A 115,343-nucleotide genomic window follows, 5' to 3' on the forward strand; every position below is an offset into this window, starting at 1 on the left:
GGATGGTCGGATCCATGCCCAGCTCTTTCAGGGAACCGAGGTACAGCTCCTGAATATTGTCCGGGGACGGCTTGATGATCACCTGGAACTGGTAGTAGTGCTGCAGGCGGTTCGGGTTTTCACCGTAACGGCCATCGGTCGGGCGACGTGAAGGCTGCACATAGGCAACGGCTGTCGGCTCCGGACCCAGCGCACGCAGGCAGGTCATGGGGTGAGAAGTACCAGCGCCGACTTCCATATCCAGAGGTTGGATAATGGTGCAGCCCTGGCGAGCCCAGTAATCCTGTAAGGTCAGGATCAGCCCCTGAAAGGTCTTGGTATCAAACTTTTGCATTTGGATTCGCACGCGATACGAGTGGTGATAAAAAGTGGGCGTCAGTATACCCTTTGACCGGGGCTATTACCAAAATGCCGTGATCATTGATTGGGGAATTTTTTGTCGCCCCCGCCACATAATCCCTTCATCCTGGTCCTATTTTTCCCGTCTCTGGTTGTTGAAGCGTGACCGCCTGGCTACCCTCAATCTCGCATAAGTGCAGATGTTCCCGTGAAATGAGGATGAAATGTCGCAAAAGATTGGATGGATAGAGAATTTACGCGCAGTGGCCTGCCTGATGGTGATTATGATCCACACCACCACCTGGTATGTCACCACCGGACTGTCGGTGGGAGAGCACAGCTGGGATCTCTCCAACCTGTTGAACTCAGCCTCGCGGGTCTGTGTGCCGATCTTCTTTATGATTTCCGGTTACTTATTCTTTGGCGAGCGCAGCGCCCGGGGGCGACATTTTCTGCGCATTGTGCTGTGCCTGCTGTTCTACAGCACGGTGGCACTGCTCTATATCACCCTGCTGACGCCGATTAATGAAGCCCTGTCGGTGAAGCACCTGCTGCAAAAACCGGTGTTCTACCACCTGTGGTTCTTCTTTGCGATCATCGTCATCTATATGCTGTCACCGCTGATTCAGGTGAAGCCGGTGCGGGCGCGCTACCTGGCGGTGGTGACGCTGGTGCTGGCGCTGCTGGCCAACCCCAATACCATCGACAGCTCGGTGGCCCGTTTCCACTGGCTGCCGATCAACCTGTATATCAACGGGGACACCATCTACTACCTGTTGTACGCGCTGTTTGGCCGGGCGATTGGCATGATGGAGACGCAGAAGCGCGGCGTGTCCTGGCTGGCCGGGGGCGTGTTTGCTGCCTGCGTGCTGATGATCGCCTTTGGCACTAAGCGGCAGTTCGCCATCAATGGGGCGTTTGCCGATACCTGGTATCTGTACTGCGGCCCGGCGGTATTTTTCGCCGCCGTCAGCCTGCTGGTCCTGTTTAAGAACGCCATGAACGACCGCGTGAATCCGTTTTTTGCCCTGATTTCCCGCTGCTCCCTGCCGATCTACGGCTTTCACGCGCTGTTTATCCACTATATGCGCACCCATGACCTGGACAACACCGACCATCCGCTGATCGACATCCCGCTGATTTTCGGCATTACCCTGGGCGGCAGCCTGCTGCTGGCGCTGGGCCTGCAGAAGCTGGATAAGCGCCGCCTGGTCAGCTGACCTTTTCCTGCGCGTCTTTCGCCACCTTCAGCGGGCGCAGCCGACGGATGCGCGGGTTAAGGATCACCTTCGGCATGCGCACCAGCCTGCGGCGGTTCGGGTTACGCACCGGGCGCTCGTGCCACAGCTTGAGCATAATCACCGTTAGCGCCAGCAGCGCGGTAATGCCGTTGGCCGCCATCACCGGCACGTCGTGCATACGGTGGCCATACCACGTCCAGCAGGCAACCCCGAAGAACAGCGCCGCCCACATTCCCAGCGACAGGCCGCTGGTGTCTTTATTCTTCACGATATGCAGCACCTGCAGGCAGAACGAGCCGGTGGTCACCCAGGCCGCCAGCGTGCCCAGCCAGACCGGCCACGGTGACAGAAAAATAATCGACAACAGGGCCAGCGCGACGGTGGCGGCCACAATGAGCAGGTTCTTCATAACGTTTGTGCCTCGTGTCAGTAAGCAGTGGGTTAGTGCTTTTTATAGCTAAATCGGTTTAGCTTTTGATCTAAAAAAAAGCACAATGTTACGTGTAACACTAGCACAGACGTTGAGCGAATTAAAATCGGGCAGGGTGCTTCCTGGTGAAAGTGAGCAGCACGGCCTTTTTCTGACGACGATTATTTCAGGGTGTTATCCCCCTCCTTTTTTACGTCTCCCAGCGCTGTAACGCCCGGCGCAGCTGGCGCGAGGAGGAGAACCCGGCCGACAGCGCGGCGCGCTCGTTGCCTTCGCCCTGCTGCAGGCGCTGCTGGGCAATCGTCAGCCGCAGCTGTTCATGATAGTCACGCACGCTGATGCCGAGATGCTGACGGAACAGCCGCGTCAGATGGCGCGCGCTGACGTGAACTCTGGCGGCAATCTCCTCCAGCGGCCACTCCTGCTCCGGCTGCAGGGTCAACAGATCCTGGGCGCGGTGAATGGCGGGGTGAATGTGGTTGCGATAGCGCAGCCAGGGGGACAGCTGCGGATCTTCCCCCGAACGACGAAAATAGACCACCATTTCCCGCGCCACATCCATCGCCGTCTGCGCGCCGCACAGGCGGTTAATCAGATGCAGCGACAGGTCGATACCGGCGGTAATGCCCGCGCTGGTCCAGATGCCGCGATCTTCAACGAAGATGCGGTTTTCTTTCACAATCGCCCCCGGTTCCGCTTTTTTAAGCCGATCTATTACCTCATGGTGCGTGGTGCACTGCACGCCGTTCATCAGCCCGGCTTTCGCCGCCAGCAGGGAGCCCGAACAGATGCACACCAGCGACACGTCACCGGCATGAATGGCGGGCTGAATGCGCATCAGCCAGTGACGCGCAGCCACCGCCTGCGGCGTGTCGAACCACACTTTAGAGTCGCTGACGCCCGGGAGCACCAGCAGGCTCCCGGCTGGCAGGGATTCCGGCAGTGGCTCAATGCGGCTGATGTACATCTCGGTGGAGGTGAGCACGGATTCATCCGGGCCGATATAGCGCAGCGAAAACGCCCCTGCTGCCAGCTTCAGCGTTTCCGCCGGACCAGTGAGATCCAGCGTCATCACACCGGGCAGGGTTACAAACCACACCGGGATCGTCATATTATGCAAGCTCCTGCAGGCAGCCCTCAGCGGTGCGGATATCGGCAAAACGATGGATCAGCACGCTTTCGGTACGGTGGCGTAAGTCGGCAATGCTCAGGGTAATGCCATCATGGGTGATTGGGAAGGTCAGCGTTGCCTCGGTGACATAGGTCACGCGGTAGCCGAAGTCCGACGCCACGCGGGCGGTGGTTTCACAGCACTGCTCAGTGCGCAGGCCGCTGATAATCACATGCTTTACGTCGTTCTGTTCCAGCCACTGCTGCAGACCCGATTCGGTCAGGGCGTTATGCACTTTTTTGCGGAAGCTGGCGACCGGCTCATGGGTCAGAAACGGCAGACGCACCACCAGACCGGATTCCGGCGCAAAGGCTCCTTCGCTTTCGACATGGAACACATCCACCACCGGGATCCCCTTCGCCTGACAGCCTGCCACCAGGGTGCTTAATGCTTTTTCGAATGCCGGGGTTTCTGGCGTTTCCCTGTAGCCACGCTCATAGAAGGACTGCTGGGCATCAATCACTAACAGTACGGTATCGGTCATTTCTGGACTCCTGCTGGATGGGGTTAACGCTATGATGGACGGGATAAGGCAGGGAAAGAAGGCCAAAAACGGACAGCTTGCTGCCGGTGGGGGACATCACTGAAATGAGGCACAAACCCGGAGTTTATTTGTGGTCATTGGCGATGGTATACTCAGCCCCTCTTCAAAAGGGAAGATCGTCGTCTCCGGTGAGGCGGCTGGACTTCAAATCCAGTTGGGGCCGCCAGCGGTCCCGGGCAGGTTCGACTCCTGTGATCTTCCGCCAAAGCGTATCTGTATTTACCATATTGATCGTTATACTGCCTGACATCGATTCATCACAGGCACATCCCATCTGCTTTATCGCCGCTTCCCGTTCCGTCAGTGTGTGATCCAAACCCGGTAAGCACTGAGCAAGGCGACATTGCACATGAGGATACCCGTCACTCTTCCTGGCAGGTTCAACAGAAACGAACCTGTAAGGCTAATCTTTAATGTCTATGCATGCATTGTTTTAATAAACTTCTTTTTTTATTTATTCAGGGTGTTAAGGAATAAGCTGATCTTTTATATTTATTTTATTAATTTATTTCCCTTATTCACGCCAGCGTGAAGGCTCCCCATTATTTCCCCATTCTGGAATTCTCCTCGCATTTTATTTTCTCTGTTACAGCGATTTATCATTCTTTTTTCGCTATTTTAGGTTAAGTCATCAGTGTGTTTTTATACAGGAAGGTTTTTATGAATCGCGGTGCTAACGGGCGGCAACCCGTTAACACCGCTGACCACAACAACTAACAGGACTAGTTATCATGGCTAAATACGATTGTAAGTCAGAACCCGTTATTTCCAAAATCCAGCGAAAGTTGAAAGTGGGCTATATCAGCATTCGACATGAGGATGCCAAAACCGGGTTAACGCATCATTATTCGCGCAGCCCGTCGCTGAATCTCAAGGGGCTGTGGCTGGAGGCGTGTGGTTTTGCCACCGATACGCCCGTCACGGTGCGGGTGATGCCGGGCTGTCTGGTGATCACCGCACAGCCCGCCCCGCCGCCCGTTACGCCTGCGCGTGAGCTGCTGGCCCGCAGCGAAGCGCTGCCGGAAGCGGCACTGAAGGAGCTGCGCATGGTGATGGAAGCGCTGCTAATTCGCGAAGGACTGGGCAAGGTGACGGTTTAAAAACCAAAGTGGCTTCGGTATTAAGGGGAGGGGGATAGTGAGGTCAGCGGACCCCATCTCCTCAACCATTCTTGCCCGCTGTGGGTCTGGAAACAGCCACACCGGGGGTAGCGGGTGAAAGAGGAAGGGCTGATTGCAGCAGGCTGCCGGCCAGGGAAGGCCGGCCGCCAGGCCACAGGGACGTGTTTATGCCGTTGCAGCAAGCAGCCCTTCCTCCGGAAACCGGGTATCGTGCCTCCCGCGATAGCGCCCTGGTGATTTTCTGGGGATACCTCAGGGGCCGACCCGACGATACCCGTTCCGGTAAAACGGCGTATCGGTCACCCCTTGCATCTTCCCGGCACTGGCCTAAAATTTCCCTCTCTTTAGCGCAAGGAACATCGGATGTCACAGTACTGGTGGAAGGATCTGCACGACCGCAATCAGGCCTGGCTGGGGCTGGCATTACACAGCCAGAGGCCGCTGACGTCGCCCATTCTGGAAATGCACAGCGGGCATCATGGCCGCATGGCGCTGTCGCTGCGCGGTGTGCCGCTGTTCTGGGCCTCAATGCTGAAGGATCACTCCGGCCTGTGGCTGGTGTTCAACACTGAACATCCCGAGCCGCAGGCCGTCTTCCCTCCCATTACCTCACCGGCGCTGGAGTCCATTCTTCGTACCGGGCCGGAGGCGTGGATCGGTGAATGGTGCCGTTACTTTGCCCGCTATCTGCTGACGGCGGATGTTCCGCTGCTGCCGGCGGGCCGCTGGCTGCTGCGCCCGATGCTGCCCGCTGTTCCCACTGCGCCTTACGCGCTGCAGCGACAGCCCGCGCTGAAGGACTGGCGTTTTCACGCGCCCGCGCAGAGCGGCAATATCGGGTTTAGCTGGTCACTGTTCGCGGAGGATATCCCGGATCTGACGGCCCCGGTGCGCGTCGCGCAGGTGGACTGGTGGTGGAACGGCACGCCACTGCTGGCGCGCTATGCTATTCAGCCCGACGCCGGGCGCCTGAAGTGGTGGCGTAAAAAGAGCCGGGAAGGGACGCTGCCGCCGGTGCTGGTACGCTTTTTTGCCGGGCTGGGTTCGTTCGTGATTCTGGACGGGCATTACCGCTTACAGGCCGCTATCGAAGAGGGCATTCCGCCATCGTTCCTGGTGCTCAGTGAACTGGGGGAAAGGACCTTTCCGTCCAATCCGGAACATCAGGCGAAGATCGTGGCTGCGCTGGCAGCACAGCAGCAAAAGAACCCCGTCAGCAGTATCGACGGCATGAATCAGACGCTGATCAACCTGTATGACAATGCGGAGATTTACGCCCCGGGCCAGAGCCGGGCCGTGCTGGGTGAGGGGGAGCGCTGGGCGCGGGAGGTGACGGCATATCTGCGCAGGTACGGAGAAGACGCGGTGCTGGAGAAAATAAAGCGCCGTAGCGCGTAACGTTCCGGCATCTTGTACCGCACCGCGGAAATAAGGCGGGCAGGGTTGCCCGCCTGTTCTTTAATCAAATACCCCGTTAATCACCGCCGTCACTAAGGCGGTACTCAGCGCAATCAGCACCAGATTGTCACCGACAATCTTCCACTCATAGCCCGGATAATAGGGCAACTGGTCGAGCATTGAGGCGGGAACGGCTTTTTTCGCAATGCCCGGCGGCAGCGGCTTGCCGCGCGCCAGGTTTTTCGCAATGCCGGGGGGCAGGGAGCGATAGCCGGTCAGGCCATAGTTCAGCGCCAGGTGGCGCGCGGCATCAAAGCTGATATCGTCACTGACCCGATCCGGCTTACCGTGATTTTTACGGTTTGAGGGGCCGCCCTCTTTTTTGCCCGGCTTGTCTTTCTGGCTGTGGCCGTGCTTGCCATTGCCGTTACCCTTTCCATTCCCGTTACCCGGATCCGCCAGCGCTGGTGCGGCCAGCAGAGAACAGGAGATAATGGCGGCTAAAACAGCCGTTAAACTGCGGCGTCTGAACATGATCGTTCCCCAGTGGTTTTATCTTAATAATATTAGGACAGGCGCGCGTAAATCACCCTATCCTGTCGTCTGATTTTAACGGGCAGCGATGCCTTTCTTATCCCCTCTCCTCAGACTTTGATCATGTTGACCAGCATGGCCACCCACAGCAGAAAGCCTGACAGGAAGTAGCCATAGAGAAATTTATTGCCCGCCGGGAACTGATAAGGCCCCTCAATGCCCGCCTTTCTTGCTTTTAACAGCAGCAGAGGAGGAAGAAGCACACTCCAGATCACCAGCGCAATCCCGGCATAGGCCAGCGCCGGGATAAAGCCATCAGGGGTGATGATGCACAACAATGCAGGGGGCAGATAGGTCATCGCTGCGGCAGGGAAGGACGATGTTATCCCTAAAAAGGAGCTCAACAGGTCATGAAGATAGTCAAAAAGACCGAGGGAGGCGGACAGTAAAGACGAGGTCACGGCAAAAAAGGCAAAGAACAGTAACAGCCCGTTAATGTAGTGGCTCAGTTCATTTTGGCTCAGGGCGGTCATAAAGACATTAATATTGCCTCCCTGGTCTTTGATGGCGGCAAATGCCCCGCGATCGAGGATGCCCATCGTCATGCCCAGCCAGTAGATATAAATGAGTGCGGAAATCCCCACGCCGAAGCACAGGGACTTAACCACTAATTTGTGTTCCTTCCCGCCATACATTTTGATTAATGAGGGGATGCTGCCATGAAATCCGAATGAAATGATACAGACAGGGAGCGTTAATAATATTGCGGAAAAGCTGCCGAACGCCGGGCTGGTGAATACCAGTTCCGGGGAGATGCGATGCAAATGTCCTGCCGTTGCCATAAAAAAGGCGGTGAATTTAGCGGCAATAAAAAAGGAGATGATGTGGGCAGAGAACCGCCCGCCCTTGCAAACCACGGCGGAGACAAACAGGGTGATCAGCATGACGGAAAGCACCGGATAGCGTTTCCCCGTCAGGTCAGATTGCAGGGTGGAAAAGACCGCAGAGGCCCCGGAAAGATACGCATAGGTCACCAGGTAGAGCACAAACACCAGGCTCAGTCCAACGATGAAATTGACCTTTCTGCCGAGCAGTTTTTTTGTAAACGTATGGAAGCTCGAACCCTGCGGAAATCTCATGTTCACATCGACCAGCATCAGACCCGACGCGAGCATAAATAATGCGGAGAGCAGGAGAAAAAGAACGCCTTTGGTAAACCACAGTGCTTCTAACGCGATCGGCAGCGCAAACATTCCGCCGCCGACGATGGTTGCAACGACCAGGACGGTGCCGTGAAACGCGCTGTTACTGTACTTCTGCATCGCTATACACCATAAAAAATCCCGGCAGGCCCGGGTTAACATTGCCTCTCAGCATCAGGCTTTGGAGGAACCGTAAAACCTGTCACGCCCCTCCTGTACGGATGGGGCCGACAGGGCACGCCGTAGGATAGCATGTCCGTTCTGACTCCCCATGATGTGATCCCCACGACAAAATTCAATCCTCAGGTTCATATAAAATGAAATGCTGTTTCATTTTGTTGAGTTTCTGCCATTTTGCCGTTAAGCTGTTTTTATCAGTTTTGGCATCGGGCACGCTCCGCCACCTGTCAGGGTCACGGAAAGCGCCTGAATATGTGGGTTAACTCAAGGAAACACCATGATTCTGGATAATTTCTCCCTGGCGGGAAAAGTGGCGGTGGTGACCGGGTGTGATACCGGTCTGGGGCAGGGGATGGCGCTGGGTCTGGCGGAAGCGGGTTGCGATATTGTCGGCATTAATATTGTTGAGCCGGTGGAAACCATTGAGCGCATCGCGGCCACCGGGCGTCGTTTTCTCAGCCTCACCGCTGACCTTAGCGATACCCAGGTCATTCCGGGTCTGCTGGAGCGTGCGGTCGCCGAGATGGGCCACCTGGATATTCTGGTGAATAACGCCGGGATCATCCGCCGTGAAGACGCTATCGATTTCAGTGAAAAGAACTGGGACGATGTGATGAATCTGAACATCAAGTCGGTGTTCTTTATGTCGCAGGCGGTGGCGAAGCAGTTTATCGCCCAGGGAACGGGCGGGAAAATCATTAATATCGCGTCGATGCTCTCTTATCAGGGCGGCATCCGCGTGCCCTCGTATACCGCATCGAAAAGTGCCGTGATGGGCGTCACCCGTCTGCTGGCGAACGAATGGGCGCAGCACAAGATCAACGTTAACGCGATAGCGCCCGGTTATATGGCCACCAACAACACGCAGCAGCTGCGGGCGGATGAAGCGCGCAGCGAAGAGATCCTCGGCCGTATTCCGGCCGGGCGCTGGGGCCTGCCGGCCGACCTGATGGGGCCGGTGGTGTTCCTCTCTTCCCCGGCATCTGACTATGTTAATGGCTACACCCTCGCCGTCGATGGCGGCTGGCTGGCCCGTTAATTTCCCTGTTTACTGACCTGCGGCAGCCAGGCCTGCCGCACACAAGAGGACGACGAATATGAAAATTGCACTGATGATGGAAAACAGCCAGGCGGCAAAAAACGCGATTATCCTGAAAGAACTGAACGCAGTTGCCGGGGAGAAAGAGTATCCGGTGTATAACGTCGGCATGTCTGACGAGCAGGATCACCACCTGACCTATATTCATCTGGGGATCATGGCCAGCATTCTGCTGAACTCGAAAGCGGTGGATTTTGTGGTGGCGGGCTGTGGCACCGGTCAGGGGGCGCTGATGTCGCTCAACCTGCATCCGGGCGTGATCTGCGGTTACTGCATTGACCCGGCAGATGCGTTCCTGTTTGCCCAGATCAACAACGGCAATGCGCTGTCGCTGCCGTTCGCCAAAGGCTTTGGCTGGGGTGCCGAGCTGAACGTGCGCTTTATCTTCGAAAAAGCCTTTGCAGGTGAGAAAGGTCAGGGTTATCCGGCCGAGCGTAAAGAGCCGCAGGTACGCAATGCGGGCATTCTCAATCAGGTAAAGGCAGCGATCGTCAAAGAAAACTACCTGGATACGCTGCGCGCCATCGACAAAGAACTGGTGAAAACCGCCGTTTCGGGGGAACGCTTCCAGAAATGCTTCTTCGAAAACAGTCAGAACAAAGAGATCGAAAACTTTGTGCGTGAAATCCTCGCGTAAAATTTTTCCTTTTTTACGCGGATAAAAAAACCGGTGCTCTGTGAGCACCGGTTTTTTTTATGCCGGATAAATTACAAAAAATCCTGGCGCTGCGGGGTGAACGTATCCAGCAGCACCCCTTTCTCCAGGCAGACGCAGCCGTGAACGATGTCCGGCTTTTTATACAGCGTGTCGCCGGCGGTCACCTCGTGGGTTTCGTCACCGATGGTAAAGCGAAAGCGGCCGGACAGTACATAGGTCAGCTGTTCGTGGACGTGATGGTGCAGCGGGCCGACGGCTCCGGTCTCAAAGCTGACCTCTACCGCCATCATGCTGCCGCCGTGTGCCAGTACGCGACGGCTGACGCCGTCGCCTAAATCCTGCAGGGGTCTGTCCTGTCTGTAAATAAACACGGGTTAATCCTTCTGTAATGAGTGGCGAAGCGCGTCCGGGATCTCAGCAAGATAGAGCGCGGGCTGCCCTTCGTAATCGGTGGTGAACAACACGTGACGATCGTCTGGCGAGAAAGAGGGGTGCGGATGAGTCACCTGCCGGTCACCGTCCAGCACCTGCCAGGAACTGTTATGTGCTGCCAGCGGCGCGTATTTCCTCGTGCGCGCGTCGAACAGGTACAGCCACGGGTCATTCTCAATGGTGTGGCTGGCGGTGTCCTTCACGTCCACCGGCGTTCCGGAGCCGTCACCGACCAGCAGCGTGCCGTTATCATTGCTCATCAGATGTGAGCAGGCAGGCATGGTCATCAGGCTGACGTCTTCACCTGTCTGTGGGTCAAAGCGGCGGATATGGCGGTCGTGCTGGCCTTTCAGGTAGGAAACATACATGAGCGCAGAGCCGTCCGGCACCCAGAACTCATGAGTGCAACTTTCTCCCGGAGCATGTTCCTTCACTTTCCGCACATTGCTGCCGTCTTCATTGACCAGCCACATCCTGGCGTCTACCAGGTCGTGCGGGCCTTCGTGGCAGAACGCCACGGTACTGTCGTCAAACGGCCGGTAGATCGGGTGGCCCAGCCATTCGTTTTTCTCGTGGATAACGTGTGACTGGCCGCTGTGCAGGTCAATGCGCAGCAGACGGCAGTGCGGGTTACTGTGGTAGAACGTCTGGAAAATTTTCCAGTCAGAGAGCGGCGTCCAGTCCCGGCGGTCGATTTCAATCCCTACCAGGCTGGTGCATTCGCTGTTGGCGACCCAGGTACCGTAGCCGACCCAGGCTTCCGGCACCTGATATACCGTTGTTTCGCTGTAGTCCGCCAGCGTGACGCGCTGCAGCAGGCTTTCATTTTTCACGTAATAAAGGTACTGATCATCCGGGGAGAGGAAACCGCCAAAAGTATTATCTCCCGGGCCTTCGGTAAGCTGGACGGCCTGCTGTGTGCCCAGGTCGAGCAGATAATAGTTGCGGTGACCGTCAAACTCCCCGGCAAACAGCAGCTGGCTGCCGTCGCGGGTAAAGCATTTCTGGTAGAAGTAGTTGCGGTGGCACAGCACGTCAGGCGGCGTTAAACGCGTAACCCGTGCGCCGGTCTGCGCATCCTGAACGGTGTGGAAGTCGAATGAGATCTGAGAGCCTTTAGCCATGATTCACTCCATCGGTGGCAAGGGGTATCACCCGTGAGGGGGATGACCTTATTAAAATGAAATGGTGTTTCATAAATATGAAAACAGATTACCACTGTGACGAATGAAACAGCGGGAGTGGCTGACAGAAATGCTATGCGGATCACAAAAGTGCGGCATATTCTGCAGAAATGCAGGATGATCCCCCCGTCAGGGGCGGTAAGACGTCGGCTTTGCAGCTTATGCCCGCTGTCCCACTTCCTGTGCACTGTTGAATTTAAGTGACTGTATTGTAGTAAAAAATAACAGGCTTTTTACCGTGTAAAGCGTATAGAAACACGTGCGGAGAGAGGCGAATTGGATGTTTTACTATTAAGAATGCTACACGTATCGCAAATCTGTCTGAGAAATCACCGGCCGCTGTTTTAACTGTGAGTTAATTCACATCTATTCCGTCTGGAGATCTATATAAAACACCGTATCTATAAAAATAAAACAACGGTTCATTTTTATAAAATCTCTCTGGGCGGGGCTCACATGAACGCAGAAAAACCAATTCTCTTCAGACATCAGCTGGCATACGGCGGTGGTAATTTACTCGGTAGCGGGGCGCTGGCCATTGCCGGTATCTGGCTGCTTTACTTCTATACCACCTTTTGCGGGCTGACGCTGTTGCAGGCTTCAGCCATCTTCTCTGTTGCCAGCATCATTGATGCCATCAGCAATCCGCTGATGGGCTATCTCTCGGATAACTTTGGCAAAACGCGGCTGGGCAAGCGCTTTGGGCGTCGCCGGTTCTTTATCCTGCTCGGTATCCCGCTGATGATGGTCTACCCGCTGCTGTGGGTGGAGGGCTTCGGTTTCTGGTACTACCTCTCTACCTACGTGCTGTTCGAGCTGATCTACACCTCGGTAATGGTGCCGTACGAAACCCTCGCCACCGAAATGACCACCGACTTCTCGGCGCGCTCTAAGCTGACCGGTTACAAGGCGATTTTCGGTAAAGTGGCCAACTTCCTCGCGGCATTTATCCCCGGCCAGTTCATCCTGATCTACGGCAAAGAGTCGGCAGAGCCGTTCTTCTTTACCGCGCTGACTTACGGAGTGATTTTATGCGTGGCAATGATCATGCTGTATATCTCCTCCTGGGAGCGCCCGGTGGAAGAGACCACGCCGGTTGATGAGAAGAAAATGACGCTGGCGAAAACCATGGTGACGCTGGTGCGCGATATGAAGTCGACCTTCCATCTGCGCGTCTTCCGCAAGCATCTGGGCATGTACCTGTGCGGGTTTGGCGCGGAGTGGCTGTTTGCTTCGGTCTTCACCTACTTCATTATCTTTGTGCTGCAGTACGATCCGGCCATGGTGGCGGGATTAAGCAGTCTTAACTCCCTGTTACAGCTCTTCTCCACTGCCATCTTTATCGGTATCTGCGTGAAGCACGGCTTCAGCAAGCCGTACATTCTGGCACTGAGTATCGTGGTGTTCTCCGTGGTGTGTTACAGCCTGCTGCACTTCCTGCATCTGCCGCAGCAGTACGCGACGGCGGCGATGCTGGCCATCACCGTGGTGTTCGGCATCGGTACGGGTGGCGTGTACTACATCCCGTGGACGGTCTACACCTTCCTTGCGGATATCGATGAAGCCTTTACCGGCCGTCGCCGTGAAGGCATCTACGCCGGGGCGATGACCTTCTCCGGCAAGCTGATGCGCTCGGTGATTGTTTTCGCGATGGGCGCCATCCTCAGCTTCTATGGCTTCCAGTCTAAATCGCAGACGCAGCCGGAAAGTGCCGTTACGGCGATCGCTCTGGTGTTCTGCGTGGGGGTGATTGCACTGGCGCTGATGGCCATGGTCTTCAGCCATCAGATGAAGCTGAACCGCAAAACGCACCTGGTCGTGCTGGGTGAAGTCGCCAGGATCAAGGCCGGTGGCCTGATTGGCCACGTGCAGCCCGAGGTGCGTGCGGTGATGGAAGAGCTGATCGGCTACCCGTATGAAGAGTGCTGGGGCAACAGTAAAGTGTGCCGCAAAATCTTTGATACGCCCGCCGTTGAGGTGCTCCCCGTGGCAAAACCTGAATCGCTGGTGAGCCGCACGCAGCACCCGTAATCCTTCGTTTTTACCAACCCTTTACTGACTCTCCGACTGGCCGGGAAACCGGCCAGCGGCCCCCTGCGCATTGAGGATGGGAACCATGAACTGGGAACGTCAACTGTGTATCGTCACGTTGTCCCTCGGGCTGAGTACGCCCGCCGTCGCCGCCCTGCCGGACAGCAGCCGGCTGGTCTGGCACAGCATCACCTTCGGTCAGTCGACCGACGTTAATTTCGCCACCAACGTGCTGGCGGAAAAAATTGGCCGCAATGAAACCCGTCTGGCTGGCGGCGATCCCGTCCCGCCGGCAGGCAGTGCGCTGAGTGTCCCCTTTACGCTGGAAAGCCGGGGCGGCAAGGTCGGCAACAGCCACGACGGGCTGACGTATTACTACACGCGCCTGCCGGCGGATGCCAACTTCCAGCTGGACGCGGAGGTGACGCTTAACCAGTTTGGCCCGGAAAACGGTGCCAGACCGGCCGGACAGGAGGGCGCGGGCCTGCTGGTACGCGATATCCTCGGGCCGGCACGCTCCCCGGAGGTCATTCCTGGTAATGAAGAGCTCCCGGCCGCGTCGAATATGGTGATGAACACGGTGATGGCCGTCGGTGATAAGCCGCCAGTGGTGGCGCTGGTGGCCCGGCAGGGCGTGCAGCAGCCCTGGGGCAATACCGGCATTGGCATCGTGCGTGAGCCGTATCAGCCGCTGGCCAGCCCGCAACATTTTTCACTGCGCCTGAGCCGCACGGATGCCGGCTTTGAGGTGGCGTATGCCCCGCAGGGCAGCAGCGCGTGGATCAGTAAAACAGTGGCAGGTGCAGATCGCATCACGCAGCTGGATAACGCGGGTTATTACGTCGGTTTTTTTGCCGCGCGCAATGCCCGTCTTACGGTTAATCAGGCCACGCTGACGCTCAGTGAGGCACATCCGCAGCCCGGCATCCCCTATGTGGCACCGCCGCTGAAGCCGCGCATCGAAGTGATGTCATCACCGGTGCTCACCCGTTCTGCCAGCCTTTTCCAGCTGCGTACTAACGGTAACGGCCAGATTGCGGTTGCACAGGGCAGTAACACGCTGCTCAGCCAGACGGTACACGGCGGGCAGGTGGTGACGGTGCCGGTACAGGCCACGGCGGGCGGTAGCGAGCTGACGGTGACGTTCACACCGGACAGCGGCCCGGCCCTGACGCAGATCCTGCCGGTTCGCCTGGCGAAGGTGAGCAATCCGCTGGTGCTGTACGCCTCAGCGCAGGGCGTGGCGGGCAATGACGGCTCGCCGCAGCATCCGCTGGACGTTGCCAGTGCGGTGAATCTGTTAGCCCCGGGAGGCACCCTGTGGCTGGCGGACGGTGACTACCCGGCCAGCGTGATACCGGCCACCGCCAGCGGCACAGAAAAACAGCCGAAAACCCTGCGTCCTCAGGGCCGCAGTGTGGTGTTTCACGGGCTGCAGCTTGACGGAAGCTACTGGCAGGTACAGGACATCACCGTGACGGAGAAAAGTTTTCATATTGCCGGCAGTTATAACCATATCGATCGCGTTCGCGCCCATCACGCCGACGATACCGGCATCTGGGTCGCCTCGCCGGAGGGGATTGGCCGTGCCCTGTGGGCCAGCCATAACCTGATCAGCAACTCGGAGTCCTGGGGCAATCAGGACCCGGGGCGGAAAAATGCCGACGGCTTTGCGGTGAAAATGCGCGTGGGCGAGGGCAACCGGCTGATGAACTGTTACGCGCACGACAACATCGACGACGGTTTCGACCTGTTCAATAAGATTGAAGACGGCGCGAACGGTCGCGTCACCATCGAAAACAGCCGCTCCGCGCATAACGGCAGCAACGGCTTCAAGCTGGGGGGCGAAGGCCTGCCGGTGGCGCATACGGTTCGCAACAGCCTGGCGGAGGAAAACGGTATGGACGGCTTCAGCGATAACTTTAATCCCGGCGCGCTGGTGGTTGAGGGGAACCGCGCGCGGGATAACCGGCGCTTTAACTTCCTGTTCCGCCCGTCACCTTATGTCACGCCGGATAAGCAGGGGCACTTTCGCGGCAATATCTCGCAGCGGACGACACCGGGAAAATATCCTGATGTGGTCAGCGGCAATATCGCTGCCGGCAATGATTTTTATATGAGTAATTAACACGAAGTTCTAAAAAAAACATCAATATCTCTGGGATGACATAATGAAAAATAACAGACTGCTGCTCTGCGGTCTGCTGCTGGCCAGCGCCGGCAGTCAGGCTGTGACAATCGATCTTCGCCACGAGTGGCTGGATGACAGTAAACAACATAAAGACCGCGCCATGGTGTCGCACCGTTTTGCTAACGGCCTGGGTTTCTCGCTGGAGGCAAAGTGGAAATCAGGCGGAGATAATTCGAATAAAGCTTTTAATAATCTGGTGGATAACGGCACGGAAAGTACCGTCAGCTATCAGTACAAAGTGACGCCCGCCTGGTTTTTACAGCCGGGGTTTACGCTGGAATCCAGCTCTGACAGCAGCATCTATAAGCCGTTTTTAACCACCGGCTACCAGTTTGATAGCGGTATTTATTTTAACGTGCGCTATCGCTATGAATATACGCGCTATACCAAAGAAAATACCGACGATAAGAAAACCAACCGGGGTGAGTTCTGGCTGGGCTATCGTCTGGCCGACTGGCGCTTTGAATATAACTATATTTATAAGCACAGCGATCAGGTGTTGTATGACAACGATAAATGGGATTACGAGCAGGATCTGAAAGTGGCCTATAACATTAATAAGCAGTGGACGCCGTATGTGCAGGTGGGTGATGTCTCCGTCAGGAAAACGGCGGATGACCGGCAGACGCGGCTGCGCGTCGGCATTCAGTATAACTTTTAAGGCGGCTTAACCTGCGCCATAAACCGCCCGCCGGACGATCCTGCGGGCGGTTTTGTCATGTGCCGATCTGCGCCCGGCGCGGCAGACTGATGGGATAAGACCGGTTAGTCTAGTCCGCCGGATTTGATGAGAAAGCGTCAGATTCGTGGATGTCTGCAGTCAGTATCCGGCTGATTTCGCTGCCATATCCCCGCACCGTCAGCACCCCATCCAGCAGCTCCACCACCGCAAACGGCACGTCTTCCGCGCCGTCGAGCATTCCTTTCATGATGATAAAGTCGGTATTCTCACGCCGCACGTAGCCGCCACGATGGTCGTGCCCGGTAAAGCAGGCGCGTACCTGATAGCGGCACAGCAGATCGGCCAGCTCGCCGCCGTTCCACAGAATATGCCCGGTATGCGGGGCCAGCGGATAGTGGCCGAACACCACCACCGTTTCTCCCAGCAGCCGGGCCTGTTTCAGTTGCTCCTCAATCCAGGCGAACTGGGCGCCGCCTACGGCACCGTTCCACAGCTGGCCCTGCGGCTGCTGACGAGCGATCAGATCGGCCAGCATGGCCTTCGCCTGCTGGCGGTCGTCGCCGTTACCCTGATTGCAGTACAGGCTGATGTCGTTACCGTCGAAAATAATAAAGCGGTAGCCCGCCAGGCGAAACTGATAATAGCTTTTTGGTAAACCGGCGGGGGGCGTGTGTGCCGACGTCAGGCGGTCGGAAATGACCTGTGCGTCATGGTTGCCGATGACCATCGCATGGGGGTGATGCAGCGTTTCATACAGCGGCAGCAGCGCCTGATAGCTCGGCCAGTGGCGATCCACCATGTCACCCAGGGTGACGACAAAATCGAGTGGCTGTCGGTTAAGGGCGGCGATCGCCTTCGGCAGCTTGTGCAGGGCGTGACGGTAGTAAAGATTTTTCGGCACGTCGGCATCAACGTCGGCGTACTGCGGGTCGGCCATCAGCCCAAAGCGCAGCGTGCGATCGGCCGGATGCGTGGCGCGCATCCGGGGTGGCTGGTACATCACGGCGGCAGCGCCCAGTGCCTGGCGTTGCAGGTCAGAAAGGGGGTGAGGCAGGGTGTCAATGGACATGATGAAACTCCGTTAGCGGATACCGGCACGCATAAAAGACTGAACAAACTGACGCTGGAAGACCAGAAACAGCACCAGCAGCGGTAACGAGGTCATCAGCGTTGCTGCCCCCACCAGCGCCCACTGCACACCCTGCTCCGGCGCAGAGAAAAGCTGAAGCCCGACGGTAATCGGCCGCACGCTGACCGAGTCGGTGATCACCAGCGGCCAGAGGAAATCATTCCAGTGGAAGCTGATCGACACCAGGGCAAAGGCGATGTACACCGGCTTTGCCAGCGGCACATAAATACGACGTAAGATAGTCCAGCGGCTGGCACCTTCAACAATGGCCGCCTCTTCCAGCACCAGCGGGATGCTTTTAAAGGTCTGGCGCAGCAGAAAGATGGCAAATGCCGAGGCAAGGTAAGGCAGCGCAATACCCCACAGGCTGTCGCGCAGGCCCAGGGCGCCGACGGTTTTGTAGTTACTGAGGATCAGCACATCGGGGCTGATCATCAGCTGCAGCAGGATCAGCGCAAACAGCAGGCCGGAAAATTTCAGCCTGAACCTGACCAGCGCATAGGCCGCCATGGTGGCCAGCACCAGTTGACAGATAACAATCATCAGCACCAGCAGCGTGGTGTTGAGAAAGTAACGGGCAAACGGGGCGGCATGCCAGGCGTCAATAAAGTTCTGCGCCGTCAGCGGTGAAAACAGGATAAAGGTGCCCTGATCGGACGCCGGGTGAACCGCCACCCAGATGGCCACCAGAATGGGTAAAAACCACAGCAGCGCCGCCAGCCAGATCGCCAGGTTCAGGCACAGGCGGCCCACGGAAAACGGGCGTGCAGGACGTATCATCGTCAGGCTCATTGGTAGTGGGCTCGCTTATCCAGCAGGTGGAATTTGATGAGAGCCACCGCGCCGAGGATAACCAGCAATACCACGGTCATCGCGGAGGCGGCCGGTAAATCCCAGAAGCTGAAGGCGGTGCGGTAGATATAAAACAGCAGCAGGCTGCTGCTGTTATTGGGCCCGCCGTTGGTCATGGCGATCACCTGATCGACGATGCGGAAGGCATTCATCGAGGCATTGATCAGAATAAACAGCGTGGTCGGCATCAGCAGTGGCCACTGCACGCGGCGGAAGAAGTAGCGGCGGGATGCCCCCTCAATCTCTGCCGCCTCGCTCAGACGCGGGTCAATCTGCTGCAGCGCCGCCAGGTAGAAGATCATAAAGAATCCGGCCTCACGCCAGACGGACACCGCCATCAGGCTCCAGAGCGCGCTGTCAGGATCGCCCAGCCAGTTGACGGGCGGCAGCGAAAACAGCGCCAGCAGCTGATTCAGCAGCCCGAGCTGCGGCGTGTAAAAAAACAGCCATAAATTGGCGATGGCAATCATTGGCAGCAGCGACGGAATGAAAAAGGCGGCGCGGGTCAGCGCACTGCCGCGCAGGCGGCGATTAACCGCCAGCGCCATCAGCAGCGCCAGCCCCACCGCCAGCGGAATGGTGATCGCCGCGTACAGCAGGTTATTGCGCAGTGACAGCATAAAGATGTCGTCATCCAGCAGCGCGGCATAGTTATCCAGCCCGACAAAATGGGCCGGATGACCGTTGCGTGCGGCAGAAAACAGGCTCTCCCACATCGTCGCCACGGCCGGGTAATGGGTAAACGTCAGGAGAAAACCCAGCGCCGGGAGCAGCAGCAGATAACCGTAAATCTGCAGCGACAGGCCGCGCTGACGCGCGGCAGGGGCGGCGATATGAAACGTGCTCATCTTGTGCCCGTTACTGGTAAGGTTTCAGCAGGCGGTCGGCCTGCTTCTGCGCCGATTTCAGTGCCTGCTCAGGGGTTTTCTCCTGAGTGACGGCCGCTTCGATCGCATGGTTCAGGGCTTCCTGAATCTGTACGCTGTTATAGGTCGACAGCTCGGGCTGGGAGTATTTGAGCTGCTCACGTGCCACCAGAGCCTGCGGTACCTGCTTCACGTAATCCTGCATCACGGCGGTATCCCATGCTGCCGGGGAGGTGGCTACGTAACCCGTAGCGATACTCCAGCGTGCCGCCTGTTCCGGTGCGGACACCCAGCGGATAAAGGCCATGGCGGCTTTCTGCTGTTCCGGGCTGGCGTTTTTAAACACGTAAAGGTTGCCGCCGCCGGTCGGGCTGCCGCGCTGCGTTTTCTCTGGCAGCATGGCGACGCCAAACGGGAACTTTGCATTTTCACGTACCGTGGTCAGATTACCGGTGGTGGTAACCATCATGGCCGTTTTGCCGCTGATAAAGTCCTGTGGGGTGGTGCTCCAGGCGATAGCACCTTTAGGGGATACGCCCTCTTTCTGCCCAAGGTCGGTCAGCCACTGCAGGGTTTCAATATTAGCCGGCGTGTCGAAGGTCACGGCGGTGCCTTTGCCATTATCCAGACGGCCACCGTTGGTGGCAGCCAGACCCTGGAAGTTCCAGTAGCCGTTCGGCGTGGACGGGATCTCAATACCCCACTGGCTCACGCCTTTATCGTCTTTCACCACCAGTTTTTTCCCGAAGTCGACCACCTGCTGCCAGCTGGCAGGCGGCGTATTGCCGTCGAGGCCCGCTTTTTCAAATGCCTGTTTGTTCCAGTACATCACCACGGTGGAACGCTGAAAAGGAATGCCCCAGACCTTGCCATCGATATGACGCAGGAAGGCCGGATAAAAACTGTCGATCCACTTTTTCCCTTCATCATTATTTGCCAGGTCGCTGGCAGCGCTGATGGCACCGGCGTCAATCAGCGAATAGGCCTCAATGTCACCAATTACTGCCATCTGCGGGGCGTTGCCGCCGCGAAATGCGGTCAGAGCCTTGGTTACCGTGGTGGCGTAATCACCGGTATAGACCGGCTGAATGCTGATGTCCGGATGCAGTTTTTCAAAGTCCGCGACCAGCGTATCGACGGTGTGGCTGACCTTGCCGCCCACCGCTATTGGGTAGTACATCTGTAGTTTCACCGGATCGGCGGCGAAGGCCGACGATGCCGCACAGAGCAGCAGGGCAGAGGTCAGACGTGAAAAATGGCGAACTGGAGACATGGTTTTCCCTTAGGCGATAAAATGATGATTAAACAGCATATTTTTGTTCTGACGGTAAAGCGGTCTGTTCCGCACCGTAGCAGCGTTTGCCGCTGGCGGTGACGAAGAAATAGTGCCGGGAGGCTGACCACTGCAGCCCGACCAGGCTGTGTTCACTGAAACGCCTCATGCCGGCGACCTTGACGGTGATCGGCTCCCGGCAGGCGGCGATCTGACAAACCAGCAGGGTGTCGGCTCCCATATATTCGTAGCTGATGACCCGGGCGGTGAGCGCCGCCCGGTCGGCAGCGGTCAGCTGAATATCTTCCGCGCGCAGCCCCAGGCTCAGGGCCTCTTCATGGCGGTGCTCCACCACCGGGATCGGCATTTCTCCAAGGTAATGGTGCTGGCCCTCGCGCCGGAGCGGAATGATATTCATCGGAGGCGCGCCAATGAACTGTGCGGCAAAAATGCTGGCGGGGTTGTTGTAAAGATTATCCGGGGTGCCGTGCTGTTCGATAGCGCCGTCGTTCAGCAAAATAATCTTATCGGCCATGCTCATGGCTTCAGTTTGATCGTGAGTGACGTACAGCATCGTCAGGCCGAGCTTCTTCTGTAGGGCGCGAATTTCGCGGCGCATGCTCTGGCGTAGCTTGGCGTCCAGGTTAGAGAGCGGCTCATCCATCAGACACAGTTTATTGTTGGCGATCACCGCACGGCCCAGCGCCACGCGCTGCTGCTGCCCGCCTGACAGCTGGGACGGCAGCCGGTCAAGCAGCGGTGCCAGCTCCATCAGGCGGCTGACTTCCTCCAGACGCGCGGGGAAATGACGCTTGTCTTCGCCACGGGCGCGCAGGCCAAACAGCAGATTTTCCCGCACGTTAAGGTGGGGGAAGAGCGCATAAGACTGGAACACCATCGACAGCTTACGCTGCGATGGCGGCAGGGTGGTGACATCGGTCTGCTGAAAGCAGATAGCGCCACTGTCGGCAGACTCCAGTCCGGCGATGGTACGCAACAGGGTCGACTTGCCGCAGCCGGAAGGCCCGAGGAGCGCGATAAAATCGCCTTCTGCCACCCCGAAGCTGATGTCGTTGAGCGCGGTTTTGCTGCCCCAGGCTTTGTGAATATGGTGAAGAGAGAGATAGCTCATACCCGCTGTGCATCTTTGCAATAATAAGTGGGCTTACGCTAGCGGGGCGGAATGACGTTTTTATTAACGGTGGATGACGCTTGTAAGACAGGAAGCATCAGGCCTGGCCGGATGAGGGGGCAGACGGCCTGAAACGGCCAAATTTTCTATTTTTTATTATTGGTATGAATAAAAGTAAATCCTTTTCCCTGTGCTGGAATATTATAATTTCTGTCTCTTTTTTTAGTGCGCAAAATAGCACGCGAACGTTAAGAGTGCATGGTGTGGGATTCTGGCCCGAAGGTTTTTTTGCGGGAAATAGCTTTTTTTATTATTTGTTCTGATGATAAAGGTGGCTGTTGTGCCTATTTATATTCTTTTGCTGTTAGTGCTTAATAAGCCGGAAAGGTCAGTTTATCCTGATATTGAAATGAGTAGGGATAATCAGGAGGGCCTGTTTTTTGCGATTATTTTATCATGTTATTTTTTTACGATACGTTCACCTGCCCTTTTTTAAACGTATATTCTTTTTTAATGCATTTTAATAAACTATTTATTTTATGCTGTTGAGTGGCCTGTTAGTTGATTGCCTTATCGATTAATAAAATTTATCGAAATGATCATTTATTGTCACTTTACATTAATTACCTGCAGTCCACAGACTTCTTCATACTCTATCTTATTTAAAGAGGCCATTAAGACTCAGTATAACGATTCCCGTAAATTATATTGCGTCATTACCTGTCACTGAAATAGCGATTATTTCTGGTGTGGAAGACTTTGCTTTAAATAAATGGATGAGCAAAAGCAGCTGCCAGTGAGGCGACTGTTTAATTGTTTTTTATAAAAAGGAATTGCAGTGATGAAAAAAAACAGTTTCAGGCTGAGTGCACTGACGGTCTCCGTTATCGTTGGTATGAGTAGTGCTGCTTTCGCCGCCGGCGTAACGCCCGCCGTAAAAGATATCACCGCACTAAGCCATAACGGCCAGGGTCAGTACACCGGCGGGGGCTCAGTCTTTATTGGTGGCGATAACCTGACCGTGGTTAACAACACGCTGACCGGTTCCCGCTGGGTGAATATCAACCCGCACACGCCGGGATTTGAAGCCCTGCTGAACAGCAGCGGTTATAAAGGTTACATGGATGCCAGTGCAGCCAGCCTGCAGGGCGACGTAAATTATCTGATCAATGAAGACGATCAACGTGCACTGCACGGTGAACGTCAGGCCCATGCCGTCAGCCAGAACGGCTATTCGGTGCCGGTTGGCGTTGTTAACGGTCTGAAAATGGGCACGGCCGATCAGCGATATCAGAAAACGCAGTCCGTTACGCTTTACCAGCGTGATGCGGCGGGGGTTATCCAGTATAAGAAAAATGCAGATGACACCTTCGTGCTGGATCCGAGTGGCAATAAAATCCCTCTAACCGTGACCTCCTCCCTGGTACTTGATCGCAATTCGGATGTTTACCTCAAGCCGGTGACCAGCGTGGGCGGCGATTTTGGCCTGCTGAATGCGGCGATCTATTCTAAAGTGGTTAGCCTGCAGAATGATGTTACTGCGGCGGTTGCCGTTAACGGTGATCTGCAGGAGAACACCGGCAATCAGCGCGCCCGCGATGTGCTGGTAATGAAAAATACCACCATCGACAACACCCTGGATAAAGATGCCGTGCCCGTGGGCGCTTCCGGAATCAATGGTGACCAGCACGGTGATGAGCACACATATAGTGAGCGTCCGTTTGCCACCGGCCTGAGCATCAACAGCAGCAGCGTCAACCATCAGTTTGATAAAGACGGACAGGTCGTCTCGTCCGGCGTGTTGACTCATCAGGTCGCCAGTTCGGCCAACGTGGTGCTGGATAATGCCCAGATTACGGCAAAAAACATCGCCGCCGTACGCTCTGATGACAACAATAACGGCAGTCATCGTGGTGACGCCTACGACCGTTATGCTGATAAGCGTTCCACGGCAGTGGCGATTACCGGTTCTGGACTGTTTGTCTCTATCGCCAACCAGTCTACCCTCTCCGGTGGGGTAAACCATGCCGGTAATGCCCTGAGCCTGTCCGGCCATGCCAACCGTGTTGATGTGAATCATTCAACGCTCAATGGTAACGTCCAGTTGGATCATGACGGCTATCGCCCGACCATCACCGTGACGGTGGTGCGGGACAGCAAGACCGGCCATTACATCGCCAGTGGTGCGGCCGTGGCTAACAACAGCCTGCTTAACCGTGAGCATAACGGCACCACCCTGAACATCGCCAATAACAGCGTGGTTAATGGCGATATTACGGCTTCTGGCCAGACGGGGTACTTCGTACAACTGGTTGACGTGACGGCGTCGGATGCGCCGGTGACGCTGACCGGGGACGTGATCACCGGTTCCAGCTCGGCGACGGCGATTTACAAAAATGCTGTCAGCAGCGCTAATCAGACGCTGCTGGCCAACGCCGGTGCCGCCTGGACGCCAGCGACCGTTAACCTCAACCACAGTACCCTGAATGGCCGCGTGGCGGGTATTACCTCTGTCGCGCAGCCTGATTTCATTGTGGGGGGCACCGATGTGTTGTCCCGCCATCCGGATTTGAACGTCACTAACGGTTCCGTATGGAATGCAGCAGCAACGGCAGAGGGTGGCCTGGCAATCAGCGACGTGCACGATCTGAATCTCTCCGCTTCCACGCTGAACATGATCAACATGGAAACTGACAATGCGACACTGGGTGACCGTGGCCGCTATGAAGATGTCGGCGCAGCGCGCGTTGTGGTGCACGGTAACCTGATGCAGGGTAAAGACAGCCAGGGCAACAATCTGACATCACTGATTAATATCGGTAAGGCGGTGGCCGATCCGCTGCTGAACCTGGGCGGTGAGTACACCTATGGTTCGATGCAGGTGAAAGGATCTGCGCAGGGCTCCTACAAGCTGGCTATCGCTAACTCGGGCGTGGAACCCTACGTGAAACAGGGATATATCGCCGATCGCGGTGACAAAAATGCGGCCAGCAAGTACAACCCGCACAGTTTTGTTAACTATCAGGCCAGCGGTAGCAATGCCCACTTCTACGGACGCACCGAAATGGGTGTCTGGCAGTATGATGCGGTCGATCAGTTAAATGACAGCGTGCACAACGAACATAATGTGTACTTTAAAAATAATGGTCACCTGTCGAACAGCGCTGCTACGGCGTTAAGTATGGCGGCATCTCAGGTAAATGTGGCCAGCCTGGAAAATGAAGCGTTATCCCAGCATATGAAAGCCTCACGTCACGCGATGGACGATGGGGGTGTCTGGGTTTCTTACTTTGGCGGTAAGAGCAAAAATACCACCAGCGCAGGGGCAGACTACTCTCTGGATACCAACGGCGTCATGTTGGGTGTGGATAACCTCTTTGATGCCAAAAATGGCGGCAGCTGGTTAGCAGGCCTGGCGTTCTCTTCTGCACGTTCAGATATGAGCGTAATGAACAGCAGCGGCGACCTGGACAGCTACGGTGCGCAGTTCTATCTGTCCCGTCACTTTGACAATGGTCTCTTTGTCGATACCACCGCGCAGTTTGACCACTTCAGTAACAGCGGTGACGCCCGCACGCTGGATGGTCAGCGTTCACGTTCTGATTTCTCGGGCAACGGCTACGGTCTGGGTATGGCCGTGGGTTACACCTGGGCTGATAACGGTTACTTCGCAGAACCCTATATCAAAGCCACCGGCCGGACGATTGATGGTGCCCACTACACCATGAACAACGGGATGGTGGTCAACAGTGATGACTACAAATCGCTCCAGGGTGAGATTGGTGCTGACGTGGGTTACACCTTTGATATTAATCAGGGTTACATCAAACCTTATTTCCACCTGGCGGGTCTGAACGAATTTGCTGACAGCAATGAAGTGAAGCTGAATAACGTCACCATGAACAACAGCATTGATGGTGCGGCGGTTCAGGTGGGGGCAGGTGCCGAAGTGAAACTGATGAAGGATGTCGGTGGTTTCGCCAGCTTCAACTATACCAAAGGCGATGACATTGAGCGTCCGTGGCAGGCAAACGTAGGGATCAGTTACTCCTGGTGATTGCCTGTTAATTTTCCCCGCCTTGGGTCTGAGGCGGGGACTTTCCGGCTATGGATGGCAACTATATGATGAAAAAGGTCGTAGCGTCGGCGCATAAGCAGCAAGAGAAAGTCGTCAAAACTGTCTCACAAAGTAACCATGATGGCGGGCTCATTCCTGAAGAGCTGAGTGAATATGCTGACAGGCCGCTTTATATCCTGATCGCGCTGTGGTGCCGCCATCAGCATAAATGGATAGACCGCAAACAAATCTCCACCGCGTTTGCGATCACCGAACGCCGTGCTTCCTTCCTGATGTCTTACATTATCCGTAAAAATGAGATTATTCATTGCCAGACGCGTAAAACGAAAGCGAAGGGTTCACGCCATCTGTGTCATGAGATCCTCATTGAAAAGGTCTTTTTAGCGCCTGAAAACGGAAAAAAGACCCCTGAAAATCAAGCCAGTTCTAAGCGCCGTCCGCGTGAAAATACCTGTCGTCACGAAATGCGCTGGCTACTCAGCCGCGTAATATCCGGTAAATCATAACGTGATGTCAGGTGCGGTCCGTGAGTGCCTGACGTTGTGCTTTCCCTGCCACAGGTAACTGAGCGTGGCAAACAGGCACAGGGAATACCCCAGCAGCTCACTCCCTTCTTCCGCCATGTTTTTAACCGTACGGTTATAGCCTTCCAGCATCAGGTGTTCCCACAGTTGATGCATACCAAACAGACGGGAGAACACCAGGATGGTTAGCATGCCGGCGGCCATTACGCCCCATGCCGGGTGTGACATAAAGGCTGCCAGGCCAGCGACGATGCCGCGCGGTTGTCGCAATGCCTGAGCAAGGCAGGCCAGCGCCAGTGCCAGTGCAAACCAGAACCAGCTGCCGTGCGTAATCTTATCAAACAAAAAATCCAGCTCGCGGATCAACATGCAACTGAAGAAACCGCCTACCAGCACCATCACCGGGCGCTGTACCGGGGAACGCCAGGCACGGTGAAAGAACATCAGCGCGATCGCCGCCAGCATTGTTTCCTGAGCGATTTCCGTGAATGAGGTTTCATGGAGGGCATTGTTCATCCAGACAATATCAATAAATACCAGCCCCATCATGATACTGAGGAACAGGGCGGCCCCTAAGAATGCGAGTGTTTTATTTTTTATTATTGTTAAGTCAGTAGACATGTTGCCTCCCAGTGATTAATTGGGGGGCAATGATAGGGATGTTATCTGGCAGAACTAGCCATTTTATGCGGTTGTTGTTACTACCGCACATAATGTCACGCATTGCATGACTTTTAATATTAACCGGTTGTTATATATTGTATTTTTTTTCCTGTTTTTCAAACCACTCGCCAGCGACATGCCAGGGCGCATGCTGCAGCTGCGCGATCCCCTGTTCGATGACCTGGTCTGCCATCTGGTGCAGGGTGGCATTGCCGTCGGTTAACAGGCGAATTTGTACTCGTTTTTCAATCAGATAGACGCGCGCAAAATGCGGGTCGAAGTGAACAATGGAGCGCGTATTGTCGATAATATCAGCCAGCTTAATGGTCTGTGCATCGGCAGAGGCCTGCTGGGTATGGCGAAAATGGGCCACTTTGCGTGCCGTGCGGTTCTGCCCGGTGGTGGCACCTTTGTTGGTCAGCATCCCGACCAGCGATGCCACCCTTTCACCGAAGTGGGTGCGGATATCCTCCAGCGTACTGGGGGTATCCTCAACGGTATCGTGCAGCCATGCGGCGGCCAGCATCTCTTCATCGTCACTGACGCTGCGCACCAGTTCAACTACGGCGGCCGGATGCACTATATAGGGTTCATCGGTATACTTTCGTCGCTGCCCGGCTTCGGCATGGGCTTTACTGGCATAGCGCTGTGCCTGTTCTTCCAGTGTCTGCATATTACACTCCCTGATAATAAAGTTGCTTGCAAATATATAGTGCACTATTTATATTATGGCGATGACTACAGATAAAGATGACAAAAAAGCGGCGGATGCGCCACTGTTGCTCGATCAGCAGATGTGCTTCGCCCTTTACTCCGCTAACCTGGCGCTGCATAAGCTCTACCGTCAGCTGCTGGCTCCGCTGGAGATCACCTATCCTCAGTACCTGGTGATGATGGTGCTGTGGGAGCGTGATGACGTGACGGTATCGGAAATCGGAGAGCGGCTGTTTCTTGACTCCGCGACCCTGACCCCGCTGCTGAAGCGTCTGGAGACGGCGGGCCTGTTACATCGCCTCCGCTCCCGTAAAGATGAACGGCAGGTGGTGGTCACTCTGACCGACGCCGGGCGTGAACTGCGCATGAAAGCGCTGGATATTCCCGAGTCAGTCCGCTGTGCTTCGGCCTGTGAGCTGGAGACACTTCAGTCCCTGAAGGGCGAACTGGAAATACTCCGCGACAACCTTAACCGCTGACGGCGGTGAAGGTTGCGCATGATGCTATGCTTGAATCATATATATAGTACGCGATTTAATAGCTCGTTAAATAAACTAACAGGAAGCTCACCATGTCTTTAGAAAAAGTTGTATACCGTGCAAAAGCAAAAGCCACCGGTGGCCGTGAAGGCCGTGCGACCTCCTCCGACGGCGTGCTGGATCTCCAGCTTGGCCTGCCAAAAGAGATGGGCGGGGCAGGCGGTAACGTCACCAACCCGGAACAGCTGTTCGCTGCCGGCTACTCGGCCTGTTTCCTCGGGGCGATGAAGTTTGTTGCCGGGCGTGACAAACTGGCCATGCCAAAAGACGCGTTCGTAGAAGGCGAAGTGGGTATCGGCCCGTTGCCAACCGGTTTTGGCATTGAAGCCACGCTGAACATCCACCTGCCGGGCATGGACAGCGCCGACGCCCAGAAACTGGTTGATGCGGCTCATATCGTTTGCCCTTACTCTAATGCCACCCAGGGCAATATCGACGTGACGTTAACGATTATCAACTAACGCCCCTGACCGGGGTTACGGCCCCGGTTACTTCCCCTTCCCGGATCTTCCCTGTTCAGCGCCCCTCTGGGCTTAACCGTAAAATGCCTAAATTTTCGTTGTTCACAGACTAACGTCCCTGAGTATGGTTAACTATGCCCCCCAACTTTTCTTATCAGATTCCTCTGGTTATGAGCGGCCTTAAGGTTTATCGGCGTTATTACCGAACTCTGAGGCGGTGCCAGGGTCTGATTAGCGTTCAGATCGTGTTAGCACTCGTTTAGGTTACGCCAGGATTAAAGGTCGAATGAATTCTATTAAAATGTATTCCCAGCAAAAGTTGTCGCTGTTGCTGGCTTTCTACGTCGGACTGTTTTTGAATCTTCCGGTGTTTTATCGTCGATTTAGTCCCTTTTTCGATAAATTTCACATCATGCAGTGGCTGTCTGCGCTGGCAGAAGGGATGGCGGCCGTACTGCTGACGTTCTTCCTGTTTCGCCTGCTGTCGCTGGGTGGAAAATGGTTCTGGCGGATAACCGCCACGCTGCTGGTAGTGGTTTCCGTTTCTGCCAGTTACTACATGGCCTTCTTTAATGTGGTGATTGGCTATGGCATTGTCGCCTCGGTGATGACCACGGACACCGATCTGTCGAAAGAGGTGGTGGGTTACCACTTTATTCTCTGGATGGTGCTGGTCAGTCTGCCGCCGCTGGTGCTGATCTGGTGGAGCAGCCTGCGCATGACGCTGCTGGAACAGCTTAAAACGCCGGGCCAGCGCATAAAGCCGTTGCTGACGTTGCTGCTGGCCCTGCTACTGACCTGGGGGCCTATCCGCTATTTCGATAAAATCCAGAGCGCCAATGAGAAGATCACCAACGTTGATCTGCCGAGCTATGGCGGCGTGGTGGCACACTCCTATCTGCCGTCTAACTGGCTGAGTGCGGTAGGGCTGTTTGCCTACACCACCTATGATGAGCGGATGGACAGCGGAAACCTGCTCGATCCGGCGAAAAAATTCACCTATAACGCACCAGAAGGGCTGGATGACACCTACGTGGTGTTTGTTATTGGTGAAACCACGCGCTGGGATCATATGGGCCTGCTGGGCTACGAGCGTGATAACACGCCGAAGCTGTCGAAGGAGAAAAACCTGGTGGCGTTCCGTGGGGAGTCCTGCGATACCTCGACCAAGCTCTCCCTGCGCTGCATGTTCGTGCGCGAAGGCGGTACCATGGATAACCCTGGCCGCACGCTGAAGGAGCAGAATGTCTTTGCGGTGCTGAAGGAGCTGGGCTTTAGCTCCGATCTCTTCGCCATGCAGAGTGAGGTGTGGTTCTATAACAACACCGACGCTGACAGCTACGCCTTCCGCGAGCAGATTGGTTCAGAGAAGCGCAACCAGGGGAAATCAGTGGATGACATGCTGCTGATCCCGGAGCTGAAGGCCTCTATTGACGATCACCCTAAGGGTAAACACCTGGTGATCCTGCATACCAAAGGCTCACATTACTTATACTCTCAGCGTTATCCGCGCGAGTTCGCCCGTTACCAGCCGGAGTGCCTGGGCGTGGACGATACCTGCAGTAAAGAGATGCTGATCAACGCGTATGACAACTCGATTCTGTATGTCGATACGATGCTGGACAGCGTCTATGACCAGCTGCGCGATAAGAAAGCGATCGTGTTCTATGCTGCCGACCACGGCGAGTCCATCAGCGAAAACATGCACCTGCACGGAACGCCACGCAATATGGCGCCGCCAGAGCAGTTCCGCGTGCCGATGATTGTCTGGGCTTCAGATAAGTACCTGGCTGATCCGACGAACAAACGCGCCTTCGAACAGCTACAGGCAGAACAGAAGGCGGGCAAAACGCATCGTCATGTTGAGCTGTTTGACACCATTATGGGATGCCTGGGCTATACGTCACCGGACGGTGGGATTAAGCAGGCGAACAACTGGTGTGCGGACCCGAAAAAACCGTAACCGTTACAGGGGACGACCGGCAAAAGGTCGTCCCCTGAGCTCCCCCTTCTTTATTCCCTCCCTGATGCCCGGCGACGGGCCTGATGCCCGAGCGGCAAAAGACGCCTCCCTGCGCGCCCAGCCCCCTCAAACATGCTTACCCGCAGTGGTGGTTTACATCGCCAGGGTATGACGTTCTTACCGGCCCCTGCCGAATAATCTGCTGCCGCTCAGCCCTGGGGAACGGGGATTTATCGAGAAATCTCTCCTGTAAAACGGCATAAAAGCCTTATCCCACCTGCGATAAATCACTTAATTCGCGTCGCGTTTTTCTTATGACCGATTGTGGCTTGTTGCTCATTACTTATCTCTGCGTTGCAGCATTTTTATCTATAAGTTAGCTATATAGCCCACTTTATCGGGTAATAATCGACTTTTTGTGGATTATTTTTTGGGTTTTTTCCCGACGCGATGTGCTGCTCTGGCGACAGTAAGCCAGGGTTTAATGTGGTTAAGATCACATTTAATAACGTTTAACACTGGAAATGTTATTGAATTGTTTTTTTTATATTTGCTTGCTGTTTCTCACAGAAAGAGTAAATACCCGACACTTGTATTGACGTTCCCTGAAACTATTGACAAATTGAACCCTCAGTACAAAAGGTAAGGGGATTTGTCTGATAGTTTCATTTCGTCAGCATCTCTCTGATCCTGTCCTTTTGACTGATGCCGCAAGGCGCCACGCACAGACCACCTAAAAAAATTATCGGTCGGCGTGAATACCCGGCAACACATTGCCGGGTAACGCACACAACATCACATCACTACTGGAGCATAAGCATGAGTATTTCCCTGGCTAAATCCGGGATGCTGAAGGTCGGTCTCAGCGCCATCGCGCTGTTAATGGCTACAGGTGTTCAGGCGAAGACCCTGGTTTACTGTTCTGAAGGTTCGCCTGAAGGTTTTAACCCACAGTTATTTACCTCTGGCACCACTTATGACGCTAGCTCGCGTCAGATCTATAACCGTCTGGTGGAATTCACCATCGGAACCACGGAATTACACCCCGGGCTGGCGGAAAAATGGGATGTGAGTGCAGACGGGAAAACCTATACCTTCCACCTGCGCAAAGGCGTGAAGTGGCAGACCACCAAAGACTTTAAACCGACGCGCGATTTCAACGCTGACGATGTGGTGTTTACCTTCGAACGCCAGCTGGATAAAAACAACAAATATCACGGCGTTTCCGGCGGCAGCTACGAGTATTTCGAAGGCATGGACATGCCTGCGCTTATCAGCAAAATTGTTAAGGTTGATGACAATACGGTGCGTTTCGAACTTACCCGCCCTGAGTCACCGTTCCTCGCTGACCTCGGGATGGACTTTGCGTCGATCCTGTCAGCAGAATACGCCGACAATATGCTGAAAGCGGGTACCCCGGAAAAAGTGGATCTGAACCCGGTGGGAACCGGCCCGTTCCAGCTGCTGCAGTACCAGAAAGATTCCCGCATTCTGTATAAAGCGAACGCAGAATACTGGGGCACCAAGCCGAAGATTGACCGTCTGGTGTTCTCTATCACCCCGGATGCTTCCGTGCGCTACGCCAAAATGCAAAAAGGCGAATGTCAGGTGATGCCGTACCCGAACCCGGCTGATATCGCACGTATGAAGCAGGACAAAAATATTAACCTGCTGGAGCAGCCTGGCCTGAACGTCGGCTATCTGTCGTTTAACGTTGAGAAAAAACCGCTGGATAACCTGAAAGTCCGTCAGGCGCTGACCATGTCAGTAAACAAGAAAGCGATTATCGAAGCGGTCTACCAGGGCGCAGGGCAGGAAGCGAAAAACCTGATCCCACCGACCATGTGGGGCTATAACGACGCCGTTCAGGACTACCCGTACGATCCGGTCAAAGCGAAAGCGCTGCTGAAAGAAGCCGGTATGGCTGACGGGTTCACTATTGACCTGTGGGCGATGCCGGTACAGCGTCCTTACAACCCGAATGCGCGCCGCATGGCAGAGATGATCCAGAGCGACTGGGCGAAGATTGGCGTAAAAGCCAAAATCGTCACCTACGAGTGGGGCGAGTACCTGAAGCGTGCTAAAGCCGGTGAACACCAGACCGTAATGATGGGCTGGACCGGTGACAACGGGGACCCGGATAACTTCTTCGCCACCCTGTTCAGCTGCGCTGCGGCGAAAGACGGTTCGAACTATTCGCGCTGGTGTGACAAGTCGTTTGAAGACCTGATCCAGCCTGCACGTGCGACCGACGATCACAACAAGCGTATCGAACTGTACAAGCAGGCTCAGGTGGTCATGCACGATCAGGCCCCTGCACTGATTGTTGCCCACTCCACGGTGTATGAGCCGGTGAGCAAAAAAGTCTCCGGCTATGTTGTCGATCCGCTGGGTGGTCACTACTTCGCTCAGGTCGATATCAAGGAATAATGTTACGGGCCGGGCTGTCCGGCTCTGATAACTTTCCCCAGGGCCGGGTCTTCCCCGGCCCTTTTGCCAGGATGCAAACAGGTCGTCAAGGCGCAGTTCGCTGCGTCGCGGGTGGATGTCCCCTGCGGATATTCGCGCGCAAGATGTGAGCAATAATAATCCTGTCGGTTACGGCTGGCAGGAACTAAAAGAGAATACGGAATATGTTGCAGTTCATACTCCGACGCTTGGGTCTTGTTATCCCAACGTTTATCGGTATCACCCTGTTAACCTTTGCGTTTGTTCATATGATCCCCGGCGATCCGGTGATGATTATGGTGGGCGAGCGCGGTATTTCCCCGGAACGTCACGCCCAGTTAATGGCCCAGCTCGGTCTGGATCAGCCTCTCTGGCAGCAGTACCTCACTTATATCAAAGGCGTTCTGCACGGCGACCTCGGTATGTCACTGAAAAGTCGCGTACCGGTGTGGGACGAATTTGTCCCGCGCTTTAAGGCCACGCTTGAGCTGGGCATCTGCGCCATGCTGTTCGCCGTTGCCGTCGGTATCCCGGTCGGCGTGCTGGCAGCCGTTAAACGCGGTTCCATCTTTGACCATACGGCCGTGGGGATCTCCCTGACCGGTTACTCGATGCCGATTTTCTGGTGGGGCATGATGCTGATCATGCTGGTTTCGGTGCAGCTTAATCTGACCCCGGTTTCCGGGCGCATCGGGGACACGGTGTTCCTTGATGACACCATGCCACTGACCGGCTTTATGCTGATCGACACCCTGTTCTGGGGCGAACCCGGCGATTTCAACGATGCCGTGATGCATATGATCCTGCCGGCCATCGTGCTGGGCACTATCCCGCTGGCGGTGATTGTGCGTATGACGCGCTCGGCGATGCTGGAAGTGCTGGGCGAGGACTATATCCGTACCGCACGCGCTAAGGGACTGACCCCGATGCGGGTCATCGTGGTCCACGCGCTGCGCAATGCCATGCTGCCAGTCGTCACGGTGATTGGTCTTCAGGTCGGTACGCTGCTGGCAGGTGCCATCCTGACGGAAACCATCTTCTCCTGGCCAGGCCTGGGGCGCTGGTTAATCGACGCACTGCAGCGCCGCGACTACCCGGTTGTGCAGGGTGGGGTACTGATGGTGGCCACGTTGATTATCGTCGTCAACCTGCTGGTCGACGTGCTTTACGGCGTGGTTAATCCACGCATTCGTCATAAGAAATAAGGGGCCAACATGTCTGTTGTGGATCCAGGTAGCGTTAACGCTGCACCCAAGCCGATGACCCCGTTACAGGAATTCTGGCACTACTTTAAGCGTAACAAAGGCGCGGTAATCGGCCTGGTGTACGTGGTTGTGATGATTTTCATCGCGGTCTTTGCCAGCGTGCTGGCACCTCATGCCCCGGCGGAGCAGTTCCGTGATGCGTTGCTGAAGCCTCCGGCCTGGCAGGAAGGCGGTAGCTGGCAGTATGTATTCGGCACGGATGACGTCGGCCGTGATGTGCTGTCGCGGCTGATGTACGGTGCCCGCCTGTCGCTGCTGGTCGGCTGTCTGGTGGTAGTCCTGTCACTGATTTTTGGCGTGATTTTTGGTCTGATTGCCGGCTATGTGGGCGGCGCGGTAGACGCAGCGATTATGCGTCTGGTCGATATTATGCTGGCGCTGCCAAGCCTGCTGCTGGCGCTGGTGCTGGTGGCTATCTTCGGCCCGTCGATTGTTAACGCCTCGATAGCGCTGACCTTTGTCGCCCTGCCGCACTATATTCGACTGACCCGTGCGGCGGTGCTGGTGGAAGTCACCCGCGACTACGTCACGGCTTCCCGCGTGGCCGGAGCGGGTGCCGTGCGTCAGATGTTCATTAATATCTTACCAAACTGCCTGGCACCGCTGATCGTGCAGGCGTCTCTCGGTTTTTCCAACGCGATCCTCGATATGGCCGCGCTGGGTTTCCTGGGTATGGGGGCACAACCGCCCACGCCGGAGTGGGGCACCATGCTCTCCGACGTGTTGCAGTTTGCGCAGAGTGCCTGGTGGGTGGTCACCTTCCCGGGTGTTGCCATTCTGCTGACGGTACTGGCATTTAACCTGATGGGCGACGGTTTACGCGACGCTCTCGACCCGAAACTCAAACAGTAGGCGACGAGATGGCACTATTAACGGTAGATAAACTCTCGGTGCATTTCGGCGACGAAAAAGCACCGTTCCGCGCCGTCGACCGCATCAGCTATCAGGTTGAGCAGGGTCAGGTGGTGGGTATTGTCGGCGAGTCCGGCTCCGGTAAATCGGTCAGCTCGCTGGCGATTATGGGGCTGATTGATTACCCCGGCAAGGTGATGGCGGATAACCTGGTATTTAACCAGCGTGACCTGAAACGCATTTCGGAAAAAGAGCGCCGCCAGCTGGTGGGCTCGGACGTGGCGATGATTTTCCAGGATCCGATGACCAGCCTTAACCCCTGCTACACGGTGGGCTTCCAGATCATGGAAGCCATCAAGGTGCATCAGGGCGGGAATAAGCGTACCCGCCGTCAGCGCGCCATTGACCTGCTGAACCAGGTGGGGATTCCCGATCCGGCGTCCCGTCTGGATGTCTATCCGCATCAGCTGTCCGGCGGCATGAGCCAGCGCGTGATGATCGCCATGGCGATTGCCTGCCGTCCCAAGCTGCTGATCGCTGACGAGCCCACTACGGCGCTCGACGTGACGATCCAGGCGCAGATCATTGAACTGCTGCTCGATCTGCAACGCCAGGAAAATATGGCGCTGATCCTGATCACCCACGATCTGGCGCTGGTGGCCGAAGCCGCACAGCACATTATCGTGATGTACGCCGGTCAGGTGGTGGAAACGGGTAAAGCGGTGGATATCTTTAAGGCCCCGCGCCATCCGTATACTCAGGCGCTGCTGCGTGCGCTGCCGGAGTTCGCGGTGGATAAAGCCCGGCTGGCGTCACTGCCGGGTGTCGTCCCCGGCAAGTACGACCGCCCGAACGGCTGTCTGCTCAACCCGCGCTGCCCGTATGCGCAGGATCGCTGTCGCAGCGAGGAACCGCCTTTACGTGATATTGCCGGGCGTCAGTCCAAATGTCATTTCCCACTGGATGATGCCGGGAGACCTGCTTATGAAGCCTGAACACGATAAACCGACCCTGCTGATGCAGGCCATCGATCTGAAGAAGCACTACCCGGTTAAAAAAGGCCTGTTCGGCCAGGAGCGGCTGGTCAAAGCGCTGGATGGCGTGTCATTTGACCTGGAACGCGGTAAAACACTGGCCGTGGTGGGCGAGTCCGGCTGCGGTAAGTCGACCCTGGGCCGCCTGCTGACGATGATCGAAACGCCAACCGAAGGGCAGCTGTTCTACCAGGGACAGGATCTGCTGAAGCACGATCCGGAAGCGGAGAAGCTGCGCCGTCAGAAAATCCAGATCGTTTTCCAGAACCCGTACGGTTCCCTGAATCCGCGTAAAAAGGTCAGCCAGATCCTGGAAGAGCCGTTGCTGATTAATACCCAACTGAGCAAAGCCGAGCGCCGGGAAAAAACGCTGGAGATGATGGCGAAGGTTGGTCTGAAGACCGAGCACTACGACCGCTACCCGCATATGTTCTCCGGCGGCCAGCGTCAGCGTATTGCCATTGCTCGCGGGCTGATGCTGGATCCGGACGTGCTGATCGCCGATGAGCCGGTTTCCGCGCTCGACGTCTCGGTGCGGGCGCAGGTGCTGAACCTGATGATGGATTTGCAGCAGGACCTCGGCCTCTCCTACGTGTTTATTTCTCATGACTTGTCGGTGGTCGAACATATTGCGGATGAAGTGATGGTGATGTACCTGGGCCGCTGCGTGGAGAAGGGAAGTAAGGAGCAGATCTTCTCAAACCCGCTGCACCCCTATACTCAGGCACTGCTGTCGGCCACGCCACGCCTTAACCCGGATGAGCGCCGCGAGCGCATCAAGCTGACCGGTGAGCTGCCCAGCCCGCTGAATCCGCCGCCGGGCTGTGCCTTTAACGCGCGCTGCCGCCGCCAGTTCGGCACCTGCGTGCAGCTCCAGCCGCAGTTGAAGACCTGGGGCGGACAGCAGGTCGCCTGCTTCGCCGTGGATCAGGATGAAAATCCCGGCGCTTAACCCCTGCGGGCAGGCCGGAAGAAAAGGGCGACCCCGACGGCTTAACCTATGACCCTGGCCCGCCCCCTGCCGTTCACCGTATCGCGCAGGGGCCGGGCCGCTTTTCCGGCCCGCCCGCTGTTACACATCGCATAAAATCCTTAAGCAAAATGCATCATTCCCTAACCACTGCTATGCTGTATAAAAAGTCTCCTTATCTGTCGTACTTAAGCCGAATCTGCAGGCGTCGAAGATTCGGTCTGTCACAGGGGCTTTTGCAAGAGACTTGTGTCAGCTTTTCTTCATCCGGGAGAGGATTATGGGATAGTCTTGCCAGAAAAAAGGGGACGTTGTATTAAGCAGGGGTAAGCAGCAGAAAGATATTTCAGTGACAGGAAATAGCTTTTAATTAGCCTGTGCAAAATAATTAACTAAACCAAATAATCACTGTGTTGATATATAACTGTCGCAATGAATAATTGAAATCTATTGACGTGAATTAATCGTTCAACGCCTTTTATCTGGGGTATGAGATTAGTCTGAGTAATTCAAAATTTATATGTTATATTGCCGCGAAATCCTCCACCTTGCGCGATCATACTCATGAAAAGCTATGATGACCTGCAGCGTTTTAAAGAAAAAACGCAAACAAACCACATTGAATTCAAAGACATGTCTGAGCAGGTGCTGAACGCTGATACCACCAACTGGAGCGTGATCCGACAGTTGCTGAAAGAGGGCGCAGGGTCGGTTTTGGATAACAGTCAGCGTATTGACAGAGCAGCACCTCAGCCCGCCGATCCGGCCGCCTTTACGCCGCCTCTGGCCGCGTCTGAGCCGGCCACGTCGCATCTGCCTGTTCAGTCTTTTAAGGCGGTCGCACCCGCGTCTTCGGGGCGGGTGGGGGCTTCACTGCTGGACAGTATCTCTGCTTCATTGCCGCCTGCTGCCACGTCTCCTGCCGTGCCTGTCCCGGTGGCAGCCCCGGCTGACGGGGGCGATACCGCTCCCCTGCAAGCCATGCCGATCGCACAGCAAACGGCGGTATCCGGCAGTTCACTGTTAGCGCAGCTGGCTGCCCATGCAGCCCCTGCGGCACAGCCCGTGGCCGACATTGCATCGCCACCCTCAGCCGTTCCGACACCCCTGCATATTGCGCCAGCGGCCACACCGGCCATCGCGCCGCGCTCATCAGCGTCAGAGGCTACCGCTAATGTCAGTTTTAAGCGGCTGTTCAGCCCTGCTGCCACCCCGTCTTCCGCGTCGCTTCCGAAAGATATATTGCTACATCCCCTGCTGGAGAAAATCGCCTCATGCCGTTAGTTTGTGTCTGCTCACCGAAAGGCGGCGTGGGGAAAACCACCATGGCAGCCAATCTTGCTCATGCCCTCGCCCGTGGCGGCAGCAAGGTGCTGGCGATCGATTTTGACGTGCAAAATGCCCTGCGCCTGCACTTTGGTGTCCCACTGGCGGACAGCCGGGGTTTTGTCGCAAAATCTGCCGAAACCTCTGACTGGAGTCAGTCCATTCTCACCACCGGGGGCAATATTTTTGTCCTGCCTTACGGTGACGTGACGGAAGATCAGCGTCTCGGGTTTGAAGACAACCTGACCCGCGATCCTAACTTCCTGTCCCGTGGCCTGCACACGGTGCTGAACTACCCCGGGCTGGTGATTATCGCTGATTTCCCTCCCGGCCCCGGGCCGGCGCTTAAAGCCATGACGGCGCTGGCCGATATGCATTTAGTGGTGATGCTGGCAGACACGGCATCCTTGTCGCTGCTTCCGCAGATTGAAAAAGAAAAAATGATTGGTGGGGCGCTGAATCACCGGGGAGGTCATTATTTCGTCCTGAATCAGAGCGATAGCCGCAGAAATATCAGCCGCGATGTGACCGCATTTATGCAGCAGCGCCTTGGCGACAGGCTGATGGGCGTCGTGAATCGTGATGAAAGTGTGGCAGAAGCCAATGCGTCCCAACAGTCGATTTTTGATTTTAGCCCTGTCTCCGCCGCGGCGTTTGATATTGAGTTGATCGCTAAGCGCCTTGCTGCGCTGCTTGATATTAAAGTCGGTGACGGAGAACTGCATGCTCCGCTAAAGCCCCGTTAACGGCCGGATTATGACCAGGCAGGGAGGCCTGAATACGCGTAATCCGATTATGTTGGGATTGCCACGAATTATAACAATACATATTCAGGATGACTTATGAATAAAGTCCTCTTTTATCTCCTGCTGCTGGTATTATTCCCCGTCGCAGCCGTCATCGTGACGACACCGATGGATAGCGCTAAGCAATATATTTTTGGCTTAATCTCGATTGCTATTCTGTTTTTATTAGGTATTAGCAAAAGCAAAAAAATCACCATCGTGATGGTGATCCTCTCAGCGATGATGTCCACACGCTATATTTACTGGCGGGCGACGGAAACACTGCATTTTAATTCTGAGGTCGAAGCCATTCTTGGCATCGGGCTATTTATGGCCGAGCTTTATGTCTGGCTGATATTAATCCTCGGTTATCTGCAAACCTCATGGCCGCTGAAGCGCACCATTGAGCCGTTGCCCGACGATATCAGCCTGTGGCCTACCGTTGATGTCTACGTCCCCAGCTATAACGAAAGCCTGGACGTGGTACGTGATACGGTGCTGGCGGCACAGTGCATCGACTATCCGCGCGATAAGATCAAAATCTATCTGCTGGATGACGGTAAGCGCAGCGAGTTTGCCCGCTTTGCCGCCGATGTTGGCGTGGGTTACATCACGCGTGATGACAATCGCCACGCCAAGGCCGGTAACCTTAACCATGCAATGAAAATCACCAAAGGTGAGCTGATTTGCATTTTTGACTGCGACCATGTGGCAACACGCACCTTCCTGCAGGCCACCGTCGGTGCTTTCCTGAAAGATGAAAAGCTGGCCCTGCTCCAGACGCCGCACTACTTCTATTCACCGGATCCGTTTGAGCGCAACCTGAAAGCCGCCCGCGACATTCCGAACGAAGGGGCCCTGTTCTACGGCCCGGTTCAGCAGGGTAATGATAACTGGAATGCGACCTTTTTCTGTGGCTCCTGCGCGGTCATTCGTCGTTCAGCGCTGGAAGAGATTGGTGGGTTCGCGGTGGAAACCGTGACAGAAGATGCCCACACCGCGCTGAAAATGCAGCGTCTTGGCTGGGGCTCTGCCTTCCTCGCTATCCCGCTGGCCGCCGGTCTGGCGACCGAGCGTCTGGGTCTGCATATTGTCCAACGTACGCGCTGGGCGCGAGGCATGACGCAGATTTTCCGCGTCGATAACCCGCTGTTGGGTCGCGGGCTGAAATGGCAGCAGCGGCTCTGCTATCTCAACGCCATGCTGCATTTCCAGTTTGGCCTGCCGCGTGTTGTCTTCCTGACGGCGCCGCTGGCGTACCTGCTGTTCAATCTGAATATCATCCACTCGTCGGCAGGCCTGATCTTCGCCTACGTTCTGCCGCACCTGGTAATGTCGCTTTACGTTAACTCTCGTATGAACGGTCGCTTCCGCGCCACCTTCTGGGGAGAGATCTACGAAACCGTGATGGCCTTCCATCTGGTGATCCCGACCCTGTTAACGATGATTTCACCGAAGCACGGTAAATTTAACGTGACGGATAAAGGTGGCCTGCTGGACGTCGGTTTCTTTGACTTCAATATCGTGCGCCCGCACGTGATCTGCGCTCTGCTGTTACTGGTGGGCGTCGTGAGTGGCATTGTCCGGGCGACAGCGCATGACTACTTTGGCGTGGATCCCTACGTTATTGCGCTGAACGTCGGCTGGGCGACCTTCAGCCTGATTATTTTGATGGCAGCCATTGCCGTGGCGCGTGAAACCAAACAGGTGCGTAAAACCATCCGTGTTGATGTCAATCTTCCCGTGGTGGTGCACTACGCCAGTGGCATCTCATCGCGTTCAAATACCGTTAACCTGTCGATGGGCGGTGCGCAGATCGATGCGCCAGACTCGCGTCATGAGAAGGACGAGATTGAAGCCATTGACCTCATCCTGCAGTCCGGGGTGATCTCCATTCCGGTCCAGGTGATTGGTGCGGAGGATGGCGTTATCCGACTGCAGTTTGATGAGATGCCGCTGCCACGCCGTCGTGAGCTGGTTCGGGTGGTGTTGTCGCGCGCCGACGCCTGGATCCAGCCTGTGGGGCCTAAAGATAAACCGTTGCGTTCGTTACTGAACATTATTCGTACCGTGTTTGAGCTGTTCTGGCTGACATTCCAGGATCGGCGGGCAAGAAAAAAACGTCGGGCACAAGTGGAAGAGGATAGCGCGGTATGAAGCCACTCCTCCTCCGGGCATTGTGCCTGAGTACCCTGCTCACGCTGGGCAGCGCGCAGGCCGATCCGGGCAGCGTCACCCGCGACAGCAGCGCATTATCGGATATTCCGCCGCCGGCAGATGTGGGGGCTGAAGTCACGCCGCCAGCGGCAGACGCCGCTCCCCCGGCGCAGACCGACACCCCGGCCACGGCGACGGAAACCCCGGCCATGCCGGCACAGGCGCCTGCTGGCTCCCTGCCTGCGGAGACGTCTCCGCCGGCGGAGGGCCAGGCCGTAGCAACGGATCTGCCTGCCGGATCGGCGGAAAGCAGCCTGCCAGCGGGCGATGAAGCCGCGCTACCACCGGGCACCAACGAAGGCCTGCCTGCGGGCCTGCCGCCGCTGCCGGCCCCGGTCATGGACGAGGCTGAGACGCAGCCTGCCGTATCGCTCAATCAACCGCTTTCCAGCACGGTCAGCGTGGCGCAGATGGGCCAGAAGCAGGGGATCACGCTGACCGGGGGGCAGCTGCAATCCGGGATTGTTTTCACCCTGCCGACCGATGAAGTGGTCACCAATGCGCGCCTGAACCTGTCGCTGAAAGTGTCCCAGGCGCTGGCGGCGCGGAATACGTCGCTGCAGCTGATGCTGAACGGCCAGCCGCTGGGGACCCTGCCGCTGAGTGCCTCCGATCGTGCCAGCGAGGATTATCAGCTGGATATTCCGGCGGCGATGGTGGTGTCCAGCAATAACCTGAGCTTTAAAATTAACGATGCTGACCAGCTGCTGTGTGAGCGCGACAGCGCCCGGCAGTATCAGGTGACTATTCTGCCGAATACCACGCTGGCACTGGAAGGCCAGCAGCTGAATATCGGAACCAACCTGCGCAATTTCCCGCGTCCGTTTATTGACCCGCTGCGCATGAGCCCGGCCAGCGTAGCCATTATCTTTGGCAATGACATCACGCCGGGTGAAGTCAGCGCGGCGGCGATCCTCTCATCCTGGATGGGAATTCAGGCAGACTATCGCGGCATCAGCTTTCCGGTATTACGTGGCGCGCTGCCGGAGAAAAACGGCGTGGTGTTTGGTCACCCCGGTGAAAAAATCGGTAGCCTGACCTTACCGGAAAGTGACGGTCCCTCCCTGCATATGGTGAGTAACCCGGATAACCCGGTGTACAAATTGCTGCTGGTGACTGGCAAAACCGACGATCAGCTGCGTCAGGCTGCGTGGCGTCTTCTGCAGCCGATGACGGCAGATGAACCGTCGCTGGCCGTCACGCCGCAGAGTATGCCGCTGCGCAAGCCGTACGATGCGCCGCGCTGGATCAATACCGAACGTCCGGTACGTCTCAGCGAACTCCTGCGTAAGGATCAGAATCTGACCACCACAGGCATCTGGCATGATGCGCTGCGCGTTAACTTCCGTGCGGCACCCGATCTGTTTCTGTGGGACGGTGACAGCATTCCTGTCCAGCTGAACTATCGCTTCCCGTCAGAAAGCTGGATTGATGAAGATAACTCTCTGCTCAACGTCACGCTGAACGGAACCTTCCTGCGTAACCTGACAGTCAATAAGGTCGGCCTGCTGGAAAATATCTGGCACCGCCTGGGTGGGGATGCGCGCCAGGAGAAATATACCCTGAAACTGGATCCGTACCTGATTTACGGTGACAACCAGATGCAGCTCTATTTCAATATCAAACCTAAGGCCACGGCACCGTGCAGCGTGCTGACCAACAACAATATCAAGAGCCGGATTGAAGATGATTCGTTTATCGATCTGAGTCATACCCGTCACTTTACGTTACTGCCGAACCTCTCTTACTTTGTCGGAGCCTCGTTCCCTTTCTCGCGTCTGGCTGATTATTCTCAGACGGTACTGATGCTTCCTTCAAACCCGAGTAACGCCGAGATCAGCACGCTGCTGGATATGGCAGGCCGTTCGGGCAATGCAACCGGCGCCGCGCTGAGTCAGAACAGCGTCATGTTTGGTATTCCGGCTGCCGGTACGCTGCGTGGCCGCCTGGAAAACAGCGATATTCTCTCGGTTTCCACCCTGGCACAGACCAGTTTTAACCGCGAGTTGCTGGCAGGCTCACCGTACGAACTGAATAATCATACCCTTGGCGTTAAAGTGCCGAATATGCTGGATAACCTGCGTAGCTGGCTGACCGGTAACTGGTATCGTCAGACGCTGGACGCTGACCGTTACTTCTCGTCGAACGAAGACTGGCGCGGTTTTATCAGCTACCGCTCACCGTGGAACAGCAGTCGTCTGGTGGTGATGACAGTCGCGACCGATGATAACCAGCTGGCGCGACTGCATAACGACATGACCTCATCACGGATTAACGCGGGTATCCGGGGGGATACGGCGATCATTACCGATGAGAATGGTATCCGCAGCTTTAGCGTGGGCGCTCAGTTCCCGAGCGGGCAAATGCCCTGGTACATGATGGTTGTATGGTATGCCAACCAGCATGCCGTGTTGCTGGCGTTACTGGCGCTGTTCTGTGCCACCCTGGTGGGACTCAGCGCCTGTGTTCTGCTGAAGCGCCATGCATGGCGTCGTCTGCACCCGCAGGATCATTCCCGTACCTCTGGCGAGAAGAAAGAATAATGAAAACAACACTCACCCCCTTAACCGCCAGAATTCGCCAACGCTGGATGTTTGGCAGCGGCCTGGTGCTGTCGGTGATGACGTTCCCGCTGCTGGCCGCAGAGAACAATCCCGCCGTTAAGGCGCTGTTTGACCAGGCAAATTACTGGCATCAGAAAGCGCATGATGAGCTGGCCCGTGATGCGCTGAATAAAGTGCTGATGGTGGATGGGAACAACGCCCAGGCATTGTTCCTGATGGCGCTGTGGTCTCAGCAGGGCGGGGATGGTGCGGCCGCGGCCAAATGGCGCGCGCGGCTCAGTCAGGTCTCGCCACAGGATCCGCGACTGTCAGAACTGGACGCAGCCCGTCAGATGCAGACTATCCCGGCGGCGCAGCTGTCTCTGGCCCGACAACAGGCGCGCAGCGGCAATACCGCGGCGGCCCTGCAGACCTGGCGCAACACCTTCAGCGGGAATACGCCACCGGCCAGCGTGGCGGCGGAGTATTACCTGACCATGGCCGGTGATCGCACCCTGCTGCCGCAGGCGGTGGACAACCTGCGGCAGTTCGTGGCGCAGCACCCGCAGGATACCGGCGCGAAGCTGGCGCTGGGCAAGGCCCTGACCTGGCAGGAATCAACCCGCCGTGAGGGGCTGCAAATGCTGGAAGGACTGGCGGGCGGCAATGCCGACGCCGATCGTTCCCTGCGTCAGGCGCTGCTGTGGCTGGGCCCGCAGTCGGGCGATGCGCCGCTGTATCAGCACTACCAGCAGCGCCATCCGCAGGATACGGCGGTGATGGATCACTTCCGGAAAAACGTCGGCGGCGCGGCCAAAGGTGAGGGCTTTAACGCCCTGAACAGCGGCGACGTCAGCGGCGCACAGACCGCTTTCGATCGGGTGCTGCAAACCAACCCGGAGGATGCCGACGCGCTGGCCGGACTGGGCTATGTGGCGCAGCGCAGCGGCGACTATGCCAGAGCGGCAGACTATCTGGAGCGTGCAGCGAAGCTCGGCGGCAGCAACAGCGAACAGCGCCAGCAGCAGGCAACCGATGCCCGCTTCTACGGTCAGTTAGCCGCCGCCCAGCAGGCGATGAAAGCCGGGGACAGCGCGCAGGCTTTAAGCCTCAGCGCGCCGTTAACCCAGGCAGCGGGCGAGAAGGGCGTGGCAGCGAAGCTGTTCCGTGCTGACGTGCTGCGCCGTAATAATCAGCTGGATCAGGCCGCGCAGACCTACCGTGACGTGCTGTCCGGCGATGCCGCTAACCGTCCGGCGAAAGAGGGGCTGTTCTACGTGCTGCGGCAGCAGGGTAACACCGCCGAAGCTAACACACTGCTGGCCTCTCTCCCGTCCAGCGTACGCGAGGCAGTGACGCCGCGCCCGGTGGCCACCAGTGAACCGGTGCGCCGTGACGCGAAGCAGGCGCTGGCGGCCGGCAACCCGCAGCGGGCCATTACGATCCTGCAGCAGGGCATGCAGCGTTTCCCGGCCGACGGCTGGCTGCGCCTCGACCTTGCGCGTATTTATCAGCAACAGGGCAATACCGCTGCGGCGGCAGGCGTGATGCAGCCTGCTTTCCGCAACGGTGCCAGCAGCAATGAAGTGTATGCGGCCGCGCTGTTTGCCAGCGAAAGCGGGGCCTGGGGGCAGGCGCAGAGCCTGCTGTCACGCATTCCGGCCCGCAGTCAAAACGCAGAGATGCGCGCGCTGACCCAGCGTGTGAACTTCAACCAGCAGATGTCCGTGGCGCAGCAGTATCTGGCCCAGGGCGCCAGTGCGGCGGCGGCCAACACGCTGAAAGCGCTGGCGGCGAACCCGCCGCAGAATCCGGCGGATGCGGGTAACCTGGCGAAAGGCCTGGCACAGGCGGGCGATATGACCACGGCGGTCTCCGTTGTGCGCGCCAGTATGCAGCGCGGTGTGCAGGGTAACGCCGGTGACTATGCGGCCCAGGTGGCGGTACTGAATCAGGCGGGACTGGGCGGTGAAGCGCAGGCCTTCCTCAGTAACCCGGAACTGCAGTCACGCAGCACCAGCGCCCAGCTGGCGGGGATCCGTAACGGCGGGATAATTAATGAAGTGGATGAACTGCGTGAACGCAAACAGTATGCGGCGGCCTACGATAAGCTGATCGGCGCCCTGCAGAAAGATCCGCAGAATTCCGACCTGATGTTTGCCATGGCGCGCCTGTACCAGTCCGGCAAGATGAACAAAGAAGCCGCAGTGGTGTACGACTACCTGATGACGCGCGACACCGACACTCAGGATGCGCGCGAAGGGGCGATTAACACCGCGCTGGCGCTGAATGATGTGCCCAAAGCTCGCGCTCTGGCCAGCGGCCTGCGCGGCGAGCCGTCGCCGGAACGCCTGCTGTTGCTGGCGCGGGTTTCCGAAGCGGAGGGCGATCATCATCAGGCCCTGAGCTATCTGCGCACCGCCAAAGGTAAGATGATCGGGCTGGACGGCAGCCGTGTCGGCAGTACCGCCGGCATTGGCGGCCTGACGCTGTCCGATAACCCCTTTATCAACCGCACGACGATGTCGGTACGCAAATCACCGTCGGTGTACGGCAATACCATGCCCTGGCAGCAGGCGCCGGATGCGCGAGACTATCGTGATATTGACGGGGCTGAAGGCGGGCTGACCCTCGTCGGCGGCGGTACTGAAGCCGCGACCCGACAGAATCAGACGCTGCATCAGATTGACACCATGATGGATGAGCTGGAGAAAGATACCGGCACCTGGATGCAGGGCGGCATTCAGATCCGCGGTCGCGACGGCGAGAACGGCCTGAGCAAGCTGACCGAGGCGAAAGCGCCGCTGGTGTGGTCCAGCTCCCCGCTGGGTGACGCCCGCTTTGACTTTACCGTGACACCGATGACCCTGAGCGCCGGCAGCGCCAGCGGTGATGCTTATCGCCGTCTTGGCACCGGGGCGGCCGGAGTCGCGGTCGCTAACCTGATTCAGAACATTAAAAATGAACAGACCAGTTACAGCGGGCTGACCGCGGCGGAGAAAGCGACGTTTGATGCGGCTAATCCGGGCGTGGGCGCGGCGCTGACGAATCTTACCGGTATCGATAGCGCGGACTACAATCCGTTCACCAACAGCGGCGTCAGCAACTTACAGAGCCTGAATAATAACGCGACGCTGGCGAAATACCTTGCGGCTTCTTCGCGTAAGGTCAATGTTGATACGGCATCGTCATCGTCGACCGACTCGCAGACGGCCTCCGGCGTGGAGCTGAACCTGGCGTTAAGCGGCGACAGCTACAGGATTGACCTCGGCAGCACGCCGCTGGGTCAGGATCTCAGCACGATGGTCGGCGGTGTGAAGTGGGCACCGAAGCTGACGGACTATCTGACCCTGATCCTCACCGGCGAACGCCGTGCGGTCACCGACAGTCTGCTCTCATACGTTGGGGTGAAAGATAAGTTTTCCGGCAAGAGCTGGGGTCGCGTGACCAAAAACGGCGGTAACGCCATGCTGAGTTACGACGATGGCGATGCCGGATTCTATGTCGGTGCCGGGGGGTACAGCTATGTCGGGGAAAACGTGGCCAGTAATACCTCGTTAATGGGTAACGCCGGCGCCTATGTGCGTCCGTTTCACTTTAACGATCGCGAACTGAAAACCGGCATCAACATCAGCTGGATGGACTTCTCGAAGAACCTCAGTAACTTCAGCTACGGTCAGGGGGGCTACTTCAGCCCGCAGAACTATATCAGCGTATCGTTCCCGGTAGACTTCACCCAGACCTATGACGATCTGAGCGTAAAAGTGGGCGGTTCGGCGGGTTATCAGTCCTATACCCAGGATCGCAGCGCGTACTTCCCGAACAACAGCGATTACCAGTCACTGCTGGAAGATGCTGTGACGGCAGGTTATGCCAAAGAGGCGTACTTCAGCGGCGGCAGCAAGAGCGGTATCGGCTATAACCTGCACGCGGGTGCGGATTATAAGATCAACAAAGACGTCACCATCGGCGGTCAGTTGGGCTATGACACCTTCGGCGACTATAACGAAAGTACAGCGCAGCTCTACTTCCGCTACATGCTGGGAGGCAAATAAGCATGAGTCAGTTACAGGAACGCACCCTGCAGTATTACCGTCAGCAGCAGTACCAGCCCGGCTGGTTTGATCTGCTGAGCGTGATGATCAACGGGATGCTGAATAACGCCGGCGAGCAGGAAAGCCAGGCGTTTTTACGCCAGATGGGCGATAACCTCGCCAGCCGTTATCCGCTGGCTACCATCGCGACCGTGGCGGATCTGGAAGCACAGATCAATCTGGTACTGGGGCAGTTTAACTGGGGGTTTGTGGATCTGCAGCCTTCAGATACCGCGATCGTGATCGATCATCTGGCGTTACCACCGGGTGATGGCATTATGCCGGATCGCCAGTGGCGGCTGGCGCTCGGTGCGGTTTTACTGGGCCTGTATGCCCGTTGGCTACGCGTTCAGGGAGGCGGTGAGAACGTCGCCCTGACCTGTGAAGAAACCGGTGAAAGTTCACTGCGTTTTCACTACCAGAGGTGAGAAATACCATGATGGCAATGTTCAGGGCAGGCATCATCCTGCTTGCGCTGGTGCTGGGCCTGTCTCAGGCCAGCGCCGCAGAGGGCTGGGGTACGTTTAAAACACGTTTTCTGACTTCTGAAGGCCGTATTCAGGATACGGGCAACAACAATGTCAGCCATACGGAGGGGCAGGGTTATGCCATGCTGATGGCGGTGTATTACAACGACCACACCACCTTTGACCGCCTGTGGCGCTGGACGCAAACCCATCTCAGTAACCCGAAAAATGACCTGTTTTACTGGAAATATATTCCGGGGAACGCCGATCCGGTCAGCGATAAAAACAACGCCTCTGACGGCGATGTGCTGATCGCCTGGGCGCTGCAGAAGGCCGGGGAGAAATGGCAGGATCAGTCCTATTTACAGCATTCAGATCGCATTCAGCGGGCGATTATCGCCCATAACGTGATCACCTTTGCGGGCCGCACAATCATGCTGCCCGGCGCGCAGGGCTTTAACAAGACCAGCTATGTGGTACTGAACCCGTCCTATTTTATCTTCCCGGCGTGGCGTGATTTTGCCCGGCGCAGCCATCTGAAAGTGTGGAATACGCTGATCGACGACGGGGTCGCCCTGCTGTCTGAGATGCGCTTCGGGGACAGCGCGCTGCCGCTGGACTGGGTGGCGATGAACGCCGACGGGTCACTGGCTCCGGCCACGGCCTGGCCACCGCGCTTCAGCTACGATGCAATCCGTATTCCGCTTTATCTGTACTGGTATGATCCCGCGTCGTTACAGCTGGTGCCGTTCCAGCGTTTCTGGATGAACTTCCAGCGCCTGCAAACGCCCGCCTGGATTGATGTCATGAGTAACGATAAAGCCCCTTACGCTATGGCGGGGGGACTGCTCGCCGTGCGCGATCTGACGCTCGGGGAAACGGGTTATCTGAATGATTCGCTGAACAGCGACGAGGACTATTTTTCAGCGAGTCTGCGGCTGCTGACATGGCTGGCGTTTAAAGACCACTAAAGAGCGGGAAAACCGTCACAGGGGCCGGCCAGAAAAGAAGGCCGGCCCCTGTGACGGGTCAGAAAGTCTAACGCCCCTGACCTGGCTGTCCGGGGCCGGCCTCTTGCGCTGCACAGGGCAAACGTCCCTAAAGCGGATAGGCCACCCAGTCTCCACCATTCAACCTGATCCAGGGTTTGCCCTGATACATCATCACCACCGCATTATCATTTTCGGAAATCACCGGCGTCTGCGGCAGGTCGGCAGTCAGCGTAGCCATGTTCACGTTAGCCGCATTAAATACCTGCCCATCCACCACGCGGGAAATCAGCTCAGAGACCGCCAGCAGGCTGGTCGGCGTACTGACATCAAGCGGCTTACCGGCATGAGGGGCCTTCATACCGACAAACTTGATACCCACCGGAACATGGGTAATCGACGGGCTGGGGATATCTCGCAGGCCGGACATCTGCATCCGGTCGCCTTCCAGCGCGGCACCGTGCTCCGGCACCACCAGCACCATTACCCGGCGGCCAGATTTTTCCAGGTTGGTCAGGAATTCATCCAACTGGTCGAAGAGCAGTTTTGCGCGCGGCTGCCAGGCGGCGGTTTTACTGCTGCCCAGGTCGCGCGTACCGTCGTGCAGCGGGATCAGGTTATAGAAGGTCGCGCTACGGGTATCGCTGCTTTTTTGCCGATCGTCCAGCCAGCGCTGCATCAGCTGCGCGTCGTTAAACACCGGTTCGCCGTCGAAAGAGGTCAGCTCGGGCTTAATGCCGGCTTGTGACATCAGCGGTGCCTGCAAATTACCGTCCTCACGCAGCTCCTGCAGATAGCCGCCAAACACGCCGGGATGGTCGAGCATCAACTGCTGCTTAAAGCCCAGTTTCGCCAGGTTATCGAACAGATAGCAGCGCTCATCGGCGGGCTTGTACAGGTCGCTGTGCGAACTCTGGCCGCAGCTGGCGCGCAGCAGGCGGATCCCCGCCGGGCCGCTGTAGCCGGTGGCGGAATTATAGTTATTCAGCACCACGTCGAAGTGCTGCCACAGCGGATGCTCGCGCAGTCGGGCAAACTCCATATCAGACCATGCCAGCGAGCAGATATTGATCACCAGAATATCAAATGGCGCAGCGTCGGCAGGCAGCGCGTCCGGGAACGGCGTGATACGCTGTTTTTCGCTGTTATAAAAGGCGTTGAGATGAGCCGTCAGATTCGCGCTGGTCGGTGGCAGCGTCTCTTCCATGCCGCTCACCGTCTCCTTCTTCGCTGCCGGCGTAACATTCGCCGCCGCCGGCGGTGCGGTTTCCCGGGTCGGCAGCAGGCTAAAGGCCGGGCCGGCAAGGTTTACCACGTTGACCCAGAGTAAAAACAGAGACACCACCACCGTCACCCTGATCCACTGGGCAATAAAGAGATACAGCACCAGCAGCACGAAGGCACCGCCCACCATCTGCCAGTTAATAAAGCGGATGGTTAAATCCAGCAGATAGTCGGCAGAGAAGCCTGCCAGCTGGCCGCCCTGACTGAGCAGCGTCTGCAGGCCCGGTAACCAGGTGTCATGCCAGAACAGCGCGATGCCGATTGGAATAGAGAGCCCGTGGCGCAGGCGATGCAGCCTGAGTGACGGCATCGGCATCAGCAGCCAGGCGAGAAAAACCAGATTCGTCAGCGCATGAAAATTCAGATAGCCGAACCACAGCAGCGCAAACTTAAGCAGAAAATAAAAGTTCCAGCCACCCAGCCCGCGCCAGTTGCGCCATGCAGACGGCGTTGCCGGAGTTTGAGAGTCACGATCGGTCATCACTTTTTGGTATCCGAACCAGAGGATTTACGCCGCCACGTCCCTTCATATTTAAGAGAGCGGGGAGGAAGAACGCGGTGTAACACACCGTGCCATTGCCTGGGCAGCCAGCGGGTGTAAAGCGGTTTTAACAGTAATAAAACCAGTAGCAGCAGAATGGTGATCTGCACGCCATCCATTAACGTCATGGTTGATCCTCTCTGTCTGCAGGGGGCGTCAGCGTGATCGCCTGCGGCACCAGGCGAATGTCTGGCGAAGCCGGGGCGGCCGGAGGGGCATCAGGGAGATCACTCCCGGTTGCAGGCGCATCACGCCAGGCGCTGGGCACCATGCCATTGATTTGCCGGATTTCAGAGAGGATTTGCAGATCCTCGAACCACACCATACGGTTGGTAAAAATCTCGTCATGCGGCAGATGAAAAATATAGTGCAGTGCGGTATCCAGATCGTTGTAACGACAGGAGGAGAGGAAAAGATAGAGCCGGTCTTCAATGCGGGTGATCAGGTCACCGTAGCGCCGGGGCTTACACAGCGTTAGCGCCTGTACCGGGCTGAGTTCCGGCACCGGGCGTAGCGCAATGAGCAGACCTTTTCCGTTTTCCGGCAGCATGGTGTTGTCGATCAATCTTTTCACCGAACGGCAGAAATGCTCCAGTGGAAGATAGCCTTTTTCCTGCAAGGGTTGCATGGATTTCAGGAGAATACTGAGGTCCGCAGGCACATGACGATTATAGTGCTGCCCCTGTAAACCTTCGATGGCGGTCAGAAAGCGCGACAGGGTGGCATTAAAGGGGACGATGGCGTTGACGCCGCACGCCAGCAGCAGGCGTTCATCGCTGTAGCGCAGGGCCGTCTGCATTTCGCGCACCACAATCTTCAGGGCGCTGCCGCGCGTGCGGCGCAGTCCGTGAATATCGCCTGCCAGCGTCGCCACCTGGTCGTTATGACTCAGCGTAAAGATGATGGTGGCGGCACTGGCCTGCTGCGCCCGGCTTGCCAGCTGGCTGTTATCTTCAAACAGCGTCCATGCACTGGAGAGGGGGGGCGCACCTTCAAGGGCGCTTTTTTCAGCCAGATACTCGTTTTCATCATTCAGTGTTAAGGGCGTATTGTGATCGGTTTCATTAATCTGAATGAACGCCTCGTCATGTAAAGTGAGACGTAGCGCACGATCGGCCAGCATCCCACTTTTATTACACCACCAGTTAATTCGGTAATTCCAGCTGTCCTGTTGCCATTCAAGATGTGATAATCCTTCTAAATGACGATAACGCGTTTGTAAATCACTGCGCAGGGCATTTAGGCCAGCCCCGGATGTGATAATCAACAGCGTTGACTTTCGCACGGTTAACCATTTTTGCATTTCCCTCAGCCAGCGATTTAATTCTGCTGAAGATAACTTTTCCCATGTACTGAATGCTGTGTAAAATATCAGTAAGCGGGGTTTGTTGACCAGGGTTCGGGACAGATCTTCCATTAAGTCCATTAGCGCTTCCGCCGTTTCAGGCAGAGAGAATAACGGGATCTTGTTGGGGCCGCCCTGGGGTGCAGGCGAGAGCAGACTTTGCGGTTTATCCGCGCTACTGATCAGGGTCAGAGCACGTTGCGAGGCGATTGTCTGGCGCACCAGCCGTCGTGCATCTTCCTGACGGTTAACGGTTATCCAGTAACAGCCGGGCGGTTGCATCAGCGCTAATTCGTGTTGAACCTGTCCCAGCCCTAAGGTATATGAAATCGTCATAAGATACTGTGCACCAGGGATAATCCAGCGGGGTGATAGTCTGGAAAAAAAAGCGTACCAATTGTTATGCTGTAAATATACATTACTACTTAACACGTTTCAGTGAATCATTTATATCGTGCTCATCTTTTATGCGCTAAGTATCCCAGGATAAGTCTCGTGCCTTACTTTTTCAGCCAGTAATGCTTTTTCCGCTACGGTTCCCCGGTGCGTGGCACATTTTTAAATCTTCAACCGGATAACTTCATATTAACAAACCGGCAGTACTCTGCATAATGACTGGAAGAGATGAATAAAAATCAGCGTCCTGCTTTATCCCATGAGCGCGAACAACCCGACGATATCAGCGCGTTGAGTGAGGCATTTTCACTCGGGGCATTCCGTTATATCGATATTGCCCGTCATGAACGACTGGCCGAAATTTATATCCGTTGGCCGTTACTGAGCGAATTGGGTTCACCGCAAAAAAAGGAGGGATAATGCCGATCGTTGCCTTGTCGGGACTTCGCGGGGGCGTGGGAACCACCTCTGTTACGGCTGCGCTGGCCTGGGCGCTCAATCGTCTGGGGGAAAGGACGATGGTCATCGACTTTTCGCCCCATAACCAGCTGCGGGCTCACTTTAATACGCCGGTAACGCACTCGCGAGGCTGGGCACACAGCGATCGTCAACAGCAGCCCTGGCAGCAGAGTGCGATGCGCTATACCGAACAGCTCGACTTCATTCCATTCGGTGACCTCCCGGCTGATGAAAAACAGAATGTTATGCATCAGCCCGAAGCGTTACTGACGCCGTGGGCTGCGCGTCTGGCTGCCCTGCGCAAAACGTATCGCTGGATACTGCTGGATATGCCGGCAGAGCTGCCCCGGCTCAGCGACACGCTGCTCGCTCAGGCCGACCACAGCCTGGTGGTGCTGAATGCTGATGGCAACGCTCATCTTCGCCTGCATCAAACCATTTTCCCGCCAAATACCCTGTTTCTGCTTAACCAGTTTAGTTCCCTTAGCAAGGCGCAGCAGGACTTGCATCAGCTGTGGTTGAGTTCACTGAAAGGAATGGTGCCATTATTGATCCACCGTGATGAAGCCCTGGCCGAAGCGCTGCTGTGCAAACAGCCGGTGGGGGAATATCGTCCCCTCAGCCTCGGGGCGGAGGAGATCGCGACGCTGGCAACCTGGTGTCTGATCAATCTCACAGGTAAAGCGGCATGAGCCCACTTCGCTGGCTTCTGATCCCTCCGGTGTGGCAGGCATTACACCAGCGATATGGTCAATACCGCCACCATCGTACACCGGTGCTGACGGCCTCGCTCCAGTGTCTGCTGGTGATGCTGGGCTGGGCATTACTGCGTTTTGAATCCCCTGAATGGCAGTCTGTCCGTGCCCGTCGCCGTGACCTCTACCCGCAGGTTTCGCCAGAACGCCCCCGTCCGGCTGATCTGCTGCGTTACCTGGTGCAAAGCCTGTGGTTGTTGCTGTTTATTCCGCTGGACGCCTCGCGGCGCAGCGAGCGCCAGCGATTGAATGCCTTTCGCCCGCTGGCCCGCTGGCGTAAACGATTTTACCGCTGGCTTGAGCGTTTACCGCAGCGGGCGCAGCGCAACAGGCTGGAAAGTCGCAGTGAGCGCTGGTTAAGCCAGCTGCACCCGCTGCTGCGTAAGGGGTTGTTTAGTGTGGCGGTGCTGGTGGCAACCGCGCTGGCTCTGCTCTGTATCTCCCAGCCTTTCGACATCTGGACGCAGTTTATTTTTGTGCTGGTGCTCTGGAGTGTGGCGATGGTGGTTCGTCGTATTCCTGGCAGACTGCCCACCATGATGATGATTGTTCTGTCGCTGACCATCTCCTGTCGTTATCTGTGGTGGCGCTATAACGCTACCCTGAACTGGGATGATCCCCTCAGTCTGACCTTCGGTCTGCTGCTGGTCGCAGCTGAGACCTACGCCTGGGTGGTGTTGCTGCTGGGGTATTTTCAGAGTCTCTGGCCGCTGAACCGTCAGCCGGTGTCGATGCCGGAGGATATCAGCAGCTGGCCGACCGTTGACCTGCTGGTGCCGACCTATAACGAGCCGTTAAGCGTGGTGAAACCGTCCATTTATGCGGCGCTGGGTATCGACTGGCCCCGGGATAAGCTGACCATTTATCTGCTGGACGATGGCCAGCGCCCGGAATTTCGAGAATTTGCTGAAAGCGTGGGGATTCAGTACGTCGCCCGTGACGTCCGCGATCATGCCAAAGCGGGTAATATTAACCATGCCCTGCGTACCGTCTGCCGCAGTGAGTATGTGGCGATTTTTGACTGCGACCACGTGCCGACGCGCTCATTCCTGCAGACGACCCTCGGCTGGTTTATTAAAGATCCCAGACTGGCCATGTTGCAGACCCCGCATCATTTCTTTTCGCCGGATCCCTTCGAGCGCAATCTTGGCCGCTTTCGCCGTACCCCTAACGAAGGCACCCTGTTCTACGGCCTGGTTCAGGACGGGAACGATGTCTGGGATGCCACCTTCTTCTGCGGCTCCTGTGCGGTATTACGCCGGACGGCTCTGGATGAAATTGGCGGCATCGCGGTGGAGACGGTCACGGAAGATGCTCACACCTCCCTGCGCCTGCATCGAAAAGGCTACACCTCGGCCTATATTCGTATTCCGCAGGCCGCCGGACTGGCGACGGAGAGCCTGTCGGCGCATATCGGCCAGCGCATCCGCTGGGCGCGCGGCATGGTGCAGATTTTCCGCCTCGACAACCCGCTGTTTGGCAAAGGCCTGAAGCTGGTGCAGCGTCTGTGCTACGCCAACGCGATGCTGCATTTCCTGGCGGGGATCCCCCGGCTGATTTTCCTGCTGGCACCGCTGGCCTTCCTGCTGTTCCACTCGTTTATCATTTACGCCCCGGCGCTGGCCATCGCCATCTATGTGCTGCCGCATATGCTGCACACCAGCCTGACCAACTCGCGTATTCAGGGGCGCTGGCGTCACTCGTTCTGGAGTGAAGTCTATGAAACCGTACTGGCCTGGTATATTGCCCGACCGACCACTGTGGCGTTGCTCAATCCGCATAAAGGGAAATTTAACGTGACCGCTAAAGGGGGGCTGGTCGAGGAGCAGCACCTGGACTGGGTGATCACCCGGCCGTATATGTGCCTGGTATTGATTAACGTTGTCGGGGCGATGGTAGGTGTCTGGCGTATCGCCTGTGGGCCGACCAGCGAGGTGCTGACGGTACTGGTCAGCCTGGTATGGGTGTTTTATAACCTGATTATTCTGGGGGGCGCGGTGGCGGTGTCTGTTGAAGCCCGACAAATCCGCGAAGCCCACCGCGTGGAGATGGCGATGCCTGCCGCAATTGCCCGTGCAGACGGGCATCTGCTGCCCTGCACCCTGCGCGACTACTCCGACGGTGGCGTGGGCGTTGAGCTGCGTGAGCCTGATGCCCTGAACAGCGATGAAACCGTCTTTTTACTGCTCAAACGCGGCCAGCAGGAGTTCAGTTTCCCTTGCGTGGTGCAGCGAACCTTTGGCCGCCGGGCGGGGATCCGCCTGGATAACCTCACCACTCAGCAGCACGTTGAATTTATTCAGTGTACCTTTGCCCGTGCCGATACCTGGGCGCTGTGGCAGGACAGCTTCCCGGAAGATAAACCGGTACAGAGCCTGGCTGATATCGTGGTGCTGGGCTTTAAAGGCTATCTGCGTCTGGCGGAGTACGGGCCGCCGCGCCTGCGCCAGCTGTTTATTGCTTTAACCACGCTGGCGGCGTGGGTAACTTCCTTCCTCCCTCATAGTGTGGGGCGCGCGCGCCGCCCCGTGACGCAACCGTGAAGACAAGATGATGATGATAAAAAAAAGCTGGTTTACCGCGCTGTTGATCGGTGTGATGCCTCTGGGGCAGGCGGAAGAAGCCCCGGTGCCTCCGGTCTCAGAGCCTGCACCACAGCTGCCTGCTGCCCCGGTACGCGAGTCGGTGCTGAATTTTGAGAAGATTGCCCCGCCGCCCGGAGCACTTGCCCTGCGCGGTACCCGGCCTGACGGGCAGATCGAATTCGGCGTACGCAGTGATGAGGTCGCCACAAAGGCGTTGCTGACACTGAACTTCCGACCGTCGCCGGCACTGCTTCCCACCCTGTCACATCTGAAAATCTACCTGAATGATGAGATGGTCGGGCTGGTTACGCTGACGGCAGAGCAACTGGGTAAAGAAAATCAGGTACAGGTGCCTGTTGACCCGCGCTTTATCTCCGACTTTAACCGCATTCGCTTCGAGCTGGTGGGCCATTACACCAACGTTTGTGAAAACCCGGCCTTCAGTTCGATCTGGCTGGATATTGGTAAAGAGAGCCGCCTGGATCTGACGCTACAAAAGCTGCCTCTGACTGACGATCTGTCGCACTTCCCGGAACCGTTCTTTGACCGTCGCGATAACCGACCCATGTCACTGCCGGTGGTGTTTGCCGCCACACCGGATGTGACGGAGCAGCGTGCTGCGGGGATCCTGGCCTCCTGGTTTGGCACGAAAGCGCAGTGGCGGGGGCAGCACTTCCCGGTGCTGTACAATCAGCTGCCGCAGGATCAGCATGCGGTGGTGTTTGCCACGAACGATAAGCGACCGGATTTCCTGAAAACCTGGCCTGCGGTGAACAAGCCGACGGTGACGATTGTCAGTCAGCCTGATAACCCTTATCAGAAGATGCTGCTGGTGATGGGGCGTGATGATAACGACCTGATCATGGCGGCACAGGGTATCGCCCAGGGAGAGCTACTGTTGCGCGGTCAGTCCTCTATTATTGAGGCGCTGAAACCGCTGGCCGACCGCCAGCCGTACGATGCGCCAAACTGGGTGCGTACCGACCGCGTCACCACTTTCGCCGAGCTGCAGCAGTACCAGGGCCAGTTGCAGTCTGACGGGATGCAGCCGTCACCGATCAGTCTCACGCTTAATCTGCCGCCAGATTTGTTCCTGATCCGCGCGCGCGGCATCGATATGAACCTGCAGTATCGCTACACCTCACCGATCCTGAATGACAGTTCGCGGCTGGCCGTTCACCTGAATAATCAGTTCGTGCAGGACTATCCGCTGGTGGTGAAAAAAGATCACAGTAAACAGCTGCTACGTATTCCGCTGATCCAGGGACTGCAGGATGACTCGACCAGCCTGACCATTCCGGCCCTGCGGCTGGACGTGGTGAATCAGCTGCGCTTTAGCTTTGACTATGGACTGACATTTATTGGGGGAACCGCTGACGGTCGCTGTGAAACGGTGGTGCCGGTGAATAATCATGTGACGATCGATGGCAGCTCTACCGTTGATTTCTCCGGCTATCGTCACTTTATTGAGATGCCATCATTACGTGCCTTTGCTTCCGCCGGTTTCCCGTTCAGCCGTCAGGCCGATCTGGCCAGCACACTGGTGCTGGTGAACGCCAGGCCACAGCCTGAGCAGGTATCCGCGCTGCTGGATGCGCTGGCAACCATCGGTGCGCAAAGTGGTTACCCGGCGCTGAAGGTGCGCCTCACCGATGACTGGGCACAGGCAAAAAACCAGGATGCCGATCTGCTGATGATCGGCACCCTGCCGGCTGACTTAAAGGATGACAGCAGTATTAACGTGCTGGTGGAGGCCGCAAAAAGCTGGATTAACAAACCGGTGCGTCAGCCTGCGCTGGACACGGTTGACGGCCCGGCTGCCGATCGCCAGCCGGAAAGCCAGACCACCATCGTTTCCGCAGGGCCAATGGCGGCAGTGGTCGGCTTCCAGTCACCGTTCTTTGAACAGCGTAGCGTGGTCGCCCTGCTGGCTGACAGCCCGCGTGCATGGCAGTTGCTGGCTGACGCAATGAACGACAGCGGTAAGCGGGCGGCAATGTCTGGCTCGGTATCGGTGATCCGTGAGTCCGGTGTTAACAGCCTGCGGGTCGGGGAGACTTACTACGTGGGCCATCTGCCGTGGTGGGAACGCCTGTGGAATGCCCTGGCCACTCATCCGCTCTGGCTGGCGGCGCTGGCCGGCGTGGTCGTCATCCTGTTTGCGGTACTGGTCTGGCGGGTGATGCGCGCCGTCAGTCGTCGCCGCCTGTACGATGAGGATGATGAAGAGTGATGCGTCGACTGCCCGGGCTGCTGCTGCCCGTGATGCTGCTGCCGTTCAGTCCCGGCAGCCTGGCAGAGGATGTCGCGCCCGTGGCGTGGCTGCTGCAGCAGGTACGCACCGGCGAGGCGACTAACAAGTACGATCTGGTCACCCAGTCGCTCTACCGGCTGGATAAGATCGCCCCGGAAAACCCGGACGTGCTGGCGGCAAAGCTGCGGCTGGCGCTGCATCAGGGCGACCAGGCACAGGCCGCGCAGCTGATGGCCCGTTTGCAACAGAACGCTCCCGACGCGCCGGCGACGCGCCAGGCAGCGGCCAGTATGCTGCTGATCACCCCGGAGGGGCGGCAACAGCTGCAGCAGGCACGGCTGCTTACCGCGTCAGGGCGGCTGGAGGAGGCGCTGCACGCCTGGGATCGGTTGTTCAACGGCGTATTTCCGTCAAATGATATCGCGCTGGAGTACTGGCGCCTGGTGGCCAGACTCCCCGGGCAGCAGGCGCATGCCCTGGCGCAGATGCAGGCCCTGGATCGCCAGGCGCCGGGCAATGTCAGCCTGCGCATGGCGATTGCCCAGATGCAGTTGAGTAACGATAACGTGCCGGCCGCCGTTAAGCAGCTGCAGTCCGTCGCGGAGAACCCGGCGGGCCGGACGCAGGCGGCAGAGCTGTGGCTGAGTCATATTCAGTCCCGCCCGGTCAGCGAGCAGAGCGTGGCGGAGTTAAAAAACTACCTGAAGACATTTACCCGCGATAAGCCGCATGAGGACGGCCAGGCCGAGCTGGCAAGGCAGGAGAAGAGGATGGCCGACCCGGCATACCGGCAGCGGCTGCGCGGGCTGGCCCTGATCGACAGCGGGGCCGGCGCCACGGCGATCCCCGCCCTGACGGCCGCCCTGCGCGGCGCGCCTGACGATCCGGCACTGATGGGGGCGCTGGGTCAGGCCTACTCGCGGGCCGGCAACCGTGCCACCGCCGATCTCTGGTTACGCCGGGCGGGGCAGGCGGATGCCGGGGGAGCCGATATCGATAAGTGGCGGAGTCTGCTGCGCTCCAATCAGTACTGGCTGATGATTGCGCAGGGCGATAAAGCGCTGGAGACGGGGGATATCGCCACGGCGGAGCGCCTGTATCAGCGTGCCCGTCCCCTCGATCCGGCAGACGGCTACGCCCGTATCGGCCTGGGCGACGTGGCGCTGGCGCGGAAAGATAACGGCCAGGCAGAACAGCACTTCCGCGACGCCCTGCGCGTTGACCCCGGCAATACCACGGCAGTGCGTCGTCTGGCGGGGGCCTATCAACAGCAGTCCCCGCAGCGGGCACTGGACTTTCTGAATACGCTGCCCGCCGCACAACAGCGGGCGCTGGGCGAAACCCTCAGCCGCCTGCGCAGCAATGCCCTGAGTGATGAGGGCGACAGGCTGGGGCAGCAGGGCAAATGGACGCAGGCGGTGGAGAAATACCGTCAGGCGCAGCCGGGCGCCGTGGATGATGTCTGGCTTAACTATCGCTACGCCGGGGCGCTGCGTGAAAGCGGGCAGCCCGGTGCAGCAGAGGCGCTGATGGTGGCCATGGCCCGACGCCAGCCGCAGGATCCGGCGCAGGTCTATGCTTACGGGCTGTGGCTGTCCGGCAGCGGCCGGGATGACGAGGCACTGAAGCAGTTGAACACATTGCCGCAGGCGCAGTGGACGCCGAATATTCAGGCCCTGTCGGACCGTCTGCAAAGCCAGCGTCTGCTTGATAACATCGATACCCGGATGGCTCAGCATCAGCCTGCTGCCGCCCGTCGCCTGTTGCAGGCGCTGCCGCCTGCAGTGATCGCGTCCAGCGTCAGTAACGGACGACGGGTGGCGAATGCCTGGCTCAGTGTGGGGGAAACCGGCCGCGCGGCGGCGCTTTACGCCGGATTAAAACCGCAGGCCGAAAAAGCGATGCCGTCGGAGCTGAGCGCGCTGGTGTTCCGTGACGCGGCGAGGCTGGAAACCCGGCAGGGCCAACCCGATACGGCGCTGGCTGATTACCGACAGGCGATGGTTGCCAGTGGGATTGCCGCGCAGCGGCCTGACGGAAATGATGCGTTTACGCGCCTGACGCGCACTGATGTACGCGATGACTGGCTCAGGCGCAGCATCCGCAGCGACAGCGCAGACCTCTATCGCCAGCAGGACACGGTGTTCACACTGGAGGAGGACTATTCGCGGAATAAGGGCACCGGCGGGATTTCTGATTTCACGGCGCATACCACCATGCTGCAGGCGGAAACACCGTGGAAGGACGGCCGCAGCTGGCTGCGGCTGGACAATGTCGACGTCTCGGCGGGCACGTTTTCCCGCAGCAGCAGCGGCAATATTACGGAGAATTTCGGCACCTGTGGCAATGATGACGCCCGGTGTGACCGGGATTTCAGGCAGCATCAGAATGGCACCAGTATTGGCGCAGGCTGGCGCAGCGACCGCTGGTCGGCCGATATCGGCACCACGCCTCTTGGTTTCGAGGTGACCAACTGGGTGGGCGGATTGACCTGGAACACTGACGCAGGCGATGTCGGCGTGTCGCTGACGGCTTCGCGGCGGCCCATTTCCAGTTCGCTGCTGGCTTTTGCCGGCGCGCGCGATCCCAACCCGGCCAGCGGTAAAACCTGGGGCGGAGTGGTCGCCACCGGCGGGGCGATCGGCCTGAGTTACGACCGGGGGGAGGCACACGGGATCTGGGCCGATATCAGCGCCCACCAAATCAGCGGAACCCACGTGGCGGATAACTCACGTGAGCGGCTGATGAGTGGTTACTACTATAAGCTAATCAACGAAAATAACCGGCGTGCGACCATTGGCCTGAACGGGATGCTGTGGCACTACGCGAAAGATCTCAGCGATTACTCCCTTGGCCAGGGCGGTTACTACAGTCCGCAGAGCTATGCCTCACTGTCGGTGCCGGTCACCTGGCGTCAGCGTTCTGAAAACTGGTCCTATGAACTGGGGGGATCCGTGTCCCTTTCCCATTCGAAAACCGACGCGCAGTCGCGTTATCCGTTGAGCTTCGGCGCACTGACCCGTGATAATCCGCCGGGCAGCAATGGCGGCGGCAGTGGCGTGGGCTACACGCTGCAGGCGCGGGTGGAGCGGCGGTTATCCTCACACTGGACGCTCGGGCTGGGTGTCGATATACAGCAGGCGAAGGATTACACCCCAAGCCACGGGCTGATGTACCTGCGTTATTCTATGGCAGGCTGGCAGGGCGATCTCGATATGCCACCGCAGCCGCTGACACCGTATGCGGACTATAAATAGGCACGATCCGGGTATAAATACCAGGAAAACGCCTAAACGAACGATTGCGGTGCGTGATAGCTTAAAAAGCGGAGCCCATAGGATATACTCAGGGCTGTTTTTTTTTGCCCTATATGCGTTGAACAGTAAATTCTGCGCTTCGGAGAGCAGGCTTGCGCGTCAGTCGTTCGTTAACGATTAAGCAGATGGCGACGATTTCCAGCGTCGCGGTCGTCACCATTTGCATTTTTATCGTCATACAGCTTTTTCATTTTGTGCAACAGCGCAGGATTGACTACGCCCAGCAGATGGAGAATGTGGCGCATACCGTGCGTCAGCCGCTTTCCCAGGCCGTCCTGAAAGCGGATATTCCTCAGGCTGAATTTATACTGAATTCGCTGCGTCCGGCAGGGATTCTTGCCCGCGCCGAAGTGGTGCTTCCTAACGGCTTACAGGCGCTGCATACGGATTTTGAACCTGAGAAACCCATACCGCGTTTTATCATGGATCTGTTTGAGCTGCCGGTGCAGATCACCGTTCCGCTCTATTCGGTGCAGCCGGCCAACCCTAAGCCGCTGGCTTTTCTGGTATTGCAGGCTGACTCCTGGCGCGTCTATCAGTTTATCCTCAGCGCGGTCTCAACCATGGTTACCGCCTACCTGCTGCTGGCACTGATCCTGTCGGTCTCTATCAGCTGGTGTATTAACCGGCTGATGGTGCGCCCGCTGCGAAACATTGCCCGTGAACTGCAGGATCTCACGCCACAGCAGGCGCTGACTCATCAACTGACGCTGCCACGCTATCACCGCAATGATGAAATTGGCTTGCTGATCCGTAACTACAACCGCAATCAGCAGATGCTGGCCTCGGCACACGATGAGATGAGCCACCTGAGCACCCGCTTCCAGGTCACCGATCTGCCGAATAAAACCCTGTTTCTGGCGCTGCTTGAGCAGCATCTGCTGGCGGTGAATACCGTCGGCGCGTTCACCGTGATGGTGGTGCGCATTGAAACGTTACAGGACACCAACGGCCTGGTGACTGACGACCAGCGTGATGCGCTGCTGCTCACGCTGGTGGACAAAATGCGTGACTGCATTGATGAACGCACGGTGCTGGCCCAGCTGTCGATCAGCGACTTCGCCCTGCTGGTGAAACGCGCGAATAACCCGTTTCGCGGGCTGCGGCTGGCGCGAAACCTGATGCTGCGTCTGAACCAGCCGGTGACGTTACAGCATATGCAACTGCGGCCCAACGTCAGCATTGGCATGGTGCAGCATGAAGGGGGTAACCTGAACGCAGCCGAACTGCTGGGGCGGGCGACATCAGCGATGATGTCAGCCCGCCATGAAGGTAAAAACCAGGTTCGCTTCTTCGATCCGGCGCTGACCGAACGGGCGCAGAAACGGCTCACGCAGGAGCATGATATTTTACAGGGCCTCATCGATCAGCAGTTTGCCCTGTGGCTGCAGCCGCAGATTGATATGAACACCGGCGCGCTGGTGGGAGCCGAAGCACTGCTGCGTCAGCGTCAGCCGGATGGCAGCTGGAGCCTGCCGGAAGACCTGATTGCCAGCGCGGAAGAGATTGGCGTGATCACCGCCCTCGGGCGCTGGGTGTTTGAAGAGTCCTGTCGCATTCTGGCGGCCTGGCAGCAGCAGGGCATTATGCTGACGCTGAGTGTCAACCTGTCGGCCATTCAGCTGCGCGAGCCTTCCATGGTCACGCACCTGCAGGAGCTGATTGAACGTCACCGCATCTGTCCCGGCAGCCTGATGCTGGAGATCACTGAAACCGCCGAGGTGGGTAAACCTGAGCAGGCACTGCAGTTGTTGCAGGCCCTGCAAAAAACCGGGGTTGCCGTGGCGCTGGATGACTTCGGTATGGGGTATGCCAATCTGAACTGGCTGAATCAGTTTAAATCCCTGCCTGTTGCCAAGCTGAAGATGGATCGCAGCTTTGTTGCGGTACTGCCGCAGGATGACACCATGGTGCGGATTGTCTCCTCGATTGCCGAGATTATGCAGCTGGACGTGATTGCCGAAGGGGTGGAAACCGACGAGCAGCGTGACTGGCTGCTGGCGCGTGGCATCCATATTGGTCAGGGATACCTTTACTCTGAAGCGCTGCCGCTGCCGGAGTTTGCGCGTCAATATCTCTCTCATCCCTGAATATCAGACCCGTCTCTCTGGTTTTTTTAGTTATACAAGTTTCGGCTGACGTGATTCAGCTCTTAAAAATGGCGCTATGGGGCTCCAGGGCCCGGTCAGTCGATACCAATCCTGTTAACCGGATGTTACTTTCGCGCTGTCGTTTGATGATAACAACAGCAATTAACGCGGTTAACGGATACCTTCTTTATGAAAACTTCTCTGTTCAAAAGTCTTTATTTCCAGGTACTGACAGCCATCGCCGTCGGTGTGTTGCTGGGCCATTTCTACCCTGAACTGGGTGCCCAGATGAAGCCGCTGGGCGACGGGTTCGTCAAGCTGATCAAGATGATTATTGCCCCGGTGATCTTCTGCACCGTGGTGACCGGTATCGCCGGTATGGAAAGTATGAAAGCGGTAGGGCGCACCGGTGCGGTGGCGCTGCTCTATTTTGAAATCGTCAGTACTATTGCTCTGATTATCGGTCTGGTGGTGGTGAACGTGTTACAGCCCGGCGCCGGAATGAACGTTGACCCGGCGACGCTGGATGCCAAAGCGGTGGCGATGTATGCCCAGCAGGCGGAACAGCAGGGCATTGTGGCCTTCCTGCTGGATGTGATCCCGGGCAGTGTGGTCGGTGCCTTTGCCAGCGGTAATATTCTCCAGGTTCTGCTGTTTGCCATTCTGTTCGGGTTTGCCCTGCACCGCATGGGCGATAAAGGCACCCTGGTGTTCAACTTTATCGACAGCTTCTCTAAGGTGATTTTCGGCATCATCAACATGATCATGCGCCTGGCACCGATTGGGGCGTTTGGGGCCATGGCCTTCACCATCGGTAAATATGGCGTCGGTTCACTGGTGCAGCTCGGCCAGCTGATTATCTGTTTCTATATTACCTGCGTGCTGTTTGTGGTGCTCGTGCTGGGGCTGATTGCCCGGGTGGTCGGCTTTAATATTTTCAAATTTATCGCTTATATCAAAGAAGAGCTGCTGATCGTGCTTGGGACCTCCTCTTCTGAATCTGCGCTGCCGCGTATGCTCGACAAAATGGAGAAGCTGGGCTGTAAAAAGTCGGTGGTGGGGCTGGTGATCCCAACCGGTTACTCCTTCAACCTTGATGGCACTTCCATTTACCTGACCATGGCGGCGGTATTTATCGCTCAGGCGACCAACAGCCATATGGATATCTGGCATCAGATCACCCTGCTGGTGGTGCTGCTGCTCTCTTCCAAAGGGGCTGCGGGGGTGACCGGCAGCGGATTTATTGTGCTGGCCGCAACGCTGTCCGCCGTCGGGCATCTGCCGGTTGCCGGTCTGGCGCTGATCCTCGGGATTGACCGCTTTATGTCCGAGGCCCGCGCCCTGACCAACCTGATTGGTAATGGCGTCGCCACCGTGGTGGTGGCGAAATGGGTGGGGCAGCTGGATGAGACACAGTTAAAAGAGACGCTGGAAGCGGGTAAAAAACGTCAAAAAACCGCCTGAAACGTCGTCTTAAGTACTTAATTCACAAAAAATCACTGCAAATGCCCGTCGTGACTTGCCCCTCACCACGGGCATTTGCATAATAACCCTCATCTATCCGTCATACTTCAGGATTTTTGCGCAGGCGTCTTTCAGTCATCCGACGCACTGACCAGAGAACGTTCACCCTGCGGCCAGCGCGTGTCGCTTTGAGGCCGCCTGAACGAATGACGGCATACATTTTTATTTTTCATTCCGCTGTGTGACATCCTCACCGATGTGTGGTCTAAGAAGCTGTTCCTTTAAAAAACAGCGGCTTTCCGGAGTTATCTGTCAACCAGACAGAAGCTGGCCGTAGACCGCCAGTGAAAAATTTTTGGTTTGTGATTGAGTAGGGGTTCACATGCAGGGCACCAGAATTCGTCTATTAATTGGTGGCATATTACTGGCCGCGGCCAGTAGCACTGTACAGGCTGAAACACTCCAACCCGATCCTGCCTGGCAGCAGGGAAAACTGGAGAATGGTTTTAGCTGGCAGTTGCTCACCACCCCCCAGCGGCCAAGCGACCGCGTTGAGATCCGCCTGATGGTTAACACCGGTGCGCTGGTGGAAAGCGCCCAGCAGGAAGGGTATAGCCACCTGATACCTCGTCTGGCGCTGGTTCATAATGCCACGCTGGACCCGGCGCAGCAGCGTTCGCTGTGGCAACAAAGTATTGACCCGCAGCATCCGCAGCCGCCCGCTATCACCTCATATGATTACACCCTGTACAACCTGAGCCTGCCGAACAATCGTCCGGAGCTGCTGAAAGAAGCGCTGAACTGGCTGGCGGCTACCGCAGGAAAAATGACCATTAATGAGCAGGTCATCAACACCGCCATCAACGCCGACGATCCGATTGCCACCTGGCCGGGCAACCCTCAGGATGTGTGGTGGCGTTATCGCCTGAAAGGTTCCGCGATGCTGGCGCACGACCCGGGAGCCCCGGTCAAAGTGCCGGTGGATCTGGCCCAGCTCAATGCGTTCTATAAACAGTGGTATACCCCTGATGCGATGACGCTGTTTGTGGTCGGCAACGTGGACACCCGCAGCCTGTCTGAGCAGATCAACAAGATTTTCTCTCCGCTGGAGGGCAAGCGGGACCAGCCTTCTGCACTGCCCACGCTCTCGCCTCTGCCACAGCAGCCGGTGAATCTGGTGAATAATGCGATCAGTCAGGATCGCCTGGCCCTGGTGTGGGATACACCGTGGCAGCCCATCCGCGAATCACAGCACCTGCTGCGTTACTGGCAGAGCGATCTGGCGCGTGAAGCCCTGTTCTGGCACGTGCAAAAAGTGCTGAGCGATAAAAAAACCCAGGGCATGCAGGTCGGCTTCGACTGCCGCGTGCTGTATCAGCGTGCCCAGTGCGCGATCAATATGGATGCCGACAACGCAGCGCTGAACAACAATCTGGAAATGATCGCCAGAGAGATGGTCAACGTGCGGGATAAAGGGCTGTCGCAGCAGGAGTTTGATGCGCTGATGGCGCAGAAAACCAGCGAGCTGAACAAGCTGTTTGCCACCTATGCGCGAACCGATACTGACGTGCTGATGAGCCAGCGTTTGCGTTCGCAGCAGAATGCGGTGGTGGACATTGCGCCGGAACAGTATCAGAAGCTGCGGCAGGCATTTTTATCCGGGCTGACGCTGGATATGCTTAATCAGGAGCTGCACCAGCAGTTAACGCAGGATATGACCATGGTGCTGATGCAGCCACAGGGGGAACCGGAAACGAAAGTGAAGATGCTGCTGGAGAACTGGCAGAAAATCATGACGCCGGTAGCCCCTGCAACCGCGCCTGCTGATGCTGCACCCACCGACGGCAGCACATCAGCACAGTAGCGGCGGCTTTACCGGTCGGGCGGCCCCGCTTTTGCGGTCCGCCCGCCGTTAATGCGTATTTACCACTGGCGCGCGCGCAGCCATTCATTGACCAGCATCGGCCAGCTGGCTAAAGGCAGATCGGCGACGTTACGGATGCCGAAGCCGTGGCCGCCTTTCTCGTAGAAATGCAGCTCACAGGGCACCTCGTTTTCCCGCAGGGCGCTGAACATCACCATGCTGTTGTTCACCGGAACGGATGCATCATCCACCGCGTGGATCAGCAGCGTTTGCGGTGTTTTCCCGTTGACGCGGGTCTCCATTGACCAGGCATCAATCTCCTTCTGATCCGGATGCTCACCCAGCAGTTGCAAACGCGACCCGGCATGAGCCAGTCCGTCGCGCATGCTGATCACCGGGTAGATCAGCACCTGGGCATCAGGACGCGGAGAGAGGGCATCGGCCGCATCCTGTACCGGATAGAGCTTGTCACCGAAGCGATTGCCCAGGCTGGCGGCCACATGTCCCCCGGCAGAGAAGCCCATCATCACGATACGTTCACCGTTACGGCCCCGCTGGGCGCGTTCCCGCAGCACCCTCACGGCACGCTGGGCATCGGCCAGCGGCGCATCAGCCCCTTCATGATGGCCGTCTGCAGGCAGGCGATAGGTCATCACCGCCAGCGTATAGCCCATTGAGGTAAAGAACATCGCCAGCGCGCTGCCCTCTTTATCGATCATGATGCGCTGGTAACCGCCGCCGGGCGCGACCAGCAGTGTTATCCCGTTAGAGTGTTCCGGGTGCCAGACCGCCAGTTCCGGGCAGCGTACGCCGCTGGCGGCACGGTCAAAGGGCTCGAACGGTTTGGCCAAATCAATAATCTGCGGCTGCGCCCGCGAGTCGCTGGCCCCCGGCGCATCGCCGTGAGGCCAGAGGTTGAATATTTCAGCGTTCATGGGCGCTCCTGATTATTGTTATGGTGTTAAATAAAATTATAGAAGCCGCAGAAAAAATGAAGAGGGTTATTTGTCACGGCACATTGCAGGGAAACAGTGCCGTTTTCCGCTTCCGGCGTCTACTATTTCACACCGCTGGCAGGCAGTTTCGGAATATACTCAAATTTGCACCTTAACCTGCGGTAAACCGCGCCTTGACTGCCTTTCATCACCATTACATTAGAAATTTTAAAACACTTTCCTAAACGCAAACGAATGACTCGCTGGCTGTTTTTATTCAGAAATAATCAATTTATTGAAAGAGAAACCGGCTGGTAATAATTTGATGCAAGATTTTTGATTAATCCTTTCGGCGTATTATTGCGCCCGGGCTATGCTGTCCGATAATTATTGAAACGGGGAGCCGCGATGAAATTGAATTTACGCCCTGTCATCGTCTTATTGCTGGGAGCCGCATTCTGCCTGCCGGTGTCGGCACAGCAATATGCCTTTCTGAACGAGGATGCGCTGGCATTGAATAAAACCCGCCTGCAGCAGCATCAGGCCCCGGAGCTGACACAGCAGGCATGGCAGGCACTGCAGCGCGAGGCTGACCAGGCAATGAAGGCCCCGCTCATGAGTGTGACCGATAAAGGGCTCGTGCCACCCGGCGGCTCAAAGCATGATTATCTCAGCCTGAGCGCTTACTGGTGGCCGGACGCCGGTGCACCGGGCGGCCTGCCGTGGGTGCGGCGGGACGGTCAGATCAATCCGGCCAGCAAAAACAATGACAGCGACGGCGTGCGGCTGGCAGCCTTTACCGCCCGGGTGCAGGTGCTGACGCTGGCGTGGTATTTTTCCGGCGACGACCGTTACGCCAGCCGGGCGATAGCGCTGATCCGCCACTGGTTTATTGACCCCGCCACCCGCATGAATCCCAACCTGAACTATGCCCAGGGCGTGCCGGGCAGGGCGGACGGCCGGCGCTCCGGCGTGCTCGATGGACGCTATCTGGCGACACGCGTCGTCGATTCCCTGCTGATCCTGCGCAATGCACCGGGCTGGCGACAGGAGGATGAGCGGCAGATGCAGCGGTGGATGAGTGATTATCTGCACTGGCTGCAGACCAGCAGGCTGGGGAAAAGTGAAGCACGGGCGGAGAACAATCACGGCAGCTGGTACAACGTGCAGGTGGCGGGCATCGCGTGGTATCTGGGGCGTCCGGGGGTCATCAGTGACATGCTTCAGCAGGCCAGGAACCGCATGAACGACCAGTTTGCCGCCGACGGCAGCCAGCCGAAAGAACTGGCGCGCACCCGATCCTTCCACTACAGCTGGTTTAATTTGCAGGCACTGACGGCGCTGGCGACCGTCGCCCGACACAGCGGTGCCGGCGATTTATGGGCTTATCGCACACCGCAGCAGGCCAGCCTGCTCAGGGCGCTGGATTTTATGGCCCCGTACAGCGACAGCGGGAAAACCTGGCCCTATCCCAGCCTCGATCACCTCGGCGTGAGGCTGATCCCGCTGCTCTCGCAGGCCGATAACCAGCGCAATAGCGATCGCTATCAGACGACGATCCGTAAGATCAGCTGGGACCGGCCTGCCGGTGCAAAAGCCCGTGGGGCGACGGCCGACGCACTCCGTGACACCTGGCTGCTCGCCGTGCCGCGCTTTAGCGTCAGTCCGGCATCGCCGCCAGAGGAATAATCGCACCGCGATGCTGGATCACCGTACTGGCCGTCAGGTGCCCGCGTCGCGCGGCATCTGCTGGACTGCCGCCGGTGAGACGCACAGCCAGATAGCCCGCGCTGAAGGAGTCCCCGGCAGCGGTGGTATCCACCACGGCTGACGGCGGCAGACGAACGGCCGGGATCTCCAGCAGCGGGGCTTTGCCGCTGGCCACCAGGCAGGCGTCGGCCCCGCGTTTGATCACAATTTCACTGACACCCGCCTGCTGTGTGCGGGCGATCACCTCTGCCACTGGCGCGTCCCCCCACAGCAGGGTTTCATCATCCAGCGTCAGGAAGGCGATATCGGTGCAGGAGAGCATTGCCTGGTAGGCCGTCCGGGCTTCGTCACGACTCTGCCACAGGCGCGGACGATAATTATTATCGAAGATGATTTTCCCGCCGTTAGCACGACAGGCGGCGAGCAGCGCATACAATTTTTCCCGCGCCGGGACAGTGAGAATCGCCAGGCTGATGCCGCTCAGGTAGAGATAATCGTAGTGAGCCAGCTGACGGCAGATTGCTTCCGCGCGTTCCCCCTCCAGCCAGTAACGTGCGGCGGCGTCGTTGCGCCAGTAGTAAAAGGTACGTTCCCCCTGCGGATCGGTTTCGATCACATACAGTCCGGGCAGCTTATCCTCCCTTTGTTGGATCAGGTCGGTGTGCAGTCCTTCGCTCTGCCAGGCGGCCATCATCTCGCGGCTGAAGCTGTCAACGCCCAGCGCGGTGACATAATCAACGCGCAGTGCCTGCTGCGGGACCTGGCGTGCGACATACACGGCCGTGTTCAGGGTGTCCCCGCCAAACCCCCGGCTCATGTCGCGGCCCTGCTGGGAGAGTTCAATCATACATTCGCCGATCACGGCCAGTTTCTGTTGCGTCATGGTCATTCGCTCAATAAGAAATCTGCCCTTAGTCTCGCCCTGCAGAAGAAAACAGTCAACGATTTAAAACGACGTTTTAAATTTATTGTGATGTCAGTTTATTCCCCGCCAACTGCTGATAAAACGCCCTAAGTTATGCCTGTTTTAGCGATTGAAATACCACACGTTTGTTACCATGGGTGACATTTTCGTGGCTGCGGGATGGGTAAAGTTCTCAGGGACGCTGTCGATACTTGCAACACGGGATGCCATATGTAGGCGGTCTCACATAAAAAGGGTCACAATAATGGTGCTGAATAGCCTCAGTCACCGGTTACCGAACGCCATTGTCGAACAAGAGCAGCTTAAAGAACCTGCCTGGTGGCAGCAGTGCCAGCGTTCCTATAACTTCCAGCCCATTTACCGGGTTAACGGTAGCCTGATGGCAATTGAGTTGCTCACGGCGGTGTTCCACCCGGCCGCCCCGAGTCAGAGAGTATCGCCGGAGCTTTATTTTGCGACGCTTGAGATCCCTCAACGTCTGCATATTGTGGCCGAGCAGCTAACGCTGTTGGCCAGATGGGAAAGAAAATTTGTCAGCACGAATATGGTGGCTTCGGTCAATATCGACGGGCCAACGCTGCTGGCTATCCAGCACGACAGTACCGTTCGTCAGCTGATTGCGCGCTGCCCCTGGGTGCGTTTTGAACTGGTTGAGCACCATGTCTTGCCGCAGGAAGTGATCATCGCCCAGATGCCTGAACTGGGCCCCCTGTGGCTGGACGATTTTGGCTCCGGTATGGCGAACTTCTCCGCGCTGACCGAACTGAAATATGACTACATCAAACTCGCTCGTGAGCTGTTTATCCTGCTGCGAGAAAGTGAAGAAGGTCGCAACCTGTTTGGTATGTTACTGGCGCTGATCAATCGCTACTGCAAAGGCGTGATTGTTGAAGGGGTGGAAACCGCAGAGGAGTGGGAGCAGGTTCGTAACTCCCCGGCCTGTGCCGCTCAGGGCTACTTTTTTGCCCGACCCATGCCGTTTGATCAGCTGGAGACCCTGCCGTTGACCCTCGTCTGATGCCATGTGCTGTCGTCTCGACTATCTTTAGCAGAGACGGATAGCTATCAAGGAGACGACGAATGTCGCGTACGGGGAAAATCATAAGCTGGATTGTGGGGATAATAGTGGTGCTGGTGGTGGGGGTGATCCTGGTCATTGCCACCTTTGACTGGAATCGTCTGAAGCCCACCATTAATCAGAAAGTCTCCACTGAAATTAATCGCCCCTTTGCCATTCGTGGCGATCTGGGCGTGTCCTGGGAACGTCACCGTGACGAGCCTGGCTGGCGCAGTTGGGTGCCCTGGCCGCATGTTCATGCCCAGGATATTATGCTGGGCAACCCCCCTGAAATCCCCGATGTCACGATGCTGCATCTGGCGCGTATCGACGCTACGCTCTCACCGCTGGCCCTGCTGGGTAAGCAGGTTTACCTGCCGTGGATTAAATTGCAACAGCCGGTAGCGAAGCTGGTACAGACCGCTGACCACAAGAATAACTGGACATTTACCCTCGCTGACAGCGGGAACCCGGGGGAGGATAAGCCATCCGCCTGGTCTTTCCGCCTGGATAACGTTGTTTTTGACCAGGGGCACATCAGCTACCGCGATGCAGTGAATAAGGCCGATATACAGGTGGCCGTTGATCCGCTGGGGAAACCGGTGCCCTATGACCAGCTGGCCGGGGGGGAGGACGGGCAAAAAGGAGCGTCTGACTTTGTCTTCGGCTGGCGCGCCAGCGGCACCTATAACAACGAAAAGCTCAGCGGAGAGGGCAAAACGGGCGGCATGTTGTCGCTGCGCAGTGAGAACACCCCCTTCCCCGTGCAGGCCGATGTGCGTAACGGCACGACCCGTGTACGGTTAGCGGGCACAGTGCAGGATCCGATGAATCTCGGCGGAGTGGATATCCGCCTGCGTTTCGCCGGGGATACGCTGGCCAATCTGTATGGCCTGACCGGCGTCCTGCTGCCGGACACCCCCCCTTATGAAACCGACGGCCATCTGACCGCGCACTTCCGGCAGAAGGGCGGAGCGGTATTCCGCTATAAAAACTTTAATGGGCATATCGGCGACAGTGATATCCACGGCACCCTGACCTACAGCCAGGGCAAACCCCGGCCAACGCTGGAAGGAGCGCTGGAGTCCCGCCAGCTGCGTATGGCCGATCTCGGGCCGCTGATCGGTGTTGATTCAGGCAAAGGCAGTGAAAAGACCGCAAAAGCGAAGACCGGACGCGGTGAGTCGTCCTCCCAGCCTGCTGACCGTGTGCTTCCGCATGACACCTTTGACACGAAAAGTTGGGATGTGATGGACGCGGATGTCACCTTTAAAGGCCGCCGCATTGAACACAGCAGTTCCCTGCCGATCAGCGATCTCTCCACCCATCTGATACTGAAAAACGGTACGCTGCGTCTGGATCCGCTGAGCTTTGGCATGGCCGGAGGCAGCCTGAATGCCAGTGTTCGACTTGAAGGCAAAAAAGCGCCCATGCAGGGACGTATTGACCTTCATGCCCGTAAGCTCAAGCTGCGCCAGCTGTTCCCGGGCGTTGAGGCGATGCAGAGCGCGCTGGGCCAGCTGAACGGTGATGCCACCCTGAGCGGGCGCGGGAATTCGGTGGCTGACCTGCTGGCGACCAGCAATGGCGATCTGAAACTGCTGATGAATAATGGCCTGATCAGCCGCAATCTGATGGAAATCGTCGGGCTGAATGTGGGCAATTATGTGGTGGGTAAACTGTTTGGTGATGATGAGGTGAGAATAAACTGCGCGGCGGCGAACCTGGACGTGAAAAACGGTCTGGCCACGTCGCGGTTGTTTGTGTTTGACACGGAAAACGCGATTATCAACATCACCGGCACGGCCAATTTTGCTAACGAGCGTCTGGATCTGTCGATTAACCCTGACAGTAAGGGCATCAGGATTGTCACCCTGCGTTCACCGCTGTACGTGCGCGGCACCTTTAAAAATCCGGATGCCGGCGTGAAACCGGGTCCGCTGATCGCACGCGGTGCGGCAGCGGTCGCGCTGGGTGCGGTCGTCGGACCCGCTGCGGCGCTGCTGGCATTGGTCTCGCCGAGTGATAACGACGATAATCAGTGCACGCGCGTGTTGCAGCAGATGAAAAACGGGAAATAGCGCGGGGGACGATCCGTTACGCCTGCAGGGCCGACCTTCTTTTGGGTCGGCCCGCAGCGGCTCAGTTAAACAGCGATTCGTCGCGTGTCTCTTTGCAGAGGATCAGCGCAATCAGCGTCAGACAGGCCATCGAAGCCAGATAAACGCCTACGTAGAACAGGCCGTAGTTATGGGCCAGCCAGGTAGCGATGTAGGGCGCAACGGAGGCCCCCAGAATCGACGACAGATTGTAGGAGAACGACGCGCCGGTATAACGGACTTCGGTCGGGAACAGCTCTGGCAGTAACGCACCCATCGGGCCGAACGTCAGGCCCATCACGCTCAGGCCGCAAATCAGGAAAGCCATGATCAGCACCGGATCGCCGGACCCCAGCATCGACGGGAACACCATCGAAAAACCGATAATCAGCAGGGTGATGACGATCATTGTCTTACGACGACCAAAACGGTCTGCCAGCAGCCCGGCAATCGGTACCATGATCCCAAACCCAATCACCGCCACCATCAGCATCCACAGGAACGTATTGCGGGGAATGCCCAGCCCATTTGGGGCCGCCGTGGTGCCGTAGGTCATGGAATAGACGGTCATTATGTAGAACAGCGTATAGGTCGCCAGCATAATGAACGTACCGATAATGGTGGTACCCAGATGCTTCGTCAGCAGGGTGCCAATCGGCACTTTGACCTGTTTTTTCTCTTTCTGTACCTTAGCGAATACCGGCGACTCGTGCAGGGATACGCGGACATACAGCCCGATCAGTACCAGCACGGCAGACAGGATAAAGGGAACGCGCCAGCCCCAGCTCATAAACTGCTCGTCGGTCAGCAGCCAGGAGAGCAGCAGGAAGGTACCGTTGGCAAAGAAGAAGCCGATAGGCGCGCCCAGCTGCGGGAACGAACCGTACAGCGCCCGCTTTTTCGCCGGGGCGTTTTCCGTTGCCAGCAGGGCTGCACCGCCCCATTCGCCGCCGAGGCCCAGACCCTGGCCAAAGCGCGCCAGCGCCAGCAGCAGCGGCGCAAAGACGCCAATGGTGTCGTAGCCCGGCAGCAGACCGATAGCCACGGTCGAAATCCCCATGGTCAGCAGAGAAGCCACCAGCGTCACTTTACGCCCGGCGCGGTCACCAAAGTGGCCAAAGAGGGCCGAGCCAATCGGGCGCGCAATAAAGGCGATAGCGAAGGTGGCCAGTGACTGCAGGGTGGCGACCGTCGGATCGCCCTGCGGGAAGAAGATATGCGGAAAGACGATCACAGCTGCCGTCGCATAAATATAAAAATCGAAAAATTCGATAGCGGTTCCGACCAGCGAGGCGATCACCACTTTGCCGCGTGAGTTTACGGGCGTGGCGTCCGGATCGGTGTCGGTGGATGGCGCGATGGAAGCTTGCATAAATGTTTCTTATTTCTTATGTGATTGTAAACGGTGTAACAAGAATCTTACGCACAGCCAAAGCCGCATTCAATGGTGAAAAAGCGCCGGGGAGGCGCATTCAGCGACCGAAAAGAGGATAATTTTCGATACGCGATATTTGCGGGCAGATGGCAGGGTGAAATCGACGAACGGTGGCGTGAATCACTACAAAACCGCATAATTACAGTGTTCTGTCAGCGATAAATACTGTTTGTTGGCTAAATAATCGCCAGTATTCGCGATTTTCAACTGCTTATGGCTTATTTATGACAACTTATGCTTAAAAAGTATCGCCAGGTTGTTGATAAAAGGTTTAGGAAGGAAACTATCAGCGTGGTTTACAACGATTCCCTCCCGGCATAAAATTCCCGCACTTTCACTTCAGGAGCACACAATTGGACAGTCACCCTGTAACTCACACGTTATAAAGGCAGACCCACTCCGTTGTGAGCCTGCCGAAAACCGGCGGGCTATGTTTCACCTCCTTAATCCGAGCTGTTTCATCCCCCCTTTGTTTGCACTCTTCCTGCGCCGCTTGTCTCTGCGCCTGGCTGCCCGTGCATAAAATATTTTTGCCATAAGGAACACCCGATGAAAGAACCTCCGTCCCGAGAGAGGCTGCGGTGTGACCACAGGGGGATAAACCTGAACTGATCCCTGCCTGCTGTCGTCCTGTCCGCCTGCCTCCCACTGAATAACCGAAAAATATCCTCGTCTGCAGGCGTGCTGTGCCTGCGCGTAAAACACCTTTATTCAAGGAGCTGGCATGATGAAAATGCACCAGACCCACCTGAAAATGGCCCGTGAGCTGGCTATCGCCAGCGCGGCCACCCAGAGCCAGGATCACACCCTCGCTCATCTGAATACTCAACGTCAGGGACTGACCCGTGAAGAAGCGGCCGCACGCTTAGCGCAATACGGCCCGAATCAGGTCGCCAGTGATCGTGCGCCGGCCGCATTAATCCAGCTGTTCCAGGCTTTCAATAACCCGTTTATCTGGATCCTGATGGTGCTGGCCGTCATCAGCGTGTTTACCGACTATGTCATGCCGCTGCGGCGCGGTGAAGAGACCGACCTGACCGGGGCTACCATTATGCTGGTGATGATTAGCCTCAGCGGTCTGCTGCGTTTCTGGCAGGAGTACCGCACCAATAAGGCGACGGAAGCGCTGAAGTCGCTGGTCAGCACCACGGCAACGGTCCTGCGCCGCAGTCATACGGACAGTGAGGCGGTCAGCAGGGAGGTACCGCTGCAGGAGGTCGTGCCGGGGGATATCGTGCAGCTGTCGGCGGGGGATATGATCCCCGCCGATGTGCGGCTGCTCTCCTCACGCGATCTGTTCGTCAGCCAGGCTGCGCTGAGTGGAGAAGCCCTGCCCGTGGAGAAATATGACAGCCACAGCCCGCTGCATCGCAACCCTGCTGCCGTTGATGATCAGGACCTGCTAAGTCAGCCGGGTATCTGCCTGATGGGCACCAGCGTGGCCAGCGGCAGCGCCACGGCCGTGGTGGTCGCCACCGGCGGCCAGACCTGCTTCGGGTCACTGGCAAAATCATTAGTCGGTGAGCGCCCACAAACCTCCTTTGACCGTGGCGTCAACAGTGTCAGCTGGCTGCTCATCCGTTTTATGCTGGTGATGGTACCGGTAGTACTGCTGATTAATGGCTACACCAAAGGCGACTGGAGCGATGCACTGCTGTTTGCGCTGGCGGTAGCCGTCGGCCTGACGCCAGAAATGCTGCCAATGATTGTCAGTTCCAACCTGGCGAAAGGGGCGATTGCCCTGTCGAAACGCAAAGTGGTGGTTAAACGCCTGAATGCTATCCAGAATCTGGGTGCAATGGATGTCCTGTGCAGCGATAAAACCGGCACGTTAACGCAGGACAAAATCCTGCTTGCCGGGCACCTCAACCTGCAGGGCCACAGTGATGACCGCGTTCTGCAGCTTGCCTGGCTGAACAGCCGCCATCAGACCGGGGTCAGAAACCTGATGGATCGCGCCGTTTTAGGTTACTGCCAGGGGAATGCGGCGGTCAGCGGACTGTGGCGCTACCGCAAGCTTGATGAACTGCCCTTTGATTTTGAGCGCCGTCGCCTGTCAGTGCTGGTGGCCGATGAAGGCCAGCAAACCCTGATCTGTAAAGGGGCGGTCGAGGAGATGCTGGCGGTTTCTGCTTACCGGATGGAGGCGGGAGAAGTCCGTCCGCTGGATGAGGCGGGTCGCGCGGAATTACGCCAGCTGGCCGGGCGCTATAACCAGCAGGGCTTCCGCGTACTGATGGTGGCAACGCGCCAGGTGAGTGAGCACACGCTTACTTCTAAGATCAGTGCAGCCGACGAACGTGAACTGGTCATTACTGGCCTGCTGACGTTCCTCGACCCACCGAAAGAGAGTGCGGCTGCGGCCATTGCCGCGCTGCATGAACAGGGCGTGACGGTGAAGATCCTGACCGGCGATAACGCCATTGTCACCGCTAAGATTTGTCGTGACGTGGGGCTGGAGGCCGGCGAGCCGCTGTGTGGCAGTGAGATCGCGCGTATGGACGACGCTGAACTGGCACGGAGGGTGGAAGAGAGAACGCTGTTCTGTCGCCTCAGCCCGCAGCAGAAAACCCGCGTGCTGCAGATGCTGCAACACAATGGCCACACCGTCGGCTTCCTTGGCGACGGCATCAATGATGCGCCGGCGCTGCGTGCGGCGGATGTCGGTATTTCCGTCGACAGCGCGACCGACATCGCCAAAGAGTCAGCGGATATCATTCTGCTGGAAAAAAGCCTGCTGGTGCTGGAACAGGGCGTGATCAAAGGGCGCGAGACGTTTGGCAACATCATCAAGTACCTGAACATGACTGCCAGCTCCAACTTTGGCAACGTCTTTTCCGTACTGGTGGCCAGCGCCTTCATTCCGTTTCTGCCGATGATGGCGATCCATCTGCTGTTGCAGAACCTGATGTACGACCTGTCCCAGCTGGCGCTGCCGTGGGATAAAATGGACAAAGAATTTCTGCGCAAGCCGCGCAAGTGGGACGCCAAAAATATTGGCCGCTTTATGCTGTGGATGGGGCCGACCTCGTCGATTTTTGATATCACCACCTTCTGGCTGATGTGGCATGTCTTTGCGGCGAACAGCGTAGAAACGCAGGCGCTGTTCCAGTCTGGCTGGTTTGTTGAAGGGCTGCTGTCACAGACGCTGGTGGTGCACATGCTGCGCACGCAGAAAATTCCATTTATTCAGAGCCGCGCCGCCCTGCCGGTGATGCTGATGACCGGGCTGGTGATGGCGCTGGGGATCCTGATCCCGTTTTCACCGCTGGGCCATGCCGTCGGGCTGGTGCCGCTACCGTGGAACTACTTCCCGTGGCTGCTGGCGACACTGCTGGGCTACTGCCTGGTGACTCAGGGCATGAAACGCCTTTATATGCGCCGTTTTGGCCAGTGGTTCTGAGGGGAGCGTAACGATGAAAAATAATAATGCCGTGACCGCTATTATCCTGTTCTTTATTGGATTGCTGATTTTTTCCAGCAGCATTGCGATGATATTTAGCGGGTAACCTGGTGGGCTGACCGAAAAAAGGTCAGCCTGTGGGCACTGTTCCGTCTGGGACGGCCTTTTATCGGGCCGGCCCTTCCGGCCGTGACTATGGCCGGATAAACCGCACATAGATAAAACGAATGACATAGAACTCAATCACCCCCAGCAGTAAAAACCACAGGCAGAACACCAGCGTATAGAGCTGGCTGATATCATCAAGGTGAAACATCTCTACCAGCCTGCGCGCCAGCGTCAGGCCGAACGAGGGGGCTGGCAGCAGCAGCGCGGAAAGAAAGCCGAGCAGCAGCGTGCTCATCGGCATCAGGAAAGTTTCAAAAGGGTTTTTCATCACGATTCCGTGTTAGTCAGTTGCCATTATTTTCAGTGAATCTCCGCGCATCTTCAATCATTAAACCACCAGTGCGGGAGGAACCTGCTCACGCATCCAGCGAACGAAGCTGCTGCGTTTTTCCGACGGGCTGAGATCCTGACGCCACAGCAGATGAATCGGGCGGCTCTCCGGCTGCCATGGCTGCAGCAGCGGCACCAGGCGACCTGCGGCGATATCCTGCGCCAGCAGAATACGCGGCTGCAGTATCAACCCGGCCCCGGCCAGCGCCGCCTGGCGCAGAGCCTGACCATCATTACAGGTAAAACTGTTGTCAAACGGCCAGGTGACGTTGCCCCACTGCCAGGCATTATTTTTGTTCCACGCCCGGTTGGCCAGACAACGGTGCTGTTGCAGATCCTCCGGTGTTTGCGGTGAACCGAACTGCGCCAGATAGTCCGGTGCGGCACACACCACCATCTGATACTCCCCAAGAAACTGGGCGACCAGCGGTTCACTGTGCTTCAGCCCGCCAATGCGGATGGCAAAATCAAACCCTTCCGCAATCAGATCCACAAAGCTGTCGTTCAGATCCAGCTCGATTTTCACCTGCGGATAGCGCAGCTGATAGCGTGTCACCACCGCAGCAATGGCGCTGGCGCCGAGATTCAGCGGAGCGCTGATGCGCAGCAGACCCGACGGGGTCCGTTTCATATTTTCTACGCTTTCATCCGCTTCACGCAGCTGGGCCAGCGCCAGCTTGCACTGGCGATAGTAACTTTCTCCGGCCTCCGTCAGGTGCTGGCGGCGGGTGTTGCGCTGCAACAGACGGGTATTCAGCACCGTTTCCAGCTGGCGGACATGTTTGCCGACCATCACCGCGGTGATGTCCAGCCGCCGCGCGGCTTCGCTAAAGTTGCCGCTCTCCACGGCGCAGATAAAGGCTTCGATGCTGCGTAATTTATCCATGATTACAAATCCTGGGTTCGGAGTTCCCGAAAGTATCGCGCATTTATTCGTCCACCGCACTGCGTCACACTCATCGGACTGAATAACCGACAGGAGAGAACAGATGAAAATTTTAGTGATTGGCGCAACGGGCACCGTGGGGCAGGGCATCGTGCAGGAGCTGGCACAGGATCACCAGGTGATCCGCGTCGGAAAAAACCACGGTGATTATCAGGTCGATCTGAGCCGTGAGGAGAGTGTCAAAGCGTTGTTTGCTCAGACAGGAAAGGTCGATGCGGTAATTGCGGCCACCGGCGGCGTACACTTTGGCCCGCTGGCAGAGATGACCAGCGAGCAGTTCAACCACGGCCTGCAGGATAAGCTGATGGGGCAGGTGCGGTTAGTGCTGATGGGTAAAGCCTTCGTCAATCCGGGCGGCTCATTTACTCTGACCAGCGGTATTCTTGCCCAACAGCCGATCCGTACCGGGGTCAACGCCACGGCGGTGAACGCAGCGCTGGAGGGTTTTGTGCTGGCCGCCGCCGCCGAGCTGAGCGGGTTGCGCATCAACGCCGTCAGCCCGACGGTATTAACTGAATCGCTGGAGAGCTACGGCCCGTTCTTCCCGGGCTTTGAAAGTGCCCCGGCAGGCCGCGTGGCGCTGGCTTATCGCCGCAGCGTTGAGGGGATTGATACGGGACAAGTCTACAGGGTGTGGTAATTGCCGTCTGGAACAAAAGGGGCGATATTTCTCCGGAAGCCGGTGAAATATCCCCTACCCTCGCCAGGGATGTATATCCCTACTCTTTTTGTAAGACGGTAATTCTTTTAGAGTTTCCGCTCTGAATTTGACCTCTAAATTAGCCACTGTTAAAAAGTATAGCCGAGGCTATACTCAAATCCCTGATTTTACTGTCTTTTTTTCTGGCGATTAGCATGCTAGGATGCGTCTCACTTGAACAGGCTTATGAGTATTTTTACAACATAAGCTGATGTTTTAACGACCTGAAGCGCCGCTGTGCCTTCAGCCCGGATAAATACAATGAACCTATACGCAACCCTGATTCTGGCTTTTGGTATGTCGATGGACGCCTTTGCGGCGGCGATCGGCAAAGGGGCCAGCCTGCATCGCCCCAGCCTGAAAGAAGCGCTGCGTACCGGCCTGATCTTTGGCGCGATAGAAGCCCTCACCCCGCTGATCGGCTGGGCGATTGGTCTGGCCGCCAGCCAGTACATTATGGCGTGGGATCACTGGGTGGCGTTTGGCCTGCTGTTTATTTTAGGCAGCCGCATGATCATCGAAGGGCTGCGTAAGAAAGAGTGCAAGCCGGAAGAAGCGCCTGCGAGCCACGGTTTCTGGCTGCTGGCCTGTACGGCGGTGGCGACCAGCCTGGATGCGCTGGCCGTAGGCGTGGGCCTGGCGTTCCTGCAGGTGAACATCGTCACCACTGCACTGGCCATTGGTGCGTCCACCATGATAATGGCCTCGGCCGGTATCCTGCTGGGCCGTTTCCTGGGCCCGGTGATGGGAAAATGGGCAGAAATTTTCGGCGGTGTAGTGCTCATTGGTATTGGCTGTAGTATTTTAGTGGAACATCTGGGCCGGTGAATGCACTCTCCGGCCTGTCAGGGGCGGGGTGGATATGGCGTTATCGATAGTCGACTGGAACAGCCACAATCAGATTGAATGTTCGCACCTCACTGCCAGCCATGCGGCGTTCCCGCTGCACACCCACGAAGAATATGTCATCAGTGCCAACCTCAGCGGCATTGAAACCCTCAGCCTGCACCGGCAAACTCTGTTCGTTCACGCAGGCGATATCACTATTTACAATCCTGAAACGCTGCAGTCTTCGCAGTTTGGTGCCGATCCGGTGGAGTTTTACAGCATTCATCTGCCGCGTCAGGTGTTTGCCGATCCTGACGATCGATCTCCGCCGATCCTGTATGAAGGGGTACTGCGCGATCCCACGCTGTTTGCCGCCATCTGCGGCTACGTGCAGTCAGGCGATGAAGAACAGGAGCAAAGCCTGCTGTGGCTGACCAGCCAGTTATTGCAACACCGTCGCGGCAGAAAGCAAGAACCTGCCCCCCTTCCCGTGGGACGGGCGCTGGAGTGCATGCGCGACAATCTGACGGTAAAGCTGACGCTGGACGAACTGTCTGCCGCTGCCGGACTGAGCAAATATCATTTCGTGCGGCAGTTTCGTCAGCAGACGGGCATTGCCCCGCTGCAATATCATATGCAGCTGCGCCTGCTTGCGGCGCGTAATCTGCTGCGTGACCACCACAGCGCCCTGGATGTGGCGCACCGGTTGGGCTTTTACGACCAGAGCCACTTTATTAACAGCTTTCGCAAAATGATGGGGATCACCCCCCATCACTATCTGCGCAGGCTCAGCCGATAAATTCACGGTAGCCGGAGAGGATGACGTAACCGGCGAAATAGCAGAAAATCACCGCCGACGCGATATATGACCAGCGCAGCATCTTCGCCCCGAGCATGCGTCCGCCAACACTCCCCATCGCACACAGCACCGCCGTCCAGGTCACGCCCGCCAGGAAAAATCCGCTGAGGAACCATCCTGACGCCGCTGTGCCGCTGCTGCTCATCCGCGAAATCAGAGCACCACCGACCGCGGCAAACCACAGGATCGCCGTGGGCGATGACATGGCGAGGAAAATACCCCGGAAGAAATTCTGACGAATACTGAGTGCCTGGCCGATGTCTCCGGCACTGAGATCTGCCGTCGGGCGCAGGGCGTTCTGCACCATTTTCCATGCAAACCACAGCAGGATGAGCGATCCCCCGATCCACAGCACCCAGCGCACCGCAGTGAACTGCAACAGCACCGCCATGCCTGCCATCGCGAGGATCGCATAGATCAGATCGCCCACGCAGGTGCCGATCCCCAGCCAGAAGCCGTGAAAGTAACCGCGCTGCATGGCCAGGGTGATCATCGCAATATTGGCGATGCCGATATCCAGACACAGGGAAAGACTGAGAAGAAAACCATTTGAAAAGGGCATTTGCGTCCGACTGATGAGGGAAGAGAGGCCCATTATGTTCAGGCTTTTCCCTGAAATATTGGAAAAAATTGCGCCTCCGGCAGAGGGGGTATGCCTGCCGGGCGGCGAGGCCGTTTAGCTCTGGTTTATCTTTTTATCGGCATACTGAGGGCGATTATGTGATCTGGCTCATAAAATATTGCCTGAAAAATGGGCTGCATGTATAATTTTCTAGCAATATTCAATAAAGCGGCATACAGGCCATCATGAAAAAATTCTTCAAATACGTGTTCCGGGTTTATGTCGACACCTTTAAACACGTACCGCCCGGGGCTGTTCTTTAAGCCTGGCTGCACCGAAAACCCTCGATAATGCGTCGGTCAGGGATTGACCGATGGTTATCACCCGTTTCGATTATCCCATGAGAAAGCTATTGCATAACCGTCGCGTCTGCGCGAATCTGTCCTCTATGCAACCGACTCAGCTGTGCCTTACCACCCCAACCACCACCACCGCTTATGGCGGCGTGTGGCGAGTTTGCGTGTCTGAGTAGTTAGCACACCTTCCCCCACCCGCCGGTTTCCGACGGGGTCGTTTATTTCTCCGTCGTGACTGGTGTTAATCAGGATTGTTAAAGGAGAAATAACATGTCTGACGCCTCCGCGTTATTAGTGATTGATATGCAGGCAGGCTTACTGCACGGCCCGCAGGAGCCTCACGATAAAGCCGGTTTACTGGCGAACGTTTCCCATCTGATCGTCGCGGCCCGTTCGCAGCAGGTGCCGGTCTTTTTTGCCCAACACACCGGTCCGGCGGGATCGCCGATCGCCGCTGACAGCATGGCGTGGCAGCTGGCTGCGGAACTGCCGCGGGCGCAGACGGACCGCTGTTTTAACAAAGCGCGGCCCAGCTGTTTTGCCGGCACGCCGCTGCTGGCATGGCTGCAGGCGTCTGACGTGAAGCGGCTGGTGATCGCCGGAATGAAAACAGAATACTGCGTTGACACCACCTGTCGGGCGGCGGCAGATCTGGGGTTTGACGTGGTGCTGGTGAGCGATGCCCACAGCACCCCGGACAGTGGCGTGCTCACCGCCGCGCAGATAATTGCCCATCATAATGCAACGCTGGCGGGGCCGTTTGTCCGTCTGGTCAACACGGCGGATGTGCGCTTTGTGTAACGGAGCCGGACAGCCTTCAGCAGGATAAACGGAATAAGGCCGGTAAGGCCTTATTCCGCCTGAGGGAGGATCAGAGGGTTGGCCCGGCCTGAGCGATACGCGCGCCGTCTTCTGTGCGGGTGTACTGGGCAAAGTTGTCGATAAATAAGCGGGCTAATTTTTCGGCCGCCTGCTGCCACTGTTCTGCGCTTTCCCAGCCATTGCGCGGGTCAAGCAGGGCATCCGCCACCCCCGGAACCTGAGCCGGGATCATCAGCTCAAAGATCGGCAGCCGGGTATCATTCTGCGCAATCGTCCCGTTAAGGATAGCGTTGATAATATTGCGGGTATCCTTCAGCGACAGGCGCTCCCCTTTACCATTCCATCCGGTGTTGACCAGCCAGGCTTCTGCCTGTGTTTCCGCCATTTTTTCTGCCAGTACGCTGGCATAACGGGTCGGTGGCAGCATTAAAAAGGCGGCCCCGTAGCAGGCAGAAAAGGTCGGTGTCGGCTGGGTGATGCCGCGTTCAGTGCCGGCGAGTTTAGAGGTAAATCCGGACAGGAAGTGGTACTGCATCTGTTCACGGGTCAGGCGCGAAACCGGCGGCAGCACGCCAAAGCCATCCGCCGCGAGGAAAATCACTTTCGACGGATGGCCTGCAGCGGACACCGGGCGAACGATATTCTCAATATGATCCAGCGGGTAAGAGACCCGGGTGTTTTCCGTTTTGCTGCCATCAGCGAAGTCGATGCTGCCATCGGCCTTCACCACCACGTTTTCCAGCAGCGCGTTGCGGCGGATGGCGCGGTAAATTTCCGGCTCTGCGGCTTCACTCAGATTGATGGTTTTGGCATAGCAACCGCCTTCAAAGTTGAAGACGCCCTCCGCGTCCCAGCCGTGTTCGTCATCACCGATCAGCTCGCGCAGCGGGTCCGTGGACAGCGTGGTTTTACCGGTGCCGGACAGGCCGAAGAACAGCGCAACATCCCCCGCAGCGCCCCGGTTGGCGGAGCAGTGCATTGAGGCAATTCCCCGCTGGGGCAGCAGGTAGTTCATCACCGAGAACAGCCCTTTTTTCATTTCGCCGCCGTACCAGGTTCCGCCGATCAGCTGAATTTTCTCGGTCAGATTGAAGGCCACAAAGTTTTCAGAGTTCAGCCCCTGTGACTGCCACTGGCTGTTGGTGCACTTTGCGCCGTTCATTACGATGAAATCAGGGGTGAAGTTTGCCAGCTCTTCTGCGGAAGGGGTGATAAACATGTTTTTCACAAAGTGCGCCTGCCAGGCGACTTCTGTCACCACCCTGACCGCCAGCCGCGAGTCGGTATTGGCACCACACCAGGCGTCGACCACGTAGAGTTTTTTCCCTGACAGCTGCTGGCAGACCAGCGCGCGCAGTTCTGCCCAGACGGCTGGCGACAGCGGTTTATTATCATTACGGCCATTGCCGGCGTCAGACCACCAGACGGTATCTTCGGTCAGAGCATCCCTGACGATATATTTGTCGCGCGGGGAACGCCCGGTAAACTCGCCGGTATCCACCGCAGCCGCACCGGAGGCGGTCAGGGTGGCGCGTTCCCAGCCGGTAAGCCCGGGCGCGGTTTCATGCTCCATCAGCAGTTCATAGCTGGGGTTGTAAATCACGTCATGAAGGTCGGTAATACCAAGGTCTGACAAAGCGGCTTTTAGAGATACAGTGCTGGACATGAGATACCTGACTAGTAATGGTCTGAGGATGGGTTAACGGTTTGTTGCGAACTCGTGCAGGAATACTAGCACTGGATAATGGATGCTCTAATTGCATAATTTCTATGCTGCATGCTAAATTTGCATAGCGCTTTTGCGACAGGGGAAACAGACATCGATGATCGGTAATCTCGAAGTAAAATGGTTTTATGATGTGATTGCCCTGGAGGAGAGCCGGAGTTTTACCCAGGCCGCAGAGAAGCGAAATATTTCGCAGTCCTCCTTCAGCCGCCGTATTCAGTCCCTTGAGTCTGCGCTGGGTTTTATGATTTTTGACCGCAGCAAAAATCCGTTACAGCTGACACAGCAGGGTAAAAACTTTATCGGTTATGCCCGCAATATGCTTGATGATATGGATTTCCAGCTCAACCGAATCAAGGGGTTAGACAACCTCAGACAGAGTATTAAAATCGATGCAGCCCCGTCGTTATCCGTGCTGCTGCTGCCCGAAATGATTGCCGGATATAACGACAGCCTGGAGCGTATTCATTATGTTGAATCGATTAACGTGGATGAGGCGGTTTATAACCTGAAAGAGGGCAAGTGTGATTTTATTCTGAGTTTTTATAACGAAGAACTGATGAACTTTCCCTTTGTCCATCATAAGATTTTCGACTCCCACCTGCACCTGGTCACGCCCTGTGACGAGCACGGTCAGCCGCTGTATTCCCTGAGTAACGATATTCTGCCCCTGATGAAATATGCCAACGACAGCTATATGGGACGACAGGTGAATCAGGTGATCGATACGCTGTCTGACGACACCTTTTCACTGCGGTTTGTCTCGTCGATGAGCGAACTGCTGAAGCGCATGATCGTTAACGGCCAGGGGGTGGGCTGGCTGCCGCAGTATTCGATCAAAGATGAACTGCGTGAGGGCAGGCTGGCCATTCTGGATCCTGCGGTGTCGCTGGGAATTAAAGCCTATGTCTACCGCTCCGGCTCCAGGCTGAATTTGTCTGCGGAGCGATTCTGGCAGTATATTCGCTCCCAGCCGACACGGCGGGAGTAACGCCCCGGGGAGAGGCGGGGCCGATCGGCTTTTTCGCCCCGCCCGGCACAGGGCCTGTTACGCGAAATCGACCCAGGTCGCGCCCGCATCGGCTGACGCAACGCAGCGCTCCACCCACTGCACGCCGGCCACCCCGGCATGGACATCTGGATACCAGAAATCTGCCAGCAGCGCGTTATCACCCCGGTCGGTCGCATCCATGGCAATCGCAAAACGGCGGTACAGATTCGACCAGGCTTCGAACAGCCCTTCCGGATGGCCGCCGCCAATACGGTCTTCTTCCCGCGCACGCGGGGCCAGGTAGCCCATTCCCCGCTCCAGAATACGCACCGGCTCACCCTGAATTTCATACCGCAGCTGGTTTGGCTGTTCGTCCCACCACTCCAGGCTGGCTTTCGATCCGATCACGCGGATCTTCTGGCCGTGCATCGATCCGCAGTTCACGGCTGAACACCACAGCGATGCCACCGCCCCGTTATCGTACTCCATCAGGACAAAGGCGTTATCCTCCAGCGGCGCACGGGTTTTAACAAAGCTCTGGCGTGAACACATCAGGCGTTTGATTTTCAGATCGGGCAGCATGGTTTCTGCCAGGAACAGCGGGTGGGTCGCCAGGTCGCCCAGCACGTAGCTCGGCCCGACGAAGGCCGGATCGACGCGCCAGCGGGTGCTCGGGTTATCCAGCTCGACCGCTTCATTATGGAAGCCGTGCGAGAACGACATATTTACAATGCGAATATCGCCCAGCAAACCTTCCGCAATCATACTGCGCGCCTGCTGGATCAGCTGATGACCGGCGTAACCGTAGGTGACGCCGATAATTTTATGCTGCCTGTGGCTCAGGGCGGCCAGCTCTTTCGCTTCTGCAGTGGTAAAGCACAGCGGCTTTTCACACACCACGTGCAGGCCAGATTCCAGCGCGGCTTTACAGATGGCGAAATGCGTATTATTGGGCGTGGCGATCGATACCGCTTCAATGCCGTCAGCACGCGCGGCTTCTTCAGCAAACAGCGTCTGATAGTCCGGGTAGCAGCGATGGCCATCCACGCCCAGACTCTCGCCAAAGGCGCGGCCACGTGCCGCATCAATATCGAACGCGCCCGCGACCAGGGTAAAGGTGCTGTCGCGCAGCGCAGCCGAACGATGGATATAGCCAATCTGGCTGGTTCCGCCGCCGCCTACCATGCCCCAGCGCAGGGAACGATCGAGAGGTTTAATGCCGTTAATCATCTGATATTCCTTAATTAAAATCCGACAGCGGTGAGATAACGCAGGCTTTCGGTCACGTCGTGCAGACTGCCGTCGGCCTGGCGCGGGTCGCGTTCCTGTTCGATGGTGATCCAGCCCTGGTAATGGCGCTCCGCGAGGAAGGCACGCACGGCCGGATAATCAATTGCCCCCTGGCCAATCGGGCACATCACCCCTTCGGCACAGGCGGTAAAGAAGTCGAGTTCACGGGCGAGGACATCGCGGAATACCGCGTCGTTCACGTCTTTGAAATGCAGATAATCAATGCGCTCAAAATAGTGCGCCAGCGCCGGGATCGGATCCATGCCGGCGTAATAAAGGTGGCCGGTATCCAGGCACAGGCCCGCTACGCTGTGCGGGATGGCCTGCACCAGCTTTTCCAGTTCATCGGCAAATTCAATGTTGCCGCCCGCGTGCGGGTGGATCACCGGGCGTACACCGTAGGTATGGGCAATACGGCTAATCTCTCTGATGTGATCGATCATGCGCTGCCAGTCACTGTCGGACAGGCGAGCGGCTTTGTCGTACTGCCCGGCGAAGCGCGCACGGTCGGCATTACCGAAGTCGATAATCACCAGATAGGGGGCCGGCAGGTTATCGCCGTGAACGGGTGCGGCCGTGGGAACGGCCGACAGATGGCGGCACAGGTGATGAGTCAGTGCAATCATCGCCGGGAAGTTCGCTTCGCTGACCAGGTCGTCAAAGATCGTTCCCGCCACAATCGTCAGGCCATACTGCTGCAGTTTTTCGCTCAGCAGTGCCGGGTCAGTGGGCAGGTAGCCCCAGGGTCCCAGCTCAATACTGGAATAACCGGCCTGCGACGCCTCTTTCAGCACCTTCTCGTACGGGGGCAGGTAGGGGTTTTTCGGGTCATCCACCCCCCAGCTGCAGGGGGCATTAGCAATATAAATGGTCATGTTAGTGTCCTGTCGTGATCATTAAACGGCACTCAGAGAGTGGCGGCCTTGCGTGCTTGTTTGTGGCTTTCGAAGCGTTGCAGCACCAGTGCTTCCATTTTTTCCAGCGAGACGCCTTTGGTTTCCGGCAGCAGGGCTTTGACGAACCACCAGGAGGCCAGAGAACACACGGCGAACAGCAGGAGCGGGAATGCACCGTGGAAGTGATCGTTAAGCCAGGCGTTCTGGTTCATCATCGGGAAAGACTGGCTGACAAAAAAGTTACCGGCCCACATGGCGCAGATAGAGAAACCCATGCCCGCGCCGCGCAGATGTGTTGGAAAGATTTCGCCAATGACTGTCCAGACCACCTGGCCCCAGGTACCGCCGAACAGGAACATAAAGCCAAACAGACCGATGACGGAGGCCCAGCCGGTCATACCGCTGTAGAAGGTCGTGAAGGTCACCAGCAGACAGAGAGCAGAGCCGAGGGAACCAATCAGCAGCAGCGATTTACGGCCCATTTTGTCAATCAGCATCATGCCGGCCACCACTCCAATGAACTGCAGAACGGCCAGCCAGATGGTCATGTACATCGCTTCCTGCATGTTGTGGGTCACATTCATCAGCAGCGTCGGACCGAAATACTGGATGACGTTAATCCCGGTGAGCTGGTTGAAAAGCGCCAGTCCAACGCCAATCACCAGGAAAATAGCGCTCTTGCGGTTGAAGTTGACGCGTTTGCGCTTTTCCGGTGTGTCGGCGTTATCGCGCAGTGAATCCTGAATTTCCGCCATCACGCGGCGCGCATGTTCCGGCGTTGAGATGCGCGACAGGGTGTGCAGTGCCTGCTCATGGCGGCCGGCCATCGCATTCCAGCGCGGAGATTCCGGAATAAAGCCGACAAACAGGAAGAACAGCACGCAGGGTACAACGGCTGCACCCAGCATCCAGCGCCAGCCGTAGGCATTTAACCACTCCAGGTCGGCATTTTTGGCGATAAGGTAGTTAGTGGCCAGCACCAGTACTTGGCCGCCCACGCAGCAGATCATATGCATGGTCATGGCGCGGCCGCGATAATCTTTCGGGGCCACTTCCGCAATGTAGATAGGGGAGATCACCGAGGCGAGGCCGATGCCAAGACCGCCGATAATGCGGAACACTACAAAGGTGGTGAAGTCCGGTGCCAGCGCGGTTCCGGCCACCGACACCACAAACAGTATCGCCGTGACGATCAGCATTTTTTTGCGGCCATAGCGATCTGCCAGTTTCCCCGCCGCCAGGCAACCGATGATACAGCCGATGATGACATTGGAAACGGCCCAGCCAGTTTCGGCAGGAGAGAGTTGATAATGGTGGCTGATAGGTTCGATAGCACCGGAGATAACCGACGAATCATAGCCAAACAGCAGGCCACCCAGCGCGGCGACAGCGCAGATCGCCATCACATACGCCATGTTGTGTTTTGGTGTTGTCCGGGACACAAGATAATCCTTCCGTTGTTATTTGAAGGAAGTATCAAACAAACGTTCCATTGATCACAATGATGGAATATTTGTTTTTTGATGGCGATCTCACTAAATTTGATAGTTTTAAATGATAAAATTCTATCATTTCAGCGAATTCAGCGGGTTATTCGACAGGGGTAACCAGCGGGTCGGTGGGGGCCGACCCGGCGAGGGGCTCAGTAGTTCTCTTTAGTGATCAGTTCAAAACCACTGGTAAGGGCAATAAAGCCGCCATGTTCATCGCGGCTGGCCAGCTGCATCGCCTCGACAACGCGGGCAGCCAGCTCATCCAGCCGGTGAGCGATCATCATGTCCAGCGTGCCGTCGATCAGGGCCAGCTGCGCATCCTGCAGTGGCCCGTGGCAGATCAGCGTAATCTCGTGCCGTCTGTCGCTGTCGCGCAGCGCATTGACCACCCCTTCGACCCCGCCACACGGGGCATAGATCACCGACAGCTCCGGATGACGCCGGATCAAATCAGCGGTCACCTGATAGCCCTGCGCCACGTTTTCAAAACTCTTTACCGGTTCCAGCACCGTATGACCCGTGGCGTACTCCCGCAGGTAGGAACGGAAGCTGATCTCACAGGTTTCCTGACATAAAAAACGATTATCACCGACGATAACCCCCACTTTACCCGGCGGGCCGCTCAGACGTTGCACGGCCCAGGCGGCGGTTCTGCCCGCTTTGCGGTTATCCAGACCGATATAGCCGGAGTGACCGCAGGGCGACAGGTCGGAGAGAACAGTAAAGACGTTGACACCCTTCCGGCTGGCTTTCTCAACCGCCCGGCGGATCAGCGCATTGTCGAGGGCAATCAGTGCCAGAACATTCACGCGATCGCTCAGGCTGTCGATAGCGGCCGCCGTTTCTTCAATCGCGTGGATATCGTGAAACGCGAATTCAACGGCTGTCCCTGCCTGTAAAAACGGGGCGGCATGCTGTTCCAGCGCCCGGGCAAAGGTATCGTAAAACGAATAGTCACGTGACAGCAGGATCACCCCAATACGCAGTGTGCCTGCGCTCTGGCGTGGCACCGTGGCCGTGAGAAAATCAGGGTCGAAACGGTAGCCAAGCCGCGAGGCGGCCTGAATCACGCGGCTTTCCGTATCCGGACGTACCGGTGCCCGACGGTTCAACACGCGGTCAACGGTGGCAACGCCCACGCCCGCTTCGCGGGCAATGTCCGTCAGTGTGGTTTTTTTCATCAGAGAGCCCTTGATAAGCGTTATGACAAAAAACTATCACGTCTGCTGACGGCGCAACAGCACAGGCGCGGAGGTAAATACTCAGGACATGAAGCGTGTCAGATTATTTTTTTTGTTTTAGATGAAATAAGATTCAAAAATTTCATTTCAGGACGTGCCGAAAGGAGCTTAAAAAAAACTGAAAATGGCCAGATTTATGCTATCGTGCTGCAAACATACCGTGTGGTATCTTTGAAATGAAAACGTCATGAACAATCACTCTCTCTCCGCCCTTTCTCTGCGGGCAGCACTCTGCTGTGAGCGAGGCTATAAACGTAAAAAACAGCCCGAGCAGGTGCGGGCGGCGCTGATCCACAGTGCCGCTGAACTGGCTGCGATGCAGGGGCTGGCAGGTGTGACCGTGCAGGCGGTGGCGGCGGCCGCAGGTGTGACAAAAGGGGGATTCTTTCATCACTTCCCCCATAAGCAGGCGCTGCTGGATGCAGTATTTGATCACTTTATGGCAGAGAACGAGCAGGCGATTGACCGCATGATGGCGGCCGACGACCTGGCGTCAGGCTGCTTCACGCGCGCTTATATCAGCGTCGCGTTCGACGATATTTTACAGGCAGAGAAAAGCCTGAGCATGCCGCTGTCGCGGTCAATGATGGGCTCGCCCGAACTGTGCGAACGCTGGGCGGCGTGGCTGGCCGGGCGGCTGCAACGCCACCATGACACCGACAGCGAGCCACAGCATGAAGTGGCGCGGCTGGCCGCTGACGGCGCCTGGCTGGCCTGTTCCCTGGGAAATTCCCGGGGCATTCGTGACCCGTTAACGCTGAAAAACTATTTGCTGACACTCACCAGAGAGCATCATTCACCGTGAAAACGACCTTCAAACAGGAAGTGGTTTACCAGCTTCTGCACTGGCTGGAAGGGAATATCCATACGCCACTCTCCATCAATGATTTCGTTGAGAAATCGGGCTATTCCAAATGGCACCTGCAACGTATTTTCAAAGAGGTGACCGGGCAAAAGCTGGCGTCGTACTGTCGTCAGCGGCGGCTGACCTCCAGTGCGTTTATGCTGCGCCTGTTTGATAAGCAGATTGACTCCGTGGGCAGCGAACACGGTTTCTCCAGCCATAATGTCTATCACAAAACCTTTAAGCGGCATTTTAACGTCACGCCGGCGCAGTACCGGGATGCGTTGCACTGGTCCTGCAAGGGATTATGCCCGCCGATCAATCTCACGACCCAGCCCGTGCCGGAGGGCCGTCTGGTCGAACTGGATGCGATGACCTTACGGGGACGGGTGACGGATTATGCGTTCACGCAGGACACGATCTGTCACTTTTGCTGGGATAAGCGTGAAGCGCTCTGGCGGCAGCGGCTGGCAGAGGCGGCGGCTCATCCCGGTGCGCTGTACGGTTTATCGAACGTGATTAAAGGGGGGCCGCGTGCGGATGACTGCGCCACCCTGCAGTATCTCGCCTGCTTTCATCCTGACGCCGGGGGAACAGAAACCCCGCTGGTTGAGATTGCGGTCGAAAAACAGACCTATCTGCACTTCAGTTTTAATGGTGAAGCGCAGCAGTTCGCTGACTTTATTAAGCTGATTTATGAGCACGCGTTGCCGACCGCAGGCGCTGTGCGTCGCGATGGCTATGATATTGAACGTATTGATCCGCAGCGTTTCAGCGCGTCACGAAGTGGTCGCATCGATTATTACGTGCCGGTGCTGGTCTGACGCCAGGCTGGACGTGGCGAAGGCGGTGGGGTTCGGACTGGCGGCGGCAGGATCGGGTATGCCCGTTCCCTGGATAACAGGGACCGGGCATATAACCTTAAGTCAGGTGACTGGCAGTCAGGCAGAACTTATTTCAGCAACTTGGCCGTCATATGAACGCCGTTGTTGGTGTTGGCTTCGATAATTTTGTAAGACGATGCACCGGCCTGCTGTGCCTGAGCGGCGATTTTCGCTTCAGCGCTGTCCAGGGTGCTGCCGGTTGCGGTGACGCTCTGCGCAAAGCTGGCGAAAGAAACCGTAGAGAGCATGATAACAGCAGCAAAAGTTTTGATAGATTTCATGGGGTCATTCCTTCATTAGATTTGTTTGGGTAAGGCGTTTTGCCTCGTTGGAAACAATAGTACGCCTGCTAATGAAGTTGTGATAGCGGAGTGATTTGCTGTTGTTTATCAAAAAAATTGATTGATAATTGACCGCGTTTTACATAACTTGCAGAGCACTGACTTTTGCTGCGCTTTCACCCCCTGTCTTGACCCCAGTTGACACAAAACCGCCCGCCGTGAGGGAAATCACCCCGGCGGGCGGTTTTGTGTCAGTCAGCCGCCGTCAGTTCAGTTCTGCAGCGTAGCAAGGAAATGCGCTTTGACTTTCTCAGCCTCGACGGTCAGGCACAGTTTCTGCACGCAGCTGCCGGCAAACGGATCGTCGTAGGAGGCGGCGCTGTGCAGCTGACGCAGCGTCTGGCCACGGCTAATCCCCTCAGTGACCACCCGCACCGGCGACGCCGTCACGCCAAACCATTCCGGGTGGCAGAGGTAAGCAATGGTCAGGGTATCGTGCAGCGGCATGCCTTCCGTTCCCTCTTTTTCGCGGCTGTATTGCAGATAGCGGCGGGAGATGGCTTCCAGCACCGGGTGTTTCAGGGCGCGTATCTCATCGCCGCTGACCAGCACCTGATGGGTGACATCCAGCGGCAGCAGCACGACAGGCAGCCCGGCGTTCAGCACCTGATCTGCGGCGTGCGGATCTTTCCAGATATTAAACTCAGCAAACGGGGTGACGTTACCGCTGTGACCCTGAGTCCCAAAGGCACCGCCCATGATCACCAGCTGTTTGATCTGCGGCACGATATCGGGCGCCTGGTTGATGGCCATGGCAATATTGGTCAGCGGGCCGATAGCCACGAGGGTAAGGGCATCGGGGTGGGCGCGTACGCTGCGGATAATAAATTCAATGGCGTTATCCGCGGCCCCGTTCCACGGATTGTCAAATACACCACCCAGTCCGTCCTCGCCATGTACCGCCCAGGCGGGCGTCGACGGGGCGTGGGCCAGCGGCCGGGAACTGCCGCGATAGATCGGCACATTCAGGCCAATCTTCTGGCTGAACAGCCGGGCATTACTGACCGCCTGGCTGACCGGCACATTGCCAAAAACCGTGGTGATGCCAAGAATATCGAGGCTTTTTGCGGCAAAGGCGAGGGCGAACGCGTCATCGACGCCAATATCGGTATCAAAAATTATCTTCTGCATCAGATTTTCCTTTCCGTTGGGCTGCGCGCCCCAGCCTCCCTGGCAGCGTTGTCAGGTGGTCAGCAACGTATGCAGCGCCTGTAAATCACGTTTAACACACTCCAGCTCCTGGGCAAATTTTTCATCCGACACCAGCGGCTGTCGAAAGACGGTGATCAGCACCTGCGATCCCTCTTCATTCGCCACGATACGCATTGGAACAAAGATCTCTTTGCTGTAACCGCCGTCGATGTAGTGGTCCATGATGCAAAAAGGGTTATGCGTCGTAAAGCGGACTTTCACCGGGCCGTGCGGCCCGCGCCCTTTCCAGCCGTTCCCTTCCGGCTCCAGCGGCCCCTGGCTCAAACCCGAGGCCCACTTGGGGAAAAACTCCGGCTTCCAGATCGTTTCATACAGGTCTACCCAGTTACGGTGGATAGCCAGGCTAAGGGTGTGTGAGGACAGCATAAAACCTCCGGTCAGTGTTCAGTAGCGAATTTAAGCACCCCCGCCGACAGATGAGAAGCCCCGGAGGGCCTGTTATGTCTATACCACGACACAGCTCGCAAATTCATGTCAGCGATCTCAATGGCCGTTAACGGCTTGTTTTGCCAGCCTGCCCGGCCTATAAATACGGCTCAACGAAGGACGGGGAGAAAGGGTATGAAGCAAGGGGATATCGGGCGCTTAGTTCTGCTGGCCGCCATCTGGGGGGCCAGCTTTATGTTTATGCGCGTGGCCACGCCGTATTTCGGTTCACTGAATACCGCCTTTTTGCGCGTGCTGTTTGGTTGCCTTGGCCTGCTGACGCTACTGCGGGTACTGCGGGTCAGGATCCACTTTAGCGGCAAGGCGCTGCCGGCCGTGTCGTTAGGTGTGATCAATTCAGCCGTTCCGTTTGCGATGTACTGTCTGGCGGCAAAGTGGCTACCGGCGGGTTACTCCGCCATTCTTAACGCGACCACTCCGCTGATGGGCGTGCTGATTGGGGGGCTGTTTTTCAGCGAAAAATTTACCCTGAGAAACATCGCCGGGGTGCTGCTGGGTCTGCTCGGTATCGTGCTGCTGACCACCACCGGCAGCCTGGCCTTGTCGCATGAAGTACTGCTGGGTATTGCGGCCTGTCTGGTGGCGACGGCCTGCTATGCCAGCGCAGGCTTTCTGACGAAAAAGTGGATTGGCGATCGCGGCGGCATGGATGCACGACTGGTGGCGCTGGGCAGTCAGATCGGGGCCAGCGTTTTCCTGCTGCCGTTCTTCATCGGGTCGCTCCTCACCCAGCCTGCGGTATCGTGGTCTCATCCCGGCGTCTGGCTGTGCGTGCTGGCGCTCGGCCTGGTGTGTACCGCCTGGGCTTATATTCTTTTCTTCCGTCTGATTGCCGATATTGGCCCGCTGAAAACGCTGACCGTTACCTTCCTGATCCCCCCGTTTGGCGTGCTGTGGGGCTATCTGTTCCTCGGGGAGACGCTGTCGCAGGGATTTATCGCCGGGGGGCTGGTGATCATCGTGGCGGTATGGCTGGTGGCCGGGGGCGTGAAAGCAAAACCGCACATCGAAGAGGTCTCCCTCAAATCCTGACGCCCCTCTGAAGACGGAGGGGGGATGCGCTGCCCGCAGAGCATGAGCAAAAGGGTATAGCGGGTAACTTTTTCAGTGATATCCGGTGCGGTGGCTGGCCTGCATACTGATGCCATCACCACCATACGGAGACGACGATGACACCTGCTGTTCACGATCTGCGCTCTGCGCTGGCCCTGCTGGCCGACCTCCCGGGCGAACGGGTGGATACCGATACTGAAGTGGATGCGCATGCGGAACTGTCCGCCGTATACCGCTACGTGGGCGCGGGCGGGACGACCCGGCGGCCGACGCGCGAAGGGCCGGCAATGTTATTCAACCGGGTGAAAGGCTTTCCTGATTTCCGCGTCGTGACCGGCATACTGGCCTCACGGCGTCGCGTGGGTCATCTGCTGGGCTGCGATCCGGCACGCCTTGGCCATTTGCTGATGGACTCGGTGAGTCATCCCATTCCACCAGTGCTGACGCAACAGGCCGACATCCCCTGTCAGGAGGTGGTGCACCTCGCCAGCCATCCGGATTTTGACCTGCGCACGCTGCTGCCCGCCCCGACCAACACTGAAGAGGATGCCGGTCCCTATTTCACCATGGGGCTGTGCTATGCCAGCGATCCGGAAACTGGCCAGTCCGATGTGACCATTCACCGGTTGTGTATTCAGGGGCGCGATGCGCTGTCGATGTACTTCGCCCCCGGCCGCCATCTGGATGTGTTTCGTCAGAAGGCGGAAGCCGCCGGGCAGGCGCTACCGCTGACCATCAGCATCGGTGTTGATCCGGCCATTTACATCGGTGCCTGCTTCGAGCCACCCACCACGCCGCTGGGATTTGATGAACTCAGCGTTGCCGGGGCATTAAGAGGGCGTGCGGTGGTATTAGCGCAGGCGCGCACGGTGGATGCGCGAGCCATTGCTCATGCGGAAGTGGTGATTGAAGGGGAACTGGTGCCGGACGTGCGGGTACGTGAAGACCAGAACACTCATACCGGCAAGGCAATGCCCGAATTTCCCGGCTACACCGGGGCGGCGAATCCCGCACTGCCGCTGATCAAAGTAAAAGCGGTCACTCATCGCCAGCAGCCTATCCTGCAGCACACCATTGGCTGCAGTGAAGAGCATGTGAATATGGCCGGTATTCCGACCGAAGCCAGCATTCTTGGCATGGTTGAACGCGCGATGCCGGGACGTCTGCTGAATGTCTATGCCCATCCGGCGGGGGGCGGGAAGTTTCTCGCCGTTATGCAGTTTAAGAAAAGCGGGCCGATGGACGAGGGGCGGCAGCGTCAGGCGGCGCTGCTGGCCTTTTCCGCCTTCCCCGAACTTAAACACGTCATGCTGGTTGATGAAGACGTGGATATTTTTGACAGTAACGACGTGCTGTGGGCGATGCAGACGCGCTATCAGGGGGATGTGGATACGCTGTTTATCCCCGGCGTCCGCTGTCATCCGCTCGATCCGTCGCAGATACCGGCCTTCAGCCCCACCATCAGCGATAAGGGGATCGCCTGCAAAACCATTTTTGACTGTACGGTGCCCTACGCGTTGAAAAGCCAGTTCCAGCGCTGCCAGTTCAAAGAGGTGGACGTAAAACGCTTCCTGCCGGATTTTACCTGAGCAGCAGACCGGCCGCAGGGGCGCGCTGTCTGCCGGTCGCCCCGAAAAGCATCACCGGTTTCGTCGCACTGACTGCATTGCGGTAAAAAGGCGTTTTCTCCTGCCACCGGATCCCGCCATGCTGAAGCTCAAACCGCTGTACTATTTCAAAACTGTGGTCGAAAAAGGCTCTATTTCGGCTGCGTCACAGGTGCTCTACACCGCACAGCCGCCGATCAGCAAGGCACTGTTACAGCTGGAGTCCCACTGGGAACTGCGGCTGTTTGAACGTACCCCGCGCGGCATGATCCCCACCGATGCCGGGCGTTATCTTTACCAGCGCGCCAGCGATCTGTTACAGCTGGCAGAGAGCATTGAGGGAGAGATGCACGCCTTCCGCGAAGGGCAGTGCGGCGTGCTGCGTATTGGTTGTGTCGATATGGCGACAGGCCTGCTGGCCGGGGCCATTGCCGCACTGCGTGCAGACTACCCGGAGCGTCAGTTTTCGCTGCATCAGGGCGATCCACTCTTTCTGGAAGAGCTGCTGGAGCGCCGCCAGATTGACGCCGCGCTGGTGCATCTGCCGCTGACCCTGACGGCCAGTGATGTTGACAGCATGGCACTGCAACAGCTTTGCGTGCGGGCGCTGTGCCTGGCTGATGACCCGCTGGCGGAGGCGTCATCGCTATCGCTGGCGGCGCTGGCGACGCATCCACTGGTGCTGCTGCGCCGCCAGCGTGGATTCGGCATGTACGAACGGGTGCTGGCCTGTTTTCATGATGCTGGCCTGACGCCTGATGTGGTGGCCCAGGCCAGCGATCTGCCGGTGATGAAACAGCTGGCCCGTCAGGGCGTGGCGATCGCCCTGGTGCCGTCGCTGGGCGACAGTCCGCCGGACACCGGGCTGGTGGCGCTGGCGGTGCCTGAACTGGACGGTGCCGCCGACAGGCTGGCACTGATTTATCATCATCCGCACGCCGGGAGCGCGGCACTCAGGCCACTGCTGAGCTATTTTATGGCCGTCGCCGCGCCCGGCGGGTGTCCCGGTGAGAAAGCAGAGCAACCTCTATTGTAAGGGCAGCATGCCTTCACCCCCCGTGTCAGCAGAAGAAATCTTCGCCACAGGTGGCCCATTTTTATACTTTTTTTACACCCCAGCCCCGCATTTTTACATCAACTTTGCACGCCACTCGCAACAATAGCTGAACTGAATAACGCCTCTGGAGGTGTGTTGTGAGCGTCGCTGTGATTACCGGCATTGTGCTGGTCTGTTTGCTGCTGGGCTACCTGGTGTACGCCCTGATCCGTGCGGAGGAGTTCTGATGGCCGCTCCCGCATTTTTACTGATTGCCACCTACCTGGTGCTGCTGATGCTGCTGGCCCGCCCGCTGGGTAAAGGGCTGGCGCGGCTGGTGGATGACCGGCCACTGCCCGGCATGGCCGGGGTGGAGCGCGTATTGTGGCGTGTGAGCGGCGTGGCCCCGGAAGGCATGAGCTGGCAGCGTTATCTGTGGGCGATCCTGCTGTTTAACGCCTGCGGCCTGCTGCTGCTGTTGGCGATACTGATGAGCCAGGGCAGCCTGCCGCTGAACCCGCAGCACCTGCCGGGACTGAGCTGGGATCTGGCGCTGAACACCGCCGTCAGCTTTGTGACCAATACCAACTGGCAGGCGTACGCCGGGGAAAGCACCCTGAGCTATTTCAGCCAGATGGTCGGCCTGACGGTACAGAACTTCCTGTCGGCAGCCACCGGGATGGCCGTGGCCTTTGCCCTGATGCGCGGCTTTGCCCGCCGGGCGCTGGGAGAGCTGGGTAACGCCTGGCGGGATATCACCCGCATCACTCTCTGTGTGCTGCTGCCGCTGTCGCTGCTGATGGCGCTGTTCCTTGTCAGCCAGGGCGTGCTGCAGAACACCGACGGCTACCTCAGCCTGACGACGCTGGAAGGGGTGAAACAGACGCTGCCAATGGGGCCGGTGGCCTCGCAGGAAGCGATTAAAATGCTCGGCACCAACGGTGGCGGCTTCTTTAACGCGAACTCCGCGCATCCGTTTGAAAACCCGACCGCCTACAGCAATTTTGTACAGATGCTGGCGATCTTCCTCATCCCGGCCGCGCTCTGTTTTGCCTTTGGCGATGTGGTGCGTGACCGCCGTCAGGGCCATGTGCTGCTGTGGGCGATGTCGCTGATGTTTATCGGCGCGGTGGCGGTAGTGATGTGGGCTGAACTGAACGGTAACCCGCACTTCCTGACGCTCGGCGCAGACAGCGCCATCAATATGGAAGGCAAGGAGACGCGTTTCGGCATCCTGAACTCCAGCCTGTTTGCGGTGATCACCACGGCGGCCTCCTGCGGTGCCGTCAATGCGATGCATGACTCCTTTACCGCACTGGGCGGTATGGTGCCGATGTGGCTGATGCAGATCGGCGAGGTGGTGTTTGGCGGCGTCGGGGCCGGGCTGTACGGCATGCTGCTGTTCGTGCTGCTGGCGGTGTTTATCGCCGGGCTGATGATCGGTCGCTCGCCGGAGTATCTCGGCAAAAAAATCGACGTCTGGGAAATGAAAATGACCGCGCTGGCAATCCTGGTCACGCCCTGCCTGGTGCTGCTGGGGACCGCGCTGGCGATGATGACCGACGCCGGACGCAGCGCGATGCTGAACCCGGGCACACACGGCTTCTCGGAGGTGCTGTATGCGGTGTCATCGGCGGCCAACAACAACGGCAGTGCCTTTGGTGGCCTGAGTGCCAATACCCCGTTCTGGAACCTGCTGCTGGCGTTCTGCATGCTGGCGGGCCGCTTCGGCATCATTATTCCGGTGCTGGCGATTGCCGGTTCCCTGGCGCTGAAAAAGGTACAGCCCGCAGGCCAGGGCACGCTGCCCACCCACGGGGCGCTGTTTATTGCCCTGCTGATTGGCACGGTGCTGCTGGTTGGTGCGCTGACCTTTATCCCGGCGCTGGCCTTAGGGCCGGTGGCGGAACATCTGCAAACGATCGGACGTTAACGGGCGGAGAAGAGAGATGAGTCGTAATCAACAGGCGCTATTTGATGGAGCGCTGATGCGTACCGCGCTGCTCGATGCGTTTAAAAAACTGGATCCGCGTACCCAGGTACGCAACCCGGTGATGTTTGTGGTGTGGCTGGGCAGTATGCTGACCACGCTGCTGGCCATCGGTATGGCCAGCGGAAACATGTCCGGAGACACCGGTTTTACGTCGTCCATTGCCGTCTGGCTGTGGTTTACCGTGCTGTTTGCCAATATGGCCGAAGCCCTGGCGGAAGGGCGCAGTAAGGCGCAGGCCAACAGCCTGAAAGGCATTACCAAAACCAGCTTTGCCAAAAAACTCGGGGAACCGAAATACGGTGCCAGCCATCAGTCGGTGGCCGCCGAATCGTTGCGCAAAGGCGACTGGGTGCTGGTGGAAGCCGGCGATATGATCCCCTGCGATGGCGAGGTGGTGGAGGGGGGCGCATCGGTGGATGAAAGCGCCATTACCGGTGAGTCAGCGCCGGTGATCCGCGAATCCGGCGGTGACTTCTCCTCGGTGACCGGCGGTACGCGCATTCTCTCCGACTGGCTGGTGGTGCAGTGCAGCGTCAACCCGGGGGAAACCTTCCTGGATCGCATGATCGCCATGGTGGAAGGGGCCAAACGGCGTAAAACGCCAAACGAGATTGCGCTGACCATTCTGCTGGTAGCGCTGACCATCGTCTTTCTGCTGGCCACCGCGACGCTGTATCCGTTTACCGCCTGGGCGGGAGAGCCGGTCAGTCTGACCGTGCTGGTGGCGCTGCTGGTGTGCCTGATCCCCACCACCATTGGCGGCCTGCTGTCGGCCATTGGCGTGGCCGGCATGAGCCGCATGCTGGGGGCCAATGTCATCGCCACCAGCGGGCGTGCGGTGGAAGCCGCCGGTGATGTGGACGTCCTGCTGCTGGATAAAACCGGCACCATCACCCTCGGTAACCGTCAGGCAACACAGTTCCTGCCGGCCGCCGGTATCAGTGAACAGCAGCTGGCCGATGCCGCGCAGCTGGCCTCACTGGCTGACGAAACCCCGGAAGGGCGCAGTATTGTGGTGCTGGCCAAGCAGAAATTTAACCTGCGTGAACGTGACCTGAAAAGCCTGGATGCCACCTTTATCCCGTTCTCGGCGCAGACGCGTATGAGCGGAGTGAACGTGCAGGACCGGACGGTGCGTAAAGGGGCAGTGGATGCGGTACGCCGCCATATCGACAGCAACGGCGGCCAGTTTCCCCTTGAAGTCAACGGGCTGGTGGAGCAGGTGGCGCGCGCCGGCGGTACGCCGCTGGTGGTGTGCGACGGTGCCACCGTGCTGGGCGTGGTCGAACTGAAAGATATCGTTAAAGGCGGCATCAAAGAGCGCTTTGCCGAACTGCGCAAAATGGGCATCAAAACCGTGATGATCACCGGGGATAACCCGCTGACAGCGGCGGCTATTGCCGCCGAAGCCGGGGTGGATGACTTCCTGTCGGAGGCGACGCCGGAAGCCAAACTGGCGCTGATCCGCCAGTATCAGGCAGAAGGGCGGCTGGTCGCCATGACCGGGGATGGCACCAACGACGCGCCGGCGCTGGCCCAGGCCGACGTGGCGGTGGCGATGAACTCAGGGACGCAGGCGGCGAAAGAAGCGGGCAACATGGTCGATCTGGACTCTAACCCGACCAAGCTGCTGGAGGTCGTGCATATCGGCAAGCAGATGCTGATGACACGCGGGTCGCTGACCACCTTCAGCATCGCCAACGACGTGGCGAAGTACTTTGCCATTATCCCGGCCGCCTTTGCTGCCACGCTACCGCAGCTCAACCGGCTGAACGTGATGCACCTGCATTCGCCCAACTCCGCCATCCTGTCGGCGGTGATTTTTAACGCGCTGGTGATTGTGTTCCTGATCCCGCTGGCGCTGAAAGGCGTGAGCTACCGTCCACTGAGTGCCGCCGCGCTGCTGCGTCGTAACCTGTGGCTGTATGGTGTGGGCGGTCTGCTGGTGCCGTTCGCCGGTATTAAACTGATTGATATGCTGCTGACCCTGCTGGGTCTGGTATAAGGAAAATAATAATGAGCCAATTACGTCCTGCCCTGTTTTTACTGATCGTACTGACGCTGGTGACCGGGCTGCTCTATCCTCTGTTAACCACCGGACTGGCACAGTGGTGGTTCCCACAGCAGGCGTCCGGCTCGCTGCTGCGGGTGGAGGGCACCGTGCGCGGGTCGGCCCTGATCGGCCAGAGCTTTACCCGGGCGGATTATTTCCAGGGACGGCCCTCCGCGACGGGCGATGCGGCGTATAATCCGCTGGCCTCCTCCGGCAGTAACCTGGCGGGCAGCAATCCGGCGCTGGATCAGGCGGTAGCCGGACGCGTGGCGGCGCTGCGTGCCGCCAACCCACAGGCCAGTGCGCAGGTGCCGGTGGATCTGGTTACCGCCAGCGCCAGCGGCCTGGATCCGCAGATTTCACCTGCCGCCGCCCGCTGGCAGGCCCCGCGCGTGGCGGAGGCGCGGCATTTAGCGCTGGAAACCGTGGAGCGGCTGATTGCCGACCACACCGGGACGCCCCGCCCGGCATTTATTGGTGAACCGGGTGTTAATGTGCTGGCGCTGAATCTGGCGCTGGATGCGATGCAGCGTTGAACCACACGCAGGCGTCGGGCATCCCCCGACGCCTGCGGTTTCTGGCTAATAAAGGAATCTGATGAACGACGAACTCCAGCGCCCGGACCCGGATGCCTTGCTGCGTCTGGCGGCGGAAAGCCGGCGCGGTAAGCTGAAAATTTACTTTGGTGCCTGCGCGGGCGTCGGCAAAACCTGGGCGATGCTGCAGGAGGCCCGCCGTCTGCGTGCGCAGGGGCTGGAGGTGCTGGTGGGCGTGGTGGAAACGCACGAGCGCCCGGAAACGGCGGCGCTGCTGGCCGGGCTGACGATACTGCCCCGCCGTGCCACCGGGCAGCATCGTCACCCCGAGTTCGACCTGGACGCGGCGCTGGCCTGCCACCCGGCGGTGATCCTGATGGATGAGCTGGCGCACAGCAACGCGCGCGGCTCGCGCCATCCGAAGCGCTGGCAGGATATTGAAGAGCTGCTGGATGCGGGCATTGATGTGATGACCACCGTTAATGTGCAGCATCTGGAGAGCCTGAATGATGTGGTGGGCGGCGTCACCGGTATCCGCGTACGGGAAACCGTACCCGATCCCTTTTTCGATGCCGCCGACGAGGTGGTGCTGGTGGATCTGCCGCCGGACGACCTGCGCCAGCGGCTGAAAGAGGGTAAGGTCTATATCGGGGAGGGGGCCGAGCGTGCCATTGAAAACTTCTTCCGCAAAGGCAACCTGATTGCCCTGCGCGAGCTGGCGCTGCGGCGCACCGCCGACCGCGTGGACGACCAGATGCGCGCCTGGCGCGACACCCAGGGGCGCGAGAAAGTCTGGCACACCCGCGATGCGATTTTGCTGTGCATCGGGGACAACAGCGGCAGCGAAAAGCTGGTACGCAGCGCCGCCCGCCTTGCCGCCCGGCTCGACAGCGTGTGGCACGCGGTCTATGTCGAAACCCCCCGGCTCTATCGCCTGTCTGAAGCGCGGCGGCGCGGTATTCTGCGCACGCTGCAGCTGGCGCAGGATCTCGGGGCGGAAACCGCGACCCTCTCCGATCCCAGCGAAGCCAACGCCGTGCTGCGCTATGCCCGTGAACATAACCTCGGCAAAATTATTATCGGCCGCCGGCCTGCCCGGCGCGCGTGGCGTGAGCGTTTTGCTGACCGTCTGGGGGAGCTGGGGCCGGATCTCGATATTCTCATTGTCGCGCTGGACGACCCGCCGCCGGATGCCGTCAGCCCGCTGGCGCCGCGTGCCGGGGGGAGCGAAGGTAAATGGCGTGCTCAGATGAAGGGCTGTGCCGCCGCGCTGCTGCTGTGCGCGCTGGTCACCGTCGCCGGACGCTGGCTGCTGCCCGCCGTCGACTCCGTCAACCTGGTGATGGTCTATCTGCTGTCGGTGGTCATCGTCGCCCTGCGCTATGGCCGCTGGCCGTCGGTGGCGGCAACGGTGATGAACATCGTCGCGTTCGATCTGGTGTTTGTGGCCCCCACCGGCACCATGGCGGTATCGGACGTGCAGTATCTGGTGACCTTCGGCGTGATGCTGGCGGTTGGGGTCATCGTCGGCAATCTGACGGCCGGGGTGCGCTATCAGGCGCGGGTGGCGCGCTACCGTGAGCAGCGCGCGCACCATCTGTATGAGATGGCGAAGGCCCTCAGCCGCGCCCTCAGCCAGCGTGATATTGCCACCACGCTCCAGCGCAGCGTGGAGAGCACGCTGCAGGCCCGCAGCGAACTCTATTTACCCGATGAGCAGGGTGAGCTGGTGTCGGTGGGCGATACGCACCTCAGTGCGGTACCGGACCGCGCCATTGCGCGCTGGAGTTTTGATAAAGGCCAGCCCGCCGGGGCGGGAACCGATACGTTGCCCGGCGTCCCCTGGCAGATGCTGCCGCTGAAAAGCGGCAGGGAAACGCTGGGCCTGCTGATCCTTGAACCGCTGAATCTGCGCCAGCTGATGATCCCGGAGCAGCAGCGGCTGGTGGAAACCTTCACCGTGCTGATCGCCAACGCGCTGGAGCGGATGAACCTCAGCCAGCGCGAAGCGGTCTCCCGCCTGGCCGCCGAGCGTGAACAGCTGCGTAATGCGCTGCTGTCGGCGCTGTCCCACGACCTGCGTACGCCGCTGACGGTGCTGTTTGGTCAGGCGGAAATTCTTACACTGGATCTGGCGTCTGAAAACTCACCCTATGCGCCCCAGGCCAGCGCGATGCGTGAGCAGACGCTGAATACCATTCGTCTGGTGAACAACCTGCTGGATATGGCGCGTCTGCAGTCCGGCGGTTTCCTGTTACGTCGCGAGTGGATGGCGCTGGATGAACTGGTCGGCAGCACGCTGCGTCAGCTGGCACCGCTGCTGGCCGGGCGCAACGTCACGCTGAACCTGCCGCCGATGCTGCTGATCGACGTCGATGGTCCGCTGATGGAGCGGGTATTAAGTAATCTGCTGGAAAACGCGCTGAAGTACGGGGGAGCGGGGGCAGATATCGGTATCAGCGCCACGCAGCCGTCGGCGCAGCAGCTCCAGCTTGAGGTCTGGGACAGCGGCCCGGGGATTATTTCCGGGCAGGAAAAGCTGATTTTCGAGAAGTTTTCACGTGGCGACAAGGAATCGGCGGTGCCGGGGGTCGGACTGGGACTGGCAATCTGTCAGGCGATTGTCACCCTGCATGAAGGGACCATCCGGGTGGAGAACCGGCCGCAGGGCGGGGCACGCTTTATCATCACGCTGCCGCTCACCCCACCGCCGGAGCTTGAGGACTATATTACGCCAGACACGACGCAATAAAGGCAGCAGCACGCGCGGCACCCTGTGCCGAAATGGCGTGGCCCACGCCCGGTTCATACTGGCTGCTGACCTGCACGCCCAGTGTGCGCAGACGCTGCTCCGCGGATTCACTCTCCTGCACCGGGATCACCTCATCGGCCATGCCGTGCACCAGCAGTACCGGGGTATTCAGCGCCGGGGTGAGCGGTAGAGGGGACGACAGGCGGCCGGAGAATGCCACAATGCCGGCCAGCGGCCAGCGGCCGGATACCAGCGCATCCAGCGCCATGATCGACCCCTGCGAGAAACCGGCCAGCACCACCTGGTCGGGACGGTCACTCATCTGATGCTGGTCAAGGATTGCCTGAAGCGTCTGGTCAAACGCCGCCCGCGCTTGCGCCACGCGGGCAGGGCGGTTTTCCGGGGTGACGCCCGTCAGGCTGAACCACTGCCAGCCTGCGCCGTGTTCAAAATGTACAGGGGCATTGGGGCTGGCAAAGCGCACGCCCGGCAGGGTGGATGCCCAGTGATCGCCCAGGCCCGCCAGGTCATCGCCGCTGCTGCCGACGCCATGCAGTAAAATGACAAGTCCCTGCTTCATGGTTGTCTCCTGAAATCAGTTCAACACCGCTGTTCCCGGGGAGGAACGCCTTATCTGCCTGCCATCAGCAGAGGCGGGCTTACAGCTTATCCTTGCGCGACATACTGTCCAGATAGCCCATCACAAAGGCTGACAGCACAAACGTCAGGTGGATAATCACGTACCACATCAGTTTATTATCCGGGATATTCTTCGCATCCATAAACACCCGCAGCAGGTGAATGGAGGAGATCGCCACGATGGAAGCGGCCACCTTATTCTTCAGCGAGCCGGAGTCCATCTTACCCAGCCAGTTGAGCTTCTCTTTATGCTCACCGATATCCAGCTTGGAAACAAAGTTTTCGTACCCGGACAGCATCACCATTACCAGCAGCCCGCCCACCAGTGTCATGTCGATCATCGACAGCAGCACCAGCACCATGTCATTTTCTGTTATCTCAAGCACGTGCGGCAGCAGATGGATCAGCTCCTGGAAAAATTTAATGGCCAGCGCCACTAATCCCAGCGACAGCCCGAGGTAAATCGGGGCCAGCAGCCAGCGTGCAGAATAAATCAGGTTTTCGACAAAACGTTCCATAGCATCCAGTTCACCATTCAACAGGGCGGACAGTATACCTGATGGCTGAAGCATTTCTTCAAGAGGCGGGCGGTTAAAATCGCGGAATTTAAACGACTTTACGTTATGCGCCGGCAGAACAGGCGACGTTTTGCGGTGGCTGCAGTGACGATGCGTTCCTGCCCGTCCGCCTGTCCGGCGTGGCAACCGCCCGCGCTGCGTCGGTCAGTTGCCCGGCTAGAGGTGATTTTCCCCGGAGGACAGGTCATCCTGGCTGCCCTGCGGCAGCAGGTCGTTAACCGGGCGCATCACCTTTTTCAACTGGCGCTCGTAGCCGAACGGGCTGCCCTGATCGCGATCGCTCTGCGGGCTGGCCGCGGCCTGGCTTATGCAGGGGAGGAACATCACCGCCAGCAGGGCGGTCATTCTGGCAAACTGTGACACGTGGGCTCCGGGCTTAGTGATACTGGCGATACTGGATACGGTAATCACGCGGGGTGACGTTAAAGTGTTTTTTAAACACCCGCTGGAAGCACTGCTGGGAAGAGAAACCCAGGTCCGTTGAAATGGCCATAATGGTTTTCGTGGAGCTCACCAGGCACTGTGCGGCCTGATCGAGGCGACGGCTGCGAATAAATGTCGCCAGCGTGATGCCTTTCTGCTGTTTAAACGCGCGTTGTAAGTGCCACTTTGAGTAGCCCGATTTTGCCGCAACCGTTTCGATATTCAGCCCTTCTTCAAGGTGATCGTCGATCCAGTCGACGATAACGTCGACGATTTCATTTTTCATGTTGAGCTCCGCGATGACGGGCTTGCGCCCACTCCTGCCTTAAAAAAACAAGGAAGTTAGTTATTGTTTTGATTTTATTGAAATAATTGCGATATGAAAAAAAACGAAGAACATATCAAAAAAACGTGGAAGCGATGGTATTAGAGCGCTTAAAATAGTTCAAATAGATAATTTTAATCTTAGATAATAGATACTACCTATATGCCATCGAATATGGACCTGAACCTGGTCCGGGTGTTTATCGCGATTTATGAAACGCAGAGCGTCAGCGGCGCTGCCGCACGTCTGTATATCACCCAGCCTTCCGCCAGCTACGCCTTAGCCCGGCTGCGGGATACCACCGGAAATGAGCTGTTTAAGCGCAGTCGTAAAGGCATGTTGCCGACGCCCACCGCCACGCAGCTTTATACCGTATTTAAAAAATCTCTCAGCGGTATTGAGAAGGCGGTGGCGGACACCCGCAGCTTCTCGCCGGACACATCCTTTCACAAATTTCGTCTCGCCCTCTCTGACCTCGGGGAGCTGCTGCTGCTGCCCGGGCTGGTGAGGCACCTGCGCACGGTGGCTCCTAACGTTCAGCTGGAGGTGATCCCCGTAGAGATGCGTAAGCTGGATGAGTGGTTGCTGACGGGGAAAGTCGATGCCGCTCTGTGCAGCCGCAACGAGAGCATCTCGCTGGCCCAGCGTGACCGGATTATGGATGAGCGCTATGTTTGTCTGTTACACCGTGAACACCCGCGCATCGGCGAGACGCTGACGCAGCAAGCGTACCTGGAAGAGCAGCATATTATCGTGTCGACCATCAGCGGCCATTATCTGGTCGAGGAGCGGATCAAAGAGTATGGCTTTGAGCGGCGGGTGGCGCTGGAGGTGCCGCACTTTGCTGCGCTGGGGGAGTTGATTGCTTCCAGCGAGCTGCTGGTAACCTTGCCGTCCAGCGCGGCAAAAATCTACGTTGCGCGCGGCAACGGCAGGATTATCGAACTGCCGTTTACCTTACCGAACCTTGAGGTGTATCTCTATGCACACACGGAAATCGGCGATATCACGGCCAAAACCTGGTTTTATAACACGCTGAAAGAGACCAGCCAGCGGCTGATGACGCGATGATCACCCCTCGCGGCGTGGGCCGCGACTCCAGTACGCCATAAAGCTGATGCATTCCGGCGACAGACCGCGCTCGCCAATCAGGTAGCGGCGTAGCTGCTTGACGGCGCTGGACTCGGCGGCCACCCAGCCGTGGAAGCGCTTATCGCCGCTGTCGGCGCGATCCCAGAGAATATCGCCTTCGCTTTCTTCATGCAGCTCGCCCCGCACCAGCGCGCTGGCAGGCAGGATCACCTGCTGCTGTACCGCGCTCAGTAACGCTTCGCCGTGGGATGCCCCGATCACTTCGCGCGGCAGCCAGTGAATATCGGCAAACCGGTAGTGGCTGAGGTCAACACAGTCGCCACGCTTCGGCACTTCGAGGAACACCTGCAGCTGCGGTGGGTTATCCCAGCCGGCCAGCTGCTCCAGGATTGCCTTTGCTGCCGGCAGCGCCGTTTCGTCCGCCACCACCAGCGCCCGTTCAACGTCCGGGTGCGGGGCCCACTCGTAGCCGCCGCTGCTGGTCGGACAGGCAAGGTTGGGGGCCACCATTTGCAGCGCCGCACCCGGCTCCGCCGACAGCGCCCACGCCGATGCCGGGCCTTCGGTGCCGTGCATGACAAATTCCACTTCCACCTCAGCGGCTTCTGCATTGACATGACGGAGGGTATAGGTGCGCGCAATCGGACGGCTTTCCTGCGGCATGGCCCGCGCTTTCTCCCACCAGGTTTTATCCCCGTCGTCGGTCAGCGATGACGGCGTGCCGTTAAGCGACGGAAAAAGCAGCTTAATGCGCTGATCCGGCGCATCCATCTTCATCTGACGGATATCCTGGCCGCTGAAAACGCAGCGCAGCATCGAAGGTGAAAGTACCTGCTTACGCGCCAGCACCACATTAAATAAGCGATAACCCTGAACACCCGCCATAAATCCGCCTCGTAAAGCTGAAAGCCGCGCACGTATGACAACGTGCATAAGGTCGGCAAGAATAGCAAAGCTAAATGATAATGAGAATGAGTATGAGCCTTCTTTACATGAAGGCCGCCGTAATAACGGATTGATCCCGGCACGAAAAGCGGTCAACGTAAGCCTTTCCCTGTGGTAACTGCGGAGCACGCCGATGTCCCTGATGGTCCTGACACAGCTGACCGATATTCCCGCCAGTCAGTGGGATGCCCTGACCCCCAACGATCAGCCTTTTTTACGTCATGCGTTTCTTTCGGCACTGGAGGAGAGCGGCGCGGTCAGCCGCGCCAGTGGCTGGCAGCCGCAGCATCTGCTGTGGCTGGAGAACGGGACGCCACGGGCCGCGATGCCGGGCTATGCCAAACATCACTCGATGGGTGAATACGTCTTCGATCATGCCTGGGCCGAAGCCAGCGAACGGGCAGGCATTCCTTACTATCCTAAATGGCTGTCGGCCGTGCCGTTCAGCCCGGTCAGCGGCGCGCGGCTGCTGGGCGAGGCAGGCGCGGGGGCACAGCTGCTGCAGGCGCTGCCGGGCTTCCTTGAAAGTCAGTCGCTGTTCAGCGCCCATATCAATTTCAGCGATGAGCGGGTTCAGCACGGCCTGGCGGACGATCCCCGCTGGCTGCCGCGCCTGGGCTGCCAGTATCACTGGCACAACCGGGGGTTTCGTGACTTTCAGGATTTTCTCGATCTCCTGACCTCACGCAAACGCAAACAGCTGCGCAAAGAGCGCCAGCTGGTGGCCAGCCAGGGGGTGGAGTTTGTCTGGTATGCGGGGGGCGACGTGCAGGAAGCGCAGTGGGATTTTATCTATGCCTGTTATGCGAACACCTACCGGATACGCGGCCGTCAGCCTTATCTGGCGCGTGATTTTTTCAGCCTGCTGGCCGAACGCATGCCGGAAGCCATCCGCGTGGTGATCGCCAGCCAGCACGGCGTACCGGTGGCAATGGCCTTCAGCCTGGTGGACGGCGACACCTTCTACGGCCGCTACTGGGGCTGCCTGGAGGAGTTCGACCGCCTGCATTTTGAAACCTGCTTCTGGCAGGGAATGGAGTATGCCATTGCCCACGGCCTGCGGCGTTTTGATGCCGGGGCGCAGGGCGAGCATAAGCTGATCCGCGGGTTTGAGCCGGTGCTGACCGAGTCCTGGCACCTGCTGCGTCATCCCGGATTACAGGATGCCGTTGCCGGTTTCCTTGATCAGGAGCGGGACGGCGTTCGCGCCTGGGCGGAGGAGGCCCGGTCGGCGCTGCCGTGGCGTCAGGGAGACGGGCAGTGATGCCCGCCGCCCCGGGCGACAATCAGGCGTCGCCGACAAAACCGCCGGTCTGGTGCTGCCACAGGCGCGCATACAGGCCGCCTTTTGCCAGCAGTTCGCTGTGGCTGCCGATCTCGACGATACGCCCCTGTTCGAGCACCACCAGCCGATCCATGCGGGCAATGGTGGACAGGCGGTGGGCGATGGCAATCACCGTCTTGCCGCCCATCAGCGTTTCCAGGCTCTCCTGAATGGCGGCTTCCACTTCGGAGTCCAGCGCCGAGGTCGCCTCATCCATAATCAGGATTGGCGCATCCTTCAGCAGCACGCGGGCGATGGCAATACGCTGACGCTGGCCACCGGAGAGCTTCACGCCGCGTTCGCCCACGTGGGCATCCAGCCCGGTGCGTCCCAGCGAGTCAGACAGCTGCGGGATAAACTCGTCGGCCTTCGCCTGATGCACGGCCTGCATCAGTTCGTCCTCCGTGGCATCAGGGCGGCCATACAGCAGGTTGTCACGAATCGACCGGTGCAGCAGTGACGTATCCTGAGTGATCATGCCAATCTGCGCCCGCAGGCTCTCCTGGCTGACCTCCGCAATGTTCTGGCCGTCAATCACAATGCGCCCGCCGTTCAGGTCGTACAGCCGCAGCAGCAGATTGACCAGCGTCGACTTCCCGGCCCCGGACGGGCCGATCAGACCAATTTTTTCACCGGGACGGATCGTCAGCTGTAAATCGTCGATCACCTGGCGTTCGCCGCCGTAGTTAAAGCGGATGGCGTCAAAGTGGATTTCACCCTGCTTAACCTGCAGCGCGGGGGCGTGGGGTTTATCGCTGACCTTCACCGGCTGGGCGATAGTTTGCAGGCCGTCCTGCACCATGCCGATATTTTCGAAGATGCCGTTCACCACCCACATAATCCAGCCCGACATATTGACGATGCGGATCACCAGGCCGGTAGCGAGGGCAATGGCCCCGACGCTGATCAGCGACTGCGTCCACAGCCACAGGGCCAGACCGGTGGTGCTGATAATCAGCAGGCCGTTCAGCGTGGTGACCACCACGTCCATGCTGGTCACCATCCGCCCCTGACGGCGGGTTTTCACCGTCTGGTCGCTGATTGCTTCGCGCGCGTACTGCTGCTCCAGGTCACTGTGAGCGAACAGTTTTAGCGTGGTGATATTGGTGTAACCGTCGACAATGCAGCCCATCAGGCGCGAGCGCGAATCGCTGGAGGCGACCGAACGGGCCTTCACGCGCGGCACAAAGTAGCGCATGCACAACACATAGCCGACTATCCAGATCAACAGCGGAACGGTCAGCCGCCAGTCGGCTTCGGCAAACAGCACCAGCGTGGTGATGGCATAAATCAGCACGTGCCACAGGGCATCCACCGCCTGCACCGCCGAGTCGCGCAGGGCGCTACCGGTCTGCATAATGCGCTGGGCGATACGTCCGGCGAAATCATTCTGAAAGAAGTTCAGGCTCTGGCGCAGCACGTAGTTATGATGCTGCCAGCGGATCATACTGGTCATGCCGGGGTTGATGGTCTGGTGCACCAGCAGGTCATGCAGGCCAATAAACAGGGGCCTGAAGAGCAGCGCGACGGCGACCATCCACAGCAGTTCTCCGCCGTGGTCACTGAAAAAGGTGGCGGCGGGGCTGGTATTGACCAGATCGATTATCCGGCTGAGGTAGCGAAACAGCGCCACTTCGATCAGTGAGGCGACCAGGCCGATAATCAGGAGCAGCGCGAAGCAGGGCCATACCTGACGCAGATAAAACAGATAGAATGCCCAGACGTTAGCGGGCGGCGTGTCGGCCGGGGCATCCCTGAAGATATTGATCATCCTTTCAAAACGGCGATACAGCATAACGCAGGCTCACTTTTACGGCAGGGAACCTGGAGTTTAGTGCATCAGGGCTTCGCCAGTACACTTCTCCCTACGCCATACCCCATCACCAGCAGCGCGCCGACCGTGCCGGCAATCCAGTGCAGTGATGCCAGATGGCCGGTAAAACGCAGCAGCGCCGGGTCTGTCACCAGCATACTGCCCGCAATCCAGCCAATCAGCGCCCCGCCCAGCGTGACGATAAACGGAAAGCGCGACAGCACTTTCAGCACCAGTTGGCTGCCCATCACAATCACCGGAATGCTGATCAGCACGCCCAGGGACACCAGCCAGACGTTACCTTTCCCGGCGGCCGCCACGGCCAGCACGTTATCAAGCGACATCACCACGTCGGCCAGGGTGATCGTCAGGACCGTTTTCCACAGGCGGCTATCGCTGCTGACGCTGGCCTCTTCCTCATCATTGCTGACCAGCTTAAAACCAATCCACAGCAGCAGCAGGCCACCGGCCACCTTCAGCCACGGTAGCGCCAGCAGCTGCACGGCGATGATCAGCAGCACCACCCGGGCGACAATGGCCCCGATCGTGCCGAGAATAATGGCTTTTTTCTGCCTCTGCGGCGGAAGTTTGCGGCAGGCGAGGGCGATCACCACGGCATTGTCGCCCCCCAGTAGCAGGTCAATCGCCACGATTTGCAGCAGGATAAGGGCGAAATCAAGATGTTCGAACCACATAAGC

94 protein-coding genes and 1 tRNA gene (1 of these 95 only partly in view) are annotated in these 115,343 nt (G+C 57.7%); 56 read left to right on the forward strand and 39 right to left on the reverse strand.

Going from position 1 to position 115,343, the window contains the following annotated elements; all coding sequences use genetic code 11:
- Window positions 1-334, reverse strand: partial view of a glycine--tRNA ligase subunit alpha gene (gene glyQ, locus K6L24_RS00255; RefSeq protein ID WP_012443081.1) — the 5' end (the start) only. It extends 578 nt beyond the left edge of the window; the window shows 334 of its 912 coding nt (coding positions 1-334); it begins with the start codon at window positions 332-334; its stop codon lies off the left edge, out of view.
- Window positions 335-563: 229 nt separating this feature from the next.
- Between glyQ and K6L24_RS00260 the strand changes: the two genes are divergently transcribed.
- Window positions 564-1,559, forward strand: coding sequence for an acyltransferase (locus K6L24_RS00260; RefSeq protein ID WP_137268956.1), 996 nt, complete (start codon window positions 564-566; stop codon window positions 1,557-1,559).
- Here the strand turns inward: K6L24_RS00260 and K6L24_RS00265 are convergent.
- From K6L24_RS00265 to K6L24_RS00275, 3 genes are all read right to left on the reverse strand, one after another.
- Window positions 1,552-1,989, reverse strand: coding sequence for a SemiSWEET family sugar transporter (locus tag K6L24_RS00265; RefSeq protein WP_240043774.1), 438 nt, complete (start codon window positions 1,987-1,989; stop codon window positions 1,552-1,554). The two genes, K6L24_RS00260 and K6L24_RS00265, sit on opposite strands and share 8 nt — an antisense overlap.
- 211 nt (window positions 1,990-2,200) lie before the next feature.
- The gene (locus tag K6L24_RS00270) at window positions 2,201-3,121 is read right to left on the reverse strand and encodes a GlxA family transcriptional regulator (RefSeq protein ID WP_062744032.1); all 921 of its coding nucleotides are present in this window, start codon (window positions 3,119-3,121) and stop codon (window positions 2,201-2,203) included.
- A gap of 1 nt (window position 3,122) precedes the next feature.
- Window positions 3,123-3,665, reverse strand: coding sequence for an isochorismatase family protein (locus K6L24_RS00275; RefSeq protein WP_062744031.1), 543 nt, complete (start codon window positions 3,663-3,665; stop codon window positions 3,123-3,125).
- A 170-nt stretch (window positions 3,666-3,835) separates the two neighbouring features.
- On the opposite strand from K6L24_RS00275, the gene K6L24_RS00280 reads away from it, so the two are divergent.
- The 3 genes from K6L24_RS00280 to K6L24_RS00290 all read left to right on the forward strand — a co-directional run bounded on the left by K6L24_RS00280 (window position 3,836) and on the right by K6L24_RS00290 (window position 6,244).
- Window positions 3,836-3,930, forward strand: a tRNA-Sec gene (locus K6L24_RS00280).
- Window positions 3,931-4,456: 526 nt separating this feature from the next.
- A complete protein-coding gene (locus K6L24_RS00285; protein WP_222681831.1) occupies window positions 4,457-4,825 on the forward strand; it encodes a SymE family type I addiction module toxin in 369 nt (122 codons plus the stop codon).
- Between the two features lie 384 nt (window positions 4,826-5,209).
- Complete coding sequence (locus K6L24_RS00290) at window positions 5,210-6,244, forward strand: hypothetical protein (RefSeq protein WP_187510252.1); 1,035 nt, start codon at window positions 5,210-5,212, stop codon at window positions 6,242-6,244.
- Window positions 6,245-6,304: 60 nt separating this feature from the next.
- On the opposite strand, the gene K6L24_RS00295 is transcribed toward K6L24_RS00290, so the two are convergent.
- Window positions 6,305-6,778, reverse strand: coding sequence for an anti-virulence regulator CigR family protein (locus K6L24_RS00295; RefSeq protein ID WP_222681832.1), 474 nt, complete (start codon window positions 6,776-6,778; stop codon window positions 6,305-6,307).
- Window positions 6,779-6,888: 110 nt separating this feature from the next.
- Window positions 6,889-8,100, reverse strand: coding sequence for an aromatic amino acid transport family protein (locus tag K6L24_RS00300; protein WP_062744028.1), 1,212 nt, complete (start codon window positions 8,098-8,100; stop codon window positions 6,889-6,891).
- Window positions 8,101-8,437: 337 nt separating this feature from the next.
- On the opposite strand from K6L24_RS00300, the gene kduD reads away from it, so the two are divergent.
- Window positions 8,438-9,199, forward strand: coding sequence for a 2-dehydro-3-deoxy-D-gluconate 5-dehydrogenase KduD (gene kduD / locus K6L24_RS00305; protein WP_062743996.1), 762 nt, complete (start codon window positions 8,438-8,440; stop codon window positions 9,197-9,199).
- Window positions 9,200-9,257: 58 nt separating this feature from the next.
- A complete protein-coding gene (locus K6L24_RS00310; protein ID WP_062743994.1) occupies window positions 9,258-9,896 on the forward strand; it encodes an RpiB/LacA/LacB family sugar-phosphate isomerase in 639 nt (212 codons plus the stop codon).
- A 71-nt stretch (window positions 9,897-9,967) separates the two neighbouring features.
- On the opposite strand, the gene K6L24_RS00315 is transcribed toward K6L24_RS00310, so the two are convergent.
- Complete coding sequence (locus K6L24_RS00315) at window positions 9,968-10,288, reverse strand: cupin domain-containing protein (RefSeq protein WP_062743992.1); 321 nt, start codon at window positions 10,286-10,288, stop codon at window positions 9,968-9,970.
- Window positions 10,289-10,291: 3 nt separating this feature from the next.
- The gene (locus K6L24_RS00320) at window positions 10,292-11,473 is read right to left on the reverse strand and encodes an oligogalacturonate lyase family protein (protein WP_062743990.1); all 1,182 of its coding nucleotides are present in this window, start codon (window positions 11,471-11,473) and stop codon (window positions 10,292-10,294) included.
- Window positions 11,474-11,989: 516 nt separating this feature from the next.
- On the opposite strand from K6L24_RS00320, the gene K6L24_RS00325 reads away from it, so the two are divergent.
- From K6L24_RS00325 to K6L24_RS00335, 3 genes are all read left to right on the forward strand, one after another.
- Entirely contained in the window at window positions 11,990-13,564 is a 1,575-nt protein-coding gene (locus tag K6L24_RS00325; protein WP_062743988.1) for an MFS transporter, read from the forward strand.
- 85 nt (window positions 13,565-13,649) lie between these two features.
- Window positions 13,650-15,692 (forward strand): right-handed parallel beta-helix repeat-containing protein, encoded by a 2,043-nt coding sequence (locus tag K6L24_RS00330; RefSeq protein WP_222681833.1) that lies wholly within the window; start codon window positions 13,650-13,652, stop codon window positions 15,690-15,692.
- 43 nt (window positions 15,693-15,735) lie between these two features.
- A complete protein-coding gene (locus tag K6L24_RS00335) occupies window positions 15,736-16,416 on the forward strand; it encodes an oligogalacturonate-specific porin KdgM family protein (protein WP_062743984.1) in 681 nt (226 codons plus the stop codon).
- Between the two features lie 109 nt (window positions 16,417-16,525).
- Here K6L24_RS00335 and K6L24_RS00340 read toward each other — a convergent pair whose 3' ends face one another.
- From K6L24_RS00340 to K6L24_RS00360, 5 genes are read right to left on the reverse strand one after another with little or no spacing between them, the layout of a single operon-like run.
- Complete coding sequence (locus K6L24_RS00340; RefSeq protein ID WP_222681834.1) at window positions 16,526-17,506, reverse strand: metallophosphoesterase; 981 nt, start codon at window positions 17,504-17,506, stop codon at window positions 16,526-16,528.
- Between the two features lie 12 nt (window positions 17,507-17,518).
- A complete protein-coding gene (locus K6L24_RS00345; RefSeq protein ID WP_162901001.1) occupies window positions 17,519-18,346 on the reverse strand; it encodes a carbohydrate ABC transporter permease in 828 nt (275 codons plus the stop codon).
- Between the two features lie 8 nt (window positions 18,347-18,354).
- Window positions 18,355-19,266 carry a carbohydrate ABC transporter permease gene (locus tag K6L24_RS00350; protein WP_118665193.1) on the reverse strand — a complete coding sequence of 304 codons (912 nt, stop codon included), beginning with the start codon at window positions 19,264-19,266 and terminating at the stop codon, window positions 18,355-18,357.
- Window positions 19,267-19,276: 10 nt separating this feature from the next.
- Window positions 19,277-20,557 (reverse strand): ABC transporter substrate-binding protein, encoded by a 1,281-nt coding sequence (locus K6L24_RS00355; RefSeq protein ID WP_062743977.1) that lies wholly within the window; start codon window positions 20,555-20,557, stop codon window positions 19,277-19,279.
- Window positions 20,558-20,585: 28 nt separating this feature from the next.
- On the reverse strand, window positions 20,586-21,689 hold the full coding sequence (locus K6L24_RS00360) for an ABC transporter ATP-binding protein (protein WP_222681835.1): 1,104 nt from the start codon (window positions 21,687-21,689) through the stop codon (window positions 20,586-20,588).
- Between the two features lie 841 nt (window positions 21,690-22,530).
- On the opposite strand from K6L24_RS00360, the gene K6L24_RS00365 reads away from it, so the two are divergent.
- Window positions 22,531-25,746 (forward strand): autotransporter outer membrane beta-barrel domain-containing protein, encoded by a 3,216-nt coding sequence (locus tag K6L24_RS00365; protein WP_062743972.1) that lies wholly within the window; start codon window positions 22,531-22,533, stop codon window positions 25,744-25,746.
- A gap of 50 nt (window positions 25,747-25,796) precedes the next feature.
- Complete coding sequence (locus tag K6L24_RS00370; RefSeq protein ID WP_062743970.1) at window positions 25,797-26,273, forward strand: CaiF/GrlA family transcriptional regulator; 477 nt, start codon at window positions 25,797-25,799, stop codon at window positions 26,271-26,273.
- On the opposite strand, the gene K6L24_RS00375 is transcribed toward K6L24_RS00370, so the two are convergent.
- Window positions 26,268-26,912, reverse strand: coding sequence for a hypothetical protein (locus K6L24_RS00375; RefSeq protein WP_118665197.1), 645 nt, complete (start codon window positions 26,910-26,912; stop codon window positions 26,268-26,270). The two genes, K6L24_RS00370 and K6L24_RS00375, sit on opposite strands and share 6 nt — an antisense overlap.
- Window positions 26,913-27,042: 130 nt before the next feature.
- A complete protein-coding gene (locus tag K6L24_RS00380; RefSeq protein WP_062743967.1) occupies window positions 27,043-27,627 on the reverse strand; it encodes an HD domain-containing protein in 585 nt (194 codons plus the stop codon).
- Between the two features lie 61 nt (window positions 27,628-27,688).
- Between K6L24_RS00380 and K6L24_RS00385 the strand changes: the two genes are divergently transcribed.
- From K6L24_RS00385 to K6L24_RS00455, 15 genes are all read left to right on the forward strand, one after another.
- The gene (locus tag K6L24_RS00385) at window positions 27,689-28,147 is read left to right on the forward strand and encodes a MarR family winged helix-turn-helix transcriptional regulator (protein ID WP_062744133.1); all 459 of its coding nucleotides are present in this window, start codon (window positions 27,689-27,691) and stop codon (window positions 28,145-28,147) included.
- Window positions 28,148-28,239: 92 nt separating this feature from the next.
- Complete coding sequence (locus tag K6L24_RS00390) at window positions 28,240-28,668, forward strand: organic hydroperoxide resistance protein (protein WP_062743965.1); 429 nt, start codon at window positions 28,240-28,242, stop codon at window positions 28,666-28,668.
- A gap of 286 nt (window positions 28,669-28,954) precedes the next feature.
- The gene (eptB, locus tag K6L24_RS00395; RefSeq protein ID WP_062743963.1) at window positions 28,955-30,631 is read left to right on the forward strand and encodes a kdo(2)-lipid A phosphoethanolamine 7''-transferase; all 1,677 of its coding nucleotides are present in this window, start codon (window positions 28,955-28,957) and stop codon (window positions 30,629-30,631) included.
- A gap of 819 nt (window positions 30,632-31,450) precedes the next feature.
- Window positions 31,451-33,061 (forward strand): dipeptide ABC transporter periplasmic-binding protein DppA, encoded by a 1,611-nt coding sequence (gene dppA / locus K6L24_RS00400; protein WP_062743962.1) that lies wholly within the window; start codon window positions 31,451-31,453, stop codon window positions 33,059-33,061.
- A gap of 203 nt (window positions 33,062-33,264) precedes the next feature.
- The gene (dppB, locus tag K6L24_RS00405) at window positions 33,265-34,284 is read left to right on the forward strand and encodes a dipeptide ABC transporter permease DppB (RefSeq protein ID WP_062743961.1); all 1,020 of its coding nucleotides are present in this window, start codon (window positions 33,265-33,267) and stop codon (window positions 34,282-34,284) included.
- Window positions 34,285-34,293: 9 nt separating this feature from the next.
- Window positions 34,294-35,196, forward strand: coding sequence for a dipeptide ABC transporter permease DppC (gene dppC, locus K6L24_RS00410; RefSeq protein WP_118665199.1), 903 nt, complete (start codon window positions 34,294-34,296; stop codon window positions 35,194-35,196).
- Window positions 35,197-35,204: 8 nt separating this feature from the next.
- Window positions 35,205-36,191 carry a dipeptide ABC transporter ATP-binding protein gene (dppD, locus tag K6L24_RS00415; protein ID WP_062743960.1) on the forward strand — a complete coding sequence of 329 codons (987 nt, stop codon included), beginning with the start codon at window positions 35,205-35,207 and terminating at the stop codon, window positions 36,189-36,191.
- Window positions 36,181-37,182 (forward strand): dipeptide ABC transporter ATP-binding subunit DppF, encoded by a 1,002-nt coding sequence (dppF, locus tag K6L24_RS00420; protein ID WP_062743959.1) that lies wholly within the window; start codon window positions 36,181-36,183, stop codon window positions 37,180-37,182. Before dppD ends, dppF begins: the two co-directional genes overlap by 11 nt.
- A gap of 582 nt (window positions 37,183-37,764) precedes the next feature.
- The gene (gene bcsO / locus K6L24_RS00425; protein WP_222681836.1) at window positions 37,765-38,484 is read left to right on the forward strand and encodes a cellulose biosynthesis protein BcsO; all 720 of its coding nucleotides are present in this window, start codon (window positions 37,765-37,767) and stop codon (window positions 38,482-38,484) included.
- Entirely contained in the window at window positions 38,475-39,272 is a 798-nt protein-coding gene (gene bcsQ / locus K6L24_RS00430) for a cellulose biosynthesis protein BcsQ (RefSeq protein WP_222681837.1), read from the forward strand. Before bcsO ends, bcsQ (K6L24_RS00430) begins: the two co-directional genes overlap by 10 nt.
- A 96-nt stretch (window positions 39,273-39,368) precedes the next feature.
- Window positions 39,369-41,468: a UDP-forming cellulose synthase catalytic subunit gene (gene bcsA, locus K6L24_RS00435; RefSeq protein WP_062743956.1), complete on the forward strand. Its 2,100-nt coding sequence runs from the start codon at window positions 39,369-39,371 to the stop codon at window positions 41,466-41,468.
- Window positions 41,465-44,071 (forward strand): cellulose biosynthesis cyclic di-GMP-binding regulatory protein BcsB, encoded by a 2,607-nt coding sequence (bcsB, locus tag K6L24_RS00440; RefSeq protein ID WP_062743955.1) that lies wholly within the window; start codon window positions 41,465-41,467, stop codon window positions 44,069-44,071. The genes bcsA (K6L24_RS00435) and bcsB (K6L24_RS00440) overlap by 4 nt, the downstream gene beginning before the upstream one ends.
- Window positions 44,071-48,126 (forward strand): cellulose biosynthesis protein BcsC, encoded by a 4,056-nt coding sequence (locus tag K6L24_RS00445; protein ID WP_222681838.1) that lies wholly within the window; start codon window positions 44,071-44,073, stop codon window positions 48,124-48,126. Before bcsB (K6L24_RS00440) ends, K6L24_RS00445 begins: the two co-directional genes overlap by 1 nt.
- A gap of 2 nt (window positions 48,127-48,128) precedes the next feature.
- Window positions 48,129-48,593, forward strand: a complete 465-nt coding sequence (bcsD, locus tag K6L24_RS00450; RefSeq protein WP_062743953.1) for a cellulose biosynthesis protein BcsD — start codon at window positions 48,129-48,131, stop codon at window positions 48,591-48,593.
- An 11-nt stretch (window positions 48,594-48,604) separates the two neighbouring features.
- Window positions 48,605-49,603 (forward strand): glycosyl hydrolase family 8, encoded by a 999-nt coding sequence (locus K6L24_RS00455; protein ID WP_062743952.1) that lies wholly within the window; start codon window positions 48,605-48,607, stop codon window positions 49,601-49,603.
- Between the two features lie 127 nt (window positions 49,604-49,730).
- On the opposite strand, the gene bcsG is transcribed toward K6L24_RS00455, so the two are convergent.
- Genes bcsG through bcsE form a run of 3 tightly spaced genes read right to left on the reverse strand, consistent with a single transcriptional unit; the run spans window position 49,731 to window position 53,127 of the window.
- Window positions 49,731-51,386, reverse strand: a complete 1,656-nt coding sequence (bcsG, locus tag K6L24_RS00460; RefSeq protein WP_191928077.1) for a cellulose biosynthesis protein BcsG — start codon at window positions 51,384-51,386, stop codon at window positions 49,731-49,733.
- Complete coding sequence (bcsF, locus tag K6L24_RS00465; protein WP_062743950.1) at window positions 51,386-51,574, reverse strand: cellulose biosynthesis protein BcsF; 189 nt, start codon at window positions 51,572-51,574, stop codon at window positions 51,386-51,388. Before bcsF ends, bcsG begins: the two co-directional genes overlap by 1 nt.
- On the reverse strand, window positions 51,571-53,127 hold the full coding sequence (gene bcsE / locus K6L24_RS00470) for a cellulose biosynthesis protein BcsE (RefSeq protein ID WP_222681839.1): 1,557 nt from the start codon (window positions 53,125-53,127) through the stop codon (window positions 51,571-51,573). The genes bcsF and bcsE overlap by 4 nt, the downstream gene beginning before the upstream one ends.
- A gap of 288 nt (window positions 53,128-53,415) precedes the next feature.
- Between bcsE and bcsR the strand changes: the two genes are divergently transcribed.
- The 8 genes from bcsR to K6L24_RS00510 all read left to right on the forward strand — a co-directional run bounded on the left by bcsR (window position 53,416) and on the right by K6L24_RS00510 (window position 67,975).
- Window positions 53,416-53,607, forward strand: a complete 192-nt coding sequence (gene bcsR / locus K6L24_RS00475; RefSeq protein WP_062743948.1) for a cellulose biosynthesis protein BcsR — start codon at window positions 53,416-53,418, stop codon at window positions 53,605-53,607.
- Window positions 53,607-54,338 carry a cellulose biosynthesis protein BcsQ gene (gene bcsQ / locus K6L24_RS00480; protein ID WP_222681840.1) on the forward strand — a complete coding sequence of 244 codons (732 nt, stop codon included), beginning with the start codon at window positions 53,607-53,609 and terminating at the stop codon, window positions 54,336-54,338. Before bcsR ends, bcsQ (K6L24_RS00480) begins: the two co-directional genes overlap by 1 nt.
- Window positions 54,335-56,944 carry a UDP-forming cellulose synthase catalytic subunit gene (bcsA, locus tag K6L24_RS00485; RefSeq protein WP_222681841.1) on the forward strand — a complete coding sequence of 870 codons (2,610 nt, stop codon included), beginning with the start codon at window positions 54,335-54,337 and terminating at the stop codon, window positions 56,942-56,944. Before bcsQ (K6L24_RS00480) ends, bcsA (K6L24_RS00485) begins: the two co-directional genes overlap by 4 nt.
- A gap of 10 nt (window positions 56,945-56,954) precedes the next feature.
- The gene (gene bcsB, locus K6L24_RS00490; protein WP_222682279.1) at window positions 56,955-59,219 is read left to right on the forward strand and encodes a cellulose biosynthesis cyclic di-GMP-binding regulatory protein BcsB; all 2,265 of its coding nucleotides are present in this window, start codon (window positions 56,955-56,957) and stop codon (window positions 59,217-59,219) included.
- Entirely contained in the window at window positions 59,219-62,497 is a 3,279-nt protein-coding gene (locus tag K6L24_RS00495) for a cellulose biosynthesis protein BcsC (protein ID WP_222681842.1), read from the forward strand. Before bcsB (K6L24_RS00490) ends, K6L24_RS00495 begins: the two co-directional genes overlap by 1 nt.
- A 152-nt stretch (window positions 62,498-62,649) precedes the next feature.
- Window positions 62,650-64,647: a biofilm formation regulator HmsP gene (gene hmsP, locus K6L24_RS00500; protein WP_062743944.1), complete on the forward strand. Its 1,998-nt coding sequence runs from the start codon at window positions 62,650-62,652 to the stop codon at window positions 64,645-64,647.
- 189 nt (window positions 64,648-64,836) lie between these two features.
- The gene (locus K6L24_RS00505; RefSeq protein ID WP_062743943.1) at window positions 64,837-66,111 is read left to right on the forward strand and encodes a dicarboxylate/amino acid:cation symporter; all 1,275 of its coding nucleotides are present in this window, start codon (window positions 64,837-64,839) and stop codon (window positions 66,109-66,111) included.
- Window positions 66,112-66,493: 382 nt separating this feature from the next.
- Complete coding sequence (locus K6L24_RS00510) at window positions 66,494-67,975, forward strand: M16 family metallopeptidase (protein WP_062743942.1); 1,482 nt, start codon at window positions 66,494-66,496, stop codon at window positions 67,973-67,975.
- Between the two features lie 59 nt (window positions 67,976-68,034).
- Here the strand turns inward: K6L24_RS00510 and K6L24_RS00515 are convergent, their stop codons facing one another.
- Window positions 68,035-68,910 carry an alpha/beta hydrolase gene (locus K6L24_RS00515; protein WP_062743941.1) on the reverse strand — a complete coding sequence of 292 codons (876 nt, stop codon included), beginning with the start codon at window positions 68,908-68,910 and terminating at the stop codon, window positions 68,035-68,037.
- A 408-nt stretch (window positions 68,911-69,318) separates the two neighbouring features.
- Between K6L24_RS00515 and K6L24_RS00520 the strand changes: the two genes are divergently transcribed.
- Window positions 69,319-70,599, forward strand: a complete 1,281-nt coding sequence (locus K6L24_RS00520; RefSeq protein ID WP_222681843.1) for an alginate lyase family protein — start codon at window positions 69,319-69,321, stop codon at window positions 70,597-70,599.
- Here K6L24_RS00520 and kdgK read toward each other — a convergent pair.
- Window positions 70,571-71,503, reverse strand: coding sequence for a 2-dehydro-3-deoxygluconokinase (kdgK, locus tag K6L24_RS00525; RefSeq protein WP_118665910.1), 933 nt, complete (start codon window positions 71,501-71,503; stop codon window positions 70,571-70,573). The genes K6L24_RS00520 and kdgK overlap by 29 nt on opposite strands.
- A 286-nt stretch (window positions 71,504-71,789) precedes the next feature.
- On the opposite strand from kdgK, the gene pdeH reads away from it, so the two are divergent.
- Together pdeH and K6L24_RS00535 are read left to right on the forward strand one after the other, a co-directional pair.
- Entirely contained in the window at window positions 71,790-72,563 is a 774-nt protein-coding gene (gene pdeH, locus K6L24_RS00530) for a cyclic-guanylate-specific phosphodiesterase (protein WP_191928042.1), read from the forward strand.
- Window positions 72,564-72,625: 62 nt separating this feature from the next.
- Complete coding sequence (locus K6L24_RS00535) at window positions 72,626-74,683, forward strand: AsmA family protein (RefSeq protein ID WP_222681844.1); 2,058 nt, start codon at window positions 72,626-72,628, stop codon at window positions 74,681-74,683.
- 61 nt (window positions 74,684-74,744) lie between these two features.
- Here K6L24_RS00535 and K6L24_RS00540 read toward each other — a convergent pair whose 3' ends face one another.
- Entirely contained in the window at window positions 74,745-76,073 is a 1,329-nt protein-coding gene (locus K6L24_RS00540) for an MFS transporter (protein WP_062743937.1), read from the reverse strand.
- 790 nt (window positions 76,074-76,863) lie between these two features.
- On the opposite strand from K6L24_RS00540, the gene mgtA reads away from it, so the two are divergent.
- Window positions 76,864-79,539 (forward strand): magnesium-translocating P-type ATPase, encoded by a 2,676-nt coding sequence (gene mgtA, locus K6L24_RS00545; protein WP_062744130.1) that lies wholly within the window; start codon window positions 76,864-76,866, stop codon window positions 79,537-79,539.
- Between the two features lie 193 nt (window positions 79,540-79,732).
- Here the strand turns inward: mgtA and K6L24_RS00550 are convergent, their stop codons facing one another.
- Together K6L24_RS00550 and K6L24_RS00555 are read right to left on the reverse strand one after the other, a co-directional pair.
- Window positions 79,733-79,975 carry a DUF1158 family protein gene (locus K6L24_RS00550; RefSeq protein WP_062743936.1) on the reverse strand — a complete coding sequence of 81 codons (243 nt, stop codon included), beginning with the start codon at window positions 79,973-79,975 and terminating at the stop codon, window positions 79,733-79,735.
- Window positions 79,976-80,035: 60 nt separating this feature from the next.
- Window positions 80,036-80,923 (reverse strand): LysR family transcriptional regulator, encoded by an 888-nt coding sequence (locus tag K6L24_RS00555; RefSeq protein WP_187510268.1) that lies wholly within the window; start codon window positions 80,921-80,923, stop codon window positions 80,036-80,038.
- 103 nt (window positions 80,924-81,026) lie between these two features.
- On the opposite strand from K6L24_RS00555, the gene K6L24_RS00560 reads away from it, so the two are divergent.
- From K6L24_RS00560 to K6L24_RS00570, 3 genes are all read left to right on the forward strand, one after another.
- The gene (locus K6L24_RS00560; RefSeq protein ID WP_222681845.1) at window positions 81,027-81,623 is read left to right on the forward strand and encodes a short chain dehydrogenase; all 597 of its coding nucleotides are present in this window, start codon (window positions 81,027-81,029) and stop codon (window positions 81,621-81,623) included.
- A 321-nt stretch (window positions 81,624-81,944) separates the two neighbouring features.
- The gene (gene mntP / locus K6L24_RS00565) at window positions 81,945-82,511 is read left to right on the forward strand and encodes a manganese efflux pump MntP (RefSeq protein ID WP_062743933.1); all 567 of its coding nucleotides are present in this window, start codon (window positions 81,945-81,947) and stop codon (window positions 82,509-82,511) included.
- 34 nt (window positions 82,512-82,545) lie between these two features.
- Window positions 82,546-83,310 carry a helix-turn-helix transcriptional regulator gene (locus K6L24_RS00570; RefSeq protein WP_137268936.1) on the forward strand — a complete coding sequence of 255 codons (765 nt, stop codon included), beginning with the start codon at window positions 82,546-82,548 and terminating at the stop codon, window positions 83,308-83,310.
- Here K6L24_RS00570 and K6L24_RS00575 read toward each other — a convergent pair.
- A complete protein-coding gene (locus K6L24_RS00575) occupies window positions 83,300-83,932 on the reverse strand; it encodes a LysE family translocator (protein WP_084344169.1) in 633 nt (210 codons plus the stop codon). The genes K6L24_RS00570 and K6L24_RS00575 overlap by 11 nt on opposite strands.
- A 245-nt stretch (window positions 83,933-84,177) precedes the next feature.
- Between K6L24_RS00575 and azuC the strand changes: the two genes are divergently transcribed.
- Both azuC and K6L24_RS00585 read left to right on the forward strand, forming a co-directional pair.
- Complete coding sequence (gene azuC / locus K6L24_RS22440) at window positions 84,178-84,255, forward strand: stress response protein AzuC (RefSeq protein ID WP_118665912.1); 78 nt, start codon at window positions 84,178-84,180, stop codon at window positions 84,253-84,255.
- 303 nt (window positions 84,256-84,558) lie between these two features.
- Window positions 84,559-85,089 (forward strand): cysteine hydrolase family protein, encoded by a 531-nt coding sequence (locus K6L24_RS00585; protein WP_062743929.1) that lies wholly within the window; start codon window positions 84,559-84,561, stop codon window positions 85,087-85,089.
- Between the two features lie 70 nt (window positions 85,090-85,159).
- Here the strand turns inward: K6L24_RS00585 and pckA are convergent, their stop codons facing one another.
- Window positions 85,160-86,776 carry a phosphoenolpyruvate carboxykinase (ATP) gene (gene pckA / locus K6L24_RS00590; RefSeq protein ID WP_222681846.1) on the reverse strand — a complete coding sequence of 539 codons (1,617 nt, stop codon included), beginning with the start codon at window positions 86,774-86,776 and terminating at the stop codon, window positions 85,160-85,162.
- Window positions 86,777-86,933: 157 nt separating this feature from the next.
- Here pckA and K6L24_RS00595 point away from each other — a divergent pair, with 157 nt between their 5' ends.
- On the forward strand, window positions 86,934-87,827 hold the full coding sequence (locus K6L24_RS00595; protein ID WP_222681847.1) for a LysR substrate-binding domain-containing protein: 894 nt from the start codon (window positions 86,934-86,936) through the stop codon (window positions 87,825-87,827).
- 57 nt (window positions 87,828-87,884) lie between these two features.
- Here K6L24_RS00595 and K6L24_RS00600 read toward each other — a convergent pair whose 3' ends face one another.
- The 4 genes from K6L24_RS00600 to K6L24_RS00615 form a co-directional block, all read right to left on the reverse strand.
- The gene (locus K6L24_RS00600) at window positions 87,885-89,057 is read right to left on the reverse strand and encodes a Gfo/Idh/MocA family protein (protein ID WP_222681848.1); all 1,173 of its coding nucleotides are present in this window, start codon (window positions 89,055-89,057) and stop codon (window positions 87,885-87,887) included.
- Between the two features lie 14 nt (window positions 89,058-89,071).
- A complete protein-coding gene (locus tag K6L24_RS00605; protein ID WP_222681849.1) occupies window positions 89,072-89,992 on the reverse strand; it encodes a TIM barrel protein in 921 nt (306 codons plus the stop codon).
- A gap of 32 nt (window positions 89,993-90,024) precedes the next feature.
- The gene (locus tag K6L24_RS00610; protein WP_245006703.1) at window positions 90,025-91,455 is read right to left on the reverse strand and encodes a sugar porter family MFS transporter; all 1,431 of its coding nucleotides are present in this window, start codon (window positions 91,453-91,455) and stop codon (window positions 90,025-90,027) included.
- A gap of 200 nt (window positions 91,456-91,655) precedes the next feature.
- Entirely contained in the window at window positions 91,656-92,687 is a 1,032-nt protein-coding gene (locus tag K6L24_RS00615; protein WP_222681850.1) for a LacI family DNA-binding transcriptional regulator, read from the reverse strand.
- A gap of 247 nt (window positions 92,688-92,934) precedes the next feature.
- On the opposite strand from K6L24_RS00615, the gene K6L24_RS00620 reads away from it, so the two are divergent.
- Both K6L24_RS00620 and K6L24_RS00625 read left to right on the forward strand, forming a co-directional pair.
- Window positions 92,935-93,552, forward strand: a complete 618-nt coding sequence (locus K6L24_RS00620) for a TetR/AcrR family transcriptional regulator (RefSeq protein WP_118665234.1) — start codon at window positions 92,935-92,937, stop codon at window positions 93,550-93,552.
- Window positions 93,549-94,415 carry a helix-turn-helix domain-containing protein gene (locus K6L24_RS00625; RefSeq protein WP_062743922.1) on the forward strand — a complete coding sequence of 289 codons (867 nt, stop codon included), beginning with the start codon at window positions 93,549-93,551 and terminating at the stop codon, window positions 94,413-94,415. Before K6L24_RS00620 ends, K6L24_RS00625 begins: the two co-directional genes overlap by 4 nt.
- Window positions 94,416-94,543: 128 nt before the next feature.
- On the opposite strand, the gene K6L24_RS00630 is transcribed toward K6L24_RS00625, so the two are convergent.
- The 3 genes from K6L24_RS00630 to K6L24_RS00640 form a co-directional block, all read right to left on the reverse strand.
- Complete coding sequence (locus K6L24_RS00630) at window positions 94,544-94,756, reverse strand: YdgH/BhsA/McbA-like domain containing protein (RefSeq protein WP_062743921.1); 213 nt, start codon at window positions 94,754-94,756, stop codon at window positions 94,544-94,546.
- Between the two features lie 270 nt (window positions 94,757-95,026).
- Complete coding sequence (locus K6L24_RS00635) at window positions 95,027-95,947, reverse strand: nucleoside hydrolase (protein ID WP_062743920.1); 921 nt, start codon at window positions 95,945-95,947, stop codon at window positions 95,027-95,029.
- 51 nt (window positions 95,948-95,998) lie between these two features.
- Window positions 95,999-96,394, reverse strand: a complete 396-nt coding sequence (locus K6L24_RS00640) for a polyketide cyclase (RefSeq protein WP_118665238.1) — start codon at window positions 96,392-96,394, stop codon at window positions 95,999-96,001.
- Window positions 96,395-96,589: 195 nt separating this feature from the next.
- On the opposite strand from K6L24_RS00640, the gene K6L24_RS00645 reads away from it, so the two are divergent.
- From K6L24_RS00645 to kdpD, 8 genes are all read left to right on the forward strand, one after another.
- Window positions 96,590-97,507 (forward strand): DMT family transporter, encoded by a 918-nt coding sequence (locus tag K6L24_RS00645; RefSeq protein WP_118665240.1) that lies wholly within the window; start codon window positions 96,590-96,592, stop codon window positions 97,505-97,507.
- Window positions 97,508-97,644: 137 nt separating this feature from the next.
- Window positions 97,645-99,117 carry a UbiD family decarboxylase gene (locus K6L24_RS00650; protein ID WP_062743917.1) on the forward strand — a complete coding sequence of 491 codons (1,473 nt, stop codon included), beginning with the start codon at window positions 97,645-97,647 and terminating at the stop codon, window positions 99,115-99,117.
- A 118-nt stretch (window positions 99,118-99,235) separates the two neighbouring features.
- On the forward strand, window positions 99,236-100,171 hold the full coding sequence (locus tag K6L24_RS00655) for a LysR family transcriptional regulator (protein WP_222681851.1): 936 nt from the start codon (window positions 99,236-99,238) through the stop codon (window positions 100,169-100,171).
- 158 nt (window positions 100,172-100,329) lie between these two features.
- Complete coding sequence (gene kdpF / locus K6L24_RS00660) at window positions 100,330-100,419, forward strand: K(+)-transporting ATPase subunit F (RefSeq protein ID WP_084344168.1); 90 nt, start codon at window positions 100,330-100,332, stop codon at window positions 100,417-100,419.
- A complete protein-coding gene (gene kdpA / locus K6L24_RS00665) occupies window positions 100,419-102,104 on the forward strand; it encodes a potassium-transporting ATPase subunit KdpA (RefSeq protein WP_222681852.1) in 1,686 nt (561 codons plus the stop codon). Before kdpF ends, kdpA begins: the two co-directional genes overlap by 1 nt.
- 16 nt (window positions 102,105-102,120) lie before the next feature.
- Window positions 102,121-104,169 (forward strand): potassium-transporting ATPase subunit KdpB, encoded by a 2,049-nt coding sequence (gene kdpB / locus K6L24_RS00670; RefSeq protein WP_062743914.1) that lies wholly within the window; start codon window positions 102,121-102,123, stop codon window positions 104,167-104,169.
- An 11-nt stretch (window positions 104,170-104,180) separates the two neighbouring features.
- Window positions 104,181-104,753 carry a potassium-transporting ATPase subunit KdpC gene (gene kdpC, locus K6L24_RS00675; protein WP_222681853.1) on the forward strand — a complete coding sequence of 191 codons (573 nt, stop codon included), beginning with the start codon at window positions 104,181-104,183 and terminating at the stop codon, window positions 104,751-104,753.
- Between the two features lie 61 nt (window positions 104,754-104,814).
- Complete coding sequence (kdpD, locus tag K6L24_RS00680; RefSeq protein ID WP_118665248.1) at window positions 104,815-107,505, forward strand: two-component system sensor histidine kinase KdpD; 2,691 nt, start codon at window positions 104,815-104,817, stop codon at window positions 107,503-107,505.
- On the opposite strand, the gene K6L24_RS00685 is transcribed toward kdpD, so the two are convergent.
- From K6L24_RS00685 to K6L24_RS00700, 4 genes are all read right to left on the reverse strand, one after another.
- Window positions 107,483-108,085, reverse strand: a complete 603-nt coding sequence (locus tag K6L24_RS00685) for an alpha/beta hydrolase (RefSeq protein WP_062743911.1) — start codon at window positions 108,083-108,085, stop codon at window positions 107,483-107,485. The genes kdpD and K6L24_RS00685 overlap by 23 nt on opposite strands.
- A gap of 79 nt (window positions 108,086-108,164) precedes the next feature.
- Window positions 108,165-108,662: a TIGR00645 family protein gene (locus K6L24_RS00690; RefSeq protein WP_062744129.1), complete on the reverse strand. Its 498-nt coding sequence runs from the start codon at window positions 108,660-108,662 to the stop codon at window positions 108,165-108,167.
- A gap of 216 nt (window positions 108,663-108,878) precedes the next feature.
- A complete protein-coding gene (locus K6L24_RS00695; protein ID WP_062743910.1) occupies window positions 108,879-109,085 on the reverse strand; it encodes a hypothetical protein in 207 nt (68 codons plus the stop codon).
- 13 nt (window positions 109,086-109,098) lie between these two features.
- On the reverse strand, window positions 109,099-109,431 hold the full coding sequence (locus K6L24_RS00700; RefSeq protein WP_062743909.1) for a helix-turn-helix domain-containing protein: 333 nt from the start codon (window positions 109,429-109,431) through the stop codon (window positions 109,099-109,101).
- A 201-nt stretch (window positions 109,432-109,632) separates the two neighbouring features.
- Here K6L24_RS00700 and K6L24_RS00705 point away from each other — a divergent pair, with 201 nt between their 5' ends.
- Window positions 109,633-110,541, forward strand: coding sequence for a LysR family transcriptional regulator (locus K6L24_RS00705; RefSeq protein WP_072277422.1), 909 nt, complete (start codon window positions 109,633-109,635; stop codon window positions 110,539-110,541).
- Here the strand turns inward: K6L24_RS00705 and K6L24_RS00710 are convergent, their stop codons facing one another.
- The gene (locus tag K6L24_RS00710) at window positions 110,542-111,447 is read right to left on the reverse strand and encodes a siderophore-interacting protein (protein WP_062743908.1); all 906 of its coding nucleotides are present in this window, start codon (window positions 111,445-111,447) and stop codon (window positions 110,542-110,544) included.
- Window positions 111,448-111,640: 193 nt separating this feature from the next.
- Between K6L24_RS00710 and K6L24_RS00715 the strand changes: the two genes are divergently transcribed.
- The gene (locus K6L24_RS00715; RefSeq protein ID WP_062743907.1) at window positions 111,641-112,771 is read left to right on the forward strand and encodes a GNAT family N-acetyltransferase; all 1,131 of its coding nucleotides are present in this window, start codon (window positions 111,641-111,643) and stop codon (window positions 112,769-112,771) included.
- A gap of 22 nt (window positions 112,772-112,793) precedes the next feature.
- On the opposite strand, the gene K6L24_RS00720 is transcribed toward K6L24_RS00715, so the two are convergent.
- Entirely contained in the window at window positions 112,794-114,626 is a 1,833-nt protein-coding gene (locus tag K6L24_RS00720) for an ABC transporter ATP-binding protein (protein ID WP_062743906.1), read from the reverse strand.
- 44 nt (window positions 114,627-114,670) lie between these two features.
- The gene (locus K6L24_RS00725; protein WP_062743905.1) at window positions 114,671-115,339 is read right to left on the reverse strand and encodes a TerC family protein; all 669 of its coding nucleotides are present in this window, start codon (window positions 115,337-115,339) and stop codon (window positions 114,671-114,673) included.
- Window positions 115,340-115,343: the final 4 nt, after the last annotated feature.

The sequence above is a fragment of the Erwinia persicina genome (assembly GCF_019844095.1).
GTDB classification, from domain to species: domain Bacteria; phylum Pseudomonadota; class Gammaproteobacteria; order Enterobacterales; family Enterobacteriaceae; genus Erwinia; species Erwinia persicina.

Excerpts from the sequence above, each read along its gene's own strand:
- K6L24_RS00260 (WP_137268956.1), top strand. The coding sequence starts at position 564 with ATGTCGCAAAAGATTGGATGGATAGAGAATTTACGCGCAGTGGCCTGC.
- K6L24_RS00265 (WP_240043774.1), bottom strand. The coding sequence starts at position 1,989 with ATGAAGAACCTGCTCATTGTGGCCGCCACCGTCGCGCTGGCCCTGTTG.
- K6L24_RS00270 (WP_062744032.1), bottom strand. The coding sequence starts at position 3,121 with ATGACGATCCCGGTGTGGTTTGTAACCCTGCCCGGTGTGATGACGCTG.
- K6L24_RS00275 (WP_062744031.1), bottom strand. The coding sequence starts at position 3,665 with ATGACCGATACCGTACTGTTAGTGATTGATGCCCAGCAGTCCTTCTAT.
- K6L24_RS00285 (WP_222681831.1), top strand. The coding sequence starts at position 4,457 with ATGGCTAAATACGATTGTAAGTCAGAACCCGTTATTTCCAAAATCCAG.
- K6L24_RS00290 (WP_187510252.1), top strand. The coding sequence starts at position 5,210 with ATGTCACAGTACTGGTGGAAGGATCTGCACGACCGCAATCAGGCCTGG.
- K6L24_RS00295 (WP_222681832.1), bottom strand. The coding sequence starts at position 6,778 with ATGTTCAGACGCCGCAGTTTAACGGCTGTTTTAGCCGCCATTATCTCC.
- K6L24_RS00300 (WP_062744028.1), bottom strand. The coding sequence starts at position 8,100 with ATGCAGAAGTACAGTAACAGCGCGTTTCACGGCACCGTCCTGGTCGTT.
- kduD (WP_062743996.1), top strand. The coding sequence starts at position 8,438 with ATGATTCTGGATAATTTCTCCCTGGCGGGAAAAGTGGCGGTGGTGACC.
- K6L24_RS00310 (WP_062743994.1), top strand. The coding sequence starts at position 9,258 with ATGAAAATTGCACTGATGATGGAAAACAGCCAGGCGGCAAAAAACGCG.
- K6L24_RS00320 (WP_062743990.1), bottom strand. The coding sequence starts at position 11,473 with ATGGCTAAAGGCTCTCAGATCTCATTCGACTTCCACACCGTTCAGGAT.
- K6L24_RS00325 (WP_062743988.1), top strand. The coding sequence starts at position 11,990 with ATGAACGCAGAAAAACCAATTCTCTTCAGACATCAGCTGGCATACGGC.
- K6L24_RS00330 (WP_222681833.1), top strand. The coding sequence starts at position 13,650 with ATGAACTGGGAACGTCAACTGTGTATCGTCACGTTGTCCCTCGGGCTG.
- K6L24_RS00335 (WP_062743984.1), top strand. The coding sequence starts at position 15,736 with ATGAAAAATAACAGACTGCTGCTCTGCGGTCTGCTGCTGGCCAGCGCC.
- K6L24_RS00340 (WP_222681834.1), bottom strand. The coding sequence starts at position 17,506 with ATGTCCATTGACACCCTGCCTCACCCCCTTTCTGACCTGCAACGCCAG.
- K6L24_RS00345 (WP_162901001.1), bottom strand. The coding sequence starts at position 18,346 with ATGATACGTCCTGCACGCCCGTTTTCCGTGGGCCGCCTGTGCCTGAAC.
- K6L24_RS00350 (WP_118665193.1), bottom strand. The coding sequence starts at position 19,266 with ATGAGCACGTTTCATATCGCCGCCCCTGCCGCGCGTCAGCGCGGCCTG.
- K6L24_RS00355 (WP_062743977.1), bottom strand. The coding sequence starts at position 20,557 with ATGTCTCCAGTTCGCCATTTTTCACGTCTGACCTCTGCCCTGCTGCTC.
- K6L24_RS00360 (WP_222681835.1), bottom strand. The coding sequence starts at position 21,689 with ATGAGCTATCTCTCTCTTCACCATATTCACAAAGCCTGGGGCAGCAAA.
- K6L24_RS00365 (WP_062743972.1), top strand. The coding sequence starts at position 22,531 with ATGAAAAAAAACAGTTTCAGGCTGAGTGCACTGACGGTCTCCGTTATC.
- K6L24_RS00370 (WP_062743970.1), top strand. The coding sequence starts at position 25,797 with ATGGATGGCAACTATATGATGAAAAAGGTCGTAGCGTCGGCGCATAAG.
- K6L24_RS00375 (WP_118665197.1), bottom strand. The coding sequence starts at position 26,912 with ATGTCTACTGACTTAACAATAATAAAAAATAAAACACTCGCATTCTTA.
- K6L24_RS00380 (WP_062743967.1), bottom strand. The coding sequence starts at position 27,627 with ATGCAGACACTGGAAGAACAGGCACAGCGCTATGCCAGTAAAGCCCAT.
- K6L24_RS00385 (WP_062744133.1), top strand. The coding sequence starts at position 27,689 with ATGACTACAGATAAAGATGACAAAAAAGCGGCGGATGCGCCACTGTTG.
- K6L24_RS00390 (WP_062743965.1), top strand. The coding sequence starts at position 28,240 with ATGTCTTTAGAAAAAGTTGTATACCGTGCAAAAGCAAAAGCCACCGGT.
- eptB (WP_062743963.1), top strand. The coding sequence starts at position 28,955 with ATGAATTCTATTAAAATGTATTCCCAGCAAAAGTTGTCGCTGTTGCTG.
- dppA (WP_062743962.1), top strand. The coding sequence starts at position 31,451 with ATGAGTATTTCCCTGGCTAAATCCGGGATGCTGAAGGTCGGTCTCAGC.
- dppB (WP_062743961.1), top strand. The coding sequence starts at position 33,265 with ATGTTGCAGTTCATACTCCGACGCTTGGGTCTTGTTATCCCAACGTTT.
- dppC (WP_118665199.1), top strand. The coding sequence starts at position 34,294 with ATGTCTGTTGTGGATCCAGGTAGCGTTAACGCTGCACCCAAGCCGATG.
- dppD (WP_062743960.1), top strand. The coding sequence starts at position 35,205 with ATGGCACTATTAACGGTAGATAAACTCTCGGTGCATTTCGGCGACGAA.
- dppF (WP_062743959.1), top strand. The coding sequence starts at position 36,181 with ATGAAGCCTGAACACGATAAACCGACCCTGCTGATGCAGGCCATCGAT.
- bcsO (WP_222681836.1), top strand. The coding sequence starts at position 37,765 with ATGAAAAGCTATGATGACCTGCAGCGTTTTAAAGAAAAAACGCAAACA.
- bcsQ (WP_222681837.1), top strand. The coding sequence starts at position 38,475 with ATGCCGTTAGTTTGTGTCTGCTCACCGAAAGGCGGCGTGGGGAAAACC.
- bcsA (WP_062743956.1), top strand. The coding sequence starts at position 39,369 with ATGAATAAAGTCCTCTTTTATCTCCTGCTGCTGGTATTATTCCCCGTC.
- bcsB (WP_062743955.1), top strand. The coding sequence starts at position 41,465 with ATGAAGCCACTCCTCCTCCGGGCATTGTGCCTGAGTACCCTGCTCACG.
- K6L24_RS00445 (WP_222681838.1), top strand. The coding sequence starts at position 44,071 with ATGAAAACAACACTCACCCCCTTAACCGCCAGAATTCGCCAACGCTGG.
- bcsD (WP_062743953.1), top strand. The coding sequence starts at position 48,129 with ATGAGTCAGTTACAGGAACGCACCCTGCAGTATTACCGTCAGCAGCAG.
- K6L24_RS00455 (WP_062743952.1), top strand. The coding sequence starts at position 48,605 with ATGGCAATGTTCAGGGCAGGCATCATCCTGCTTGCGCTGGTGCTGGGC.
- bcsG (WP_191928077.1), bottom strand. The coding sequence starts at position 51,386 with ATGACCGATCGTGACTCTCAAACTCCGGCAACGCCGTCTGCATGGCGC.
- bcsF (WP_062743950.1), bottom strand. The coding sequence starts at position 51,574 with ATGACGTTAATGGATGGCGTGCAGATCACCATTCTGCTGCTACTGGTT.
- bcsE (WP_222681839.1), bottom strand. The coding sequence starts at position 53,127 with ATGACGATTTCATATACCTTAGGGCTGGGACAGGTTCAACACGAATTA.
- bcsR (WP_062743948.1), top strand. The coding sequence starts at position 53,416 with ATGAATAAAAATCAGCGTCCTGCTTTATCCCATGAGCGCGAACAACCC.
- bcsQ (WP_222681840.1), top strand. The coding sequence starts at position 53,607 with ATGCCGATCGTTGCCTTGTCGGGACTTCGCGGGGGCGTGGGAACCACC.
- bcsA (WP_222681841.1), top strand. The coding sequence starts at position 54,335 with ATGAGCCCACTTCGCTGGCTTCTGATCCCTCCGGTGTGGCAGGCATTA.
- bcsB (WP_222682279.1), top strand. The coding sequence starts at position 56,955 with ATGATGATAAAAAAAAGCTGGTTTACCGCGCTGTTGATCGGTGTGATG.
- K6L24_RS00495 (WP_222681842.1), top strand. The coding sequence starts at position 59,219 with ATGCGTCGACTGCCCGGGCTGCTGCTGCCCGTGATGCTGCTGCCGTTC.
- K6L24_RS00505 (WP_062743943.1), top strand. The coding sequence starts at position 64,837 with ATGAAAACTTCTCTGTTCAAAAGTCTTTATTTCCAGGTACTGACAGCC.
- K6L24_RS00510 (WP_062743942.1), top strand. The coding sequence starts at position 66,494 with ATGCAGGGCACCAGAATTCGTCTATTAATTGGTGGCATATTACTGGCC.
- K6L24_RS00515 (WP_062743941.1), bottom strand. The coding sequence starts at position 68,910 with ATGAACGCTGAAATATTCAACCTCTGGCCTCACGGCGATGCGCCGGGG.
- K6L24_RS00520 (WP_222681843.1), top strand. The coding sequence starts at position 69,319 with ATGAAATTGAATTTACGCCCTGTCATCGTCTTATTGCTGGGAGCCGCA.
- kdgK (WP_118665910.1), bottom strand. The coding sequence starts at position 71,503 with ATGACGCAACAGAAACTGGCCGTGATCGGCGAATGTATGATTGAACTC.
- pdeH (WP_191928042.1), top strand. The coding sequence starts at position 71,790 with ATGGTGCTGAATAGCCTCAGTCACCGGTTACCGAACGCCATTGTCGAA.
- K6L24_RS00535 (WP_222681844.1), top strand. The coding sequence starts at position 72,626 with ATGTCGCGTACGGGGAAAATCATAAGCTGGATTGTGGGGATAATAGTG.
- K6L24_RS00540 (WP_062743937.1), bottom strand. The coding sequence starts at position 76,073 with ATGCAAGCTTCCATCGCGCCATCCACCGACACCGATCCGGACGCCACG.
- mgtA (WP_062744130.1), top strand. The coding sequence starts at position 76,864 with ATGAAAATGCACCAGACCCACCTGAAAATGGCCCGTGAGCTGGCTATC.
- K6L24_RS00550 (WP_062743936.1), bottom strand. The coding sequence starts at position 79,975 with ATGAAAAACCCTTTTGAAACTTTCCTGATGCCGATGAGCACGCTGCTG.
- K6L24_RS00555 (WP_187510268.1), bottom strand. The coding sequence starts at position 80,923 with ATGGATAAATTACGCAGCATCGAAGCCTTTATCTGCGCCGTGGAGAGC.
- K6L24_RS00560 (WP_222681845.1), top strand. The coding sequence starts at position 81,027 with ATGAAAATTTTAGTGATTGGCGCAACGGGCACCGTGGGGCAGGGCATC.
- mntP (WP_062743933.1), top strand. The coding sequence starts at position 81,945 with ATGAACCTATACGCAACCCTGATTCTGGCTTTTGGTATGTCGATGGAC.
- K6L24_RS00570 (WP_137268936.1), top strand. The coding sequence starts at position 82,546 with ATGGCGTTATCGATAGTCGACTGGAACAGCCACAATCAGATTGAATGT.
- K6L24_RS00575 (WP_084344169.1), bottom strand. The coding sequence starts at position 83,932 with ATGCCCTTTTCAAATGGTTTTCTTCTCAGTCTTTCCCTGTGTCTGGAT.
- azuC (WP_118665912.1), top strand. The coding sequence starts at position 84,178 with ATGAAAAAATTCTTCAAATACGTGTTCCGGGTTTATGTCGACACCTTT.
- K6L24_RS00585 (WP_062743929.1), top strand. The coding sequence starts at position 84,559 with ATGTCTGACGCCTCCGCGTTATTAGTGATTGATATGCAGGCAGGCTTA.
- pckA (WP_222681846.1), bottom strand. The coding sequence starts at position 86,776 with ATGTCCAGCACTGTATCTCTAAAAGCCGCTTTGTCAGACCTTGGTATT.
- K6L24_RS00595 (WP_222681847.1), top strand. The coding sequence starts at position 86,934 with ATGATCGGTAATCTCGAAGTAAAATGGTTTTATGATGTGATTGCCCTG.
- K6L24_RS00600 (WP_222681848.1), bottom strand. The coding sequence starts at position 89,057 with ATGATTAACGGCATTAAACCTCTCGATCGTTCCCTGCGCTGGGGCATG.
- K6L24_RS00605 (WP_222681849.1), bottom strand. The coding sequence starts at position 89,992 with ATGACCATTTATATTGCTAATGCCCCCTGCAGCTGGGGGGTGGATGAC.
- K6L24_RS00615 (WP_222681850.1), bottom strand. The coding sequence starts at position 92,687 with ATGAAAAAAACCACACTGACGGACATTGCCCGCGAAGCGGGCGTGGGC.
- K6L24_RS00620 (WP_118665234.1), top strand. The coding sequence starts at position 92,935 with ATGAACAATCACTCTCTCTCCGCCCTTTCTCTGCGGGCAGCACTCTGC.
- K6L24_RS00630 (WP_062743921.1), bottom strand. The coding sequence starts at position 94,756 with ATGAAATCTATCAAAACTTTTGCTGCTGTTATCATGCTCTCTACGGTT.
- K6L24_RS00635 (WP_062743920.1), bottom strand. The coding sequence starts at position 95,947 with ATGCAGAAGATAATTTTTGATACCGATATTGGCGTCGATGACGCGTTC.
- K6L24_RS00640 (WP_118665238.1), bottom strand. The coding sequence starts at position 96,394 with ATGCTGTCCTCACACACCCTTAGCCTGGCTATCCACCGTAACTGGGTA.
- K6L24_RS00645 (WP_118665240.1), top strand. The coding sequence starts at position 96,590 with ATGAAGCAAGGGGATATCGGGCGCTTAGTTCTGCTGGCCGCCATCTGG.
- K6L24_RS00650 (WP_062743917.1), top strand. The coding sequence starts at position 97,645 with ATGACACCTGCTGTTCACGATCTGCGCTCTGCGCTGGCCCTGCTGGCC.
- K6L24_RS00655 (WP_222681851.1), top strand. The coding sequence starts at position 99,236 with ATGCTGAAGCTCAAACCGCTGTACTATTTCAAAACTGTGGTCGAAAAA.
- kdpA (WP_222681852.1), top strand. The coding sequence starts at position 100,419 with ATGGCCGCTCCCGCATTTTTACTGATTGCCACCTACCTGGTGCTGCTG.
- kdpB (WP_062743914.1), top strand. The coding sequence starts at position 102,121 with ATGAGTCGTAATCAACAGGCGCTATTTGATGGAGCGCTGATGCGTACC.
- kdpC (WP_222681853.1), top strand. The coding sequence starts at position 104,181 with ATGAGCCAATTACGTCCTGCCCTGTTTTTACTGATCGTACTGACGCTG.
- kdpD (WP_118665248.1), top strand. The coding sequence starts at position 104,815 with ATGAACGACGAACTCCAGCGCCCGGACCCGGATGCCTTGCTGCGTCTG.
- K6L24_RS00685 (WP_062743911.1), bottom strand. The coding sequence starts at position 108,085 with ATGAAGCAGGGACTTGTCATTTTACTGCATGGCGTCGGCAGCAGCGGC.
- K6L24_RS00690 (WP_062744129.1), bottom strand. The coding sequence starts at position 108,662 with ATGGAACGTTTTGTCGAAAACCTGATTTATTCTGCACGCTGGCTGCTG.
- K6L24_RS00700 (WP_062743909.1), bottom strand. The coding sequence starts at position 109,431 with ATGAAAAATGAAATCGTCGACGTTATCGTCGACTGGATCGACGATCAC.
- K6L24_RS00705 (WP_072277422.1), top strand. The coding sequence starts at position 109,633 with ATGCCATCGAATATGGACCTGAACCTGGTCCGGGTGTTTATCGCGATT.
- K6L24_RS00710 (WP_062743908.1), bottom strand. The coding sequence starts at position 111,447 with ATGGCGGGTGTTCAGGGTTATCGCTTATTTAATGTGGTGCTGGCGCGT.
- K6L24_RS00715 (WP_062743907.1), top strand. The coding sequence starts at position 111,641 with ATGTCCCTGATGGTCCTGACACAGCTGACCGATATTCCCGCCAGTCAG.
- K6L24_RS00720 (WP_062743906.1), bottom strand. The coding sequence starts at position 114,626 with ATGCTGTATCGCCGTTTTGAAAGGATGATCAATATCTTCAGGGATGCC.
- K6L24_RS00725 (WP_062743905.1), bottom strand. The coding sequence starts at position 115,339 with ATGTGGTTCGAACATCTTGATTTCGCCCTTATCCTGCTGCAAATCGTG.